Raw genomic sequence first — 114,177 nt, 5'->3', positions numbered from 1 at the left:
CGACCTGGATGTCTTCAACGCCTACCTGGCGGCGAACTCCTCGGCGTCCGCGCCGATCGCGCCGTCGGCGACGGACCGGATCACGATCGTCAAGTAGCAGACAGCCACGGTGCACCGGGGTGGCGGGCCGAACGGCCCGCCACCCCTTTCCCGCCCCGCGCGGTGTCAGGAGCACGTCGCGCAGGACCGGGAACGGCTCAACTAGTCACCGGTGTTGGTGGCCCAGACCGGCTGACGGGCGCTGTTGTAGACGACGACGTTGCCGTCGTCCTGAATGGCGAGGTAGGCGCCCTTGTGCCAGGTGCCGGCCGCCCACACGGGCTGGTTGGCGGAGTTGTAGACGACGAAGTTGCCGTCCTCCTGGAACACCGCGCAGTTGCCGTGCGACCAGGTGCCGGGAGCCTGCCAGGCGGCGCGGCCGTCCTTGTAGAGAACGAAGTTGCCGTCCTCCTGCATGCGGAGCACGGCCCGGCCGTTGCCCGAGGTCCACGCCTGGTTCTTGCAGATGGTGGCGCGCGGCCGAATGATGGTGTCGCTGGCGGGACGCGCGGTGCTGACCCGGGCGGTCCCGGCCTGGCTCGCGGTGAGAGCCGGGGCCGCGAACGCGCTTCCCGCGCCGAGAACGAGCGTTGCCGATACGGCCGCGAGACACACAGAAGTACGGAATTTCACGCGCTTGCTCCTTGGCTGACGGGTCACCGTGTAGGTAACCCTCCGTAGGCATAGGTATACAGAGTGATTGCGCTCCGCAGGGATCAGCCCAGCGCTTCCACTCCAACGAGCTACGGAGTCCCGCTGCGTTGCCAAGGGACCGCACTCGACCTGTATGCGCAGGTCAGGCGGCCGTACCGACCTCATCGGCCCCTTCGGCCCCGGCCCGCGCGAGCGTGAACCAGACGGCCTTACGGTCCGGGGCGCAGCCGCCCAGCAGGGTCCACCCCCAGGCGAACGCCAGCCGGTCGAGCAGCATCAGGCCCCGCCCGCACTCCAACTCGTCGCCGGTACCCGAGGGTGTGAACACCGGAAGGAACCAAGGTGCGTTGTCCGCCACGGAGACCGTGACCTGCTTGCGGTTGACGGTCGCGCAGAGCTGGATCCGGGGCGTGCGGGTGTGGCGGTGGGCGTTGGTCACCACCTCCGTGACGCAGAGCCGGGCGTCGTCGACGAGCCCGCGATGACAGCTGACGGTGAGCAGCGACGCCACGAAGTCCCTTGCGATGCAAGGGGCGTTGGCGGTACTGGGCAGAGCGATGCGGTAGAACTCGCCGCCCTGTGGGGGGCGTGGTGCGGCGGGGGTCATGTCGTTCTCCCTACGCGATTCGATCCGAAACGGGTGCGCCGCTCGTTGTCCGTGGCGATGGCCGGATCGACGCGCCGGTCTCAAGGCGCGCTGAAATGGCTGCACTTCGGGCTCTGCTGACGGCAGTACCGACGTTAGTGCATTGGGCTAATTAGTGTGACCCTGTCGGCTCATTCACTCAACGAGGTGGACTGCCGAATGGGCACGGGTCACACTGGGATCCGACAAAAGGAGAGGTCGATGCCATCGAGGAAGGCGCCCACCGCGCGCCAGCGTCGTCTGGGTACTGAGTTGCGGAAGATGCGCGAGCACGCCGGATTGTCGCTCGCTCAGGCCGCAGCGCTGCTCAGCACGGACCGCACCGCGATCAGCAACACCGAATCAGGCCGGTTCGGCGTCAGCAGCGACCGGGTGCGGACCTGGGCCGGTCACTATGAGTGCCCTGACGCGGCGTACATCGATGCTCTCGCCGGCATGGCGGCAGAGCGCATAAGCGGCTGGTGGGAGGACTACCGCAGTGACTTCTCCAGCGGTGCGCTCGATCTGGCCGAGCTGGAGCACCACGCTGTCGGTATCCGCTCGGTGCAGATTATGTTCATGCCCGGCCTGCTCCAGAACGAGGACTACGCCCGTGCTGTGTTCGGGGAAGTTGTGCCACCGCCGAGCCCGGCACGCCAGCGGCGGTTGCTGTCGCATCGGCTGAAGCGTCGAGATGTGCTCGACCGCGAAGATCCGCCCGCCTGTACGTTCCTCATCCATGAGGCTGCCCTGCGGATGACGTACGGCGGACCGAACGTGGCCCGTGGTCAACTGACCCATCTGCTAAAGGAGTCGGACCGGGACAACATCACCATTCGGGTGATCCCCTTCGCGGCGGGCGGTGTCCCCGAGACCGGCGGTTCGACACAATACGTCTACGGCTCCGTCCCGCAGCTCGACACCGTGCAGATGGACACCGCGACCGGGCCTGCTTTTCTGGATGCCGAGACTCGTCTCGTGAACTATCGAGCAGTGCTCGACCGGACCGAGGAGCGGTCGCTCGATCCAGAGAGTTCCCGGGACTTCATCCGAAGAATCGCACAACAAGTATGAAGGCGTGAGAACCATGGAAATTCAGTGGCGCAAGTCCTCGAAGTCATCGGGTCCGGAGGGGAACAACTGCCTCGAACTCGCCGAGCAGGGAGGCGAGATCCTGATGCGCGAGAGCGACAACCCTGGCGTGGTCATCCACACGACCCGGGCCAAGCTGCGCGCCTTCCTCGGGGGCGCGAAGGAGGGCGAGTTCGACGACCTGGCCTGATACGGCCCAGCTCCCGCTTCGGGCGGTCTCCACCGGCGCAGGTGGGGGCCGCCCGTCTCGTTGCGTAACACTCATCCGGGCGAAAGGTCTCACTCGTTAGACGTCAAACGCTTGATACGGGATGGGCTCAAAAGCTAACTTCGCAGTGCGTCGCCACGGGCTGATTCCTCGGCAGGCCCACGCCCGAAGGTGCGCAACTCCTCTTCAATTTGCGCCAGTTGAGGAGCGAGAAAGGGGCTGCCCCTTGCCCGCTGCTCGTCACGCCGGCCGCGGGCAAGGGGTAGTCCGGACGCTGCGTCAGGAGGTCCCGTCGTGCGCGACTCCGTATCCACAGCCCCTGTAACCGCAACCGCATCCGTAACGCCCGCCTTCTGGTGCGAGCGGGTCACCTACCGGACCATGGAGGCCGACAAGATCGCCGAGGCGTCGCGCCGCTCCGTCACCGAACCGGCCGAAGCGATCCGCCGCATCCGTGCGGACGTACGCGAACTGGCGCACACCCTGCCGCCCATGGAGCGGCACCGCGCGCTGAGTTGGGTCGACGGGGGCGGCTGCGTCGGCGCGATCGCCGCACTGCACCGCGGCGAGCCCTGCGGCTTCTCGCTCAGCCATCGGGGGGCGTGGACCGAGTGGACCGTACGCCCGTACCTGGCCTTTCGCGTACGCGGCGAGGCGCTTCTCCCCGTGCTGCCTCACTCGTTCGGTTGATCAACCAGGCTCTGCCTGGCGTGGCCATCCCGGTTGCTGCCAATATCCGACGGGGCAGGCAAAGGCGTCATATCGGGCGCGTTGCTTGCGGGAGGAAATCTGGTGGTCACCACGGACTGGCAGAAGGCCCGGGGAGTGCAAGCCCTTCTTCCTGCTCCCGCGCTGCCAGCAATGGGCCGTCCCGGCTCACGTCACCAGGACGCGAGCCCGGCATCGAGGGGGAGTCACGTCGACAGTCACCGACACACGCACGCTGGTGGAGGAACTGCTGGGCAGGATCGGCGAGGGCGACCCCGCGCGCGTCGCCGAACTGTACGCCGCGCGGGTCGACTGGAAGCTCGACTGGCCGGAGACGGAGCACGGCCGGACCGCCACACCGTGGATCCGTCACCGGTCCACCCGGGACGACGTGGCCGCCCACTACCGTGAACTCGCCGAGCAGCACGTGCCCGAGGAGGTGGGGACGGAGATCGAGCGCATCCTCGTCGACGGGAACGACGCGGTCGTGCTCGGCGAGATCCGCCTGACCGCCCGGTCGACCATACGTGCGTACCGCGCGCGGTTCGCCCTCCACCTCACGGTCGAGAACGGCCTGGTCACGCGGCACCACGTCTACGAGGACAGCCTTGCCGTCGCCGGTGCATTCGAGGCACGAAGAGGCATGGAACTGTGAACGGAGCCCCGGACCGCAACTGCCCAGGGCTCCGCGGTGTTCGGGACGCCGTTCGCCACGAGTGCGGTCGTCGCCCCTGTCACAGCGCACTCGCGGATGCGAATCGCGCTTCCCCCGTCACTGACCGGGACCGGTTTTCCCCTGAAGTCCTCCCAGCGAGTGACTCCCTGATGCTGGCACCCGTGGGAGGGGGAGACCAGGGGAAGGCCGGGCGTGAAATGGCGCCGGATCGATAGCCTTTCCTCCATGGAACCCGCGAACGGCACGTCCGAACCGCACGCCATGCCTGCCGCCAGTCGCCCGGAGCCGACAACGCATCAGCTGCGTCTGTTCCTGGTGCTGGCCGAGGAACTGCACTTCGGACGGGCCGCAGCGCGGTCGTTCGTGACCCAGCCGTCCTTCAGCCAGCAGATCCGCACCCTGGAGACCCGGCTCGGTGTCGCGTTGCTCGACCGCACCAGCCGTACGGTACGGCTCACCGACACCGGCGCCGCGCTGATACCGGACGCCAGGGCGGTGATCGCGGCGCTGGACCGGATCCGCCGGACCGCCGACGCGCACTCCCGGGAGCTTCGCGGGCACCTGACCATCGGCACCATCGGCGCCGAGGCGGCCATGCCGTACACCCAGGCGATCCTCACCGAACTGCGCGCCCAACACCCGCACCTCACCTTCGAGATACACAGCGTCGACTTCACCGAGCAGATCGAGGGCCTCGCGCGCGGGGACATCGATGTCGCCTTTCTGCGGCCCCCGCTGCCCCCGGGTTTCAGGACCCTGCACCTGGCCACCGAGCCCCGGATGGCATGCCTGCCCGCCGGTGATCCGCTGGCAGGCGAGCCGCAGATCTGCCTCGCGCAGCTGTCCGGCCGAACCGTCGTCGACGTCCCGGCCGGCGCCCCGCGGCTGTGGTGGGACGACTGGGTCGTCAACCCCCGCCCGGACGGCGCCTCCGTACGCTTCGGGCCGGTGGCCCCGGACATCGAATCGATGCTCCTCACGGTCGCCCGGGGCGAGGCCATCACCTTCCTCCCCACCGCGGCCCAGCACCTCTACCCCCGTCCCGGCGTCGCCTATGTCTCCGTCGCCGACCTCCCCCCGTCGGTCTCCGCCCTGGTCTGGCTCCCGCGGAACCACCACCCGGCGCTGACAGCCCTGCTGACCGCGGCACGAACGGTCCTGCGACGGAGCGCCCCGCCGACGGGAACTTCGTGAGAAGGCCCCCATTTCTTGGCGTTGTTCACCGGATCATCCGCGCTTCCGACAGACGCCCCGGACGCGGTCCTCGGTAACAACGCCGACGGCTCCGACTCTCTAGTGGGAACAGCTACCCAGTCGGCCCGGCCCTGGTACATCTGAGTTGAATGCATTTGTCTCTTGAGTCTGCCTCGAATGCGGGATGGGCCGTTCCGGCCGCCGTCTGGGGCGCACGTGGATACAGTGCTGCGACCGGATGGGGGAGATGCGAGTGGACGAAGCGACCTTCGCGGCGACGACTGTGGCTGCGACCTTTCTCACCCAGGCGACCCAGGAGGCGTATCAGCGGGTTCGGGAGGCAATTGGCCGTCTGAGCCGACGTAGCGGTCATGAGGACGAGGCGGCAGCTCAACTCGAACGTCTGGACCGGGACCGGGCCGCTGTGGTCCAGGCTCTGGCAGGTGATCGTGAGGCCGTCCTACGGGCCGCCGCGGCTGTGTGGGCCCCTGTGCTCGTGGGACTGGCAGAGTCGGAACCGGTCGCGTACGCGGAACTGTCGGCCCTGGCCTGGCAGGGCCGGTCGACCTCTGTAGTTGAGCAGCACAACCACGGAACGGGCACCTTTATCAACGGAAACATCGAGGGCGGCCTCACTATCAACCACGGCGCAGCGCATGGCATTCACGAGTGATTCCCCGAGCCAGGGCGGGCAGCACAACCGTGGGCCTGGTGTGTTCATCGCAGGCGACGTGTACGGGGACGTCAACAACCATCACGCGCCGCCGGGTGACGGCCGGGATGATGTGCCTCAGGCACTCCGGGGACAGCGATGCCGCGGGAAAGCCCGTCCTGCCGGGAACCAGCCGGAAGAGGAAGAGGCCGAGGAGCGGGTAGGGGCCGGAGAGGCGTTGTTCGGCTGGACCTGGCTCACTGTCATGCTCTTCGGCGCGTCGGGCTACTGCGTGGTTGCAGCCCTCATGGGCCGGGCGTCGACGGGAGATCGTCTCGGAAGCGTTCTCGGCGCAGTGTGCGCGGCCTTCGGCGGTGTCGTCGCTCTGACCTTCGTTTTCGCGGCCCTCGCGGAGGTCTGCGCTAAAGGCACGGTCAACGCTTCTGAGGCCGCGAGGAATCGAGGGGCACAGGGGCAGCGAGCCGCAGCTCGCTTGAATCTCCGGTACGCGGTATCAGCCGCCCGCGCCGCAAGGTTCAGCGCAATCCTGGCTGGGTTCACCGCAGGTCTCTTCGGCTTTCTGGCTATTGGTAGGGAGGCTGTGGACCGGGCTCACGGCGCTTACGAACTCGCCGAGTCCGAGATCGCCGAGACACGTTCCGCGCTGGGGGAGATCCTCGACGAGGAATGATTCCGGCGCAGCGTGTGGACGCCTACGCCTACGCTGCTGAGATCCAGGCCGAAGATGCCGTCTGCACCGCTTCGACGCCAGTGGTGGCCACCTGCTCGGCACACCGAGCGGATCGCCCACGCCGACGGGCGAGGCCAGGGACGGGCGAGGCGCAGGCATGGCTGCGGGGGGAGGCCACCCCTGCGCCGCGAACACAGCGGCGAATGCGACCACGCCACCGCGCGTTCCCAGCCCCACCCCCGCCCCGTGCACACACGAACGGAACCCCAACCATGACCACCTGGGACACCCGCCCCGAGACCCCCGCCGACATCGCCACCATCCGCGACATCGACCTCGCCGCGTTCGAGACCTCCGGCGAGGCCGACCTCGTCGACGCCCTCCGCGCCGACTCCTCCTGGATCGACGGCCTGTCCCTCGTCTCCACCGACGAGAACGACAAGGTCATCGGCCACGCGCTGCTGACCCGTTGCCACATCGGCGACGCCCCGGCCCTGTGCCTGGCCCCCGTCGCCGTACGGCCCGAGCACCAGAGGAGCGGCGCAGGCTCCGCCGCCATCCGCGCCGCCCTCCGGGCCGCCAAGGACATGGACGAGCACTACGTCACCGTCCTCGGACACCCCGCGTACTACCCGCGCTTCGGCTTCATCCGCGCCTCGACGCACGGCATCGGCCTGAGCATCGACGTCCCGGACGAGGCCATGATGGCCATGTCCCTCGACGAGGCCCACCAATTGCCCAGCGGCACTGTCCACTACGCAGCACCCTTCGGGATCTAGTCTCCCGACCCACCCTGCTGTGCGGGGGCAGAGCGCGGGACGCCCTGCCCCTCGCACACCGGGTCCGCATGGTGATCTCTGTACCGCTCGTTGCTCAGTAATGCCAACGGTTGGAGCCGGACTCGAAGCCACACGCGATCTTCCGCCCGGCCGCGTCCGTGGTCGTCGCGCCCACGTCGGCCTTCCGGCAGAACTGCCCGGCGTGGTAGCAGTTACCGGCGTTGGAACGGATGCTGCACAACTGCGCCTTGGTGGAGCTGCCGCCCGGCGACGTACTTCCACCCGAGCCGGTGCCGGCGCCGCCGGACGAGGACGACCCGCCGCTGCTGGACGTACTGCCGGACGAGGCGCGCGGTGGGTGCGTGCATGACTCGCCCGAACCCACGATCTTGAACGTGAGCTTCGTGGCCGTGCTGTAGCTGCCGGCGGACGGAGTCTGCGAGCACACCTTCCAGTTGGAGGTGTGCACCACGGTGCGCTTCAGCTCGCTCGCGTCCGTGTACGACACCGACGTGACCCGGTGCTTGCGCGCGTCTGCCACGGCCTTCTGGACGTTCCAGCTGGCGTAGTTGCTCACCGTCTCCTTGACGACCGGCTTCTTCGAGGGAGTCGCGGAGGGGGATACCGAAGGCGTGGCGGAGGGAGACGCGGAAGTAGACGGAGAAGCGGATATGTGTGCCGAAGCCGAGGCAGCAGCTGAGGACTTGACCGATGCGGCGGTGTCCTGGTCCCCGCCGGAGCACCCCGACAGGCTGACGGTCAGGGCCACAAACCCGACCAGCAGGCCTCCATAGCCCCTGCGGCCGTACCTTCTGCCGGCCTCTCTGCCCTGGCCACCGCTGAATTCTGACGACCTCGGTGCATCCCGAAGAGACATGCGACCCCCCTAGTTCTTGTTCTTCACTCACTGCCGCAGAGCCGTGTCCGCGTGCCGGCACACGCGCCCTGCCGGGCCGGGCCGGCCGTGTGCGGCGCCTCGGGGCAGATTAGAGGAGATTCCACGAATGTTGTGGGGTTCTTGTGTAATTCGAATGCAGCTCAGGGCTGGAAACGAGTCACAGTGGCGATCACCGGTGAGGTGCTGCGGATGGAGTCGCGCAAGGGGGGCCTGGGCCTCGACGAGGGGAACACGGACCTGACCACCGCCTGGGCGCTGCCCACGGTCTCGCCGGACATCGCGACCGGGGCCCAGGTGCGGCTGAGGGTCTCGCGGGGTACCCGCACCATCCGGTCCGCGGAACTGCTGAGGGCCGCGGAGCCGGAAGGCGACCGGGCGAAGGCCTCCGAGCAGGGCGCCTCCTCGTAAGGAAGAAGACCGCTCCGGACGCCCGCTTGCTTGCTCACCGCAGCCAGAATCCCCGGCAGCCGGGCCGCCCGCCTGGGGCGCCGCAAGGCGCAGGTCCAGGAGCGTGATCCCGTACCCGTACAGCGCGCTTCGGCGGCAGCGGTCCCACAGACCGGCCATCCGTGTCCGTCATGTGGATCGGCCGACGTCCGTCCGGAGCAACGGACCAGCTCAACCGCCCCGAACGGTCATGTGTCGGACAACGCAGATCAGGGCTGGTACTGATTTCTCAGTACCAGCCCTGACCTGCTGTTTTGGCTGTCGGGGTGGCGGGATTTGAACCCACGACCTCTTCGTCCCGAACGAAGCGCGCTGCCAAGCTGCGCTACACCCCGATTGTCGCTCGCTGTGGCGGCGACATCGATTACTTTAGCGGACCCGAGCCCTGAGACGAAATCCGGTTTCCCCCGGGTCCCCCCACGTCAGTGCCGGGGCGCGAGTGTCAGCAGGGTCGCCTCCGGTGCGCAGGCGAAGCGCACCGGTGTGTAGCGGTTCGTTCCGCAGCCCGCTGATACGTGGAGGTACGAGCGGTTGCCGCCGGCCTCGTGGGCGGAGAGGCCCTTGACCCGGTCCGTGTCGAGGTCGCAGTTGGTGACCAGCGCGCCGTAGAACGGGATGCACAGCTGCCCGCCGTGGGTGTGGCCCGCCAGGACCAGGGGGTAGCCGTCGGCCGTGAAGGCGTCCAGTGCGCGGAGGTACGGGGCGTGCACCACGGCCAGGGAGAGGTCGGCGCCCTCCTCGGGGCCGCCTGCCACCTGGGCGTACCGGTCGCGCTTGATGTGCGGGTCGTCCAGGCCGGTGAAGGCGATGTCCAGGCCGTCCAGCTTGAGGCGGCCACGGGTGTTGGTGAGGTTCACCCAGCCCGCCGCGTCGAAACCGTCGCGGAGGTCCTCCCACGGGTTGTGCACGACGCCGGTCGCCGGGGCCTTGCCGTTCAGCCCGTGCTTGCCCTGCGCCTTCTCGAAGAGGTAGCGCGCCGGGTTGCGGAACTTGGGCCCGTAGTAGTCGTTCGAGCCGAACACGTACACGCCGGGGAATTCGAGCAGCGGCCCCAGCGCGTCCAGCACCTCGGGAACGCCCTCCGGGTCGGAGAGGTTGTCCCCGGTGTTGACCACGAAGTCGGGACGCAGGCCCGCGAGGGACTGGAGCCAGCGCTGTTTCTTCCGCTGGCCGCTCACCATGTGGATGTCCGAGACCTGGAGTACGCGCAGGGGCCGGGCACCCGGTGGCAGGACGGGCACGGTGACCCGTCGGAGGCGGAACGAGCGCGCCTCGAAACCGGCGGCATAGGCGATGCCGGCCACGCCAACGGCCGTGATTCCTGCGGTGACTTTGAGCGGGGTCCCATAGCGTGCGCGCATACCTCCATCGTCGCAGACAGTGGGCCGCCACAAAATCTGCGGGCGGCCCCAGGGACGTACCTGCGACACTGGGCCGCATGACCACGCTCAAGTCCAAGCTGCATGCAGAACTCACCGAAGCCATCAGGGCGCGTGACGAGCTGCGCTCCTCGACGCTCCGGCTGACCCTCTCCGCGATCACCAACGAAGAGGTCTCGGGCAAGTCGGCGCGTGAGCTCTCCGACGACGAGGTGCTGAAGGTGATCGCCAAGGAGGCCAAGAAGCGCCGTGAGGCGGCCGAGGCCTTCGAGCAGGGTGGCCGTACCGAGAGCGCCGCGCGGGAGAAGGCGGAGGGCGAGCTGCTCGCCACGTATCTGCCGAAGCAGCTCAGCGACGAGGAGCTGGGCGCGATCGTCGCGCAGGCCGTCGAGGACGCGAAGGCGGCGGGCGCGGAAGGGCCGCGGGCCATGGGGGCCGTCATGAAGATCGTGAACCCGAAGGTGGCGGGTCTGGCCGAGGGCGGCCGGGTGGCGGCCGAGGTGAAGAAGCGCCTCACGAGCTGAGCCGACGGCGAGGGCTCGGAGCCCGTGTGCCGGATGACACCGCGGTCCGGCCGACGCCGACGCCGACGCCGCTGTCCAGCGGGGAGGCCTGGCCGCGCGCCACCGCATCAGCAGGTGCGTAAGCACGCAGAGGTACGCAGAGGTACACAGGAACGCAGGTGCGCGCAGGCGCTCGCACACGCAGAGGGGCGCCCGGTCCAGAAGACCGGGCGCCCCTCTCACGTACCACCACCGGCTCGGTTACCTCCCGTGGCCGTGGTTTCCGCCGATGAAGCCCGGCGGGAACGAGATGCCGGTGCCCGGCGGGGTGCCGCCGTTGCCCGTGTTGCCGCCGTCGCTGTTGTCGCCACCGGTTCCGCCGTTGTCGTTGCCGTTCCCGTTCCCGTTGCCGCTCGGGTCGCCGCTGTGGTCACCGGCGTCCTTGCTCTTGCCGCGCGGCACATCGACGGGGTTGAAGGCGGGTGTGTCCGAGGACAGCGCGCCGGTCATCGCCGTCCGCCAGATGGGACCGGGGAGACAGCCACCGCAGACCTTGTCGTAGTACTGGCCGCCGATGGTGATGTTGGACATCGGGATCTGCTGGGAGCCGTCGCTGCCGACCCAGACGGCCGTGGACAGGTTCGGCGTGTAGCCGACGAACCACGCGTTCTTGCGCTCGTCGGTGGTACCCGTCTTGCCCGCGTTGTCACGGTCGCTGAGGCCGGCCTTGGTGCCGGTGCCGTCCTCGACCACGCCCTTGAGCATCTGGTTGACCGTGTCCGCGGTGTGCTGGCTCATCGCCTGGCTGCACTTCGACTTCGGTACCGGGATCTGCTTGCCGCCGGGTGCCGTCGCCGACTCGATGGCGATCGGGGAGCAGTACGTCCCCCGGTTGGCGAAGGTGGCGTACACCGAGGCCATCGCCAGCGGCGTCGACTCCTGGCCACCGAGGGTGGTCGAGGCGACGGCCTGGAGCGGCTTGTTGTTGCCGCGGATGTAGCCGACCTTGTCCGCCATGGTGAGCGTCTCGCAGAGGCCGGTCTTCTGCTCCAGCTTCGCGAAGTACGTGTTGATGGACTTGCCGAGGGCACTCGTCATGTCGAAGGTGCCCTTCTCCGTCGGCAGCTCGTTCCCGACGGACCAGGGGCGGTCGTCGACGGGCTGGTTGCTGCAGCTTCGGAAACTCTCACCGGGCAGCGAGATCTTCGAGTCCGTGGTGAACGACTGCGCGGGGCTGATGCCCTTCTCCAGCGCCGCCGCCGCAGTGATGGGCTTGAACGTCGAGCCGACCTGGAAGCCGGCGTACGTGCCGCCCATCTTGTTGTCGACGGCGAGGTTCAGCACCGTCTCGTGCTTCGACTGGTCCAGGCCGTACGGGCGGGACTGGGCCATCGCCAGGATCCGGCCGGTGCCCGGCTGGACCTGCACCACCGCGTCCGCGATCTTGTCGGTCTTTTTGACCCGGGAGGTCGCCGCCTGGTTGGAGGCGGCTTGCGCCTTGGGGTCGAGCGTGGTCTTTATGGTCAGCCCGCCGACTCCCCAGAGCTTCTGCCGGTCGGCTTCGGTCCTGCCGAAGGCGGGGTCGGTGAGGAACACCTTGCGTACGTAGTCGCAGAAGAAGCCCGCACCCTCGACGGCGGTGATGCAGCCGCTCCGGGGCTGGGTGACCTTCAGCTTGATGGGGGTGCCCATCGCCTTGTCGGCCGCGTCCTGCGAGATGTCATGGACATCGGCCATGCGCTGCAGCACGGTGTTGCGCCGCTTGGTGGCCTCCTCCATGTCGTTGATCGGGTCGTAGCGGGTCGGTGACTGGACGAGACCGGCGAGCAGTGCGGACTCGCCGACCGTCAGGTCCTTCGCGGACTTGGAGAAGTAGCGGTGCGACGCGGCCTCGATGCCGTAGGCCTGCTCGCCGAAGAAGGTGATGTTGAGGTAGTTCTCAAGGATCTTCTTCTTGCCGAGCGACTCCTCGACCTGGATCGCGTACTTCAGCTCGCGGACCTTGCGCCCGAGGCTCTTCTGCTGGGCCTGGGCGACCTTGGTCGGGTCGTCGCCCGCCTCCTCGACGAAGACGTTCTTGACGTACTGCTGGGTCAGCGTCGACGCGCCCTGGGCGGCGCCGCCCTCCTGGGCGTTGCGGTTGACCGCGCGCAGCACGCCCTTGAGGTCGACCGCGCCGTGCTCGTAGAACCGGGCGTCCTCGATCGCGACGAGCGCCTTCTGCATGTACGGCGAGATGTCCTTGAGCTTCACCACCGTGCGGTCGCGCTCGTAGACCGTCGCGATCGGGTCGTTGTTGGCGTCGAGAATCGTGGTGCGCTGGCTGAGCGGCGGAGTCTTGAGGCTGGCCGGGATCTCGTCGAATCCCTGGACGGTGCCCTTGGCCGCGAGCCCCAGCGCTCCCGCTGCCGGCAGCGCGATGCCCGCCAGTACAGCTCCGGAGAGCGCTGCGACACCGAGAAATTTGGCGGCCTGCTGGGTCGTCGTGAGACCCCCGCCGGAGCGCTTCTTTGGCATGGGGGCAGCCTACGTGGTCGAGAAGAATCAGCGTTGAGGAGAAGCCCTCATTCGCCGGACACGCGGATATGCCTTGGCCTAAGCTGCACCCAACTGTCACAGCAGCGCTGTTCGGTATCAAGACCCCCGACACGGATTCACCCTCCCCGAATGGGGTGAATGCATGTCCGAATACGCCCCATGCATCACCTCGCGTCCGATGTTGCGCGGGTGAACTGTCCCGGTTTCCCGGGCTTGTTGCTTATGTCCTCGGGTCACTCCGTTGGGTGATCTGCCGCGTACGCATAGTCCGTTCGGGCCATCCAAGATTGGGCCCGACGGGGGTGTTGCGCTGTGCCCACCTTCCGTAACGTCCTCAACTGGCAGCGGTGAATATGCCGCTGCCGCCGTGGGGGAGCCTCGAATTCGGGAGAGGACGGCGCCGGGATGGGCTGGGTAACTGACTGGAGTGCGCAGGCAGCCTGCCGCACTACGGATCCGGACGAACTGTTCGTACAAGGGGCAGCGCAGAACAGGGCCAAGGCGGTGTGCACCGGATGTCCGGTGCGTACGGAGTGCCTGGCCGACGCGCTCGACAACCGCGTCGAATTCGGCGTGTGGGGTGGCATGACCGAGCGGGAGCGGCGCGCACTGTTGCGCCGGCGCCCCACCGTCACCTCGTGGCGTCGGCTGCTGGAGACCGCGCGCACCGAGTACGAGCGGAGCTCGGGCATCCTGCCCGCGATCGTCGCGGACGACGAAGCGTTCGAGGAGACGTACGCCGCCGTGGGGTAGGCCGCTCGCCGCGACAGGCGTGGAGCGCCCGGGGCGCAAGGAGTGGACTCAGGCCGGGGAACGACCGGTCGCGAGGCGATCACCGATGGTCCGAAGCCCCGCGAGGTCGTGCACATCGCCGGGCAGGGCAGCCACTTCCACCACCGGTACTTCGGGGTGGAGCGCGGTGAAACGATCGCGCGTCCGCTGTTCGCGCGCGAGCACCTGCATCCGCTCGGCGTGCAGGCGCAGCAGCCCCGCGGTCAGCGCGTCGACGCCGGGCTCCGGTGGGGCGGGCTCCGATGTCCCGGCAGTGGCCGCGGATGAGGTGTCGGGGGAGGCCCCGACGGGTTTCGGCAGAGCTTTCGACTCGGGTTCCGGCAGAGGTGTGGACAGCGATTTCGTCAGAGGCTTCGCAAGGGGTGTCTCGGCGGGCTCGGGAGAGGTGACCGTGGAGTCACGAACTCCTTCATTCCCGGCCTCCTGATCCACAATGCGACTGTCGTCAAGATTTTCCGCAGCGGCCAGCGCCCGCTCGGCCGAGAGCCGGGCGGCGCCGCTGCCGTGCACCCTGTTGAGTACGAGACCGGCCAGCGGCATGCCCTCGGAGGCCAGCCGCTCCACGAAGTACGCGGCCTCGCGCAGCGCGTCCCGTTCCGGGGCCGCGACCACCAGGAACGCGGTGCCGGGCGCCTGGAGCAGCCGGTACGTCGCGTCGGCGCGGGTGCGGAAACCGCCGAACATGGTGTCCATCGCGGTCACGAAGGTCTGTACGTCGCGCAGGAACTGACCGCCGAGCAGCTTGCCGAGCGTCCCGGTCATCATCGACATGCCGACGTTGAGGAACTTCATCCCGGCCCGGCCACCGACCTTCGCCGGAGCCATCAGCAGCCGGATGAACTTGCCGTCCAGGAACGACCCGAGGCGCTTCGGCGCGTCCAGGAAGTCCAGCGCGGAGCGCGACGGCGGGGTGTCCACGATGATCAGGTCCCACTCGTCGCGGGCCCGCAGCTGGCCGAGCTTCTCCATCGCCATGTACTCCTGCGTGCCGGCGAAGCCCGCGGAGAGCGACTGGTAGAAGGGGTTGTTCAGGATCGCGCGGGCCCGTTCGCCGTCCGCGTGCGCCTCGACGATCTCGTCGAAGGTCCGCTTCATGTCCAGCATCATGGCGTGCAGCGCGCCGTCGCCGGTGGCCTTCACGCCCTCCACCCGGCGCGGGATGTTGTCCAGCGAGTCGATGCCCATGGACTGGGCGAGCCTGCGCGCCGGGTCGATGGTGAGGACGACCGCCCTCCGGCCGCGCTCGGCGGCCCGTACGCCCAGGGCGGCGGCGGTCGTGGTCTTGCCGACGCCGCCGGAGCCGCAGCACACGATGATGCGGGTGGCCGGGTCGTCGAGCAGGGGGTCGATGTCGAGCGGGGGCACGGGGTCCAGGGTCATGACGTCGTGTGCCTCCGCAGTTCCGTCGCCAGTTGGTACAGCCCGGCCAGGTCCATTCCCTCGCCCAGCAGCGGGAGTTCATAGGTGGGGAGCTCCAACGCGGCCAGTACGGCGCGCTGTTCGCGCTCCAGCTCGACCCGCTCCGCGTGGTCGACGGCCTCGGCGAGCAGAGGCGTGACCAGTTTCGCCGAGCCGCTGATGCCCGCCCGGGTGAGCGCCTTGGCGACCTCCTTGCGGCGGTCGCCCGACACGGTCCGTACGGCCTGCTCGTCCAGCAGCGCGGGGCGGACCATGTTCACGATGACGTTCCCCACGGGCAGGTCGGCGGCGCGCAGTTCGGCGATGCCGTCGGCGGTCTCCTGCACCGGCATCTCCTCCAGCAGCGTCACCAGGTGCACCGCCGTCTCGGGAGACTTCAGGACCCGCATCACGGCCTGGGCCTGGTTGTGTATGGGCCCTATCTTCGCCAGCCCGGCGACCTCGTCGTTGACGTTGAGGAACCGGGTGATGCGGCCGGTGGGCGGTGCGTCCATGACGATGTGGTCGTACGCGAAACGGCCTTGCCTGTCCTTGCGGCGCACGGCTTCGCAGGCCTTGCCGGTGAGGAGCACGTCCCGTACGCCCGGGGCGATGGTCGTGGCGAAGTCGATCGCGCCGAGCTTCTTCAGGGCCCGGCCCGCGCTGCCCAGTTTGTAGAACATCTGGAGGTAGTCGAGCAGGGCGCGTTCGGCGTCTATCGCCAGGGCGTACACCTCCCCGCCGCCCGGGGCCACCGCGATCTTCCGCTCCTCGTACGGAAATGCCTCCGTCTCGAAGAGCTGGGCGATGCCCTGTCTGCCCTCGACCTCCACGAGGAGCGTGCGCTTGCCCTCCGTCGCGAGGGCGAGCGCGAGTGCGGCGGCGACCGTGGTCTTTCCGGTCCCGCCCTTGCCGCTCACGACCTGAAGCCTGCTCACGTATTCGAGCCTAACCAGTCGGGTGCGGTACTACGCCGGAGGCTGTCGGTGACAGCGACTACAGTCGCCGTATGGCCAAATGGGAATACGCGACTGTGCCGCTTCTGGTGCACGCGACGAAGCAGATTCTGGACACCTGGGGCGAGGACGGCTGGGAGCTCGTCCAGGTCGTGCCGGGACCGAACAACCCCGAGCAGCTGGTGGCGTACCTCAAGCGCGAGAAGTCCGCATGAGCGGGGTCGTCGAGGCGCGGCTGACCGAGCTGGGGCTGACGCTGCCCGCAGTCGTGCCGCCGCTGGCCTCGTACCAGCCGGCCGTGCAGTCCGGGGTGTACGTGTACACGGCGGGCCAGCTCCCGATGGTGGAGGGCAAGCTGCCGCTGGTCGGGAAGGTCGGCGCGGAGGTCACGGCGGAGGACGCCCACGACCTCGCGCGGACCTGCGCGCTGAACGCGCTGGCCGCGGTGAAGTCGGTCGTCGGTGACCTGGACCGCATCGAGCGCGTCGTGAAGGTGGTCGGATTCGTGGCCTCGGCCCCGGACTTCACCGGCCAGCCGGGCGTGCTGAACGGCGCGAGCGAGCTGCTGGGCGAGGTGCTCGGCGACCGCGGGGTGCACGCGCGGAGCGCGGTGGGCGTCGCGGTGCTTCCGCTGGACGCACCGGTCGAGGTGGAGATCCAGGTCGAGCTGCGGGCTTAGGGGCGGGCGGGGCTGGGGCAGGCGCCCCGTCCCGCACTCTCCGACGGGACCGACGGACGGGCGTTCCTGACGTCCCGTTCTTCCCGACGGGCACGGTTCCGGGCGTCCGCCCTTCCTGACGCTCTCCGGGGCGGCCCGGTCCGGCGCCCCTCTCGAACATCACGGCGGGAGCGGCTAGCCTCCGCCCATGTCCAATGGTCAGTGGTACCCGCCGGAATGGCCCGACCGCATCCGCGCCCTGGCATCCGGCGAGCTCACCGCCGTGGAACCCCGCCGGGCCGCCACCGTCATGCTCCTGCGGGACGGGCGGGCGGACACAGCGGCGGACGGGCGCCCCGCCGTGCACATGCTCCGCAGACGTACCTCCATGGCCTTCGCGGGTGGCGCCTACGCCTACCCCGGCGGCGGCGTGGACCCCCGCGACGACGACCGGCCGGTCGGCTGGGCCGGGCCCGCCCGCGAGGAGTGGGGCACACGGCTCGGGGTCGACGCGGCCTCGGCCCAGGCCATCGTCTGCGCGGCCGTCCGCGAGACGTACGAGGAGGCGGGCGTGCTCCTCGCCGGGGAGACCGGCACCACCGTGGTCGGCGACCTCTCCGGCGACGACTGGGAGGCCGACCGCGCGGCGCTCGTCGCCCGCGATCTCTCCTTCGCGGACTTCCTGGACCGCCGCGGGCTGGTGCTGCGCTCCGATCTGCTGGGCGCGTGGGCGCGCTGGATCACGCCGGAGTTCGAGCCGAAGCGGTACGACACCTGGTTCTTCGTGGCCGCGCTGCCCGCCGGGCAGCGGACGCGCAACGCCTCCACCGAGGCGGACCGCACGGTGTGGATCCGGCCCGCGGAGGCTGCCGGCCGGTACGACAAGGGGGAGCTGCTGATGATGCCCCCGACGATCTCGACCCTCCGCTCCCTGCAGCCGTACGCGACCGTGGCCGAGGCGCTGGCGGGCGCGGCCACGCAGGACCTCACGCCGGTACTGGCGCGGGCGCGCCTGGACGCCGGTGAGCTGGTGCTGAGCTGGCCGGGCCATGATGAGTTCACCCGCCGGCTGCCGGCGTCGGGAGCCCCGCAGTGACGGCGCGGTCCTCGTGACGACATTCCCCGGGACGGCCGGGACCCCGGCAGCAGGAGCCCGGACGGCAAGGCGGCCGAAGGCAACGGCCCGTACGACAGGAGCCCCCGCGTGAGCGACGCAGCAGCCCTCCCCGGCCAGCCGAGGGGCGGTGTCCTGTCCGGGCCGGCCACTCCCCGCGCGGTCAACGTCCTCGCGCCCAACGCCTCCGCGATGACCCTCGACGGCACGAACACCTGGATCGTCTCCGAGCCGGACTCGGACCTGGCCGTCGTCATCGACCCCGGTCCGCTCGACGACGTACATCTGCGGGCCGTGATCGCCGCCGCCGAGAGCTCGGGCAAGCGGGTCGCGCTGACCCTGCTGACCCACGGGCACCCGGACCACGCCGAGGGTGCGGCACGGTTCGCCGAGCTGACGCGTACGGACGTACGGGCGCTGGACCCCGCGCTGCGGCTCGGCGACGAGGGGCTCGGCACGGGGGACGTCATCACCACCGGCGGCCTGGAGCTGTGGGTCGTACCGACGCCCGGCCACACCGCGGACTCGCTCTGCTTCCACCTCCCGGCCGACCGGGCGGTCCTGACCGGTGACACGGTCCTCGGCCGCGGTACGACCGTGGTCGCGCACCCGGACGGGCGGCTCGGCGACTACCTGGACTCGCTGCGGCGGCTGCGCTCGCTGACGGTGGACGACGGGGTGCGGACGGTGCTGCCGGGCCACGGGCCGGTACTGGAGGACGCGCAGGGCGCCATCGACTTCTACCTCGCGCACCGCGCCCACCGGCTCGCCCAGGTGGAGACGGCCGTCGAGAACGGCCTCACGACGGCGCCGGAGGTCGTGGCGCAGGTGTACGCGGACGTCGACCGCTCACTGTGGCCCGCGGCGGAACTCTCGGTGCGGGCACAGCTGGAGTACCTGCGGGAGCACGGGCTGATCTGAGCACGCGAAGGGGGCGCCCCGCCGACCGGCAGGACGCCCCCTTCACAGCTGTACGGGCAGGAGCTAGCGGGACCGCTTGGCGAGGCGCTCCACGTCCAGCAGGATCACCGCACGGGCCTCCAGGCGCAGCCAGCCGCGTCCCGCGAAGTCCGCCAGGGCCTTGTTGACCGTCTCGCGGGAGGCGCCGACCAGCTGGGCCAGCTCCTCCTGGGTGAGGTCGTGGACGACGTGGATGCCCTCCTCCGACTGCACACCGAAGCGGCGCGACAGGTCGAGGAGCGCACGGGCGACCCGGCCGGGTACGTCCGAGAAGACCAGGTCGGACATCTGGTCGTTGGTCTTGCGCAGGCGGCGGGCGACGGCACGCAGCAGGGCCGTGGCCACCTCGGGGCGGACGTTCAGCCAGGGCTGGAGGTCGCCGTGGCCCAGACCGAGGAGCTTCACCTCGGTGAGCGCGGACGCCGTGGCCGTACGGGGGCCCGGGTCGAAGAGGGACAGCTCTCCGATGAGCTCGCCGGGGCCGAGCACCGCCAGCATGTTCTCGCGGCCGTCGGGGGAGGTGCGGTGCAGCTTCACCTTGCCCTCGGTGACCACATAGAGGCGGTCGCCGGGGTCGCCCTCGTGGAAGAGGGCGTCGCCACGGGCGAGCGTCACCTCACTCATCGAGGCGCGCAGCTCAGCGGCCTGCTCGTCATCGAGCGCCGCGAAGAGCGGGGCGCGCCGCAGAACGTCGTCCACGAGTTCTCTCCTTGTCGACCTGCTCAGGGGACCGGCTGGACCCCATCATGCCGGACGGGTAAATCAGTGTGATCAGTCACAAGTTTGACGCACCGGGGTCCAGGCTTGTGCGGGAGGGGGCCGATTGGGTTGGTGATTGGCTGTGACCGGGGTGGATGTCGGTGCCGGGCTCTAGGCTGGCCGGGTGTCCAAATCGCCGGTGAGAGCACGGGACAAGGGGGCTGAACGGGTGTCGGCGAGTCACGATTCAGCTGTGGGCGAACAGACGCCCACCCGGGCGAAAGAGGCCGCGAAAGTGACGAAACCGGTGAAGGGGGCTGTAGTGAAGAAGGCCGCGGCGAGGAAGCCCGCAGCGAAGGACGCGACCGCGCCCGACGGACCCGCGAAGGCGACCGCGCCCAAGAAGGCGACCGCGCCCGACAGACCCAAGAAGGCGACCGTGCCCGCCAAGCCGCCGACGGCGTCCGCCAAGCCGGCCGCGTCCGTGAAACCCGTCAAGATCCCCAGGCCGGAGTCGCACGCCGCCCTGGTCCGCCGGGCGCGCCGGATCAACCGGGAGCTGGCCGAGGTCTACCCGTACGCCCACCCCGAGCTCGACTTCGAGAACCCGTTCGAGCTGCTCGTCGCCACGGTCCTCTCCGCCCAGACCACCGACCTGCGCGTCAATCAGACGACCCCTGCCCTCTTCGCGAAGTACCCGACCCCCGAGGACATGGCGGCTGCGGACCCCGAGGAGCTGGAGCAGATCCTGCGGCCGACCGGGTTCTTCCGGGCCAAGGCCAGATCGGTCCTCGGGCTCTCCGCCGCCCTCCGGGACGACTTCGGCGGTGAGGTGCCGGGCCGGATAGAGGATCTCGTGAAGCTGCCCGGCGTCGGGCGGAAGACGGCAAATGTCGTACTTGGTAACGCTTTTGGGGTTCCTGGCATCACTGTGGACACCCACTTCGGCCGACTGGTGCGCCGCTGGAAGTGGACGGAGCAGGAGGACCCGGTGAAGGTCGAGGCGGAGGTCTGCGCGCTCTTCCCCAAGAGCGACTGGACGATGCTCTCGCACCGGGTCGTCTTCCACGGCCGCCGCATCTGCCACGCCCGCAAACCGGCCTGCGGAGCCTGCCCGATCGCCCCGCTCTGCCCGTCGTACGGCGAGGGCGAGACCGACCCGGAGAAGGCGCAGAAGCTCCTGAAGTACGAGAAGGGCGGGCGGCCCGGCCAGCGGCTGAAGCCCCCGGCGGACTACCCGGGGCAGCCCGCTCCTCCGATGGGGGCCGGGTGACAGCAGGGCGGAACGATCAGACCGGCCGCGGTCGTTGGGAGAAGCGGGGGTGCCGATGACGCGCGCGGGAGAGACCCACACCGGCCGGGCCCAGGAGGGCCCGGTCGCCGTGACGGACAGCGGGCTGCCCGGATGGCTGGCGCCCGTGGCACGGGCGGCCGGGACGGTGCGGCCCGAGCAGCTCAGCAGTTTCCTGCCCCCGGAGAGCGGCAGCGGGCGGCAGTCCGCCGTGCTGATCCTCTTCGGCGAGGGCAGCTCCGGGCCCGAGCTGCTGCTGATGGAGCGGGCGACCAGTCTGCGTTCGCACGCGGGACAGCCGTCCTTCCCGGGCGGCTCCCTGGACCCCGGGGACGGCGATCCGCAGACGACGGGTCCCCTGCGGGCGGCGCTGCGCGAGGCCGAGGAGGAGACCGGGCTCGACCCCGCGGGTGTGCAGCTCTTCGGTGTGCTGCCCCGGCTCTACATCCCGGTGAGCGCGTTCGTCGTGACGCCCGTCCTCGGCTGGTGGCGCGAGCCCAGTCCGGTACGGGCGGTGGACAGCGGGGAGACCGCCCGGGTCTTCACGGTTCCGGTGGCCGATCTCACTGACCCCGCCAACCGGTTCACGACGGTCCACCCGAGCGGCCACCGGGGCCCCGCGTTCCTGGTCGAATCCGCTCTGGTCTGGGGTTTCACCGCAGGAGTGATCGACAGAATTCTGCACTTCGCGGGCTGGGAGCGGTCGTGGGACCGCACGAAGCAGGTCCCGCTCGACTGGCGCGCATGACAGGCTGGCCGACGTACTGGGCCACTTGGGCGCCGTACTGGGCCACTCGGGCGACGCTGCGATCCGCAGCGACCCCCCGAGCGGCCGGACCACCGGCCGGAGGGCCGTGACCGGCAACGAAATGCGAGGCTCCCGACGGTGAACGTGCTGGACATCCTGCTGCTGCTGGCCGCTGTGTGGTTCGCGGTCATCGGCTACCGCCAGGGTTTCGTCGTCGGCATCCTGTCCGTGACCGGTTTCATCGGCGGTGGTGTCGTCGCCGTCTACGTGCTTCCGCTGATCTGGGACCGGGTCACCGACAAGTCCGAGGTGTCCACGGGCGCCACCGTCGTCGCGGTCGTCATCGTGATCGTGTGCGCCTCGGTCGGCCAGGCCTTCACCACCCATCTCGGCAACAGACTCCGCCGCTTCATCACCTGGTCACCGGCGCGTGCCCTCGACGCCACCGGCGGCGCACTGGTCAACGTACTGGCCATGCTGCTGGTGGCCTGGCTGATCGGATCGGCCCTCGCCGGTACGACACTGCCCACCCTCGGCAAGGAGGTCCGCACCTCCAAGGTGCTCCTCGGGGTGTCCCGGGTGATGCCGGACCAGGCCGGCACCTGGTTCGCCGACTTCACCTCGGCGCTCGCCCAGAACGGCTTCCCGCAGGTCTTCAGCCCGTTCGCCAACGAGCCGATCACCGAGGTCAAGCCGCCCGACCCGGCGCTCGCCGACAGTCCGGTCGTGGAGCGCGCCAAGAAGTCGATCGTCAAGGTCGTCGGCACGGCGACGGGATGCAGCAAGGTCCTGGAGGGCTCGGGCTTCGTCTTCGGCAACCGCAGGGTGATGACCAACGCCCATGTGGTCGGCGGTGTCACCGAGCCGACCGTGCAGATCGGCGGCGAGGGCAAGCTGTACGACGCGAAGGTCGTGCTCTACGACTGGTCGCGTGACATCGCCGTACTGGACGTGCCGGACCTGAGGGCGCCCGCGCTCACGTTCACCGGCACCGACCAGGCCGCGCACAGCGGTGACAGCGCGATCGTCGCGGGCTTCCCCGAGAACGGTGCGTACGACGTCCGCTCCGCCCGGGTCCGCGGCCGGATCAACGCCAACGGCCCGGACATCTACCACCGCGGGAAGGTCACCCGCGATGTCTACTCCCTCTACACGACGGTCCGCCAGGGCAACTCCGGCGGCCCGCTGCTGACCCCGAACGGCAAGGTGTACGGCGTGGTCTTCGCGAAATCGCTCGACGACAGCAACACCGGCTACGCGCTCTCGGCCGACGAGATCCGTCAGGACATCGCCAAGGGGCTCAGCGCCAACCAGCAGGTCGACACCCAGGGATGCGCGCTGTGAGGCTCACGATTCTCGGCGGCGGCGGATTCCGCGTACCGCTCGTGTACGGCGCGCTGCTGCGCGACCACGCCCCCGGCCGGGTCACCGGGGTCACCCTGCACGACTTGGACCCGGCCCGGCTGACCGCCGTCGCGCGGGTCCTCGCCGACCAGGCGGCGGGTGTGCCGGACGCGCCGGAGGTCCGTACCACCACCGACCTCGACGAGGCGCTGCGCGGGGCCGACTTCGTGTTCTCGGCGATCCGGGTCGGCGGGCTCGCGGGCCGGGCGGCCGACGAACGGGTGGCGCTGGCCGAGGGCGTGCTGGGCCAGGAGACCGTGGGTGCGGGCGGCATCGCGTACGGACTGCGTACGGTCCCGGTCGCCGTCGACATCGCCCGGCGGGTGGCCCGGATCGCGCCCGAAGCCTGGGTCATCAACTTCACCAACCCGGCCGGACTGGTCACCGAGGCGATGGCGGCCCATCTCGGCCGCCGGGTCATCGGCATCTGCGACTCGCCGGTCGGACTCGGCCGCCGGGTCGCCCGGACCCTCGGCGCGGACCCCGACCTGGCGCGGTTCGACTACGTGGGGCTGAACCACCTGGGCTGGCTGCGCGGTCTGTACGTCGGCGAGCAGGACCTGCTGCCCGGACTCTTCGACGACGAGCGGCTGCTGACCTCCTTCGAGGAGGGCAGGCTCTTCGGCGCGGACTGGCTGCGTTCGATCCGGTCCGTCCCCAACGAATACCTGCACTACTACTACTTCAACCGCGAGACGGTCGCCGCGTACCAGCAGGCCGAGCAGACCCGCGGCGCCTTCCTCCGCGACCAGCAGGCGCGGTTCTACGACGAGATGGCGCATCCCGCGACGCCCGCCCTGGCGGCCTGGGACCGTACCCGCGCCGAGCGCGAAGCCACGTACATGGCGGAGAACCGCGAGGCGGCGGGTGCCGGCGAACGGGCCGCGGACGACCTGGAGTCCGGCGGGTACGAGAATGTCGCGCTGGCCCTGATGCGGGCCATCGCGCGGAGCGAGAGCACCACGCTCATCCTCAATGTGCCCAACGCGGGCACGCTCGGCGTGCTCGACGGAACGGCCGTCATCGAGGTCCCGTGCCGGGTCGACGCGGACGGTCCGCACCCGCTGCCCGTATCGCAGCTGACCGGCCACGAGGCCGGTCTGGTGACCGCCGTGAAGGCAGTCGAGCGCTGCGTACTGGAAGCGGCGGAGAGCGGGTCGACGCGGGCGGCGGTGCGGGCGTTCGCCCTGCATCCGCTGGTCGATTCCGTGAATGTCGCGAGGAGACTGCTCGACGGCTACCGGGGTGTGCACCCGGGCCTCGGCTACCTCACGGGGCGCTGAGCCTCGGAGCCGGTCCGGTCAATCACGGCCGGGAATGGCGGAGCCGCGCGGAGACCCAGCGGGCCCGACGGCGGAGGATACGCGGAATGCCGAGGCGGGGATCATGCTCGCGGTCGGGGGTGCCGTCCCTCTCGTAGGTGCTCAGGCCCGTGGCCGAGCGGCGGTTGCTTGCTGCGTCACCGTAGTCGTGCGTCCAGCCCATACCCCCACGTTTGCCCGTGCCTCATGGTCGGTAATCGCGTCCCATGGGGCCAATTGGCCTATGCGCCAGGCATTTGGCTGTTCGTAGGACAGGCGTTCCCGTCCGGCCACCGGACATGCCGGAACGGGGCTCACCGGTCACGCCGGAACCGGGCTCACCGGTCGGGTTCGGGGTCCTTCAACCAGTTGATGAGTTCTGTGGAGAACGCCACCGGGTCCTCCTCCTGCGGGAAGTGCCCCAGGCCGTCGAACAGCCGCCAGCGGTACGGCGCTTCGACGTACTGCCCCGACCCCGCCGCACTGCGGGTACGCATCACCGGATCCAGCGAGCCGTGCAGATGCAGCGTCGGTACCCGCACCGGACGTTTCATCCTGCGGTTGAACTGGATCCCGTCCGGCCGTGCCAGCGACCGAACCATCCAGCGGTACGGCTCGATCGCGCAGTGCGCCGTCGAGGGGATCGACATCGCCCGCCGGTACATCTCCACCGCGTTGTCGTCGGGACGCGCGGGCCCCGACCACTCGCACACCAGTCGGCCCACCAACGCCGCGTCGTCGGCGACGAGCTGACGCTCGGGCACCCACGGGCGCTGGAAACCCCAGACGTACGAACCCGCGCGGGACTGCGAGAAGTCGGACAGCATCGCCGAGCGCCAGCGCCGTGGATGCGGCATCGAGGAGACCACGAGCCGGCGCACCAGCTTGGGCCGCATCACGGCCGCCGTCCAGGCCAGGTACCCGCCCAGGTCGTGCCCGACGAGCGCGGCGTCCGGCTCGCCGAGGGACCGGATCACGCCGGTGATGTCGAGGGCCAGATTGGCGGGGTCGTAACCCCGGGGCGTACGGTCACTGCCGCCCACCCCCCGCAGATCCATGGCGACGGCCCGGAACCCGGCGTCGGCGAGCGCGGTCAGCTGATGCCGCCAGGTCCACCAGAACTGCGGGAAACCGTGCAGCAGCAGCACCAGCGGCCCGTCACCCGCCTCCGTGATGTGGAAGCGCGCGCCATTGGCCGCGACGTCGCGGTGGGTCCAGGGCCCGTCGATACGTACGACGGAACCCGATTCGGCAGAAGCGGTCATGCAGACGAGCGTGCCACAGCCGCAGCCTTGTCGGTGACCGCCGCAGGGGCGTTCGAGGACGCGCGTTCGACGGCCGGGCGGGGGTGGGGGCGGACGCCCTGGATCACGGCGGCCGTCTCCTTGACGGACGCGACGACCTTCTGCGGGCCCTTCGCCTTCTTCGCCTTCTTGGCGAAAACGACCCCGATCAGTGCGAGTACCGCGGCCACCAGCACATTCGCGGCGAAGGACAGCACGAAGCAGATCGCCAAGTTCCAGTGGCTCCAGGTGCGGATGCCGTAGGCGAGGGCGAAGCTCAGCATCGGCAGGGAGAAGAGCAGCACGGTGCCTGCCGCCGCGAACGCCCCGCCGCCGATCGCGCCGCGCTTGACGTCCTGGCGCAGCTCGGCCTTGGCCAGGGCGATTTCGTCGTGCACGAGCGAGGACATCTCGGCGGTGGCCGATGCGACCAGTTGACCGAGACTGCGGTCGGCGGTGCCAGCAGGGCTGCTGGGGTGGCTCATTGCTGAATCCCTCTTCTCATCTGCGGGCGCTCGTACACCTCGCGCCGGTCGGGCTGGCCGTCGTCGGTTTCTGCAGGACCTGACTTCAGATCATGCCGGACGGTCGTCGTCCGCGCTTGCTGCCCCCGCCCGTTCGGCGAGACGACGGTGCTCGGCCGCCTTCCCCTCAAGGATCGCAGCCATACGCAGATGGTGCTCGGCGCTGTCCTCCTCGTAGATGTCGGGGATGCCGTCGTGGTCCTCGTCGCGTTCCTCCTCCTCGCACAGGAAGCGGTATCTGCGGTCGCGCACCTTGAGCAGGACCGAGGAGAGCACGGCGGCGATCACCGAGCCCAGCAGTACGGACGCCTTGACCTCACCGGTCATCGAGCTGTCTCCGGTGAAGGCGAGTTCGCCGATGAGGAGCGAGACGGTGAAGCCGATCCCGGCGAGTGAGGCCACGGCGAAGACGTCGGCCCAGGCCAGGTCCTTGTTGAGCTCGGCCCTGGTGAAGCGGGCCGTCAGCCACGTACCGCCGAAGATGCCGACCGCCTTGCCGACGACGAGGCCCAGCACGACGCCGAGCGTCTCCGGACGGGTGAACACATCGGTGAGCGCACGGCCCGATACGGAGACCCCGGCCGAGAACAGCGCGAAGAGCGGTACGGCGAGGCCCGCCGACAACGGCCGGACCAGATGCTCGATGTGCTCACCGGGGGAGTACGGCTCGCCCTCGCGGCGGGTGCAGCGGAGCATCAGGCCCATGGCGACTCCGGCGATCGTGGCGTGCACGCCGCTGTGGTACATCAGCGCCCAGACGACCAGGGCGAGCGGGACGTAGATGTACCAGCCGTGTACGTCCAGCCGCAGCAGCAGCCAGAAGACGGCCAGCGCGAGCACGGCGCCGCCGAGCGCCACGAAGTTGATGTCGCTGGTGAAGAAGACCGCGATGATGAGGATGGCGAACAGGTCGTCCACGACGGCGAGCGTGAGCAGGAAGGCCCGCAGCGCGGACGGCAGTGAGGTCCCGATGACCGCGAGGACGGCCAGGGCGAACGCGATGTCGGTGGCGGTGGGCACCGCCCAGCCGTCCAGCGAACCGTTGCCGATGACATTGACCAGGGTGTACACCAGGGCCGGTACGGCCATCCCGCAGAGCGCCGCGACGACGGGCAGCGCGGCGGCCTTCGGGTCGCGCAGTTCACCTGCGACCAGTTCGCGCTTGAGCTCGATGCCCGCGACGAAGAAGAAGACAGCGATCAGCCCGTCGGCGGCCCAGTGCGTGACGGACAGGTGCAGGCCGAGGGTGGCGGGGCCCAGATGGAAGTCGCTGACCGAGGCGTAGCTGCCCTTCAGCGGGGTGTTCGCCCAGATCAGTGCGGCGATGGCGGCGACGAGAAGAATCAGGCCGCCGACGGTCTCGGTGCGCAGCGCGTCGGTGAGGAAGGTCCGCTCGGGGAACGGGAGCCGCCCCAGGAAGGTCTGCCTGCCGCGGGAGCGGGACTGCGCGGGCGGTTGGGGATTCGGCTTCGGCTTCGGGGCGGGCGCGGCCACGAGGGGACCTCCGGTCGGGTGGGCAGCACAGAACACATGCCGACCAGACTTCCCGGCGCACCCTTTTGCTTACTGAATTACCTGTGGAACACCCTACCCGGCGCACCAGGGAGCATGCGGTGATCGTCACCTTACGGACAGAACGGGCGCACGGCGCGCTGCAGATGACCAGCCGGGTGGCCGTCGTACACGCAGAACGCCGACCGGGCACCTGGGGTCCGGTCGGCGTTCGCAGCCAGCTCTCAGCTTTCAGCTTTCAGCTTTCAGCTTTCAGCTGTTCAGTTCTCGGTTCTCGGTGGGGCTGATCCGGTGTCAGTCCTCGCTGGAAGTGCTCGGCAGCTTGGTCTGGATCAGGTCCATCACCGAGGAGTCGGTGAGCGTGGTGACGTCGCCCAGCTCGCGGTTCTCCGCGACATCGCGCAGCAGCCGCCGCATGATCTTCCCGGACCGGGTCTTGGGCAGCTCCGCCACGGGCAGTACCCGCTTCGGCTTGGCGATCGGGCCGAGCACCGCGCCCACGTGGTTGCGCAGCTCCGCGGAGAGGTCCGCCGACTCCGACGCCGACCCCCGCAGTATCACGAAGGCAACGATGGCCTGACCGGTCGTCTCGTCCGCCGCGCCCACGACCGCCGCTTCGGCGACCGACGGGTGCGAGACGAGCGCCGACTCGACCTCGGTCGTCGAGATGTTGTGCCCGGATACCAGCATCACGTCGTCGACCCGGCCGAGCAGCCAGATGTCGCCGTCCTCGTCCTTCTTCGCGCCGTCACCCGCGAAGTACTTGCCCTCGAAACGTGACCAGTAGGTGTCGATGAAGCGCTGATCGTCGCCCCAGATCGTACGGAGCATCGAGGGCCACGGTTCGGTCAGCACCAGGTAGCCGCCACCGCCGTTCGGTACTTCGTTGGCCTCGTCGTCGACGACGGTCGCGGAGATCCCCGGCAGCCCGCGCTGCGCCGACCCCGGCTTCGTCGCCGTGACACCCGGCAGTGGCGAAATCATCATCGCGCCGGTCTCGGTCTGCCACCAGGTGTCCACGATCGGGCACTTGTCGGCGCCGATGTTCTTGCGGTACCACATCCACGCCTCGGGGTTGATGGGCTCACCGACCGAACCCAGCACGCGCAGCGACGACAGGTCGAACTTGGCTGGGATGTCGTCCCCCCACTTCATGAACGTACGGATCGCGGTCGGCGCCGTGTAGAGGATCGAGACGCCGTACTTCTGGACGATCTCCCAGAACCGGCCCTGGTGGGGGGTGTCCGGCGTGCCTTCGTAGATCACCTGGGTCGCGCCGTTGGCCAGCGGGCCGTACGTGATGTACGAGTGGCCGGTCACCCAGCCGATGTCGGCCGTGCACCAGTAGACGTCCGTCTCCGGCTTGAGGTCGAAGACGGCGTGGTGGGTGTACGCGGCCTGAGTGAGGTAGCCGCCGGAGGTGTGCAGGATGCCCTTCGGCTTACCCGTCGTACCGGAGGTGTACAGGATGAACAGCGGCTGCTCCGCGCCGAAGGCCTCGGGGGTGTGCTCGGTGGACCGGCTCCCCACGAACTCGTCCCACCAGAGGTCCCGGCCCTCGGTCCACGCGGTGTCCTGGCCGGTGCGCCGCACCACGAGCACGTGCTCGACCTGCGGGCACTGGGTGACGGCCTCGTCGATCGCGGGCTTGAGCGCGGACGGCTTGCCCCGCCGGTAGCCGCCGTCGGCGGTGATGACCAGCTTGGCGTCGGCGTCCTGGATGCGGGAGGCCACGGCGTCGGCGGAGAAACCGCCGAAGACCACCGAGTGCGCCGCGCCGATCCGGGCGCAGGCGAGCATCGCGACGACGGCCTCGGCGATCATCGGCAGGTAGATGGCGACCCGGTCGCCCTTGGCGACGCCCAGTTCTATGAGGGCGTTCGCGGCCTGCGACACCTCGTCCTTGAGCTGCGCGTACGTGATGGAGCGGCTGTCGCCGGGCTCGCCCTCGAAGTGGATGGCGACGCGGTCGCCGTTGCCGGCCTCGACGTGTCGGTCCACGCAGTTGTACGCGACATTCAGCTCACCGTCGGCGAACCACTTCGCGAACGGTGGGTTCGACCAGTCGAGCGTCTCGGTGGGCTCGGTGGACCAGCTCAGCCGCCGGGCCTGCTCCGCCCAGAAGCCCAGCCGGTCTGCCGCTGCCTGCTCGTACGCCGCCGCGGTGACGTTGGCGTTCGCGGCCAGCTCGGTGGGCGGCGTGAAGCGCCGCTCCTCCTTGAGCAGATTGGCCAAGCTTTCGTTGCTCACGAGATCGCCCTTTCGACAAAGCCTTATGTCCCAGGTCATAGCTCATCAGCCCACGAGCCACTCTGACAAGGGCTAACCGTAAGAAATTGGTTTAGACCTGTGTCCCGTGCTCCGGCCGTGCTCCTTCCGTCTGGCTGCCGGGCGTGGGCGGATCACTCGGATACGAACGGTCAGACCGGAGCCACCTGGGCGAAGACCCCGTCCCGCTCATGAGGGTCGGCGAGCAGATACGCCTGGGCCTCGCCGACGTGGAAGTACATGCCGTGCAGTTCCAGCTCGCCCTCCGCGAGCCGTCTCGCCACCGATGCGTGTGCGCGCACATGCTCCAGCTGCTGGATCACGTTGGTCAGGCAGAGCTGCTCCACGGCATCGGCAGGCATCCGCCCGGAGATCCGGGCCCAGGAGTGATGGCGGCTCAGCATCCGGTCCAGGCTGGGCTGTCCGTGCCGCAGCCACCGCCGCAGCGGGGTCTGTGGGGCGTCCGGCGGACTGTCCGGTGGGCCGTTCAGCAGCGCCGTCATCGCCCCGCAGCCGGAATGCCCGCATACGGTGATCGAGTCGACGCGCAGGATGTCGACGGCGTACTCGATCGCCGCCGCCACCGAGTCGTCCGAGCTGTCCGTGCCCGGCAGCGGTACCAAATTGCCCACATTGCGCACGGTGAACAAATCGCCGGGACCGCTCGACGTGATCATGCTGGTGACCAGCCGGGAGTCGGCGCAGGTGAGAAAGAGCTGCGAGGGCCGCTGCCCCTCGCGGGCGAGTCGCGCCAGCTCGCCCCGTACCAACGGGGCCGTATGACGCTGGAACGAGCTGAGCCCGCTGACCAGTTGACGGCTCCCGGGCCGATGGGGCATGGGCTCCTCCCCACGGAACGCGCCCGCTGCCTCAGCCTCGGTTCCTGGCCGGACCGCGACCTCTGTACAGGGAGTAGAGCGCGGGACCTCCGGGTCCGGCACGATTCCTGTGCCGGGTGCAACGTCACCAGGTGCACCCTCCCTGCCGGCGAAGGCCGTCGTGCGGGCAGTGGTCGTCAGGTCCGTAGCGCTGTCTGGGGGCGTACCCGTGTCCGCCCCCGTACGGAGGCAGGCGACCTCGGAGGTGGGGCCGGAGAGGGTCGCCGGTGAAGGGCCCGGATCCCCTGCCGGATCCGCTGCCGAATCCGCTGTGCCGGGTGCGGGTGCGGGTGCGGGCGCGGGCATGGGCATGGGCACGGCTACGGGCAGCGTGCCGCGTTCGGTGCCGAGGTCGGTGCAGTGGTGATTGCGCCAAGGGGTCCAGGGGCGGCAACAGGTGTGTACGGCGGACTCGGGCTCGGCGATCCGGGTCCCGGCCCGGCCCGTGACCTCGACCTGGCCACCCTGGGCCGCATGAGCCTCCTGCCAGTGCTGGAGGGTCTCGTACGCGGCATGGTCCATGAACGAGCCGTCCAACTCCACGACGGCATACGCCCCCGGTGGCACCTGCCCCAGCGTCCGGCTTAGCTTGGGGACGGCCAGAAACGTCAACTGACCACGCGCCCGCAGCCGGTGGACACCGTCCTGCTCCGCCAGCGTGATCCGGGTTCTGGAGAGGCGGTGCAGTGCCACGCCGACCGCGACCGTGATCCCGATCGCCACTCCCTGTATCACCCCGAAACACAGGACACCGCCCACGGTGGCCCCGTACACCGGGAACTCCCGGTGCTTGTGAACATTGCGAATGTGCGTGTAACTCACCATCTGGAGGCCGACGGCCATCACGAGTGCGGCCAGGGCGGCGAGGGGCAGCCACTCCAGGACGGCGGCGAGCAGCCCGGCGGCGAGCAGCATCCACACCCCGTGCAACACGGTGGAGGCGCGTCCGGTCGCCCCGGCCCGTACGTTTGCCGCGCCACGCACTGCTCCGCCCGACACCGGCAGCCCGCCGAGCAGCCCCGACACCGCGTTCGCGATGCCCTGCCCGCGCAACTCCCGGTCGAGACCGGTCCGCTCGACGGCCGGGCCAGGGCGGTCCGCCGCCAGTTTGTCCACGGCCACCGCGGAGAGCAACGACTCCAGGCCGGCCACCAGCGTCACCGTGAACACCGCGCCGAGCAGCCCGAGCACCGGGCCGTGCGGCACCTCGGGCAGCGCATGCGTGCGCCAGGACGGCAGGTCGACGCGTGTGATGCCTGGTGCGGCGACGGCAGCGACTGCGGTGGCGACGGCGACCGAGGCGAGCGCGGCCGGGACTCTGCCCAACACCCGGCCGGTGCGGCCGGGGATTCGTGACCACAGCACCAGTACGGCGATGGTGAGCGCACCGATCAGCGGCGCGGCCGGGCCGACGCGGCTCAACTGTCCGGGTAGAGCAAGCGCGTTGGCGACGGCCGAGCTCTGAGGTGCGCCGCCGAGCACGATGTGGAGTTGGGCGAGAGCGATGGCGACGCCGATCCCGGCGAGCGTGCCGTGCACGATGGCCGGAGAGACGGCGAGCGCGCCGCGCGCGGCGCGCAGCGACCCCAGGGCCAGTTGGAGCAGACCCGCTCCCACGGTGATGGCGCAGGTGGTGCGCCAGCCGTAGACCTGGATGAGCTCTGCGGTCACCACGGTCAGACCGGCCGACGGACCGCTGACCTGGAGTGCGGAGCCACCGAGCAGTCCCGCGACGATGCCGCCGACGGCTGCGGCCAGCAGCCCGGCTTCGAGCGGAGCGCCGATGGCGACGGCGAGCCCCAGGGACATCGGGACGGCGATCAAGAAGACCGTGATCGAGGCGGACAGGTCGGCGGCCGCGATCCGGAAGCGGGGGCGGCGGCCGTCTCCACCGGCTGGCGGGCTGTGCGGCCGTTGAAAGAGGGAGGTGTCCGGGGTGCCGGCAGCTGCTCCGGTGGACGTACCGGTGGATGTGTCAGTGAATCTGTGGGCGGATGAGGCCGAAGGGGTGTGATCGGTGCGGGCGGGTACGCAGGCGGACATGGATCTCGTCTCCTCCGGGGCAGCGCGGTCGCGGAATATGCGGAACGGCGAAACAGCGGGTCAAGGGGACGCGGCCGTGGAGCACGGCCTGCAGTAGCGGGGATCATCAACGCTCGGTAAATAGATGGTAATCCAGAGTAAAGACCAAGTCTGGACATTTCGCCTAAATGGTCGAGCGGTTCACCCGATTCGGTGACTGTGTCGCTCAGCGATGCGACAGTATGAAGAATTGAGAGTGGGGTGCATGACCTCCCCCACGCGAAGAATCACCCTCTGCGCCGTCACCGCCGCTCTGGTCGCAGGAGCCGTCGGCTGCGCAGACATCGACGGTTCAGTGCCCAGGACCACGAAGCAGGGCGCGGCCGCCACGAAGCGCAACGCCCCGGCAGAAGCGCCCGAGTCCGCCGTCCGCCTCATCGGCGACGGCTCCACCGCGTACACCGGCGTCCAGCCCCATGTGTCCGTGCCCCACCGTCTGAAACCGGGTCAGAAGCCGCCGCAGTTCGTGGTCTTCTCCTGGGACGGAGCCGGAGAGGACAGCCAGAAACTCTTCTCGCATTTCCGTGCCGTGGGAAAGAAGTACGACGCGACCATGACGTACTTCCTCAGCGGCGTGTACATGCTGCCGGGGGCGAAGAAGGAGCAGTACGACCCGCCCCAGCACGTGGCGGGCAGCTCGGACATCGGGTTCAACGACGCCGAGGGAATCCGTGACACCGTCACCCAACTCCGCGGCGCCTGGCTGGACGGGAACGAGATCGGCACCCACTTCAACGGCCACTTCTGCGGACCAGACGGTGGAGTCGGCACCTGGTCGGTCCCCGAGTGGAAGAGCGAGATCACGCAGGCCAAGGCCATGGTGAAGCACTGGCGGACCAACACCGGTCTCACCGGCCTGCCACCCCTGCCCTTCGACTACGACAAGGAACTGGCGGGCGGCCGTTCCCCCTGCCTTGAGGGCCAGCACAATCTGCTGTCCGCCGCCCGTGAGATGGGTTTCCGCTACGACGCGAGCGGCAACGGCCTGCAGGTCTGGCCCAAGCGGCGCGAAGGTGTGTGGGACATCCCGCTGCAGGAAGTCCCGGTGCCGGGGCGGGCGTTCGAGACTCTCTCGATGGACTACAACTTCATGTTCAACCAGTCGCGGACCGTGCACGGCGACCCCGCCATGTACACGTACTGGGGCGATCAGATGCGAGACGGACTGCTGAGGGCGTTCGACCGTTCGTACAACGGAAACCGTGCCCCGCTGATCATGGGCAACCACTTCGAGTCCTGGAACGGCGGTACGTACATGCGGGCCGTCGAGCAGACGATCGCCGCCGTCTGCACCAGGCCGGAAGTGCGGTGTGTGCCGTTCAAACAGCTGGTCAACTGGCTGGAGGCACAGGACCCGAAGACCGTCGGAAAGCTACAGGGGCTGGCTGTCGGCGAGGCGCCGAAGGAAGGCTGGGCGGCCTATCTGTCCCCCCAGCCTTCCGGGGCCGCTCCCGGACGCGGGGTCAAGAAGCAGGGCTGATCTCGGCGTAACGTTCACTGAGGACAAAGGCGGGGTCGACCTGTGAAGCCAGGTCGGCGCCCGTCTTCTCGTTCCCCCAACTTTCCGCGTTCTTCAGGTGGAAGTGCACCATCTGGCGGGTGTAGCGCTCCCAGTCGCGGTGTGCGTAGCTGTCCTCCGCGGCGTCCTGAAGCGACTGGAGGGCCAGCCGGTTCTCCGCTTCGAGCATCTCGAAGCGCGGGGGGCGGCCCTTCTCCATCGCGCGGACCCAGTCGGAGTGGCCCACGGTGACCAGCAGGTCGTCGCCGACCTCGGCGCGCAGGAACTCCAGGTCGTCCTGGTCCCGCACCTTGTTGCCGACGACCTTGAGGGCGACGCCGAAGTCGCGGGCGTACTCCTTGTACTGCCGGTAGACCGAGACACCCTTGCGGGTCGGTTCGGCCACCAGGAACGTCATGTCGAACCGGGTGAACATGCCGGAAGCGAAGGAATCCGAACCGGCCGTCATGTCGACGACGACGAACTCCTCCGGCCCGTCGACCAGATGGTTGAGGCAGAGTTCCACCGCGCCGACCTTGGAGTGGTAGCACGCCACTCCAAGGTCCGACTCGGTGAACGGCCCGGTCGCCATCAACTGGATCCCGCCGTCGTCCAGCGTGACCGGGCGGGCGCAGGCGTCGAACACCGGATTGTCCTCACGGATCCGGAGCAGCCGCGAGCCCTCGCCGGGCGGAGTGGTTTTGATCATCGTCTCTGCCGAGGCGATACGCGGATTGGAGCCGCGCAGATACTCCTTGATGAGCGGGAGGTGCGCTCCCATCGCGGGCAGCGCGGCGGACTCCGCTTCGTCGAGCCCGAGTGCGGCGCCCAGGTGTTGGTTGATGTCGGCGTCCACGGCGAGGACGGGTGCTTCATTGGCGGTCAGGTGGCGGATGAAGAGAGAGGACAGCGTGGTCTTGCCGCTGCCGCCCTTCCCTACGAAAGCGATCTTCATGTTCACAAAGGGTAGCGGGGCGACTGCGGTGTGTGGGTGTCGGAAGTGAAGAAGACCACTCCAAGGTGGGGTGTCTGCCGTGGACGCGTAGCCTCGCTTCCTATGACTGCGTTCTCCCGGAAGGCGTCCGCCGGAGCCCCGGCGACTCCCCCAGATCACTCAGATCCCCTTGCCGCACTGGGCCAGCTGCCGGGTGTCGGCGATGCTGTGGACTCCGTGCGCAAAGCGGTGGACCGGGTCTACGGTCACCGCGTCATGCGACGGCGCAGCACCGAGGTCACGGCGGAGGCCGCGCTGCGCGCGTCGCGCGGTTCGGCCGCGCTGGCGGGGGCGGACTGGGCGCTGGAGGAAGTGCGCCGACGTACCGACTTCAGTGGTGATCCTGAAGCCCGTACGGTCGGTGCGGCCCTGCGGCTGTCCGCCGAAGCGGGTCAGCTGCTGTCCGTCTGGCGCCAGTCGCCGCTGCGGGTGCTGGCCCGGCTGCACCTGGTGGCTGCGGCTGATTCCGGTGATGCGGTCGGCCGGCCGCGGTTGGCGGGAGAGACGGCGGACGAGCCGTTGATCGAGCTTCCGCTGCCCGGTGCCGACGAGGTGGCGGCGCGACTCGACGGGCTTTCGCAGCTGGTCATCGCGGGCAGTGCGGCTCCCGCGCTGGTGACGGCGGCGGTGGTGCACGGCGAACTGATAGCGCTGCGGCCGTTCGGTTCGTACAACGGTCTGGTCGCCAGGGCGGCCGAGCGGGTCGTGCTGATCAACAGCGGACTCGATCCCAAATCCATCTGCCCGGCCGAGGTCGGTCACGCGGAGCTGGGGCGGGCGGCCTACGTCGCGGCTCTGGACGGCTACGCGTCAGGTACGCCGGAAGGCATGGCCGCGTGGATCGCGCACTGTGGCCGCGCGGTGGAGCTGGGTGTACGGGAATCGACGGCCGTCTGCGAGGCCCTCCAGCGCGGAGCGGCCTGACCGGAGCCCCGGGACTGCCGGACGGGCAGACAAAGGCGGCGGTACCGATCGGTACCGCCGCTGGCATGTCTGCCGGGTTACCAAGCGTCCTCGAATATTGCCCATCAGGCCGGGAACTTGGCCCGTTGCCTGGTGCGGCTGGCCCGTAATCGACGGGTCGACGTCGCGTGGGTGCTCAGCTTCCATGCTCGGTCCGTGGGGCCTGCATGCGGTTTCAGGTGATCCTCTCGGATGTCCTTGGTCTCGCGGGCCGTTGACTCCTTTGTACTCCTGTCGTGGGGTGAGCGGAAGTCCCTATCTCAGTTCTTTACTTTTTCTGATCAAACCGGGGCAAAGGGGTCGCCTCGACGACCGGCCCGGCTGCCCCTGTTGACGTACCAGACCAGACCGGCCGTGGCCGCCGCCGCTCCGACCGCGGCAGCCGCGACCAGGGCGGGCCTGGGGGGCATCCGCAGTGCGGGCAGTCGCTGCTTCAGCCGGACCGGCCGATTGAAGACGAGAACCGGCCACTCCCGTGCGACCGCCTCGCGACGAAGCGCCCGGTCCGGATTGACCGCATAAGGGTGGCCGACCGATTCGAGCATCGGCACATCGGTCGCTGAATCGCTGTACGCGTAACAGCGCGCCAGGTCGTACCCCTCGGAAGCCGCCAGTTCCTTGACGGCCTCGGCCTTGGTGGGCCCGTACGCGTAGTACTCCACCTCTCCGGTGAAGCAGCCGTCCGCGCCGACGACCATGCGAGTGGCGACCACCCGGTCGGCGCCGAGAAGCTCGCCGATCGGCTCGACGACCTCTGCTCCGGAGGTGGAGACGATCACTACGTCGCGGCCTGCGGTGTGGTGTTCCTCGATGAGGGATGCGGCTTCGTCGTAAATGATCGGGTCGATCAGATCGTGCAGGGTCTCGGCGACGATCTCCCTTACCTGCTGGACGTTCCAGCCCTTGCAGAGCGCGGAGAGGTACTCGCGCATCCGCTCCATCTGGTCATGATCGGCACCGCCTGCGAGGAAGACGAACTGGGCATATGCGGTACGCAGCACGGCGCGGCGGTTGATCAGGCCGCCTTGATAGAACGACTTGCTGAAGGTCAGCGTCGATGACTTGGCGATGACTGTCTTGTCGAGGTCAAAGAAGGCAGCGGTACGAGGCGAGGAGTGGTTTTCCACAACTCAGAGCATAGGTGCCCGCCATTCGGCTTACGCGGCGGCGCGTGGGTTTGCCTGAGAAGGCTCTCGGGTACACCATGGAAGTCACGGATCGTTCGCGACCGTGTTATCCCCGTCCGGCTCCTCCCCCCCCGAGTCGGACGTGGGGACGACCCCAGCTCTCCCCCCCGGCTGGGGTCGTCGCATGTCCGGACACGTTTTCGGTTGAGCCCTCCGGCTCCCCAGCTGTTCGGTGTTCATCTCCGGCCCTCTCCCTTGCTCGGCTGCAACGGCCTTGCACCAGAGATACGCGTCACGCTGTGTAGTGGTTGCACTCCTCTCCGGAAGTCACCGATAAGAGTGGCGGAGATATTCACAACCGGTGAGTTGCCCACAGTTTTGAAGCAAGATCCACTCAATTTCCCGGATCCCTGCACGGTGATTCCCAACGCGAAGTCGGCGGCTTGTCCGATGCGGCTTCGCGGCTCGTAGGAATCACTCTGAGAGGGGGCGGAAGAACGTGGCTGGATCCAGCACACCCGACCGGCTGCCGGTCGCCGGGCAGCGACGGGGCGGACCGCTGATTGTCACCGAGGACGCGGCGCTGCTCGACGATCTGCTGCGGCTGTGCGCTGCGGCGGGGGCCGAGCCGGAGGTTCATCACGGCGTGCCCGACCGCAAGGGCAGCTGGGAGAGTGCACCACTGATCCTCGTCGGGGACGATGCGGCGGCCCGTGTCCGGGGGAGCGCCAGGAGGGCGGGCGTGTACCTCGTCGGGAAGGACCAGGACGATCCTGCCGTCTGGCAGCGTGCCGTCGAGATCGGCGCCGACCATGTACTGCGCCTGCCCGACGCCGAGGGCTGGCTCGTCGAGCGCATTGCCGATGTGTCCGAAGGGGTCGGACAGCAGGCGCTGACCGTCGGGGTGATCGGTGGGCGGGGCGGGGCCGGGGCATCGACCCTGGCATGTGCGCTGGCGCTCACCGCGGCCCGGAGCGGACAGCGCACCGTGCTCATCGACGGCGACCCACTGGGCGGTGGGCTCGATGTGTTGCTCGGTGGCGAGCACACGGCGGGCAGACGGTGGCCGGATTTCGCCCGTTCGAAAGGGCGGGTCGGAGGGAGCGCACTGGAGGAATCCCTTCCGGAACTGCATGGGCTGAAGGTCCTCAGCTGGGACAGGTCCGATGCGGTGGTGATCGCGCCCGAGGCGATGCGGGCCGTGCTGGCTGCAGCGCGCCGGGGAGGAGGCGTAGTCGTCGTCGATCTGCCCCGGCGGGTGGACGAGGGGGCTGCCGAGGCCCTGGCCCAGCTCGATCTCGGGCTGCTGGTGGTGCCGGGGGAGCTCCGGGCCGTCGCGGCGGCGGCGAGAGTGGCCTCGATGGCGGGCATGGTTCTCCAGGATCTGCGAGCGGTGGTGCGGGGGCCGTACGCATCCGGTCTGGACGGCGAATGGGTGGCTCGGGCACTGGATCTCCCCCTCGTGGGTGAACTGCCCGTGGAGGAAGGGCTGCTCGAAGCACAGACCGGCGGCACGCCGCCGGGCAGCCGGACGCGGGGGCCGCTGGCCAAGTTCTGTACCGCGTTCTGGGAGCAGGCGCTGGCCGGGGGAGGTGTCTCATGAACGCGCTGGCTACTTCCGGCGGAACGCAGTTCGCGGGAGGCTCCCCGCCCCTCCTCGACGCCGTGCGGCAGCGGCTCGCGGAGAGCGGCGCGGAACCGACCCCCGCTCGGGTGGCAGCGGCGCTGCGCGCCCAGGGGCGCCTGCTCGGAGACACCGAAGTGCTGGGGGCGGCGGAGGAGTTGCGCTCGGAGCTGGTGGGTTCGGGGCGGCTGGAGGCTCTGCTCGCCGATCCCGCGGTGACCGATGTGCTGGTGGCCGCTCCTGACCGGGTGTGGGTGGACCGTGGATGCGGACTCGAACTGACAGATGTCGTCTTCCCCGACACCGCCGCGGTGCGCAGGCTGGCGCAACGGCTCGCGGCGGTGGCAGGACGGCGGCTCGACGACGCCCGGCCATGGGTGGACGCGCGATTGCCTGACGGGACACGGATGCATGCGGTGCTGGAGCCGGTGGCCGTCGGATCGACCTGCCTCTCGCTGCGGGTGGTGCGGCCGAAGGCCTTCGCACTGGAGGAACTGGTGGCGGCGGGCACGGTCCCGCCGGGCGGCGACCAGGTGCTGCGGGCGCTGATCGACGCCCGGCTGTCCTTTCTGGTCAGCGGTGGGACCGGGACGGGAAAGACGACGCTTCTGTCGTCCCTACTGGGGTTGGTGGGGCCTGCTGAGCGGATTGTGCTGGCCGAGGACTCCTCGGAACTGCGGCCCGAACATCCGCACGTGGTGCGGTTGGAGTCCCGGCCGCCGAACCAGGAGGGTGCGGGCCGGGTGACTCTGCAGGACCTGGTGCGCCAGGCCCTGCGGATGCGTCCCGACCGGCTGGTGGTGGGTGAGGTGCGAGGGGCGGAGGTCACTGAACTGCTGGCCGCGCTGAACACCGGACACGAAGGTGGCTGCGGGACGGTTCATGCCAATGCCGCCGTGGATGTACCGGCGCGTCTTGAGGCTCTGGGGACGGCCGCGGGGCTCGACCGGGCAGCACTGCACAGCCAGTTGGCTGCTGCGCTGGCAGTGGTGGTGCATCTTGTCCGGGACCGGGGCGGGCGGCGCAGAGTCGCCGAGATGCATGTGCTGGAGCGGGACCCGGCAGGTCTGGTGGTGACCGTGCCCGCGCTGCGCTGGGGCATGGAGGGCTTTACCCAAGGGCCGGGCTGGGCCCGGCTGCGGTCGATGATCGGGGGTGGGCCGTGAGTTCCCCGGCCTCCCTGGCGGTGCTCTTCACATGCGCCGCACTGTGGCTGCTGCTGGCGGCACAGGAGCGCGGGCTGCGCAGGGGACGGCTGCTTTTTGCGGGCAGTGCAGAGGCGCGCGCACCGCTGTGGGCAGGCTCGCTGTGGAGAAGGATGCGCGGTCGGCTGAGGCGCGAGTGGCTCTGTCTGCCGGTGGCCGGGGTGATCGCCGTCCTGGGCAGTTCGGTGCTGCCGCTCCTGGCGGGGGTCCTGGCGATCCCGCTGCTGGGACGGCGATTGCGGGCCGCAGCACAGGCACGGGAGCGGTTGCGGCGGACCGATGCGGTGATTGCGATGTGCGGGTCTGTCGCCGGTGAGCTGAGGGCTGGGAGGCAGCCGGGGGAGGCGCTACTGGCTGCCGGCCGGGGGGCGGGGGCTCTGGGCGGGGCAGAGGCCGCGGTGCTGGCGGCAGCGAGGTTCGGCGGCGATGTGCCCGAAGCGTTACGCCGGGCGGCGCGGGAGCCCGGAGCCGGCGGCTTGGTCGGAGTGGCGGCTTGCTGGCGGGTGTCGGTGGACGGAGGCGCGGGGCTGGCGACCGGACTCGACGGCCTGGAAGGGGCGCTGCGAGCCGAACGGGACCAACGGGCCGACCTGCGGGCCGAGCTGGCCGGTGCGCGCTCGACGGTGCTGGTCCTCGCGCTGCTCCCGATCGGCGGCCTGCTCCTTGGAACCGCGCTCGGAGCCGACCCACTGTGGACTTTGCTGCACACCCCCGCAGGGCTCTGCTGTCTGCTGGCGGGCGGAGTGCTGGAAGGCGCGGGAATCTTCTGGGCCGGGCGGATCGTGCGGGCCGGGGAGGACGAATGACCGGCGGTGCGGCGACAGGTTCCGCCCTGGCCGCCGATGTTGTCCACAGCCTGGGGGTGGCGCTGTGTGCGGTGGCAGCTGTCCGGCTTGCCTTTGTCTGCGTCGAGCGGAGACATGAACGCCGGTCGCGCCGACGGGCAGCCGCGCTGCTGCCCGTGGAGTCAGGTCCACCGCGGAAACGGCCGGAGTACGGGGCGTGGGCCGGCCGCTGGGGCGGACCGCTGGGTGCGGTTGCCGTCGGGTGCGTACTGGTCGGCGGATGGACAGGCTTCGGGATCGGTCTTGCTGCGGGGTACGGGGTGCGGCGCTGGCAGCAAAGTCGGACACCGTCCGGGCCCGACGACGCCCTGGTGAAGGCGGTGACACGGGAACTGCCGCTTGCCGCAGAGTTGCTGACGGCATGCATCGCGTCCGGTGCGGGGCCTCGGGAGGCTGCGGAGGCCGTCGGGGAATCCCTGGGGGGCCCGGTCGGTGATGCATTGGCCCGGACAGCGGCAGAACTGCGACTCGGTGGCGAACCGGCCGCGGCCTGGGGGCGGTTCGGCTCGATACCGGGAGCAGCCGGTCTGGCCCGCTGTCTGGAGCGGGCCGCGTCGACCGGCGCCCCGGCCGCCGATCCGGTGGCCCGGCTCGCGGCGGGGCTCCGGGCCCAACGGGCCAGAGCCGCCAAGGACCGGGCGGGACGCGCCGGGGTACTGATCACCGGACCGGTGGGTCTCTGCTTCCTGCCCGCGTTTCTGGCAGTCGGAGTGGTGCCGGTGGTGATCGGACTGGCGAACCACCTGCTCATGGCGAACTGACCGATGCCAGGCGAGCCGGCCGAAGCCAGGAGCCCGAGGTCACGAGCCATGAGCCATGAGCCGAGGTCACGAGCCATGAGCCATGAGCCAACGAATGGTGCGCGTCGTGCGAGCGACACGAGCGCGCAAACAACGCGAACGAACACGGGGGTTGAGATGTGGAATGTACAGATCTTGCGGAACACGCTGAGTGCGCCGGGCGTGCTGCAGGTACGGAACTGGACGCGGGCACGGGTGCGCATGCTGAGGTGTGGGGCAGGCAGGGACGCAGGGATGTCCACGTCCGAGTACGCGGTGGGAACGATCGCGGCGTGTGCGTTCGCAGCCGTGCTCTACAAGGTGGTCACCAGTGGGCCGGTCGCCGCCGCACTGCAATCGGTGGTCGAGAAGGCGCTCAATGCGAAGTTCTGAGGCCGACAGGGGGTCGGTGTCGGCCGAGGCGGCCATGGTGATTCCGGCCCTGGTGCTCTTCACGATGGCGTTGGTCTGGGCCCTGACAGCGGCATCCGCGCAGATTCGGTGTGTGGACGCGGCGAGAGCGGGCGCACGTGCCGCCGCCAGGTCGGAGCCACAGACTGTCGCGCTTGCCGTGGCACGGTCGGCAGCCCCGCGCGGAGCGCGCATCACGCTGGGACGGTCGGGGGAGCTGTGGCAGGTCCGGGTGAGAGCTCCGATGCCGGGGCCGGATGCGCTCGCACTGACGCTGGAGGCGGACGCTGCGGCGCTTGCCGAGGACGAGGTGGGGGCAACCGGCGACGGCGGGGCGAAGGACAGCGGCGGGACGAAGCGCGAGGGAGGCACACCAGGGGTCAGGGACAGCGCGGGCAAACCCGGAGACGAGGGAGGCGAACCGGACAGCAAGGCGAATCCGTCGGAGCAGAGCGCGCGGGCCCGGGTACGGCCGCAGCGCACGCCGTGGGCCCCGGAGCAGGCTGGGGCGGGGCCTCCGGCCGTGCTGTGGGCGCGAACGTACTCCGGAGCGGGGGTGAGGAGGTGAGGCGGCTGTGCAGGGGCCCGTGCGGCGATCAGGGCTTCGCGACGGTGTGGGCGGCCATGGCGACGGCTTCGATGTGCGTGGTGTTCGCCGCTCTGCTCGCGATGGGACAGGCCGTGGCTGCCCGTCACCGGGCAGGTGGTGCAGCGGATTTGGCCGCCCTGGCCGCTGCCGACCGGGCACTGCTCGGCCAGGCCTCCGCCTGCGGCGCGGCGGTGAAGGTGGCCGCGGCGCAGGGGGCCCGCGTGGTGCGCTGTGCGGTGAACGGCGAGATCGCCGATGTGACGGCGCAGGCGCGCTTCGGTCTGTACACGCCGGAGATCAGGGCACGGGCCGGCCCGCCGGATGCGGCGGACGGAGGGGCACCGGAGGCTCCGGAGGGGCCTCCGGGTCCGGACGGCCGGGTGGACCCGGGCGCCGAAGCAGGGCCCGTGCGGGAAGCAGCCCCCGCCTCCGGCGTATTCACCCGTTCGGTCTATTGGGCGGCAGATTCCCCGGCCTGTTCGCCAGGGGCGTCCCGGAGGAGTTCCGCGAGCAGGCGTACGGCGCCCCGCTTGTGCAACGGGTCGTTGCCGTTGCCGCACTTGGGGGACTGGATGCAGGAGGGGCAGCCCGCGTCGCACTCGCAGGAGGCGATGGCCTCGCGGGTCGCTGTGAGCCACTCACGGGCCGTGTGGAAGGCCCGTTCGGCGAAGCCCGCCCCGCCGGGGTGGCCGTCGTACACGAAAACCGTGGGCAACAGGGTGTCCGGGTGCAGCGGAATGGAGACGCCGCCGATGTCCCAGCGGTCGCAGGTGGCGAAGAGAGGCAGCATTCCGATGGAGGCGTGCTCGGCGGCGTGCAGGGCTCCGGCCAGCTGTTCCGGGTTGACGCGTGCGGCATCGAGCTGGTCCTCGGTGACCGTCCACCACACCGCTCGGGTGCGCAGAGTGCGCGGTGGCAGATCGAGCTTCGACTCGCCGAGCACCTCACCGGTGATGAGTCTGCGGCGCAGGAAGGAGACGACCTGGTTGGTGACCTCGACGGAGCCGTAACAGAGCCGCCCGGAACCCCACGGGATTTCGGTGTCGGTCTCCAGGACGGAGATCGCGGTCGTGTCCCGTGCGGTGGTCGAGTACGGCGGACTGGCCTCCTCGACGAGGGCGGCCGAATCCTCCAGGTCCAGGTGCTTCACCAGATAGGTGCGTCCCTGGTGGAGGTGGACAGCGCCGTCGTGGACGGCGGTGTGGGCAGCCGCTTCGTCGACCGTGCCGAGCAGCCGCCCGGTCCCCGCCTCGACGATCTGCACGGGACTGCCGCCTTCGCCCCGGATATCGGTGAGTTCGGCGGCCCGCTCCCGCCGGGTCCAGTACCAGGACTTTCCCCGCCGGCGCAGGAGCTTCGCGGTCTCCAGCTGCGGCATGAGCCCGGCGGTCGCCGGTCCGAAGAGTTCCAGATCGGATTCTGTGAGCGGCAGTTCCGCCGCTGCCGCGCACAGATGAGGGGCGAGGACGTACGGGTTGTCGGGGTCCAGGACGGTGGTCTCCACAGGCTGTTTGAACAGCGCGTCAGGGTGGTGCACCAGGTAGGTGTCCAGTGGGTCGTCACGGGCCACCAGAACGGCGAGTGCGCCTCTTCCCGAGCGTCCCGCGCGGCCTGCCTGCTGCCAGAGCGATGCCCGGGTGCCCGGATAGCCGGCGATGACGACGGCATCGAGACCGGAGACGTCGATGCCGAGCTCCAGGGCCGTGGTGGCTGCGAGGCCGAGGAGCTCGCCGGAGTGCAGGGCGGCTTCGAGGGCGCGACGCTCCTCGGGGAGGTAGCCGCCCCGGTAGGCGGCGACCCGGCCGGCGAGCGAGCGGTCGATCCCGGCGAGGCGTTCCTGGGCGATGAGGGCGATGAGTTCGGCGCCGCGCCGGGAGCGTACGAAGGCTACCGAGCGCACGCCCTGCACGGTCAGGTCGGTCAGGAGGTCGGCGGTTTCGGCGGTGGCGGTACGGCGTACGGGTGCGCCCTGTTCGCCGTGCAACTCGGTGAGTGGAGGTTCCCAGAGGGCGAAGACCAGTTCGCCGCGCGGAGAGGCGTCGTCGGCCACCTCGTGGACCGGCAGGCCGGTGAGGCGGCCCGCGGCCACGGCGGGCTCGGCGGCGGTGGCCGAGGCGAGCAGGAAGACGGGATCGGCGCCGTAGCGGGCGCAGAGGCGGCGCAGCCGGCGGACCACCTGGGCGACGTGCGAACCGAAGACGCCCCGGTAGGTGTGGCACTCGTCGATGACCACGAAGCGCAGGGCGCGCAGGAAGGAGGCCCAGCGCGGATGGGAGGGCAGGATTCCGCGGTGCAGCATGTCCGGATTGGTGAGGACGTAGTTGGCGAACTGACGTACCCATTCGCGTTCTTCGACGGGCGTGTCCCCGTCGTACACGGCGGGTCTGATGCCGTGGCCGAGCGGTGCCGCGAGCTCCTTGAAAGCGCGCCGCTGGTCGGCCGCGAGGGCCTTCGTGGGGGCGAGGTAGAGCGCGGTCGCGCCGCGGCCGTTGGGGGCCTCCGAGCCGTCGAGGAGGGTGGAGAGCACCGGCGCGAGATAGGCAAGCGATTTGCCCGAAGCAGTACCCGTGGCGATGATCACAGACTCGCCGTCGAGTGCGTGTTCGGCCGCGACGGCCTGATGGGCCCACGGGTGTTCGATGCCACGCGCCTGAATGGCGGCGATCACTTCCGGTCGGATGCGATCGGGCCAGACGGCATGACGTCCCGCACGCGGGGGCAAGTGCTCCGTATGAGTGATGCGCGAAGCCCGGCTCTGCCCTGCGGAGAGACGGTCGAGGACCTCCCGGGGATCGGGTCGTACACCCGTGTCCCCGGTGGGTCGCCTGGAGCGGTGATTCTTGGCCATCGGCACCGAGTGTGTCACTGGCATGACGGACAATGGGCTCAAGGCGTCGTGCATGGCTGCTGGTAAGTGATTGAATGCCATCGCGGCTGGCGATCCGTTCCCTGGCTCCGCCGGGGAGACCACAGGGTGCGGCCGCTCGATAGCAAGGTGCTGGAGGATCCGTGGACCTGTCCCTGTCGACTCGCAATGTGTCCGGGCCTGGTGGCGACCGTACGGTCGTCGAGGTCGGTGGCGAGATTGATGTATATACCGCGCCCAAGCTGCGCGAGCAGTTGGTCGAGTTGGTGAACGACGGCAGTTATCACCTGGTCGTCGACATGGAGGGCGTGGACTTCCTCGACTCCACCGGACTCGGCGTGCTCGTCGGCGGCCTGAAGCGCGTGCGTGCCCATGAGGGCTCGCTGCGCCTGGTCTGCAACCAGGAGCGCATTCTCAAGATCTTCCGTATCACCGGTCTGACCAAGGTGTTTCCCATTCACACCACGGTCGACGAAGCCGTCGCGGCAACCGACTGACGGCGCCGGAGGAAGAACGCAGGGGTACCGGGCTCCCAGCCCGGTATCCCGGAGAAGCACGCCCGTACCTCTGAGGGGGATCGCATGGCCACCGTTGAACTCCGTTTCAGCGCCCAGCCCGAACATGTCAGAACGGCCCGCCTGGTGGCAGCCGCCGTGGCACGCAGGGCCGGGGTCGATGAGGCCGTGCTGGACGAAGTGCGGCTCGCGGTCGGCGAGGCGTGCTCCCGTGCGGTGGGTATGCACCGCGGAAATGGCATCGACGCCCCGATCCGGGTCGTACTGACCGAGGAGGAGAAGTCGTTCTCCATCGAGGTCGGGGACGAGGTGCCGACAGCGGGTGGTGCCTCCGCGGGTTCCGGGGCGCGCGACGCTTCGGCGGGGGGCGCCGACCCGTCCTTCGACGTGTCCACGGACGGTGAGGACGAGATGGGCCTCGCGGTCATCAGTGGTCTCGTCGACGACGTGGAAGTGACCACGGGCGAGTCCGGAGGAGTCATCCGGATGACCTGGCCGACGGCCTCGGCGACGGAGGAGGCGTGATCAGGAATTCCTGAAACGCGTGGGCGTTTCTTGATCTCCCTCTCCGTTTTTCTTGATCCCCTTTATCCGTCCTGATGATTTAACGGCCCTGCTGAGCAGGGCCTTTTTCTTTTCTCGCGATCGTTTGAATCGTCGATCAATGCTTCTGCGCCATTACTGACGCTGATCGGGTTTATTCAGGCGAAGGTCAATTCGGTTTGCCGCGCCCTTTTTTGATCAGGATCCTCTCCTTAGAATCCGTCCACATCTTGAGCTCTGAGCATCAAGGAGGACGAATGGCGGGGTTCTTCGACCCACAGCAGTCCGAACACACCACCTCACTCGCAGCCGCGGCACTCACCGACGGCAACCGGATCATCGTGATCGTCATCGCCGTGGTGGCGCTGGCGGCCCTGCTCGTCGCCCAGCTGCTGGTACGTCAGGTACTGGCCGCCGGTGAGGGCACCGACTCCATGAAGCAGATCGCGGCAGCCGTGCAGGAAGGCGCGAATGCCTATCTCGGAAGGCAGTTGCGCACTCTCGGCACCTTCGCCGTCGTCGTGTTCTTCCTGCTCTTCCTGCTTCCCGCCGACAACTGGTCGCAGCGCGCGGGACGTTCCGCATTCTTCCTGGTCGGTGCGCTTTTCTCGGCGACCACCGGATACATCGGGATGCGTCTTGCCGTACGGGCGAATGTGCGGGTCGCGGCAGCCGCACGAGAAGCGACTCCGGCAGAGGGTGAGGAAGAAAAGGATCTCACCACTGTCTCGCACAAGGCAATGAAGATCGCTTTCCGGACGGGCGGCGTCGTGGGCATGTTCACGGTGGGCCTCGGCCTGCTCGGTGCCTCCTGCGTCGTCCTCGTCTACGCCGCCGACGCCCCGAAAGTGCTGGAGGGTTTCGGCCTGGGAGCCGCGCTGATCGCCATGTTCATGCGCGTCGGCGGCGGCATCTTCACCAAGGCCGCCGATGTCGGAGCCGACCTGGTCGGCAAGGTCGAGCAGGGCATTCCGGAGGACGACCCGCGCAACGCCGCGACCATCGCCGACAACGTGGGCGACAACGTCGGCGACTGCGCGGGCATGGCGGCCGACCTCTTCGAGTCCTACGCCGTGACACTCGTCGCCGCACTCATCCTCGGCAAGGCCGCCTTCGGGAATTTCGGCCTCGCCTTCCCTCTGATCGTTCCGGCGATCGGCGTGGTCACCGCGATGATCGGCATCTTCGCGGTCGCCCCGCGGCGCGCTGACCGCAGCGGGATGTCGGCCATCAACCGCGGGTTCTTCATCTCCGCGGTGATCTCCCTGATCCTGGTGGCCGTCGCGGTGTACGTCTATCTGCCCTCGTCCTACGGGGACCTGGACGGGGTCACCGACACCACCATCAGCGGGCACAGCGGTGACCCGAGGGTCCTGGCGCTGGTCGCGGTCGCCATCGGCATCGTCATGGCCGCGCTCATCCAGCAACTGACCGGGTACTTCACCGAGACCAGCCGCCGCCCGGTCCGGGACATCGGCAAGTCCTCGCTGACCGGAGCCGCGACCGTCGTTCTGGCCGGTATCTCCATCGGGCTGGAATCCGCCGTCTACACCGCGCTGCTCATCGGACTCGGCGTCTACGGGGCGTTCCTGCTGGGCGGTACGTCGATCATGCTCGCCCTCTTCGCGGTGGCCCTCGCGGGCACCGGGCTGCTCACCACCGTCGGTGTGATCGTCGCCATGGACACCTTCGGGCCGGTGTCCGACAACGCTCAGGGCATCGCCGAGATGTCCGGTGACGTCGAAGGCGCGGGCGCCCAGGTGCTCACCGACCTGGACGCGGTGGGCAACACCACCAAGGCCATCACCAAGGGCATCGCCATCGCCACGGCGGTGCTCGCGGCCTCGGCCCTCTTCGGTTCGTACCGCGACGCGATCGCCACCGCCGTCGACGACGTCCATGCCAGGGCGGGCGAACTGGGTCTGAACATGGACATCTCGCAGCCCAACAATCTGGTGGGCCTGATGTTCGGCGCGGCGGTCGTCTTCCTCTTCTCCGGGCTGGCGATCAACGCGGTCTCGCGCTCGGCCGGAGCCGTGGTCTACGAGGTGCGGCGGCAGTTCCGCGAGCACCCCGGGATCATGGACCACACGGAGATGCCGGAGTACGGCCGGGTGGTCGACATCTGCACCAAGGACGCGCTGCGCGAGCTGACCACGCCCGGTCTGCTGGCCGTGATGGCGCCCATCGCGGTGGGCTTCACGCTCGGCGTGGGCGCACTCGGCTCGTTCCTCGCGGGGGCGATCGGGGCGGGCACCCTGATGGCCGTCTTCCTGGCCAACTCGGGGGGCGCGTGGGACAACGCGAAGAAACTCGTCGAGGACGGCCACCACGGAGGAAAGGGCAGCGATGCCCATGCCGCGACGGTCATCGGGGACACGGTCGGTGACCCGTTCAAGGACACCGCGGGCCCGGCGATCAACCCGCTGCTCAAGGTGATGAACCTGGTGGCGCTGCTGATCGCGCCCGCGGTGGTGAAGTTCAGCTACGGCGACCACGCGAGTGCCGGGGTGCGTGCCGTGGTGGCGACGATCGCGATCCTGGTGATCGTCGGCGCGGTGTACGTGTCCAAACGGCGCGGCATCGCGGTGGGCGAGGACGGCGAGGCAGGTGAGTCCACGGGCGCCGGTGAGCAGGCCGGCCCGGCAGTGGTCACCTGACACCATTCGCTGAGAAGCCGTCAGGGAGGGTGCGGGCGACGCGGGCTGACGCGCCGTCCGCCCCTCTGCCCTCTCGGGCTGTGCTCTCGGGCTGTCCTGTCGGGGGCCCGGCGCCCGTGAGTCTTGTCTCTCTCGCCGTCTTGGTGCAAATGGCTTCAATAAGCCATAATTCGGGCGCACGACACGCGAATGTCGCCCACTTGGCGTGTATGTTCCGGGGCCGAGAGCCTTGGAAGGGACCAATCCGGTGAACAAGAAGCTTGCGGCCGCACTGTCCGGCGGTGCGGTACTGGTAGTGGCGTTGTCGGGCTGCAGTGACAGCAGCAACGACAACAAGACGAACGACTGGGCCAAGACGCTCTGCGTTCAGATCGGGCCTCAGCTGGCGAAGATCAACAAGGCCAACCAGCAGATCACCGCTGTTGCGGCGGACGGCAAGCCCGCGGACATCCAGAAGGCCGACTCGGCCGCGTTCCAGGATCTGTCGGAGGCCGACGCGGCCATCGCCGCCGCCCTCAAGAAGACCGGCCCGCCGCCCGGCGACGACGGGAAGACGATCCAGCAGAACGCCATCACCGAGCTGAACGCCAACTCGAAGGCGTACGCGGACCTGAAGAAGCAGGTCGACGCGCTGGACGTGAAGGACCAGCAGAAGTTCTCCGACGGCCTCAAGGCCATCGGCGAGGACATGAAGAAGATCAACGAGACGGCGTACAAGAAGCTCTTCTCCGGCGACACCGGTAAGGCGCTGCTCAGCCAGGACGCGTGCAAGGTCGCGACGTCCTCGCCGTCGCCCACGGTCGCCCCTTCCAAGGCGTAGCGTCCGCGGCAGACCGAGGCGTAGGGCGCACCGACCAAGGCGTAGCGCCCGCAGTGGAGGTCCCGTCCGGACCGCAGCGGCCCGGTGTCCCGCGCGGATGCCGGGCCGTGCTGCTGTTGTCAGTGGCGACCGCCACAATGGGCGGGTGAGTACGACCAGTCTTCCCGCGCCCGACCGTTCGCCCCAGATCCGCGAGGCCCTGCTCGCCGCGGACTTCACCGCCGACGGCCTGCTCGACCTGCTCGGCGCGCCCGCGTATGCCGCGCTGGCCCGCAGCGAGACGGTGCCCGCCCTGCGCGCCACGCGCGGCCGGACCGCACTGGAGACCCTGGTGCGGCTCTTCCTGCTGCAGCGGCCCGTTCCCGCCGAGCGGGCCGCCGCGGCGCTGCCCCTGGAGGAGTGCGCCGCCGACGGCTGGGTGGTGCGTGCGGGCGACGACGTGCGGGCGACCGTGGACATCCGGCCGTACGGCGGTCCCGAGGGCGAGGACTGGTTCATCGTCTCGGATCTGGGCTGCGCGGTCGGCGGCGCGGGCGGTATCGGCAGCCAGGACGAAGGCGTCGTGCTCGGCGTCGGCGGGGCGTCCACCACACTCGCCGGGATCACTGTCCGTACGCCTGTCGGAAAAGCACTCGATCTCGGTACCGGGTCCGGTATCCAGGCGCTGCACGCCGCACAGCACGCCACAGAGGTGACCGCCACCGACCTCAATCCCCGGGCGCTCGGCTTCACCCGGCTCACCCTCGCGCTCTCCGGAGCCCCCGCGGCCGATCTGCGGGAGGGCTCGCTCTTCGCGCCGGTGGCCGGCGAGACGTACGACCTGATCGTCTCCAACCCGCCGTTCGTCATCTCTCCCGGAGCCCGGCTGACCTACCGGGACGGCGGAATGGGCGGGGACGATCTCTGCCGCTCGCTCGTCTCCGAGGCGGGCGAGCACCTGAAGCCGGGGGGATACGCGCAGTTCCTCGCCAACTGGCAGCACGTGGAGGGCGAGGAGTGGCAGGACCGGCTGCGGTCCTGGGTGCCGCGTGGCTGCGACGCGTGGATCGTGCAGCGCGAGGTGCAGGACATCACGCAGTACGCCGAACTCTGGCTCCGGGACAGCGGTGACCACCGCACGGACCCGGAGGCGTACGCCGCACGGTACGAGGCGTGGCTGGACGAGTTCGAGTCCCGCAGGACCAAGGCCGTCGGCTTCGGCTGGATCACGCTGTACAAGTCGGGCTCGGAGCGCCCCTCGATCGTGGTGGAGGAGTGGCCGCACCCGGTCGAGCAGCCGCTCGCCGAGACCGTACGGGCGCACTTCGAGCGCCGGGACTACCTGCGCGACCACGACGACGCCGCACTGCTCGCCGACCGCTTCGAGCTCGCCGCCGAGGTGGTGCAGGAGCAGGTCGGGATGCCCGGCGCGGAGGACCCCGAGCATGTGATTCTCCGCCAGAACCGCGGCATGCGGCGGGCGACGAAGGTCGACACGGTCGGCGCGGGCTTCGCGGGCGTCTGTGACGGGACGCTCTCCGCCGGGCAGATCCTGGACGCCATCGCGCAACTGCTCGGTGAGGACCCGGTGCTGCTCAGGGACCGCACGCCGCAGTCCATCCGGTTGCTGGTGGAGGAGGGCTTCCTGGATCCGGTGGGTCCGTCCACCTGATCCGCGCCGGGCGGGAGCAGAGCGGAAGACCGGGGTCCGGCGGGGCGTGACGCTGTGCGGAGCACCTGTGTTCACTCGTAGTTCGCACCCGTGTCGCCCCGGGGTGCCAGCCTCACCACCCTGACCATCCGGGTCACTCGGGTACGGGGGAGGTACGGACATGGAGAGCGCGCCCGCGGTCTTCGCCGGAACGACATTCGCACTGTTCGGAGCAGCTCTGCTGCTGTGGACGGCGGTACGTGTGCTCCATCGCGCGCCGGTCGCGCAAGGGGCGGACCCCACGCGTTCCGCCACGCTGGCCGCGATCTTCGGTGTGGTGTCCCTCGGCCTCGGGGTGTGGTGCTTCGCCCAGGTCTGAGACGAGCGGCTCCGTACGGCGCCACCGCGGCGGACACGGAGCGTGACCGGGGTCCGGGGAAAGGCCCGGGGAAGGGCAGTGGGCCGATCCGGGCGGCAGGAATGGCGGTAGTCGGGTTACCGTTCCAGTGGCCGTTGCGGGCTTTCGCCGTTTGACACGGGGGCGGGATGTACCGTCACACTCCGCAGCGAGCATGACCACCGAGTGCCGACCGGAGAGAAGAGCCACGTTGTCCCCGACCAGCGAGACCGCACACGGCGGCCGCCGACTCGTCATTGTCGAGTCGCCCGCCAAGGCGAAGACGATCAAGGGCTACCTCGGCCCGGGTTACATCGTCGAGGCGAGCGTCGGGCACATCCGCGACCTCCCGAACGGCGCCGCCGAGGTACCGGACAAGTACACCGGCGAGGTACGCCGCCTCGGGGTGGACGTCGAGAACGACTTCCAGCCCGTCTATGTCGTCAACTCGGACAAGAAGGCGCAGGTCAAGAAGCTCAAGGAGCAGCTGGCCGAGTCGACCGAACTCTTCCTCGCAACCGATGAGGACCGCGAGGGCGAAGCCATCGCGTGGCACCTGCTGGAAGTCCTGAAGCCCAAGGTCCCGGTCCACCGGATGGTCTTCCACGAGATCACCAAGGAAGCGATCCAGGCCGCCGTCGCCAACCCGCGCGAGCTCAACAAGCGCATGGTCGACGCCCAGGAAACCCGCCGGATCCTCGACCGCCTCTACGGCTACGAGGTCTCGCCGGTCCTGTGGAAGAAGGTCATGCCGCGCCTCTCGGCGGGCCGCGTGCAGTCCGTCGCCACCCGGCTCGTGGTCGAGCGGGAACGCGAGCGCATCGCTTTCCGTTCAGCTGAGTACTGGGACCTCACCGGTACGTTCTCCACCGGCCGCCAGGGCGATGCCTCCGACCCGTCCACCCTCGTCGCCCGGCTGAACTCGGTGGACGGCCGCCGGGTCGCCCAGGGCCGCGACTTCAACTCCACGGGGCAGCTCAAGAGCGAGGTCCTGCACCTCGACGAGACCAACGCCCGCGCGCTCGCCGCCGCGCTGGCCGACACGGCCTTCGCCGTGCGCTCGGTCGAGTCCAAGCCGTACCGCCGCTCCCCGTACGCCCCGTTCCGTACGACGACGCTCCAGCAGGAGGCCAGCCGCAAGCTGGGATTCGGTGCGAAGTCGACCATGCAGGTGGCCCAGAAGCTGTACGAGAACGGCTTCATCACCTATATGCGTACGGACTCCACGACGCTCTCCGACACCGCGATCAACGCCGCCCGTGCCCAGGTCACGCAGCTGTACGGCAGCGACTACCTGCCGGAGAAGCCGCGTACGTACGCCGGGAAGGTCAAGAACGCGCAGGAGGCGCACGAGGCGATCCGCCCCTCGGGCGACCGGTTCCGCACGCCTGCCGAGACCGGTCTCTCCGGTGATCAGTTCCGGCTCTACGAGCTGATCTGGAAGCGGACCGTCGCCTCCCAGATGAAGGACGCGGTCGGCAACTCCGTCACGGTCAAGATCGCGGGCACCTCCTCCGACGGCCGGGTCGCCGAGTTCTCCGCGTCCGGCAAGACGATCACCTTCCACGGCTTCATGAAGGCGTACGTCGAAGGCGCGGACGACCCGAACGCCGAGCTCGACGACCGTGAGCGCAGGCTCCCGCAGGTCACCGAGGGCGACCCGCTCTCCGCCGAGGAGATCACCGCCGACGGCCACTCCACCAAGCCGCCGGCCCGCTACACCGAAGCCTCGCTGGTCAAGGAGCTGGAAGAGCGCGAGATCGGCCGCCCGTCGACGTACGCGTCGATCATCGGCACGATCCTCGACCGCGGCTACGTCTTCAAGAAGGGCACCGCGCTGGTCCCCTCCTTCCTCTCCTTCGCCGTGGTCAACCTGCTCGAGAAGCACTTCGGCCGGCTCGTCGACTACGACTTCACCGCCCGGATGGAGGACGACCTCGACCGCATCGCGCGGGGCGAGGCCAAGTCCGTGCCGTGGCTGAAGCGTTTCTACTTCGGCGAGGGCGACGCCGGGGCCGGTGCCGCGTCCGAGGCGGGCAACGGCGACGGCGACCACCTCGGTGGGCTCAAGGAGCTCGTCACCGACCTGGGCGCCATCGACGCCCGGGAGATCTCGTCGTTCCCGGTCGGCGAGGGCATCGTGCTGCGCGTCGGCCGGTACGGCCCGTACATCGAGCGCGGTGAGAAGGACTCCGAGAACCACCAGCGCGCGGACGTGCCGGAGGACATGGCGCCCGACGAGCTGACCGTCGAGTACGCGGAGGAACTGCTCGCCAAGCCGAGCGGCGACTTCGAACTGGGCACCGACCCGGAGTCCGGTCACCAGATCGTGGCCAAGGACGGCCGGTACGGCCCGTACGTCACCGAGATCCTGCCCGAGGGCACGCCGAAGACCGGCAAGAACGCGGTCAAGCCGCGGACGGCCTCGCTCTTCAAGTCGATGTCCCTGGACACGGTCACGCTGGCCGACGCGCTCAAGCTGATGTCCCTGCCCCGTGTGGTCGGCACCGACGCGGAGGGCGTGGAGATCACCGCGCAGAACGGCCGGTACGGCCCGTACCTGAAGAAGGGCACCGACTCGCGCTCCCTGGAGACCGAGGACCAGCTCTTCGCCATCACGCTCGAAGAGGCACTGGCGATCTACGCCCAGCCCAAGCAGCGCGGGCGCGCCGCGGCCAAGCCGCCGCTGAAGGAACTGGGCACCGACCCGGTCAGCGAGCGGCCGGTGGTCGTCAAGGACGGGCGCTTCGGCGCGTACGTCACGGACGGCGAGACCAACGCGACGCTGCGGACCGACGACAGCGTCGAGGAGATCACTCCGGAGCGCGGTTACGAACTGCTCGCGGAGAAGCGCGCGAAGGGCCCGGCGAAGAAGACCGCCAAGAAGGCAGCGAAGAAGGCTCCGGCGAAGAAGACGGCGGCCAAGAAGACCACGACCGCGAAGAAGACCGCGGCGAAGAAGACCACCACGGCCGCGAAGAAGACGACCACGAAGAAGACGGCGGCCAAGAAGACGGCTGCCAAGGCCGCAGCGGACGAGTAGACGCGGCGGACGAGTAGACACCCCCGGTCGAATCGGACGAGTAGACACGCCCGGTCGAATCGGGAGGGTGGCCGGTACGGTGCGCGGGAAATGGGCGCAACGTACCGGCCACTTCGCATACGTCCGTCCTGCTGCCGGTCCGGGGCCAGGACCCGCACCGCATGGGCACACAATCGACCCGCCCAAATGTTCGGGGGGCCCGGCGGGGATTTGACCGGTCCGGATACGCTGGTCGGATGACGCGAGCCGAGCAGCCAACGGTCGTGAGCCCCACCTCCGACGAACTAGCCGCAGACTCACGCGAGCGCGCCGTCCGAGCCTTGTTGCGCATCCCTCCGCTCCGGCGGCTGTGGAGCGCTCAGCTCGTCGGCAATATCGGCGATGCCCTCGCCCTTCTCGTGCTTCTGCTGCTGTCGTTGCAGGCGGCGGTCTCGCAAGAATCCTTCGGGGGCGGGTACCGAGGTGCCGCCTTCGCCGTAGCCGCCGTATTCGGCGCGCGGGCCCTTGCCACCTTGCTCTTCGGGGCCGTACTGCTCGGCCCGGTGGCCGCGCTGACCGCGCCGAACGGGCCCCTCGACCGCCGCTGGACCATGATCTGCGCGGACGGCCTCCGGGTCGCGCTGCTGATCATCGCCCCGCTGTGGATCAACTGGACCCCGGCCAAGGCGCCCGCTGTCCTGCTGGTCACCGTCTTCGTCGCCGGGGTCGCCGAGCGTTTCTGGACGGTCGCCAAGGAGAGCGCGGCCCCCGCGCTGCTGCCGTCCCCGCCTCCGGAAGCCGTGGCGGTGCGCCCGCTGCCCGACCACCTCGAAGCGCTGCGCCGGCTCTCGCTCCGTACGACGTTCCTCGCCGTTCCGGCGGCTGCCGCCGTGCTGCTCGTCGCCATGCTGATCAGCAATCTGCTGGGCACCGGCATCGACTGGTTCTCGCTGCACCAGGCGGGTCTCGGGTCGTACGTCGCCGCCGGGCTCTTCGCGGCGTCCGTCTCGACGCTGTACTTCCTCGAACTGCCCGACGGCCAGACGCCCCGCGCCCGTTCCCCGCTGGAGGGGCTGCGCCGCCCGTCCAACGGAGCCGGCCCCGACAAGGGCCGTACCGGCGCGATCCCGCTGCTCGTCCTGGCTGCCGCCGCCGTGGCCGGAGCCATCGCGTCCGCCGCGGCCGTGGCCGTCCTGGACGCCATCGACCTGGGCGGCGGCCCGGTGGCGTTCGCGCTGCTCGTTCTCGCGCTGACCGGGGGCACGGTCATCGGTATCCGTACCGCGCCCAGGACCCTGCCCGGCTTCTCCCGCCGTCGGCTGCTCGCGCTGGCGATCACCCTGACGGGCGTGGCGCTGCTGGTGATGGGCCTGGTCCCGGACACCGCGACGGTGGTGCTGATCGCGACGCTGGCCGGCTGGTCCGCCGGTGTCGCCGCGAACATCGCGCACACCCTCGTCGACCAGGAGACCGAGGAGGCCCGGCGGACACGTATCGCCGAGCATCTGCAGGCGGTCGTACGGGTCGCTGTCGCCCTCGGCGCGATCGTGGCCCCGCTGGTCGCCGCGGCGATCGGCCCGCACCACCTCGCGAACGGGCAGTTCGTCTTCGCGCACGGCGGCGCCGCCTTCACGCTGATGCTGGTCGGCGCGCTGCTGCTGCCGGTGGCCGCGCTGGTCCTGGCCAAGGCCGACGACCGTTCGGGCGTACCGCTCCGCAGCGATCTGCGCGATGCGCTGCGCGGCGGCGCCGACCCGGCGCAGTCCCCGTCGGAGACCGGTTTCTTCCTCGCCCTGGAGGGCGGCGACGGCGCCGGGAAGTCCACCCAGGTGGAGGCGCTCGCCGAGTGGATCCGCGCCAAGGGCCACGAGGTCGTCGTCACCCGCGAACCGGGCGCGACGCCGGTCGGCAAGCGGCTGCGGTCGATCCTGCTGGACGTCTCGTCGGCCGGTCTCTCCAACCGCGCGGAAGCGCTGCTGTACGCGGCCGACCGCGCCGAGCACATCGATTCGGTCGTACGCCCCGCCCTGGAGCGCGGCGCGATCGTCATCTCCGACCGCTACATCGACTCGTCGGTGGCCTACCAGGGGGCGGGGCGCGAGCTGTCGCCGACCGAGATCGGCCGTATCTCCCGCTGGGCGACGGACGGACTCGTACCGCATCTGACGGTGCTGCTCGACGTCTCCCCGGAGGCCGCGCGCGAGCGCTTCACCGAGGCGCCGGACCGGCTGGAGTCGGAGCCCGCCGAGTTCCACCAGCGGGTACGGGCCGGGTTCCTGACGCTGGCTTCGGCCGATCCCGGGCGCTACCTCGTGGTGGACGGGGCGCAGGAACCGGAGGCGATCACCACCGTCGTACGCCACCGGCTCGACCAGCTGCTGCCGCTCTCCGAGGCCGAGATCAAGGCCCAGGAAGAGGCGCGGAGGGCCGCTGCTGAGGAAGCCCGCAGGAAGGCCGAGGAGGAAGCGGCCCGCAAGGCGGAGGAGGAGCGCCTGGAGCGCGAGCGCCAGGCACAGCTCGCGAAGCTGCGCGCCGAGGAGGAGGAGCGCAAGCGCCGCGAACTCGAAGAGGCGAAGCGGCGCGAGGCGGAGCGCCAGGCGGAGGAAGCCCGCAGGCAGGCCGAGGAGGCCAGGCGTCTCGCCGAGGAGGAGAGGCTCCGCCGCGAGGCCGAGGAGCAGGTGCGGGAGCAGGAGCAGGAGCGCCTGCGCCGGCAGAAGGAGGAGCAGGCCCGGCTGCGGGCCGAGGCCGAGGAGCGCCGCAAGGAGAAGCAGCGCCTGGCCGAGGAAGCGCTGCTGAGGGCCGAGGAGGCGCGCCGTCAGGCCGAGGCGGAGGCCGCCGAAGCCGCGGCTGCCGCAGCGACCGCCGCGGACAACGAGACGACGGTGGAGACACCGGTCGTGGGCGCGAACGACGTGACGCAGCCGGTCGCCGCCATGCCCTCCACGCCGTCGCGTCCGGAGCCGTCGCGTCCGGACTCCGAGGAGACGACGGTGATCCCGAAGATCGAGGAGCACCCGGCCCCCCGGAAGCCGAAGGACGCCGACGGCCCGAGGGACTCGGGCGATCCGCGAGGAGCGCAGCGGCACTCGGACGCGGACGAGACCACGGTGATCCCCAAGTTCGCGGAGGCCACGGAGCCGCCGAGGCCGGTACGGGGCGCCACCCCGGCGGACCGGGTACCGCCCGGCTACTTCCGGGACGAGCCGCGGCAGGCGCCCCCGGAGAACGCGAACGAGCGCACCCGGGAGCTGCCGCAGTTCGACCCGGAGCGCCCGCGCCGCCGTTCGGACTGGGCGGAGGAGACCCCGCTGGACGACCTGCCGTCGCTGGCGGACGAACTGCTGGGCACGGACCACGACGACGAGCGCGACAACAGGGGCCGGGGCAGAGGCCGGCGCTGACACCGCACGGGAAGGCCGGGGGCCGGGGCATCGGTCCCCGGCCTTCGGCCTTCCCGGCGCTGCAGGGCCTCGCGTCGGGCGTACGGCCGGACGCGCGGCCGGGTTGTCGGACCCCTGCGCCACAATGGATCCCGCACAGCAAGAACCGGCGCCGGGCGGACGGGTGCGACGACGCGCACCCGCCTGTCCGCACCGGTATCCGCACACTGTTGTCCACACACAGGTATCCACATACCGGTATGTGGATACCTGTATCCGCACCCGCACGACCGCACCGAAGGGGCGACCACATGGCCGTATGGGACGACCTCGTAGGCCAGGACCGCGTTCAGACGCAGCTCGCCGCCGCCGCCCGGGACGCCGACGCGCTCGTCACGGCCAACACCGAGCGCACCTCCACCGACGCCATGTCGAAGTCGACGATGACGCACGCATGGCTGTTCACGGGCCCGCCCGGCTCCGGCCGGTCGACCGCCGCCCGCGCCTTCGCCGCCGCCCTCCAGTGCGTCAGCCCCGACCGCGCGCTCGGCGGCATCCCGGGCTGCGGCTTCTGCGACGGCTGCCACACCGCTCTCGTCGGGACGCACGCGGACGTCGAGGTCGTCCGCACCGACCAGCTCTCCATCGGTGTGAAGGAGACCCGCGAACTGGTCCGCCGGGCCCAGCTCTCCCCGGCGGTCGGCCGCTGGCAGGTCATCGTGATGGAGGACGCCGACCGCCTCACCGAGGGCGCGGGGAACGTCCTGCTGAAGGCCGTCGAGGAGCCCGCCCCCCGGACGGTCTGGCTGCTCTGCGCGCCGTCGCTCGAAGACGTACTGCCGACGATCCGTTCCCGCTGCCGCAATCTCACCCTGCGTACCCCCCCGGTGGAAGCGGTCGCCGACATCCTCGTCCGGCGGGACGGCATCGATCCGCAGCGGGCGTGGGAAGCGGCCCGTGCCACGCAGGGACACATCGGCCGGGCCCGCCGCCTGGCCACCGACGAGCGCGCCCGCGCCCGCCGCGCGGCCGTGCTCAAGATGCCGCTGCGGGTCGAGGAGATCGGGGGCTGTCTGAAGTCCGCCCAGGAACTGATCGACGCCGCGACCGAGGACGCCAAGGAGGTCGCGGAGGGCACCGACACCAAGGAGACCGAGGAGCTGAAGGCCGCGCTCGGTGCATCCGCGGGTGGCCGGATGCCGCGCGGTACGGCAGGGGCCATGAAGGAACTGGCCGACCGCCAGAAGCGCCGCTCGACCCGTACCCAGCGCGACACGCTCGACCTCGCGCTGACGGATCTCACCGGCTTCTACCGCGATGTGCTGGCCCTCCAGCTGCGCTCCGAGGTGGCCATCGCCAACGAGGACGTACGGGACGCGCTGGACCGGATCGCGCTGAGTTCCAGCCCCGAGAGGACCCTGCGCCGGATCGAGGCGATCACCGCCTGCCGTCGGGCGCTGGACCGCAACGTGGCCCCGCTGCTGGCCGTCGAGGCGATGGCGGTGTCCCTGCGCGCGGGCTGAGGGGTTGACCGGCTCACTCGTACGGGCTGCAAAAGAGGGGCTCGGGCCGGGGCCCGACTACGCTCCGGGGATGGATCTCAGGCGCCTGCTCTCCACTCCCGTCACCGTGCTGGCCTTGGCCGGACTGCTTGTTTCGGGCTGCTCGTCGGGCAGTTCGGCGCCCGGCGCCTCGACATCCGGCACCCGGGCCTCGGGGTCGGCGCCGTCCGCGGACCTGGCCCCGTACTACACGCAGAAGGTGACGTGGCGTTCCTGCGGCGCCCCCGGATTCGAGTGCGCCACGATGAAGGCGCCGCTCGACTACCAGAAGCCCAAGGACGGCGACATCGAGCTCGCCGTCTCCCGCAAGAAGGCGACGGACCCCGGCCGGCGGATCGGCTCCCTCCTGGTCAACCCGGGCGGCCCCGGCGGCTCGGCGATCCAGTACCTTCAGGGGTACGCGGCGATCGGCTACCCGGCGGCGGTCCGCGCCCGCTACGACATGGTGGCCGTCGACCCGCGCGGGGTGGCTCGCAGTGAGCCGGTCGCGTGCCTGACCGGCAAGCAGATGGACGCGTACACGGAGGTCGACCAGACCCCGGACGACGCGAGCGAGACCCAGAAGCTCACCACCTCGCTCAAGGGCTTCGCACAGGGCTGCGAGAAGCACTCCGCCAAGATCCTTCCGCACGTCTCCACGGTCGAGGCCGCCCGGGACATGGACGTCCTGCGGGGGATCCTGGGCGACAAGAAGCTGAACTACGTCGGCGCCTCGTACGGCACCTTCCTCGGGGCGACGTACGCGGGGCTCTTCCCCGACCGCGTCGGCCGCCTCGTCCTGGACGGCGCGATGGACCCCTCGCTGTCGTCGCTGGAGATGAACCGCGACCAGACCGCCGGATTCGAGACCGCTTTCCAGTCCTTCGCGGCGGACTGCATCAAGCACAAGAACTGCCCGCTCGGCACGGCGTCCACCGCGGATGCCTCCCACCGCCTGGAGGCGTTCTTCTCCCGCCTGGACGCGAAGCCGGTTCCCACGGGCCAGAGCCGCCCGCTGACCGAGTCCCTGGCCACGACCGGCGTGATCTCGGCGATGTACGACGAGACGTCCTGGCCCGACCTGCGCACCGCGCTCACCCAGGCGATGTCGGGCAACGGCGCGGGGCTGCTCGCCCTCTCGGACTCGTACTACGAGCGGTCGGGCGACGGCAAGTACGCGAACCTGATGTACGCCAACGCCGCGGTGAACTGCCTGGACCTGCCCCCCGCGTTCACCGCCCCGGCGTCCGTCACCAAGGCCCTGCCCTCCTTCGAGAAGGCGTCCCCGGTCTTCGGCCGGGGCTTCGCCTGGGCAGCCCTGAACTGCGCCTACTGGCCCGTCCCCGCCACCGGCCGCGCCCACCGCATCGAGGCGAAGGGCGCGGCCCCGATCGTGGTGGTCGGCACCATCCGCGACCCGGCGACCCCGTACAAGTGGGCGAAGTCCCTGGCGGCCCAGCTCTCCTCGGGCACGCTCCTCACGTACGACGGCGACGGTCACACGGCGTACGGCCGGGGCAGCACCTGCATCGACACGGCGATCAACACGTACCTCCTGGACGGCATCCCGCCGAAGAACGGCAAGCAGTGCTCCTGACCGCCTCTGACCTGCGCTGAAGAGCGGGACCGGGGTGTGTCAGGAGCACCCCTGGAAACTGTGTAGACTTGGCGTCGCTGCTGACCGCACCATGGTGTGGACGGGCGTGCCGCCTTAGCTCAGTTGGCCAGAGCAACGCACTCGTAATGCGTAGGTCTCGGGTTCGAATCCCGAAGGCGGCCCGGAATTACCCCAGGACTCACTCGCCGTGACCTGGGGTTTTTTCATGTCCGGGGCATGCCGGGCCGCACGACGGGGCGGAGCTTGCCGGTAAACGGCACTAGCACCGGGTGAACGGACCACCGCCAGGGGTGGCGATGGCCGTGGGCCCGGGCAGGTGTGCCGGTGAGGTGGGAGGCGGGCAGTTCGGCGACGGTGTCTCGGAGAGGTGGGGGCGGGCATGGGTCGGCCGTACCGTCGTCGCCGGGTGTGAGCTGCTTCCGCTCCCGTCCGCCGAGGAGCCGTGGAGATTGTCCGTTGCCTCGACTGCGGCTCCGCAGACGAGCAGCGCCGCGGCCAGAATGGTCAGTCCGACGGAGGCGCGCAGCGCCCGGGGCGCCGTGGACCGCGGGTCGTTGTCCACCATCAGTCCACGAATTCCTGGGCGACCTGGACGTACTCGAAGCCCTCGACGTCGGTGTTGATCTCCATGTGACCGGTCCTCGACGAGGCGATCAGGGTGTTGAGCAGGCCGGAGATCGCTGCGCTCACCGCCGACTCGGTGTCCGAACCGTTGGCGATGAACAGCGCCTTGGTCGCCACCTGTTCCAGCACGTCGCGTTTGGCGTTGCCGAAGCCGTAGGCGATGACGTGCGGGTGGCGTGGCCAGTCCCTGTCCACCAGTGCGCGGTAGGAGTTCTCCCAGTGCGCGTCGGTCGGACTGCCATCGGTCAGGAAGAAGACCGTCGGCCGCAGCACGCTGAAGTTCTGCATCCTCAGGTCCTTGACATCCTGTTCGATGCACTGCCGCACCTGGTCGAAGGCCTTGCCGTATTCGGTGCGCCCGCCGCAGATCACCTCGGGCATGGCCGGTACCTGCTCCATGTCCGACATCGGGATCACCACGTGCACGTCGGTGGAGAAGGCGATCACGCCGACTCGGGCGAACTCCGAGACGCGGGGATTTGTCGCCAGGTTGTAGTGCAGTCGGGAGAGGGTCGCGTTGAGCACCGCCTCGTGCGGTTTCATCGACGAGGACGCGTCGATCACCACGTAGGTGGGCAGGCAGAGTGACATGGGGCACCTCTGAGTCAGTGGTTGTGGGCGATGATGAGGACCAGGGCCACGGCTAGGACGAGCAGGAGAATCCACTCGGCCTGCGAGGTGGTCGGAGGCTGCTGCTTTTCCTCGGTGGGCGCCGGAACGGGTTTGCTGACGGCCGTACCGGTGTCGGAGGGAGGCTGGGGGATCGTGGCGGACAGCGGGGGCAGCGGGGGCAGCGCGGTGCGCGTCGGACGTGGCGCGGTCCTGAGATAGGGCCCGCTGTTCAGCGCCTGATTCAGCTGAGCGGCCGAGGGCCGTCGCTCGCGGTCGGTCGCGAACAGCATGTCCAGCAGTACTTCGGAGACGGCGGGCTGGTTCTGCCAGGGGGACGTCGTGACGGTGTGGAAGGCGTGCGCGTCGCGCTGGCCCGTCAGGCATTTGGAGACGAGCAGTCCGAGCCGGTAACGGTCGGTGTACTTGTCCGCGTCGGTGCCCTGCGGCGTGAGCGGGTCGGCCCAGTTCGGCTGGTGGAGGTCGGGCATCTTCTTCGGCTGACAGCCATCGACGTCGATGAGGTAGACAGAACGCTGATCCGGGCTCCAGAAGGCGTTGGAGAACGACCAGTCCGAGTAGATCAGGCCCAGGCTCTCCAGGATCGTGGCGAGCTCTGTCAGCTGGCGGCAGGCGGCCAGTCTGCCCTCGAAGCCGGGGAGCGGAAGTCCGATCCGCTGGATCGACTCGTCGGACTTCGCCAGCCAGTCGATCTCCACGAAGCGGCGCTCGCTGAACTTGCCGCGCCGCAGCTCGGAGCGGTACTGCTCGGGCGCGATCGGGATCACGCAGCCGACGGCCGGGTTGCCCGGCTCCTGGATGCGGGCCGCGGGCCAGCACGTGCCTGCGTACAGGGCCGCACGATCCGCCTCCGGCAGCGTGCCCGGAGCCGAGATCAGCAGATCGAGCCGGTGGGCGTCCTCCGGGTGCTGGTCCGGCCGGTAGAGCTTGGCCAGCCAGCCCGGATGGTTCGTGAGTGGCCTCACGGCGATGGCCTGGCCGTTGCGTTCGGAGATCGGTTCGTCGAATGGTCCGAGATCGCCGGCGCTCACGGTCCGCGGCAACACCCAGCCTCGCGGATCGGCCGCCGGGCCGCCGTCACCGCCGTGGACGGGATGGGGTTCTGTCATGCCCGGCCACCGTTCCACACCACGACGGCGGTGCGGTCGTCGAGGTGCTGCGGTGCGTCGAAGCCGACGTCGGCGGTGAACCGCGTGGCCGGGACCGGCGAGCGCCAGGCGTTCGCGAAGTACTCGTTGATGTTGCCCGCCGGGTCCGCCCACGCGTCACCGATCCCGTCCGTGACCAGGGCGAGGGCGGCGCCGGGAGCCAGTCTGACGTAGTGGCCCCTGGCCAGTTGCGGAGTGTCCGGCAGTCGCCCGGCGACCTCGTTTGAGACCACCGAGGCCGCGCGGTCCTTGGACTCGCCGGAGGAGAGCAGCCACAGCGGGCCGCGCGGGTCGAGTGTCCAGGCCGAACTGTCGCCGAGCCACGAGATCCAGGCCTCCGCGACGCCGTTCGCGTCCGGTTCGGCGAGTACCGCGGTGATCAGTACGGTGGCCACGTGCGAGGTGTCGACGCCGCGACCGGCCGCGTGGGCGGCGACCGATTCCGCGATCCGCCCGTACAGCTCTTTGACATCGAGCCCGCCGAAGCCCACCGCCTCGATCTGCTCGCGCATCAGGGTGACGGCCTGGCTGGAGGCCGTGGTGGCCCCGGCGTCGGACCACGCCGCGCTGGACAGGCCGTCGGCCACGGCCACGAGCGCGTACCGGCTGTCCTGGCTCCGCCCGATCCGGTAGGAGTCCTGCCGCGGCTCGGCAGGCTGGCGGCAGCGGTGGCCGGGTCCGATGACGGAGGCCGCGCGGACGGTGAACGCTCCGACCGTGGCCTCGTCGGCAGCGATCCCGTTCTGTACCGTGCGCTCCGGCAGCAGCCAGGGGTAGCCCTGGGCACGGGCGCCGTCGCCGAAGCGGGGAACGCTCAGGTCGGTCGGCCGCTCGCGCAGGAACGGCTGGGGCCTCGCGGGCTGGGCCTGCGGCGCTGCCGGACCGGTGACGTAGCGGCACATCGAAACCGTTGTGCCGGGCTGAGGCTCCTGTGCGAGCCGATCCCGCTGCCCGGCGAGCGCCGCGGTGGCCTCGGACCCCAGCACGGCCGCCGCGCCGACGACACCCACGGCCGCGAGGGCGAACACGTTCACCAGCAGGCCGTACTGCCGATGTGGCGTGCCGACCTCGATGAAGGCCCCGATGACGACGGCCACGAACAGCACCGTCCGCACCCATCCGTCCATGAGGCCGCCCCGTCGGCTCTCGCCCCGGCTCTCGTACCGAGTCATGGCCGTTCCTCGGGACCGCGGGATTTCGGCCCGGAGGCAAAGTGCTGAGTGCCGTGCTGCACCGCGAATACCTCACCTGAATGGGTGGCGGAATTGACCTGGATCGCGAGGTCAGGCCTTTCCTGGGTTCGCAGCGGTGCCAGGGCCATGACGTCGTGGGCGAGAGCCGGGTTCCGGCCGAGCAACTGCGACAGGGCCTCGGCCCAGTGGTCCACGGCTGTGGCGTCGACCGCTCCCCTCGTGGCGGTCGACTGCCGGTCCAGCACGACGGACAGCTCATTGCGGCTACTGGTGTGAGTCTGCGCGAGGATGCCGCTCATCAGCCTCCTCGCCTCCTGCCGGAGGTCGGTGCCCATCGCGGAGACCAGAGCGGTCGCGCCGCTCGTGGCCGGCTCGGCGAGTTTCTCGTTCATCGGCGTGTATCAACCCCGGTTGTTGTGGCGGACGTACTGGTTGCCCCGGTGGACGGCGAAGGCCGTGCCGTTTCCCGAGGCCCGGACGAGCTGTTCCACACTCCGCGGCTCGGGTTCCGCAGGCTGCTCGCCGGAGCCGGAGCCCCGGCCGGAATCCACGCGCGGCCCGACGGGGCTGCCCGGGTACCAGAGCCAGGCCCGCGCGGCGTACTCCTTGACCCGGACGTCGGCTGCGGTGAAGGCGTCGGTTTCGAGCCCCTCGTAGCCGTGCCCGATCGTCTCCTCGTAGAAGTGCTGCGAAAGAATCGCGGCCACCGGGGTGCCGCTCGGACCGGCCAAGGCCGCATGCCGCAGCGGGGCCGAGTCGAGCAGCCGGGCCAGCGCCTCGAAGGGGGCGCCGGAGACGGTGCCCTCCGGATCGAACCGGATTTCCCCCGCGTGCACTGCGGCCCGCACCCGCAGCCGGGTGTCCGGGCCGGTGTGCTGGTTGTGCTCGCGGATTCGCGTGCCCAGCTCCGGCAGGAGCGGGAACAGCAACCTGGCCTTGGGCAACGCCGCCGGGGCGACGAGCCGGCAGCCGTCGCCGGTGTCGACGTACGCGAAGTCCCGCGAGTCCAGATCCGCGAGGGCGAGGGCGCTCGACAGTGCGGAACGCAGGACTCTGCGGATTTCCTGCAGCCGCTGTTCGCCGCGGCCCGCGGAACCCGCGATGTCGCACGCCATCAGGGCTCGGTATTCGTACTTCGGATTCATAATCCCTCCGCGATCACGATGGGGGCCGGCAATTCGAAGATCGATGTGCCGTCTTCCCGTTATTCGGTGCCGTCCGAATGGTTGCCGGGATCGTAGAGGAGGGGTCCTCGGGTAGAACCGCTACTAATACAACTTGTGCGGCTTCGGCCGAACGAGAAAGAGAGGTGTGGCCGATGAGCAACACACGGGTACGCGGGGCCGCGGCCTACTGGCCGCCGACCGGACTGCTCGGCCGGGTCGAGGAGGCCGACCGCGGAATCCTGCTGGGACTCGGCCACGGCGTGGTCTACCCGGCTGGTCAGATCACCATCCACGAGGCCGACACCTCGGACTTCGCGCTGCTCCTGCTCGGCGGCACGGTGAAGGTGACCGCACACGCGCAGGACGGCCGCGAGGCGCTGCTGGCCGTGCGGATGGCCGGGGACCTGGTCGGGGAACTCGCAGGGATCGACGGCCAGCCGCGCATCGGCACCGTGACCGCCTGCGGCAGGGTGCTGGCCCGTTACATCCTGCGCTCCGAACTGGTGGAGTGCACGAAACAGCACCCCGCCGTAGGGCTCGCACTCAGCGCGAGCGTGGTGGCGAAGCTGCGTACGGCGACCGGCCGGATCGTGGATTTCGCCGGTTGCGACGTGCTCGGACGGCTGGCCAGGATCCTGCACCACCTGGCCGTCACCTACGGGCGTCCCGGCCGTAACGAAGCTCAACTCCCGCTGTCACAGCCGGAGATGGCCACCCTGGTTGGCGCGGCGGAGTCGTCGATCCACAAGGCGCTGCGGGCGCTGCGGGATTCGGGTGCGGTCGTGACCGGCTACCGCAGGGTCACCATCCTCGACCTGGATCAGCTCGCCCGGATCGCTGTCGCGGCCGGGCCGTCGGAGGGCGTCGCGGCCGGGCCCGCCGGATCGCTGGCGATGTCGCCAAACACGTAAAAGCGCCGGGTTCGCACGACGGGCCGGCGCCAGCATGACCGAGTGTCGGGACCCGAGTGTCGGGACCTGAGCGTGGGGACCCGTGTGTCGGGTCCCGAGCGTGGCAGAGAACGGGGGAGAAACAGATGCCGGACAACAACGGTGCTCCGAACACTTCCGAGCGGATCCGGACCGGCGACGTGTCCGGAACGATGGTCGTAGGCAGCGGGAACACCGTGAACAACCTGAGTATCACCGCCGAGTCCGGTGCGGCCATCACCGTGCACACGGGGCCGCTGCCGGATCCGGTCAAGCGTCGGCCGATCTGCCAGTTGCCGCCGTCCGCAGCCGAGTTGCTGATCGGACGGGAGCGGGATGTCCGGGAACTGCGAGCGGCTATCGAGACACATCGGTTGGTGCAGGTCTGGGGTGTGTCCGGGGTCGGCAAGAGTGCGCTGCTGCGTCACCTCGCGGGCACGATGCCGCACGGGCCCGAGGGCGTGGCCTATATCGAAGCCGGTGGACGGACGTCCGATGACATCGCGCAAGCGATCTTCGACATCAGCTTCGACGCGCCGAACTACAAGCCGTCGATGGAGGTGTTGAAGGAGCACCTGAAGACGCTGCAGCTGCGGATCTACCTGGACGACGCGGGACTCGACGAGAAGGACCTGCAGCGACTCTTCGACATGGCCGGGAAGTCCACGTTCGTCTTCACCTCGCAGCAGCGGTCCGCGGTCAACGGCGTACACGCGATCCGACTCGAAGGGCTTACGGGCTCGGCGGGGACGCGACTGGTGGAGACGGTGCTGGCCCGCGGGCTGCGGCGCGACGAGGCGCAGACCGTGGAAGCGCTGTGCGACGCGGTGGACGGCAACCCGCTCAGATTGCGGCGCATCGCCCTTTCGGCCGAGGTCGGCAAGGGGCTGCCGGGCGTCGCCGATCTCCCCGAACTGCTTCCCGCGCTGCTGAAAACGCTCCAGCCGCAGGAGCGTGACCTGCTGTACCTGCTCGGCTCGCTGTCCGGCGCCGAGTTGGCCGCCCGGCATCTGAATGATCTGATCGGCCGGCCGGACACCGGAGTTGTCGCCGACAGCCTGGTGCAACACGGCTTGCTGCTCGCCTCGGAGACCGGCTACAGCTGTCCGCCGGACGTTGCCGAGTGCGTGCTGAGGAGCAGGGCGACGGAGTTTCCCGCCGATCAGCTCTGCCGGACGCTCACCGCGTGGGTCGAGGAGAAGGGCACCAGCCCGGACGATGTCGCGGCACATTTTCAGGCCCTGGATGTCGCGGTGCTGCGAGCGGAGAAGCACGGACAGGCGCAGCTCGGCGTGGCGCTGGCCCGTGCCGCCTCGCCGAAGCTGGCGTTGTCCCGGCAGTTCGACGCGTGGGGCAGCCTGCTCGGAGCCGGTTGGACAGTGGCGAAGAGCGCGGGGGACAAGGAGGGGGAGGAGTTCTTCCTGCGTGAGGCGCGCACCCGCCGGAGGGCGATCGGAAGGGCCGCGCAGACGACGGCCCTGGTGCTTGAGGCGGGGGTGCTGTGGCATGAACTCACCGCCCTGCGGGCGCATTCGGCGGCCCAGCAGGTCGCCAACGCGGCGACGACCACCACATCCCCGGTCCAGACGGTCCCCCTGACGCACGCGGGCAACGCGCCGGCCTTCCCGCATCCGACCGTTCCCACGTCCGGGACTCCGGTTCCCGCACACGCGGCCCCGTCCGTACACGCGGCCCCGTCCGTACACGCGGCCCCGTCCGTACATGCGGCCCCGTCCGTGCACGCGGCCCCGTCCGCACATGTGGCGAGGCCGGTGGTCGACATGACCCATGGCGCCCAACAGTCGCACGCGGCCACACATGTGGCGGGCACACACTCCACCGCGCAGATGCCGCAGCGGATCGACCTCTCGCAGGCGCACACGTCCGCTTCCCAGTCGGCACACGCCGTGCACGCACCCGCGACCGCGACGGGCGCAAGCCACTCGACGGTCACCGCCGTCGGTGCCGGTGCCGCCAAGAGCGGGATGTCGGCACTCGCCCTCACTTGCACGCTCGGCTTCGTGACCGTGCTCGGCGTGGGTGCCACGGTCTTCGTGAACGACCGGCCGACTCCGCCCCCGGCCCCGGTTGCCGCACCGGCCCCCGTCCTGACGCCGGACGCGAGCATCTTCACACCGAGCGGACGCGATGACACCCCACCCACGCCCACCGTCGATCCCGTGTGCGCGACCGTGATCCCTGAACTGTCGTCAGAGATCCAGCAGTACAGCACCGACGCGTCCGACGCATCCGACGCGATCGACACCTACAACAGCGCCATGACCGACTACAACTCGGGTGCGACGTCCACCGCACCCGACGACGGCACGTTGCTCTCCGACGTCAGCACGGTCATCAGCGATCTGGACTCCATCGTGTCCACGGTGCAAGGGGCCGTATCGCAAGCCCAGGACACGTCCGTGGTGACAGACCTCAACGGCATGCTGAGCCCCGTTCAGCAGATGCAGAGCCTGTATCAGTCATACGAGAACGACCCGGGGAGCGCCGGGTTCGACCCGTCGAGTCAGGTCCTGGCGATGAACTCCGCCGAGGACAGCCTGCAGACCGACTGCGGCGGCTGACCTTCTCCGGGACCGACCAAGAAAGGCAGGCCATGCCCGCAGAATCCACGCACGGGGACATCCACGCCGGAGACGTCACCGGCACCTTCATCGTCGGCGACAACAACCACGTGACGAACACGACGCGTCACCCTGAGCAGGCCCAGGCCCAGGCCCAGGCGGAACAGCCGGAACCGCACCAACAGAACTCCGCGGAGGACCGAGCAGCCCTCTTCGCGCTCGAACGCGGCACCATGCACGTCACGTACAACGCGTACCACCCCGAAGCCGGGCAGGAGACAGAACGCTGAGAAACCCGTGTGCCCCGGTCGACCATCGACCGGGGCACGCACCCTGCAAGGGCGGTTCAGTCCTTGTCGGACAGCAACTCCAGGTCCTGAGCGCTCAGTGTCGCCGTCTTCAGCAGTTCCCTGATCAGGTTGACACTGAGCATCGAGCCGACCGGCTCGCCGACCTCATCGCGCATCAGTCCGCGCACGCCCCGCCGGTGCAGCCGTTCGCGTACGTCCTCGACCGCGTTCGCGACCGACTTGTAGGTCCAGGACTTGGTCGCACAGGGCGAGGCGTTGACCAGACGGGCGGTGTCCTCCCAGGCCAGCGGCAGGGGGAAGGCGTCGTGGCCCTCCAGGTAGCGCCGGGCGAGCGCGGTGAGCACCAGCCGCTCCGGCGGGGAGAGTTCGTAGACCGTCTCGGGATCCACGGTATCCGCACCGCTCGTGGAGCGGGGGTGTCGGTCGTCCTCGTCCACGACGCGGACTTCCATCAGGTGGGAACGCCGCTTGGACGAATTGATCACCAGCGGGGTGTACCCGGACTCGATGATCCGCTTGTGGCCGGTGAGCATCAGCGCGCCGTCGGGCAGTTCAATCGGCAGATTGCCGGTGTTGACCAGCCACCAGTCGCCGTCCCCGCCCGTGCAGGTGAACATGCCGTGCCGACGGCTGACGGTCGGGTCGTCGACACCGACCGGCACATGCACGTCCTCGCGGTCCCGCCCGAACAGCAGCGCGTACCGGCGCGGCGGCACGGCGTACCCGCCCTCCGGACCCAGAACGAAGATCGTCCCGGGCGGAGCCGAAGGCACTCTGTCGGAGGGACTGCCCGGCGGCAGTATCTGGGGTGGAAAGCTTCCGTACGCCATGTCATATACCTCCGGCTCGGCTCGCGTCAGTGTATGAGCGCACGGGGAGGACCGGTCCTCCAACGGACATGTGTTCGCTGTCAACGCCCCGTGTTCGCAACGGAGTTGCTGATAACCTGAGCCGCCGTGAGTACGAGCAGCGGGGGAACTGCTGATGCTGGACAGTGCGATCGCCGAACCTCTCGGCCCGGACGATCCGCAGGAGATCGGCAGCTTCCACATCATCGGTCTGCTCGGCACCGGCGGCATGGGCGAGGTCTACCTCGGGGCGTCGGACAAGGGCTACGCCGCCGTCAAGCGCGTCCGGCCGCGGCTGGTCTCCAGCGAGCGCTTCGCACGCGAGGTCGGCATCCTCTACCGGGTGCCGGTGGGCGTCGGGCCGCGGGTGCTGGCGAGCGACGGCACCGCGGAACGCTCCTGGTTCGCCACCGAGTACGTACCCGGGCTCACCGTGGACGAGGCGGTACGGCTGCGCGGCCCGCTGCCCGCCGGGGCGCTGTGGCTGCTGCTGGCCGAGGCCGCCGCTCAACTGCGGGCCGTGCACGCGTTGGAGATCGTGCACCGCGACGTGAAGCCCGGCAACGTGATGCTGGTGCGCGACGGCGTGAAGCTGATCGACTTCGGCATCGCGCGCGCCGCGGACCAGGCGAGGCTCACCAAGAGCGGGGGCAGCTACGGAACGCAGGGATTCTCGGCGCCGGAGCAGCAGTCCGGGGACGAGGACGTGGACGCGCCCGCGGACATCTACGCGCTCGGAGCGCTACTGCTCTACGCGGCCTCGGGCCGCACGCCCGGCGTCGTCCCTGACGTCGAGCAGCTGCGCGCCGTGGACGCCGACCTCGCCGCCGTCATCGAGCCCTGTCTCGCCACCGGCCCCGGAGCCCGCCCCACTGCACACGAGATGGCGGAAGCGGCCCGTGCGCACCTGCCCGTTCCTCCCCCGTCCTGGCCCTCGGAGGTCATGTCGCGCATCGCTTCGCGACGTGCCTTCGCCGCGACGCCGGTCGGCAAGCTGGAGACCGTCCCGCCGCCGGACCTGGACGCGGATCCGACGCCCGAGACCGTGTCAGGGGCCCCTGCTGTACGTCGCCGACCGCGCAGAATGCTGCTTCTGTTCCCGGTCGCCGCAGTGGTCGCCCTCGGCGCCGGCGCAGCGTTCCTGTTCGTCCCGCCCGCATCCTCGCGGGACGGCGCCGTGCGATCGTCCGACAGCGCCCCGGCCACCGTCGAGCCGGTGGCCGGGGCGACACGGACGCCCTCCGTGAGCCCGAGCCGTTCGGCCCCGTCCACCGGCAGGTCCGCTCCTCCGACCCCGGTCGTCACGGCCGGTACGGACAAGACCGTCGCACCGGGCGGGGCCAGCGCGCGTCCGCCCTCCGGCACCGTCGCGACCGCCACGTCCTCGGCAACTGCGATCAGCCTCACCTCATCGGCCATCAGCGGTATCAACGGCAGCGACGACTTGACGCAGGTCAAGGGCTCCGAGGCGGACACCGACTGGTTCGGCAACGACGCCGCCTGCTCCGCCTGGCTGGACGACAACGGCTCCGGCGAGCTCGCAGGCGTGCTCAACACCTCCCTGAAGCAGACCTGCGAGGCCGAGCTCTACCGCAGCGACGGCGTTGCGTACACCTTCGGTGCGTCCTGGGGCGCCGTGAAAACAAGCTTCATCTCGGACGTCGGCCACACGATGTGGATCTGCGTCCGGAAGGCGAGCGACCGATCCGGCGAGCAGTGCTCCGCCCGCTTCGGCATGCACGGCGGCACCCCGGTCAAGGAGTGAAGCGAACAGCACGACCGGTGGGCCTCCCGAGGTGCCCGGGAGGCTCTGGCCCGTGCGCCCCTGCCCGGTGACTTCCGCCCGCCGCGTCGGAGCCGCCAGCAGAGCAAGTACTCCGACGTCCGGGGCTGTTCGGCCCGGGAGAGCGGCCCGTCAGGCGAGGCCGCGCCCGGCGCGGACACCCCGGCAGCCGTCTTCGGCCGCGGCCTCGCCCCCGGCGCCGGGGGCTCTCTCCTACTGGGCGTCGACGAGGACCTCGCGCCCGGTGCGGGACTGACCTGCATGACCAGCAGTCGTCCGCTGCTGAGGGGGACAGTTCCATCCCTGGATGATTTTCTCCCGGGCGGAAAGTCTCCCCTTTCAGGGCGCACGAACGCCCAGGGTGCGCATATCCAATTCCACGCATGTCCGGTTCCATGCCTGTCCGGTTCCGCGCATGTACGAGTCCATGAATGTCGGGGTGTACGAAAGTCCGGGCGTGCGAAGGAAAGGCGGCCTGATCGGCGCGGTGGTCGGAGGTACCTGCGGTCACCGGGTCAACTCTCGTTACCGACCCTGCGCGTGGCGCCCGTGGAGAATCGATTCACCCGTCTCGTCCCCTTCTAGGGTCGTGCCCACGTACCCCCTCGGAAGGGATTCACCCCCGCCATGAAGCTCCGCAACGCCGCCGCAGCCGGTCTGGCCGCGCTCGCGCTGGTCCTGATGCTGCCCGGTTCGGCCCTGGCCGCCACCGGCGAGTTCCACTACAAGTACGTCGACGATCATGGCCAGGAACAGTTCGCCACCGTGCACGACCCGCAGAGCGGCCGGTGCATCAACCTCTACGGTGTCGACTCCGACGAACTCCCGCCGGGCTTCGGCCCGCACAACCAGACCGACTCCTGGGTCACGGTCTACGTCGGCACCGACTGCCAGGGGCCCGAGTGGCAGCTGAGGCCCCACGGCAGGCCCGCCCGCGACGATCTCGAACTGCGCTCGGTGAGGTTCGGCCTGCCCGAGTAGGCGGACCACTCGGGCCGGTGCCGCAGCCTGCCGGTGCGGGGCTGCGGCACCGTGATCACACCACTCGGCACCGTGATCACCGCTCGGCGGCGGGAGCGGGCGTCAGAGCAGTGGGCGTCAGGGCAGTGGGGATCAGGGCAGTGGACTCCCGCCCTCCGTTCCGCGTACCACCGGTAGATCCGACGGCAGCCCCCATTCGCTCCAGGACCCGTCGTACACGGCGAGGTCGCGGTATCCGGCCAGTTCGGCGCCGAGCGCCAGGACGCAGGCGGTGACGCCCGATCCGCAGCTGAACACCAGCCGCTCCCGGTCACCGGCGCGGGCCGTGAACGCGGCGCGCAGCTCCGGCTCCCGGAGCATCAGGCCGTTGTGCTGGAGCTCGGTGAAGGGCAGGTTCACCGCCCCGGGCATATGGCCGCCGCGCAGCCCCTCGCGAGGTTCGGGGGCCGCTCCTGAGAACCGCTCCCGGGCGCGGGCGTCGAGGACGGTCGCGTCCGGGTCGGTCAGTGCCGCGGCCACTTCGCCCCGGCCGACGACCAGCCCCGGGCGGGGGCGCGCGGTGAAGTCGCCGCGCACTCCCGGGGGTGCCACCGGCCCGCCGTCCTCCAGCGGGTACCCCGCAGCGGTCCAGGCGGGCAGGCCGCCGTCGAGCACGGCCGCCCGGTCGAAGCCCATCGCCCGGAGCATCCACCAGGCGCGGGCGCTCGAATAGATACCGGCGCTGTCGTAGACGACGACGGTGGAGGTGTCCATGACGCCCAGGGAGCGCATCTCCTCGGTGAACACGGCGGCGCCGGGCATCGTGTGGGGAAGCGGGCCGGAGTGGTCGGACAGCGCCCCGTCGATGTCGAACGGCCGCGCCCCCGGGATCCGCCGCCCGGCGCCCCGGTGCTTGCCGACGGAGGCGTCCAGGATCACCAGCCCCGGGGTGCCCAGCTGATGTACGAGCCGGTCGGCGGCGATGAGCGGGCCGACGCCGGGCGAGGGCCGCGCGGTCATCGGGTGCCCCGCCCGGAGATCCGGCCTGCTGCCTTGTCCACGTCGGCCTCCACCGTTGCTGTTCTGCTCGCTGATCGCACCTGGTCCGGTCGCCAACGTAGCCGGACAGGTCCTCGCACCGCCGTACGGAACGGATCAGCGCCCGCAGTGGGCTCAGCCGAGACCGATCCGCACGCCGGCCGCGGACCAGGCTCCCGAGTCCCCGCGTGGCAGGAAGTGTGACCGAGTTGATCGCGGAGGTCGCTACTGCGCAGGAGCTCCGGACGGGGTCTACATCGTTTCCAAGAACGCCGTGTTCGCCGGGCCCGACAACATCGCCTGCTCCGCCACCAAGGCGGACCAGGCCCTCCAGGTCAGGCTGCGCGCCGCGGAACTGGGCGGTACGTCAGGCGGGATCCTTCAGGGCGGCGAGGGCCGCTCGGGCTTTCGGCGCGTACAAGGGGCTGAAGTGAGGGTTGATGGTGAGCGCTTCGGTCAGGTCGTCGCGCGCCGCCGCCCGGTCACCGAGGGCCTTTTCGATGAGCCCGCGGTGATAGTGGAAGAGAGCGTTGCGCATGCCCTGGGAGAGCGCCCGGCCGGACTCGGCGAGAGCCTCCCGGTCCTGGCCGTTGATGTGCAGCGCCCAGGCCAGGGCATCGTGGCTCTCCAGGAAGGGGCGGCTCCTGATGCCTTCCCGGGCAACGGCCAGGGCACGCCGGGGATTGCCGTGGTCGGCCTCGAAGAGGGCGGCGTCGGAGTCGAGGGTGACACCGTTGGCGGCGAAGAGTCTCTGCTCGGCGCGGAAGACCTCGTACTGCTGCTCGGCTTCCTTCGTACGTCCCAAGGACTGGTACAGCTCGCCGAGTTGGAGGATGTACTCGGGTTGCGGGACGCGTTGGACGGCCCTGGTGAAGTCGGCGATGGCGGCGCCGGTGTTCCCGAGGGCCGCCTCTGCCTTTGCTCTGGCCTGGAGCAGCGAGGTGGAGGAGGGCGCGACGCGCAGTCCTGCTCGGGCCTGGGCGAGTTCGGTGGCCGGGTCTCCGCTGTTGAAGGCGAGTTCGCCGAGGTAGTAGTGGGCGAACGCCTGGTCGGCCGGGCCTCCGGCGTCCTGCAGGGCGCGTTGCATGTCGGCGCGCGCGGTCGGGATGTCGCCCCGGAGCTCCGCGACGTAGGAGGCGCGGGACAGGGAGGGGGAGCCGGGCCTGAGGTCGACCATGCGCTGGACGGCCTCGGCTGCTTCGGAGTAGCGGCCGAGCTGCGTGCAGGCGTCGGCGAGGGTTCCGTACAGCGAGGAGTTGTACGGGTTGACGGCAACCGCGCGCTGCGCCCAGTCCAGCGCCTGGGCGAATCGGTGGCGGGCCGCTTCGAGAGCCGCCATGCCGCCCAGCGCGGTGAAGTTGTCCTTCTTCTGGATGGCCAGCGACCGTGTGAGGACCGCCTCCGCCTTGGGGTAGTACGACGGGTCGGCGGTGCTCTTGGCCTGCTCGACGTAGTCCAGCCCGAGGGTGCTGAGCGCGACGGCGTCCTGGGGGGCGCCGCGCAGGTGCCGCTGGAGTCCGGTGATGTCCGTGGCCAGCGGGTCACCGCCGGTGGCCGGGCCGCCCGCAGCGGCCGGAGAGGCCGGGGTACTCGGCGCCGCGGACCAGGGGGAGAGGGCCAGACCGCCGGCGAGGAAGAGGCCCACTCCGAGGGTCGTGGTCACGGCGGTGAGCAGCAGGGTGCGTCGGTGGGTGGGCTTGCGCTGGGTCAATTCCCGCTCCGGGTGGGGGTGGGTGGAGGAGAGGCGGAGGGGTGCGCCCGGCCGGGGGCGGCGGGCGTCGCGTAGACGACGAGGTTCTCGCGGTACTCGTGCCGGTCCCTGTCGTAGGTCCCGCCGCAGGTGATGAGGCGCAGGGCCGGGGCGCCGTTCACCGCGTACACCTGGTCGTCGGGGAAGTCGTCCCTGTCGTACTGGCGGAGTGCCCGGACGGTGAAGGTGGCGTGGGAGTGGTCGCTGCGGTCGACGGTGACGCGGTCCCCCGGGCGCAGGGAGGACAGGTTGTAGAAGGCGGCCGGTCCGGTGAGGGAGTCGACGTGGCCGACTATGATCGCCGCGCCCGGATCCCCGGGCCGGGGGCCGTCGCGCCACCAGCCGATCTGCCCGGGGTCCTGTGGTGCGCCGAGGCGGCCGTCCTGCTGCACCTGCAGGCCGGTGAGGGTGTGGTCCAGGCCGATGCTCGGTATGCGTATGCGTATCGGTGGCGCCGCAGGGGCCGCCGGTGCGGCGCGCCCGGCGGACTGCGGGACGGGCAGGGCGCCGATGTCCGCGCTCTTCGGGGGACCGGGCCTGTCGGTGACGAGCGCGGAGGTGCCTGTCCCGGCCAGGGTCATGCCGGTGGCGACGGCGAGGACCGCGGCCAGGCGCCGTGGATCGGCGGGGCGGAACCGGTGGACGGCCCGGGGCCGCCTGCCCTCCGGGGTGGAGGGCAGGCGGCCGGACGGGTCGGGGCCGGTCACGCCCGGTCCGCCTGCCGTCGGCGCAGGAACATGAATCCGGCGGCGGCCAGCAAGGCACCGCCGGCGAGGGCGACGACGGCCACGACGGGAGTGCCACCGCTCAGGGCGGTCCCGCCGAAGCCCGCTCCGACGCCGCCGTCCGGGCGCTGCGAATCGGCCTGGTTGACGGCGGCCGTGTTGGGCAGCGCCACGTACGGGAAGGACGCCTCCGGCTGGCGGTACGGGGTGTTGACGCCGTCACCCGCGGCCAGCGCGGGCACGATCTTCCCCGTCTGCGCGGCGCCTTCGAGGGCCTGCAGTGAGATGTCGACGACATCGTCGTTGAGCCGGCGGCCGTTGGGGAAGCCCGCGAGGTCACCGCCCAGGACGCCGAGGCGGTTGGGGTTGCTGGAGGTGGGGACGGACATGTTCAGCCGCAGCTCTTCGGACGGGACGAACTGGCTCTTCTTGACGCCGGCGTTGAGCTGCTGCGAGTTGAGATCCGCCTGGATCGGACCACAGGCCTTGCAGATACCGGTCAGGAAGATCTCGACCAGGTCGTTGCGGGGTGTCGCGGGAGCCGGGATGCCGTAGATGCTCTGGATGAGCTTCGGCACGATCGGGTCCTTCACCTTGTCGACGACCGGCGTGATCGTGTGGTCCTGGTCCGGAGTCAGCGTGTTGAACGCGTCCTTGTACTTCAGCGGCACCACCACCTCGTTGACCAGTGGGTTCCCCAGCCGGGAGACCTGGTGCCAGCCCGCGTCCCCGGTCGAGGGCGGCCCGCCCTTGTTGTCGCTCTCCGTCCGGGAGCCGGTCGCGCTCCTGTCGCTCTCCGTCCGGGAGTCCGTCCCGCTCCTGTTGCTCTCGGAGCCCTTGCCCGCGACGACTGCCGCGCCCTTGCGGTCGGTGGTGGACCACACCCCGATGACCGGGTTGCTCTTGGCGTCCCCCTTCAGGGCCACCTGCGCCTTCGGAACCTGGAGGGCGATGGTGTTCACGTTGTACCCGGCGAGGGTGTTGTGGCCGGTCTCCTTGAGGTTCCCGCCGTAGAGCAGGTCGAAGATCCGCAGGTCCAGGAAGAACGGGTCGGAGGCCTGCCCGGCGTAGGTCTGACCGCCGTCCGGCAGGGAGACCGTGGCCTCCTTGCGCAGCGCGGCGTAGTCGGGCATCGAGGCCTTGCCGGTGTTGGAGGGGGCAGCGGGCGCGTCCTTGACCAGCGTCCTGGTGTTACCGCGGGCATCGGTGGCGGTCAGCGTGTAGGTCTGGCGGAAGTTCAGGGTCGTGTCGTCGATGGAATTGACGACGCCGGTGTTGTAGAGGAACTGGTTGGCGGCATCGCGGATGTGGTCGGTGAACGCCCAGGTGTAGGTGGTGTCGGGCTTGCCGTCGCCGTCACTGTCGATCTTGATGTTGTAGTGGGCGTCGTTGGCGAAGGGGTAGAAGTTGGGGCCGCCGTTGGGCTCCTCGAAGGGGATCCAGTTCGCGATCAGGGTCACCATGTCGGGCTTGTCGGGGCTCGTGAAGGCGTAGACGTCGGTGTTGTCGGCCTTCGGGTCGCCCGCGGTCAGCGGGGCCTCGCGGTGGCTGGAGGCGGAACTGACACCGGGGGCGAGGCCGGTGAGAGTGCCTGCGGTGACCAGGGCGAGGGTGCCGAGTGCGGCGAGAGCGCGTTCGGCCGGGCGGGCCGGGGTCCGTCTGCGCGACGGCAGGGGAAGCTTCATGGGCCATCCGTTTCCGGTGAGTGCCGCTGTCCGCCGGGGAGACGGCGCGGCGAGAGCGGGAACGCTCGAAGCCGCACACGGACGTTTCCGGACCGCACCCATGACCGGAGCGGTGTGACCGACAACCCATCCGTAATGAGACCTAAGCTACGAATAAGTCACCATGTGTCGTATGTGTCAGCAATCGTCTTGAGGCTGAACGCCACAGAATCTGCCCGAACGGGAACGGAACTCGGTTCGGGGCGAGGCTTGTTGCGAACTATGTGCAATTAGTCTGAACCTGTGCGGGCGAGGCCCGGACGGCATCCTCACGAAGCCAACCGGGTGGTCGCGATGGGCCGCACGAGTGGCATGTCCCGCCCGGCCAGCGTGCGCGGGCACGGCCGGAACGCGGCCCGGTCATTGTCCTCGGGAGCCTTGAACCCGCCCGGTCCGCTCTTCCGAGGCGGAGTCGGCGACACCCGCGATTCCGCGCGCGGACGAGATCAGACGCACCCCGCGTGTTCTCCGCGCGGACGAGATCAGACACACCTCGCGTGTTCCCCGCACCGGTTGCACGCCCACCGCTCCGGAGGCCCCGTGACCCATCGACCCCACGTACGACGGGCCGTCGCCGTGGCCGTCGGCGCCCTGTGGCTCCTCGGCGCCGCGGTCCCCCCGGCCCAGGCCCACCCGCTCGGCAACTTCTCCGTCAACCACTACACCGGCTTCACGCTCCGCCCCGACCGCGTGGACGTCACGGCCGTGACCGACACCGCGGAGATCCCCACCCTCCAGGACGCGTTGAAGGTCGACAGCAACGGGGACGGCAAGCAGAGTGACGCCGAGCGCGCCCACTGGGCCGCCGCAGGCTGTGCCCGAACGGCCGGGAAGCTGGAGGTCACCGCACCGCGGCGGCTCAAGTGGACCGTCAGGTCCGCCCGGTTCGACTACCGTCCCGGGCAGGGCGGGCTGCGTACCAGTCGGCTGGAGTGCGACCTCCGGGCCCCCTTGCGTCTGACGGACGGTCCGGTCTCCCTGCGCGTCGACACCGGCGCCGACCGGACCAGGGTGGGCTGGAACGAGATCACCGCCAAGGGCGAGGGAACGCATCTCCAGCACTCCACCGTTCCGGAATCCTCGGTCACCGACGAATTGCGCAACTACCCGCGGGATCTGCTCTCCACCCCACGCGGTGACACCACGGCGCAGTTCACCGCCGCTCCGGGTGAGGGGGCCGCCGGTACGCACCGAACGCCGGATCGGGTCACGGCCGGAAGCGGTCCTGCCGCCCGTGTCGAGGCCGTGTCCCGGCAGTTGATGTCGCTTGCGGGGGCGAAGCACCTCACGCTCCCGATCGGAATCCTGGCGGTTCTGCTCTCCGTCGTTCTGGGCGCGGGCCATGCGCTGTTGCCGGGCCACGGCAAGACCGTCATGGCCGCCTACCTCGCGGGCAAGCGCGGCAGAACCCGTGATGCCGTCACCGTCGGCGCCACCGTCACCCTCACTCACACGGCCGGAGTCATCGTCATCGGCCTCTGCCTCACCGTGTTCTCCTCGTTGGCGGGCGATGCCGTACTGGGCTGGCTGGGTGTCGTCAGCGGCGCGCTCGTGGCCCTGGTCGGAGCGGGCCTGCTGAGGGACGCGGTACGGCAGCGCCGTCGAGCCGTGCGCCTCGCTTCGCCGGACGGCCTGCAGGCGAGAGCGCCGGAACCGGAACTGGTCGGCGCGGGTTCCGCCGTCCACCACGAGCACACGCACGACCCCTGCCACGAACACGCGCCGCACCACGAGCACGAGCCTCATCACGACCACGACCACGACCACGACCACGACCACGACCACGACCACGACCACGACCACGACCACACCCACGACCACGCCCACACGCACGAGAAACCGCACCGCCACGGCCTGTTCGGGCACCACCACACCCACGCACCTGCCACCGCCGACCCGCAACCCTTCAGCACCCGGGGCCTGATCGGGCTCGGGATCGCCGGGGGGCTGGTACCGAGCCCCTCGGCCCTGGTCGTCCTCCTCGGTGCGATCGCCCTGGGCAGGACCGCCTTCGGGGCCGCTCTCGTGCTCGCCTACGGCCTGGGCATGGCCGCCACGCTCACCGCCGTCGGGCTCGTCCTCGTACGGATCGGCGGCCGGGTGACCAAGTTCTCCGAGCATCCGCTTCTCGCCCTGGTGCGCCGCGTCGCTCCCCACACCGCGGTCCTGACGGCCTTCCTGGTGCTCGTCGTCGGCCTGGGCCTGATGATCCGCAGCCTGCCGCCCGTCCTGTGACCGGAGGAACCCCCATGACTCACCGCCGGAAGACCCGCTTCGCTGCGGCCCTGCTGACCGCGTTCGCCGTCAGCGGCTGCGCGGCCTCGCCGGGCGGCTCCCTCGACGCCCAGTCCGCGACCCCCTCTCCCACCTGTCTCGTGCACCAGAGGAAGGAACCCGCCGAGCGCTACACCGCGGGCAGCGAGGCCGACCCGCGCTCCGTCCTCGAAATGCTGCACTACTACACCGCCAACGGCACCAAGGCCTTCTGCGACGGCAAGCCCCCCACCCGCACCGATCGCCAGTGGATGACCCTCTACACCAGCCTCGGCGGCCGACGCAGCCACGTCCCCGGTGCGGCCACCCGGACGCCCTGAGGGCGGTTCACCCTTCCCCGCCGTGACGGAAACGGGGTTTCCGGAGCGGCGCCCCCGCCGCTCAGGCCCGGCCCGCCGCCCGGAGCAGATGCAGGGCCGGTTCGGGGAGTTCGCGGCCCTTGGGCCAGACCGCGTGCAGGACACGGCGGAGGGGGAGTGCCGGGTCGACCTCGATCTCCACCAGGCGCCGCAGGTCCAGGTCCTCCCGTACCGCCAGGACGGAGAGCACGGCCGGTGCCAGGCCCCGGGCGGCGGCGCTGCGCAGGGGGGCGGTGGAGCCCAGCTCCAGGACCGGCACGGCGATGCCGTCGTACTGGCGCAGCGCCGTCACCAGGGTCTCCCGGGTGCCGGAGCCCGGTTCGCGCACCAGGAGCGGGGTGTCGGCCAGTTCGCGGCCCGACAGCGGGGTGCGGCGGCGGGTCCACGGGTGGCCCGGCGCCACCACGACCGCGAGCCGGTCCCGTCCCACCGCCGTACGGTGCAGGTCGTCCGGGACCCGGGGGCCCTCGACGAAGCCCAGGTCGCACTCGCCGCGGCGGAGCGCCTCGATGACGCCCCAGGAGTTGGTGACGGTCAGCCCCACATGGGCGCCCGGGGCGCCCTCGCGCAGCGTGACGAGCCAGCCGGGCATCAGCTCCTCGGCGATGGTCAGGCTGGCGGCGACGTGCAGCCGGTTGTCCTGCCGTGAGCGCAGGGCCGCGGCGCCCTCCACGAGGGCTTCGGCCTGTTCCAGCACCGTCCGCGCCCAGTCGGTGACCACCGCGCCCGCCGGGGAGAGCCGGGAGCCCGAGGTGGAACGGTCCAGCAGGTGCAGTCCGAGCCGTCGTTCCAGGGTGCGGATCCGGGCGCTCGCGGACGGCTGACTGATCCGCAGCCGGGCCGCGGCCCGGCCCAGGCTGCCGGTCTCGGCGACCGTGACCAGCAGCTGCAGGGCGTGCAGATCGGGGAGCGGACGCTGCCCGGGTCCGGCGCTCTCCGAGCGGTCGTCCTCACGGCTGCTCATGCGCGGCTGCTCATGTGCCTGCTCATGCGCGTCCGCCCGGATGCCTGACCGTGTGCCTGATCGTGTGCCTGGTCATGTGTGCCCGCTCATAGGAGATGCCTTGAAAAGGTCATAGGGGGACTCTATGACCTGGTCACGAGTTCTCGTCTACCGGGCTCGGTCCCGCGCCCACACGCTGGATTCATGGCTACTCATCTGGACCGTTCTCCGCTCGCAGCTCCTCGGCCACCCGGTCCGCCGACGTCCGGGCGCCGGGCCTCGGCGGTGGCTGCGGTGCGCCGCAACGCCCCCGGCCTGGCGCTCGCCGTCGTGGGTGTCGTGTGCGCCGAGGCGGTGCACGCGCTGCTGCCCGGCATCCCCATGCTGACCGCGGCCGTCGTGCTGGGCATCGTGGCCGCCCACGTCCCGGGGCTGCGCACCCGGGTACGCGGCCCGGCGCAACCGGGACTGACGTTCGCCGGCAAGCGGCTGATGCGGGCGGGCGTCGTCCTGCTCGGCCTCAAACTGAGCATCGGCGATGTGCTCGGGCTCGGCTGGGCCACTGTGGTGATGATCCTCGGGGTCGTCGCCGCCACGTTCTTCGGTACGCAGTGGCTGGGCCGGAAGATGGGCCTGCCGGGCGAGCAGCCGTTGCTGGTGGCCACCGGGTACGCGATCTGCGGTGCTTCGGCGATCGGCGCGGTCAGCAGTGTGCTCGACCGGAACCGCAAGCAGGAGAGCGCCGAGGAGACCGCGCGGCGGGACTCGGACGTGGCTGCCGCTGTCGCCCTGGTGACCCTGTGCGGGACGCTGGCCATCGCCGTCCTTCCGCTGCTGCAGGGGCCGTTGGGGCTGGACGCCAGCCAGTTCGGGCGCTGGGTCGGCGCGGGTGTGCACGACGTCGGGCAGGTGGTGGCCACCGCGCAGACGGCCGGTCCGGACGCGCTGGGTGAGGCGGTCATGGTCAAGCTGATCCGGGTGGCGATGCTCGCGCCCCTGGTGGCGGGGGTCGCGCTCGCCCGCCGCCGGCAGGACGCCAAGCTGCCCGGCGCGGACGCGGCGCCCGCCGGACGCCGTCCTCCCCTGGTACCGCTGTTCGTCGCCGGCTTCCTGGCCGCGGTCGCGCTGCGCAGCACCGGCTGGCTGCCCGGCGGGGTGCTCGACGCCGCCGACAACATCCAGGAACTCCTGCTGGCCGCCGCGCTGTTCGGCCTGGGAAGCGCCGTGTACCTGCCCACCCTGGCCCGCTCCGGAGTGAAGCTCGCCGCCCTCGGCCTGGCCTCCTGGGTCATCGTCGCGGTGACCAGCCTCGCGGGTGTCCTGCTGACCACGTGACACCTGGTGAACCACATGACACCTGGTGAACAGCGTGACGTCACGTGAACGGCGTGACGTCACGCGGCTGCGTGCCCGGGGCCGGAAGCCGGATGTGTCCGGCTTCCGGCCCCGGTGTCAGAGAACCTCGCGCGTGGTGCGCCGGTACGTGGAGCGGCGGTCCTCGATGTCCGCCCAGCGGTCCCCGTACACGTTCAGGGTGATCCCCGGCTCCCGCAGTGTCGCGCAGCTGTACTTGGTGGCCAGGACGGAACGGTCCCTGCCCCGGTGCCGCCGCCCGCCGTCCCGGCGGATGCGTGGGCGGCCGGGGCGGCCGACTATGGAGGCAGGGCATCCGCCGTCCCGAACCAGGAGGCCCCGTGTGAGCGATCCGCCGGATGTCCCACTGACGGACCTGGCAGCCCTGGACTACCTGGTCGGGGGCGCCACGGTCGGTGTGGGCGTGCTCGACACCGACCTGCGCTTCCGGTACGTCAACCGGGCGCTCGAACGGATCAACGGGATCCCCGCAGCCGAGCACCTGGGCCGCACCGTCACCGACCTGCTGCCGGAGCTCGACGCGCCGATGGACGCGCTGCGCGGGGTGCTCGACGACGGGCGGCCCCGTGATGTGACGCACAGCGGCCGTACGCCCGCGTCGGACGACCCGGGGCTGCGTTTCTGGCAGAGCACCTACCACCGGCTGGAACGGGACGGCGAGGTGCACGGGCTGGTCGCGTTGGTCCTGGAGACCAGTGCCTCGCTCAGCCAGCTGCAGGAACTGGAACACGTACGGCGCCACCTCTCCCTCCTGGACACCGCTGCCACCCGCATCGGCACCACGCTGGACATGAACACCACCTGCCACGAGCTGGCCGACCACGTGGTGCCCGCCCTCGCGGACGTCGCCAGCGTCGAGGTGTTCGTACCGGAGGCCGGCAAGTCCGTACGGCCCGCTCCCGAGGGGGTGACCCGGCTGCGCCGGGCCGGGATGGCCGCCGTACCGGAGCTGCGCGAGGCGGTGCGGCAGTTCGGACAGCCGGGGGAGTACGTCGACTACCCGAAGGGCGGCATCGTCACGCGCTGTCTGGAGACGAACCGGCCGGAGGTGCAGAACCTGATCAGCGACGAGCAGCTGATCCGGTCCTCGCCCCACCCCGAGCGGGTCGCCGCCTACCGTGCCCTCGGATTTCACTCCCTCTGCATCGTGCCGCTCGCGGCCCGGGGCCGTTCGCTGGGCGCGCTGGCCCTCGTCCGGGCCGACGACTCGCCGCACTTCACCGACGAGGACGTGGTGATCGCCAAGGAACTCGCGGCCCGTGCGGTCGTCGACCTGGACCACGCCAGCCACTACACCGTCGAGCACGGCATCGCGCTGGAACTCCAGCGCGCCCTGCTCTCCGAGCCGCGCGAACCCCACCCCCATCTGGAGGTCGCCACCCGCTATCTGGCGGCCGGGCAGGGGGCGGTGGTGGGCGGCGACTGGTTCGACGTCGTGCCGCTGTCGGCCTCCCGCCACCTGAAGGTGATGGGCGATGTGATGGGCCACGGTGTCGAGGCGGCCGTCGCCATGAGCCACTACCGCTCGATGGTGCGGCTGCTGGCCGCCGACGACGTACCGCCGCACCGCATCCTGGAGCGCCTCGACCTCATGGTGGAACGGGCGGGCATCGACCGGGCGGCGACCTGCCTGCTGGCCGTCGTCGACCGGAACCACGGACTGTGCCAGGTGGCCAGCGCGGGCCATCTGCCGCCGGTGTTCATCGACCCCGGATCCCACGGCAGGATCGCCGAGATCCCGGTCGGGCCGCCGCTCGGCACGGGCCTCGGCGGCTACGAGACCGCGGCGGTTTCCTGCGGCCCCGGCACCGTCCTGTTCATGTACACGGACGGGCTGGTGGAGCGGCGGGGCGAGGACATCGAGGCGTCGGTCGGACGGCTGGCCGACCTCAGGCTGCCGCCGAGCGGCAGCCTCGACGACCTGCTGGACGGGGTGCTCGAACGCTTCGGGCACGACGCCGAGGACGACATCGCGGTCCTCGCCTCCCGGACCCGGGTGACGGAGACGGGGTGACACCTCCGGCCTGACCGGAACCTTTGGCAGGACCAGAGCTTTCGGCAGGACCAGAACTTTCAGCTGGGCTGAAACATTCGTACGGTGCCGGCGCATCAAAGGAGAGGGAACGGAAAATCGGGGGCGCGCCGAGCGGGCGGGCGCGGCAGCAGGGGGAGGGCAGAGAGCCATGGGGCAGTCCCGTGCGGACGATTTCAGGGAGTTCGCGGCCGGGCGCGCGAATCATCTCTTCCGCTCCGCCTGTCTGCTGACCAGTGGGGACACGCATCTGGCGGAGGATCTGGTGCAGGAGACACTGGGCCGGATGTACGGACTGTGGGGGCGGGTCGCACGGATCGGGAACCCGGCCGGGTACGCCCAGACCGTTCTCGTCCGTACCTTCCTCGCCCACCAGCGGCGGCGCTCGTCGACGGAACGCCCCGTCGGCGAGCTGCCCGAGCGGGCCGTGCCCGGCGGCGGGGACGATCCGGAACTGCGGGTCGCGCTGCTGGCCGCGCTCAGCGCGCTGGCGCCCAAGGACCGGGCGGTGGTGGTGCTGCGGTACTGGGAGGACCGCAGCATCGAGGAGACCGCCGACGCGCTGCACCTCTCATCGGCGGCCGTACGGAGCCGGTCCGTACGGGCCCTGGCCCGGTTGCGCGAGCAACTGGGCGGCAGCCTGGCGGAGTTCGCCGCGCTCTGACGGCGGGCCCGCGGATGTACGACGGCATGACGGCGGCATTCGGAAAGTCTTGATCTTTCGACAACTTTCGGCATCTTTTGACCACATCATCGTGAAGGGGCGGGTTCGGCATGCCATTTGAGGACGAGCTGGGAACGGCACTCCACCGTGCCGCTGACACCTTCGAGCCGGCCGACCGGCCCGCCCTGGTCGACGGCGGGCTGCGCATCGGCCGTCGCAGGGCGGTCCGCCGCCGGGCGGCGGCCGTGACGGGCAGTGTGCTGGCGCTGGCGCTGGTGGGTTCGGCCGGGGCGTACGCGGCCGGGCTGTTCGGCGGCGCGGGGGGCGGCGGGCGTGCCTCGGTGGCCGTCCCGCCGGTGGAGACCGCGAAGCCGGGCCACGGCGGCGCGATCTCCGGGGCGCAGATGGTCAGCACACTGAAGGGGCTGCTCCCCGCCGGGGAGTTCAGCCGGACGGAGGGCCGCGGTACGAGCGACGGGCTCGGCCCGCTGGCCTACGGCGTGTTCGACGACGGGAAGGGCAAGTCGGCGATCTCGCTGTCCGTGGGCCGGGTGGCGGCCCCGGGGGCTGCCACCGCCGACAACGAGCAGGTCACCTGCCCGGACAAGGCGCTCGCCCGGTTCGACGCCTGCCACGCCGAGCGGCTGGCCGACGGGTCGAGGCTGATGATCCTCCAGGGGTACGAGTACCCGGACGGCCGCGCGGACACCAAGGACTGGACGGCCACGCTCCGTACGCCGGACGGTCTGCTGGTCCAGGTGAGCGAGTGGAACGCCGCCCAGGAGAAGGACGCCCCGGTCAGCCGGCCCGAACCGCCGCTCTCGCCCGCCCTGTTGAAGGCTCTGGTGACGGCGGACGCCTGGCGTGCGGTGGGGAAGGCCGTGCCGGTGCCGAAGCCGGAGAAGGCGCCACCGGTGCGGCGGTCGCCGGGCGCCAGTGGCAAGGACATCGGCGCCGCGCTCAGGTCGCTGCTGCCCCACGGGGTGAAGGTCACCGGGTCGGGCGGGCAGCAGGAGGAGTACGCCTATGTCACGGTCGACGACGGCAAGGGCGGCACGTTCGTACAGATCAACGTGCAGCCGAACATGGCCGACGTGGCCGACGAACTCGTCGCGAACGGGCAGCACGTCGAAACGCTCGACGACGGCACGAAGGTCATCACCTCCAAGGAACCGGGGGAGAAGGGCGGAGCCGGAGTCGTCCAGTGGACGGCCGACACCCTGCGCCCGGACGGATTCCGGGTCGTCGTCATGGAGATGAACACCGCCACGCTCCAGGGCCCGGCCACCCGCAAGGCACCCGCGCTCACCATGGAACAGCTGCGCTCCATCGCGGTCAGTGATGCCTGGCTGAAGCTCAGGGGCGCGTAGGCCGTGTCCGACGGTTCCCTCCTGGCCGGGGCGCGGCGGCCGTGTGGTGAACGCCCCGACTGCCGCGCGCCGCGGGCGGGTCACTTCGCGTCGGCGTAGCACTCCACCACCGCCTGCGTGAACGGGAACCGCACCGGGGTCTCCCCGAAGGCGATCCGCCCGGCCAGCTCACCGGCCGCGCGGATCGCCTCGACCACGTCCACCGCCTCGTCCTGCGGGCAGTGCACGATCACCTCGTCGTGCTGGAAGAAGACCAGTTCGGCGCGGAGCCCGGCCGTGTGCAGCGACCGCCGCAGCGCGGCCAGCATCAGCAGGGCCCAGTCGGCCGCGCTGCCCTGGACCACGAAGTTCCGGGTGAAGCGCCCCCAGGCGCGCGCGTCCGACGAGGCGCGGCCGGTGGGCGACTCCTCCTGCGGAATTCCCGCCTCCTCGTCGTCCTCGGCCCCCGCCGCCCGCGGGCTGGTCCGCCCCAGCCAGGTCCGTACGAGCCGCCCCTCCTCGCCCGCCCGCGCTGCGTCGTCCACGTACGCCACGGCCGCCGGGAACCGCCGTCGCAGCGCCGCGAGGTTCTTCAGGCCGTCGCCGGACGTCTGGCCGTAGACCGCGCCGAGCAGCGCGATCTTCGCGTGGTCGCGGTCCCCGCTGAACGCCCGCTCGGAGAGCGCCGCGTACAGGTCGCCGTCGTGTCCGGCGACCTCCATCAGTCCCCGGTCGCGGGAGACCGCCGCGAGCACCCGGGGCTCCATCTGGTCGGCGTCGGCCACCACCAGACGCCAGCCCGGGTCCGCGACGACGGCCCGGCGGATCACCTTCGGGATCTGGAGTGCCCCGCCGCCGTTGGTGGTCCACCGCCCGGAGACCGTCCCGCCCGGCTGGTACTCCGGTCGGAACCGCCCCTCGCGCACCCAGTCCTGGAGCCATCCCCAGCCGTGCGCCGTCCAGATCCGGTAGAGCTTCTTGTACTGGACGAGCGGCTTCACCGCCGGGTGGTCGATCCCCTCGATCTCCCAGCGCCGGGTCGACTTCACCTTGATCCCGGCCTCCGCGAAGGCCTTGACGACATCGGCGGACAGCTCCGGTCTGACCCGCCGCCCGAAGGCCGCCGACACCTCGTCGGCCAGCTCCGCCATCCGGCGTGGCTCGCCACCGCCCGCGTACCGCTCGCCCAGCAGCTCGTCCAGCACGGTCCGGTGCACATCGGCCCGCCACGGCAGGCCGTCCCGGCGCATCTCGGCGGCCACCAGCATGCCCGCCGACTCCGAGGCGGTGAGCAGCCGCATCCGGTCCGGGTGTTCGGTGGTCCCGTACCGCCCGAGCTGGTCCGCGTACACCGCGAGGAGCGCGTCGAACTCCACGGTCACGGGCGCCGGTTCGAAGAGCGAGGACTGCGAGCCCGGGGTGGCGGACCTGGGGGGCGGATCGGGCGGTACCGGTGCGTTGCGCAGGCGGGCCCAGGCCGCTGCCGCCGACCGGGGCTCGCCGTACCGCCCGGCGTGGCCGAGCAGCAGCAGCTCCGCGTCCTCGATGTCGTAACACCGCTCGACGCGCACTCCGGCCGCCAGCAGCCGGGGGTAGATCTCGGCCGTCGAGCGCCACACCCACCGGGCGACGTCCGGCCGGGACCTGACCGCCTCGACCAGGTCCGGCTCGAACCGCACGTCCCCGGCGGGCAGCCCGTCCGGGCCGAGGGGTGCGAGCTGTGCCCCGCCACCCTCCGCCGCCGCCAGAGCCCACCGCTCGGTCATGCGATCGAGTGTGACAGCAGGCACTGACAACGGGTGTCTCGTGAGGCGGAGGTGGCCGGGACCGTGGACGATCGGTGGAGGAGCAGCCACGCCGCTCTGCCCGATCCCGATCCTTGACCCCGATCCTGATCCCGATCCCGACCCTCACCCCGACACCGGCATCGATCCCGACCCCGCCGCCGACGGCCTCACCGCCTGCGGCCCTGACGACGGAGGACACCCCCATGGAAGCGATCGTCTTCGAGGAGTTCGGCGGCCCCGAGGTACTCCACCTCACGGAGGCCCCCGAGCCGCACCCGGGTCCCGGCCAGGTCAGGCTGAAGGTGGCCGCCGCCGGGGTGAACGCCCTCGACTACAAGACCCGCCGCGGCTGGATGGAGGCCTTCATGCCGACGAAGCTGCCCTCGATCCCCGGCCGGGAGGTCGCGGGGACGGTGGACGAGGTCGGCGAGGGCGTGACCGCGTTCGCCGTCGGCGACGAGGTGGTGGGCTGGAGCACCACGGGCGGGTACGCGCAGTACGCCCTCGCCGAGACCGTCGCCCCCAAACCGGCCGGTCTCGCCTGGGAGACGGCGGTCGCCCTGCCGGTGGCCGGGGAGACCTCGCAGCGCGTGCTGGACCTGCTGGAGCTGGCGAACGGCGAGACCCTGCTGGTGAACGGCGGTGCGGGCGCGGTCGGTTCGATCGCCGTCCAGCTCGCGGTGGCGAGCGGCGCGACGGTCGTCGCCACCGCGTCCGAGGCCAACCACGACTATCTGCGGGCGCTCGGCGCGATCCCGGTCGTCTACGGCGAGGGCCTCGTCGAACGGGTACGGGCGGTCGCCCCGCAGGGCATCGACGCGGTCTTCGACGTCGCGGGCAAGGGTGCGCTGCCCGACTCGATCGAACTGCGCGGCGGTACGACGGACCGGATCGTCACCATCGCCGACCAGGCGGCTGCCGATCTGGGCGTGACGTTCAGCGGGGGCGGCGTGTCCAGCACGGCGGAGGCACTGACCCGGCAGGTCCGGCTGGCGGCGGACGGCACGCTGCGGGTGGAGGTGGCGAAGGTGTTCCCGCTGGCGGAGGCGGCGCGGGCGCAGGCGCTGAGCGAGGAGGGGCACGCACGGGGGAAACTGGTGCTGAAGCCGTGAGCCGGCGGGGGTGAACCGTTCCCGGGCCCTTCCAGGCGTTCTGGATGTTCCGGGTGCGCCGGGTGCGCCGGGTGCGCCGGGTGCGCCGGGTGCTCCCGGGGAGCTCTCTGTCCACAGGCTGTGGACAATGGATTCACGCTCCGACGGGGGAGGGAACGGGGTCGCGGGCCGGGGCAGGCGCCGACCTACCCTTGACGCATGGAAGACCTATGGACACGGTGACCGACCGGGCGTTCGCCGCAGCGCTCTACGGGGACGGCGACGACGGTCTGGACACCGGGGCCTCCCTGCTGGCCGCCGATCCGGGGTCCGACCCGGAGCTGGGCCGGCGCGGCGAGGAGTTCCTGCGCCGGGCGTGGCAGCGCGGATGGCAGCCCGCGGACGTCTCGCGGCTGGTCCGGCGCGATCTGACCGAGCGGCACACCCGGCTGCTGGCGGAGCTGATCGCCGCGGAGGTGCGGGCGTACGACCGGCTGCCGCCGCGCTGGCAGGCCCAGTTGGACGAACTGGCGGATCCGGCCGGGGAGACGGCCGGTGCCGGACGGCGGGCGGACCGTTTCTCGTACGCGACAGCCGTCCTTGAGCTGTACCGCCTCCTGCTGCGCCTCCCCACGATCGAACCGGTGGGCGCCGCTCCCGGCGCCGCCGCGCAGCTCCCGCCGCACCACCACGCCGAGCCGCGCATGCTCACCCGCATCCGCGCGCTCCTCGCCAAGGCCGAGGCCACCGACTACGCGGCGGAGGCCGAGGCGCTCAGTGCGAAGGCGCAGGAGCTGATGGCCCGGCACAGCATCGACGAGGCGCGGCTCTCGGCGGAGGGGCGCAGCGCGGACACCCCGGCCGCCTGCCGCATCGGGGTGGACGCTCCCTACGAGACGGCGAAGGCGGTCCTGCTGGACGCGGTCGCCACCGCGAACCGCTGCCGGGCCGTGTGGAACAGCGCCTTCGGCTTCTCCACCGTCGTCGGTTTCGAACCGGACCTGGAAGTCGTCGAACTGCTCCACACCTCGCTCCTCGTCCAGGGCACGGCCGCGATGACCCGCGCGGAGTCGGCGCAGCGGGCGGGCGGACGCAAGCGGACGAAGACGTTCCGCCAGTCGTTCCTCGCGGCGTACGCGAGCCGCCTGGGTCACCGGCTGGCCGAGACCGCAGGGCAGGTGACGGCGGCGGAGGCGGGCTCGCTGCTGCCGGTCCTCGCGGCGCGGGACGTGGCGGTGGTGTCGGAGGCGGAGCGGATGTTCCCGGCGACGACGACGAGCCGGGTGCGCGGGGTCTCGGACGAGGCGGGCTGGACGGAGGGTACGGCGGCGGCGGACGCGGCGCGGGTCGGCTGAGGGCGCAGGCCTCCGAGGGGGCCGGACGGGCGTGACTTCCGCTCTCACCTTGCGCCCGATATGCCCGGTTGTCCCGCTACTCTCAGGGCCATGAGCTGGCTCCGAGCCCTGTCCACGACCGCCCAGGCGGGGCTGAAGATCGAACGGCAGCGCATGGAGCCGCTCCTCGCCTTCCGGGGCACCGCGGGACTCGCCCTCGTCGTTCTCCTGAGCCTCGCGATCTTCGGTCCGGGCGTGGCCGCCAGCTCCGCCTTCGGCGCGTACCAGGCCGGTGTCGCCACCTTCGAGCGCAGCTGGCAGGCCAGGCCCCTGCTGGCGCTGCTGTCCGGGGCGACCCTCGCCGTATCGACCTTCCTCGGCTACCTGTCCGGATCCCACATCGGCGTGTTCATGGCGCTGATCGCGCTCTGGACGTTCGTGGCGGGGCTGGCCTGGGCGGCCGGGCCGACGGCCGGACTCATCGCCTCGTCCAACGTCGCGATGATGCTGGTGACCGTCACCCTCCCCACCTCCGTGCTCACCGCCGTGGGCCATGCCGCGATGATCGCGGTGGGCGCGCTCGTCCAGGCCGGACTCGTCGTCCTCTTCCCGGTCCGCCGCTGGGGCCACCAGCGCGACTCCCTCGCGGACGCGCTCGCCGCCGAGGCCGACTACGCCCGGCGGCTGCGCCAGGATCCGGTCGCGCCCTTCGACCCGGTGCCGTTCATGGACGCCCGCCAGGCCGCGGCCGTCACCCCGCGCGAGGCCCGCCGCCGCCCCGCCGCCCTGCACGGCACCCGGGGCCTCGCCGAGCGCGTCAGGCCGGTGCTCGCCTCGCTCGCCGACCCGGCCGTCGGAGCCGCCGCCGAGGGGGCGGAGCGGGACCGGGCGCTGGAACTGCTGGCCGCCGCCGCCTCCGTACTGGACACCGCGGCCCGCACCATCCGGCACGGCGAACCGGTCGCCTCCCCCACCCAGGCTCTCGCCGTACTGGAGGCCCCCGGCAACGCCGAAGTGCTCACCGGCCCCGCCCGCCGCGCCGCGGTCCGCCTGTCCGCCCTGCTCCGCGATGTGACCGAGGCGGCGCAGGGCGAGGGCAGCAGGCCCGAGTCCGAACCCCTGCTGCGCCCCGCGCTGGTACGCATGGTCCCGTCCGCACTGGAGAAGATGCGCAAGGAGCTGCGCACCCACGAATCAGCCGTCCTGCGGCACGCGATCCGCACCTCGGTGGTCGCCGCCGGCGGCTATCTCATCGGCATCGCGCTCCCGTTCGGCCACGGCTACTGGGTGCCGCTGGCCGCCGTGATGGTGATGCGCCCGGACTTCTCCCAGACGTACGGCCGCGCGGTCGCCCGGCTGTGCGGCACCCTCCTCGGGGTCGCGTTCGCCACCGCGGTCGTCCAGCTGGCCGACCCGGGACCCGTCGTCTCGGGGGCCCTCGCGGTGCTCTGCGCCGGGCTGAACTTCCTGCTGATGCGTACGGGCTACGCCGCCACCTCGGCCTGTATCGCGGCGTACGTCGTCTTCCTGCTCGACATGAGCGGGCTCGAACTCGGCCAGACCATCCGGGACCGCGTCGTCCTCACGCTCGTCGGCGGACTGCTCGCGATGGTCTCGTACGCCGTCTACCCGGCCTGGGAGACGCCCCGGCTGCGCAACCGCCTCGCCGACTGGCTGATCGCCGACGGCCGCTACGCCGCCGCGGTGATCGCGTACTACGCGGACCCCGCGGGCGCCCGCCAGACCGCCGTGCGCGAGGCGGTGCTGGCCGCCCGCGCCGCCCGCATCGACTGGCAGGAAGCCGTGGAGCGGGCGGCCCACGAGCCCGTGCGTCACCGGGGAATCTCCCGCGCGGCGGCCTCCGACGCCGAGGACGCGATGGCCCAGCTGAGCCGCGCCGCCATGCTGATGGAGGCGCATCTGCCCGGCCGCACCACCGCCCCCGTACCGGCGGCGCAGCAGGTGGCCGACGCGCTGCGGCGGGCCACCGAGCGGGGCGCCAGGGACATCCGGGCCCGGCGGGTGCCGCACTGGGACGAGGTGCGGGAGGCGCTCGCCCGCTGGGACGGCGAAGGCGTTCCCGACCAGGTCGTACGCAGCGGGGCCGACCTGCTCCTGGACGCCCTCGACGAACTCACCGACGCTCTGGACGACGAAGGGCCGCGCGCCAAGGGCGACTTGGCCCCGCGGGCCGGAGGGGCGTGACGGTCCCGGACGGCGCCTCCCGGCCCCCGCACCCGCTCCGGACCCACCCGCTACGGGTTCGGCAGCTTCAGCCCGCCCGGGAGCTTCCCGCCGTCGGTCTTCTTGAAGGTGTCCTTGAGCCCGGCGTCCCACGAGACCGTCATGGTCCTGCCGTCGGCGGACTCGATCGACCCCATGGTCCGGTCGGTGTTCCCGTCCGGGCACGTGAGCGACAGCATCGGCTTGCCCATGTCGGCCACCGTGCCCGTGCAGACGTGCTGGCCCGCGATGGCGGCCTGCTTGCCCTGGATCACCAGCGCCGTGGACTTCCCGTCGGTGGTGGCGAGCCAACTGCCCTCGAACTCAGCTGACTTCGCACCGCTGTCGCCGCTCCCGGCACCGCCGGAGCTCGCCGACGGGGCGGGGGCGGCGGTCTTCTGACTGTCCGAGGCGTCGGAACTCTTGTCGTTGCTGCTGGAACAGCCGCTGATCACCAGGACCGTTGCCAGACCCGCGAGGGCTGCGCCGCTGGTACGTACGAACCTGTTCACTTCATCTCCCCCTGAGTTCGAGACGGGCGCGCCGGAGCGCCGGAGCGCCGGAACGCCGGAAGCGCGGAACGCGCCAAACTACCAGGGAGCCGGATCGAAGCGCCGCGCGTCACAGTGAATGAGAACGCTTTCAGGGGCAAAGCTGTAGTGGAACGAACACCCCGTGTGCACGTGCATTTGCTCATGCATCGGCATGTGAACACAGCTATGATCCAGGACAGTTGACATCTGTACTTCCGTACTTCTGCACTTCCCGGGAGCGACCTGTGCACCACGCGTACAACGGCATGGCGGCCACAGCACTTCACGGGGTCGTCTGGCAGAAGAGTGAGCAGAGCAACTCGCAGGGATCGTGCGTGGAGTTCGCCAAACTGCCCGGCGGTGATGTGGCGGTGCGCAATTCACGCCATCCCGAAGGGCCGGCCCTCGTCTACACCCCGGCGGAGATAGCGGCCATGCTGATCGGCGTGAAGGCCGGGGAGTTCGACCACCTCGTGGCCGGGGCGGAAACGGACCAGCCGTAGCCGGCCCTGCCCACGCCGTACGACGCTGTACGGCGCCCGGCGAAGACCGGCCGGACAGATCCTCTAGTCGGCGGTGTGCAGCCGGAAGAGTGCCCAGACCACCTTGCCGCTCAGCGTGCCCGCCAACGGGTGCCATCCCCAGCTGTCGGCGAAGGAGTCCACCAGGAAGAGCCCGCGGCCCGACTCGGCGGCGAAGTCGCCCACGTCGCGCGCGCTGGGGCCCTCGTCGCTGGGGTCACGGACCGCGCACACCAGCCGTGAGGTCCACCGCATCAGGTGCAGCCGGACCGGGGCGTCCTCGTTCCTCGGGGCGTCGGCGGGCAGCGCGTGCCGCAACGCGTTGGTGACGAGTTCGGACGCGACCAGCGCGACGTCGTCGAACCGTTCGCAGAGACCCCAGGAGCCGAGCGTCGACTTGGTGAACTGCCGCGCCCCGCGCACCGCTTCGAAGCGTGGCGGCAGCGAGCACGAAGCAGAACTGGACACGGCCGCGGGGTCGATGGGGGGAAGCCCCTGCCTTAACGGCTCGAGCATGGTCGATCCATTCGTCCCCATGCGAGGCACTCCCGGGATTCGCGGCCGTAGCCAGCGTGCGGTGGTACGAGAACGCAGGTGCGCGGGGACCATGGTTCCGAATGCGCAGGGCAGATGCAAGGGCAGATGCACGTGCACGCGCCGGACTTGCGCGGGCCCGTACCGTTTCTTGGTCATTTCTTCCTGCGGCTGATTTTCGAGCTTTGCTCTTTCTGTAATCGATTGAGTACGGGGTGAAGCGTTTTGGTGGCAGACTGCGCGTCACATCGCGACCGGGGAGGGTTGGAAACGTGCCAGGAGGCGAGTCATGGGGTTCTCCCCAGACGTTGAGCCCCGGGGGAGGTTCTGTTGTACGGCGCATTCTGCTGGGCTCACAGCTCAGGCGCCTGCGCGAATCACGCGGGATCACCCGCGAGGCGGCCGGATATTCGATCCGCGCGTCCGAATCCAAGATCAGCCGCATGGAGTTGGGACGGGTGAGCTTCAAGGCCAGGGACGTAGAGGATCTCCTCACGCTCTACGGAGTGATCGACGACGCGGAGCGAGCGGCCCTCCTCGGTCTGGCCAAGGAGGCCAACTTGGCGGGCTGGTGGCACAGTTACGGCGACGTACTGCCCGGCTGGTTCCAGACGTACGTCGGACTCGAAGGCGCTGCCTCGCTGATCCGTGCGTACGAAGTGCAGTTCGTGCACGGCTTGTTGCAGACCGAGGCGTACGCCCACGCGGTCGTCTCGCGCGGCAACCCCAAGGCGTCGACCGCCGAGATCGACCGGCGCGTCGCGCTGCGCCTGGAGCGGCAGAAGGCGCTGGTCTCGGAGAGCGCGCCGCAACTCCATGCCGTACTCGACGAAGCGGCGCTGCGCCGCCCGTACGGCGACCGGAACGTGATGCGGGGCCAGTTGCAGCACCTCATGGAGATCTCCGAGCAGCCGAACGTCACGCTCCAGGTGATGCCCTTCAGCTTCGGCGGGCACGCGGGGGAGAGCGGCGCCTTCACGCTGCTGCGCTTCCCGGAGTCCGATCTGTCGGACCTCGTCTACCTGGAACAGCTGACCAGTTCGCTGTATCTGGACAAGCCCGAAGAAGTCGCGCAGTACGAGCAGGTCATGGAGGAACTCCAGCGCGAGAGCCCGGATCCGGCGGGCAGCCGGGACGTTCTCCGCGGTCTACTCCAACTCTCGTAATACGTAAGTACGATGACGTCACATCAGGAGTCTGTACCAGCAGTAGCAGTAGGGGATGACATGTCCTTCTTCACCGAGCTGGCCCACCAGTACATCGACGGCGCGTGGCGGACCGGCAGTGGCTCGTGGGACATCATCGACTTCAACCCGTACAACGGCGAGAAGCTGGCCTCGATCACCGTGGCGACGGTCGACGAGGTCGACGAGGCCTACCGTGCCGCCGAACGCGCGCAGCAGGCCTGGGCGCAGACCAATCCGTACACCCGCCGGCTCGTCTTCGAGCGGGCGCTGCGGATCACCGAGGAGCGCGAGACCGCGATCGTCGAGGCGATGATCGAGGAACTCGGCGGGACCCGGGTCAAGGCGGAGTACGAGGTCCGCGCGGCGAAGGAGTTCCTGCGCGAGGCGATACAGCTCGCGGTGCGCCCGGAGGGACGGATCCTGCCGTCCCCGGTGGACGGCAAGGAGAACCGCGTCTACCGGCTGCCGGTCGGCGTCGTCGGTGTGATCAGCCCCTTCAACTTCCCGTTCCTGATCACCCTCAAGTCGGTCGCGCCCGCGCTGGCGCTGGGCAACGCGGTGGTCGTCAAGCCGAACCAGAACGCGCCCGTCGTCGGCGGCGGCCTGATCGCCAAGATCTTCGAGGACGCGGGCCTGCCGGGCGGGCTGCTGAACGTCCTCGTCACCGACATCGCCGAGATCGGTGACGCGCTCATCGAGCACCCGGTGCCCAAGGTGATCTCGTTCGCGGGCTCCGACCGGGTGGGCCGCCACGTCGGCGCGGTCGCGGGCAGCCACTTCAAGCGGGCCATCCTGGAACTCAGCGGCAACAGCGCCCTCGTGGTGCTCGACGACGCGGACCTGGACTACGCGGTCGACGCGGCGATTTTCAGCCGTTTCGCGTACCAGGGTCAGGTCTGCATGGCGGCCAACCGGATCCTGGTGGACCGCGGCGTCGCGGACCGGTTCGCCGAGAAGTTCACCGAGCGCGTGGCGGCGCTCAGGACCGGCGATCCCGCCGACCCGGAGACCCACATCGGCCCGGTCATCAACGGCTTCCAGGCCGAGGCGCTGACCAACCTCGTGGACCAGGCCGTGGCGGAGGGCGCCACGGCGCTCGTCCGGGGCACCACGCACGGCAATCTGGTCGAACCCACGGTCCTGGCCGGGCTGCCCGCCGACTCCCCGCTGCACCAGCAGGAGATCTTCGGTCCGGTGGTGCTGCTGGTGACCTTCGACGGTGAGGACGACGCCGTACGGCTGGCCAACGACAGCCCGTACGGCCTGAGCGGCGCCGTGCACACCGCCGATGTGGAGCGGGGCGTGCGGTTCGCCAAGCGGGTCGTCACCGGCATGATGCATGTCAACGACTCGACGATCCAGGACGAGCCGCTGGTGGCCTTCGGCGGTGAGAAGTACTCGGGGCTCGGGCGGCTGAACGGTGACTCGACGGTGGAGGCGTTCACCACCCAGAAGTGGATCTCGATCCAGCACGGCCGTACGGACTTCCCGTTCTGATGTGCCGGGACGTGCTGCGGTCTGACGTGCCGCGGTCTGACGTGCCGTGGTCTGACGTGCCGCGTTCTGTCGTGCCGCGGTCGGATGCCGTCGGCTGAGCAGGCCGGGCGCGCGAGCGAAGGCTCTACGCTGGGCCCATGTCAGCGATCCGTCTGCTCGTCCTCGGTGCGGTCCGCCAGCACGGGCGGGCACACGGCTACCAGGTGCGCAACGACCTGGAGTACTGGGGCGCCCACGAGTGGTCCAGCGCCAAGCCGGGCTCCATCTACCACGCCCTGAAGCAGCTGGCGAAGCAAGGCCTGCTGCTGGCCCACGAGACCGCGCCGAGCACCGCGGGCGGGCCGCCGCGCACCGAGTACGAGCTGACGCCGGCCGGCCGGTCCGAGTACCTCGGACTGCTGCGTGCGGCCCTGGTCGGCCACGACCAGAAGATGGACGTGCTGTCGGCGGCGCTCGGCTGCATCGTCGACCTGGAGCGGGCCGAGGCCGTCGGGCTGCTGAAGGAACGGGTGCGCGGGATCGAGGCCTGGCGGGCCGAGGTGACCGAGCGCTACATCCCCGAGGAGGGGCCGCAGCAGCTCGGTCACATCGGCGAGATCATGAACCTCTGGGTCCATACGGCGGACGGCGGGGCCGAGTGGACGCGCGGGCTGATCGAGCGGATCGAGGGCGGGGCGTACGTGTTCGCGGGCGAGGGCGAGCCCTTCGTGGGGGTCCTCGCCGAGGGCGAGGAGAACCCGTACGCCCGGCCTGATCCGAACGCCCGGAACCCGTGAGCCCGGCCTGATCCGAACGCCCAGGACCCTTGTCCGGCCGGACAGGTCCCAGGGCAGGTCCCAGCACAGGTCCTAGTGGTGGAAGGCCGTCGCCAGCGTCTTGCTCCGCTCCAACGGCGCCGACTGGCGCCGCAGTTCGGGCAGCAGCCCTTCCAGGTCGCCCACCAGGAGGTCCGACAGGTCCTCGGAGAAGCCGTTGCGGCAGACCACCCGCAGCACCGAGAGGTCCTGCCGGTTCTCGGGGAAGGTGTACGCCGGTACCAGCCAGCCCCGTTCGCGCAGCCGCCGGGACACGTCGAAGACGTCGAAGTGCGTGTTGTCGGGGGCGGTGGTGAAGGCGAACACCGGCAGTTCGTTGCCCCGCGTCAGGAGCCGGAAGTCGCCGAACGCCTCGATCCGCCCGGCCAGTTTCTCCGCGATGGTCCTGCTCGTCTGCTGGACGGCCCGGTAGCCGTCCTTCCCGAGCCGCAGGAACGAGTAGTACTGCGCCACCACTTGTGCTCCCGGCCGGGAGAAGTTGAGCGCGAAGGTCGGCATGTCGCCGCCCAAGTAGTTGACGCGGAAGACCAGTTCCTCGGGCAGCTCCTCGGCGGACCGCCACAGGGCCCAGCCGACACCGGGGTAGACGAGGCCGTACTTGTGGCCCGAGGTGTTGATCGAGGAGACCCGCGGCAGCCTGAAGTCCCAGACCAGGTCCTCGTCCAGGAAGGGGGCGACCATCGCGCCGGACGCGCCGTCGACATGGACGGGGATGTCCAGGCCGGTCCGTTCCTGGAGGGCGTCCAGGGCCGCGCAGAGCTCGGCGACCGGTTCGTACGAACCGTCGAAGGTGGAGCCGAGCACGGCCACCACGCCGATGGTGTTCTCGTCGCAGAGGTCCGCCGCGGCCTGCGGGTCGAGGTGGAAACGGTCACCCTCCATGGGGACCAGGCGCGCCTCGACCTCCCAGAAGTTGCAGAACTTCTCCCAGCAGACCTGGACGTTGACGCCCATGACGAGGTTCGGCCGGGCGGTCGCCGGATAGCGGTCCGCGTTCCGCTTCGCCCAGCGGCGCTTCAGCGCCATGCCCGCGAGCATGCACGCCTCGCTGGAGCCGGTCGTGGAACAGCCCACGGCCGTCGCGGGATCCGGTGCGTTCCACAGATCGGCGAGCATCACGACACAGCGCCGCTCCAGTTCGGCGGTGCGCGGGTACTCGTCCTTGTCGATCATGTTCTTGTCCCGGCACTCCGCGAGGAGCACATCGGCCTGCGGCTCCATCCACGTCGTGACGAACGTGGCCAGGTTGAGCCGGGAGTTGCCGTCCAGCATCAGCTCGTCATGGACCAGTTGGTACGCGCTCGACGGCGGCAGTGGGCCGTCGGGGAGCCGGTGCTTGGGCGGCGCGGTGTCCATACCGGCGACCGGATTCGCTTCGCCGAAGAAGGGGTTGACCGCGACGGTCGCCGCCCTCTTCGCCTTGGATCCGTCCGCGCCTCGGTGCAGTGCCATGGTTCGCGCTCGCCTTCCGCTAGCTGGTCCGACCGGCCCGCAGGTCCGTCAACTGTCGGCGGCCCGACCGGCCTTGAGGGCCCGGGTGATCTGGACGACCCGCTCGGCCTGGACCCGTGCCGCGATCAGGGTCTGCTCTCCCACGGGGATGTCGCCCTGCCCCGCCACATGAGAAGTGCCGTACGGGTTGCCGTCGATGAACTTCGAGGGATCCGTGTACCCGGGGGCGACGAGGATACCGCCGAAGTGGTGAACGGTGTTGTACAGGGCCAGGAGCGTGGACTCCTGCCCGCCGTGCGTGGTCGCGGTCGACGTGAACCCGCTGTACACCTTGTCGGCCAGCTGTCCCGCCTGCCACAGTCCGCCGAGCGTGTCGATGAACTGCTTGAGCTGGGAGGTGACGTTGCCGAAGCGGGTGGGGGTGCCGAAGACCACGGCGTCCGCCCAGATCATGTCGTCGGGCTGGGCCTCGGGAATGTCCGCCGTGGCCTGCACATTGGCCGCCCAGGCGGGGGTGGAGTCGATGGCTGCCTGCGGGGCCAGCTCCTGGGCCCTGCGCAGCCGTACCTCGGCTCCCGCCGCCTCCGAACTCCGGGTGATCTCCCTGGCGATGGTGGCGACGGTGCCGGTGCTGGAGTAGTAGATGACGGCGATCTTCACGGGATCCACGGACGTGGGCATGCGATGAACCTCCTCCTGAGACCCCCTGCGGCGACGATACGGACAAATACCCCGGACGGCTCGCCGGGCCGCGGGCGTGTGCGGCGGGGCGGGGTGGCGCGGCCCGGACGTCCCGGGCGGCGCCACCCCGGGTCACGTCACAGCTTGCCGATCACGACCGCCGTGCCGTACGCGCACACCTCGGTGCCGACATCGGCCGCCTCGGTGACGTCGAACCGCATCGCGAGCACCCCGTTGGCGCCCCGCACGCGGGCCTGTTCGATCAGCCGCTCCATGGCCTGGTTACGGGTCTGCACCAGGGTCTTCGTCAGCCCCTTGAGCTCGCCGCCCATCATCGACTTCAGTCCGGCCCCGATCTGGCTGCCCAGATGGCGGGAGCGGACGGTGAGGCCGAACACCTCGCCGATCACCTGCTGGACCGCGTAGCCCGGGACATCGTTCGTCGTGACGACCAGTACGTCGGACTGAGGGGTCTGTCCGCCGCCGTAATTCTCGATGCTCATCGGCATCCACCTCCTGGTGATCACTTTTGCCTGAAAATGCACATATCGCACCCTCGGTGATGTGATGGAACCAGGATTCGGCTGCGGGCGTTGATAACTTTGGCCAGCCATTACCCGCATGGCGCCCATGCCGACTGACCCCAGGAGCCCGGAACCCGTGACCACTCTCGCGCTCGGACCGAGCTGGCTGGACCCGGACTACCTGATCAGCACCTTCGGGGTGGCCGGTCTGCTGGCGATCGTCTTCGCTGAATCAGGCCTGCTGATCGGCTTCTTCCTGCCCGGCGACTCGCTGCTGTTCACCAGCGGTCTGCTGGTCACCACCGGCAAGCTCGGCACCCCGCTCTGGCTGCTCTGCGCCCTGGTCGCGATCGCCGCGATCGTGGGCGACCAGGTCGGCTACCTCTTCGGCCGCAAGGTCGGCCCGTCGCTGTTCAAGCGCCCGGACTCCAAGCTCTTCAAGCAGGAGAACGTCGAGAAGGCGCACGAGTTCTTCGAGAAGTACGGCCCGAAGTCGCTGATCCTGGCCCGCTTCGTGCCTGTGGTGCGGACGTTCACGCCGATCATCGCGGGCGTGAGCCGGATGAACTACCGCTCGTTCCTGATCTTCAACATCATCGGCGGCACGCTCTGGGGCGTGGGGGTCACGCTGCTCGGCGCGGTCCTCGGCAAGATCGACTTCGTCAACAAGCACATCGAGCTGATCCTGGTGGCGATCGTGCTGGTCTCGGTGATCCCGATCGCGATCGAGTACCTGCGGGCCCGCGGCAAGGCGCAGAAGCAGGCCGCGGCGGGCGAGACCGGCGACGGACCGGTGCCGACGACCACGCGCGGACGGCACGCGAAGCGGTAGCGGTGAGCGGAAACGGTGAGCTGGGCGGCCCGGGAACGGCAGCGGGCCACGGGCCGCCGTAACGCGCTAGAACCCGCGCGTCCGCTTCGCCGCGCGGCGCTGGCCGCCGACCACACCCGGCGCATACATGAAGAGCCGTGAGATCTCCCCGCCCAGGTTCACCCCGATCGCGATGGCCAGCGCCAGCGCGGCGGCCTTGGTCAGGGAGGCCAGGCCGTGGTTCACGTCGTTGTGCGCGATGTACAGCATCCCGAAGTACGTCGCGGAGCCCGGCAGCAACGGCCCGATCGCCGCGGTGACGTACGGCAGCGCCGACGCGTACCGGTAGCGCGAGAACAACTGCCCGAACAGCCCCACCAGCCCGGCCGCGATGGCCGTCGACGGTACGGGGGAGAAGCCCCCGGCGTAGTGCAGCGCCCCGTAGATCACCCAGGCCACCCCACCGTTCAGCGTCACCATCAGCACCGTGGACCGGTCCTGCTGGAGCAGGATCGCGAAGGCGAAGGTGAGCATCATCGCGGCGAGGATCTGGATGACCGGACGGTCCACGGTGAGCAGCGCCGCTTCCGCGTCCAGCTGGTCGGCGCCCAGCTTGAGCCCCAGGTACAGCACGATCAGCACGCCGATGACGATCGAGATGAAGAAGTACACGACTTCGAGCAGTCGCGCGGACGCGGTGATGTAGTAGCCGGTCAGACCGTCCTGCACCCCGGCGACCAGGGCCCGCCCGGGGAGCAGGGCGAAGAGGCCACCGGTGATCACCGCGGAGGCGCGCAGTTCGGGCACGTTCGCGAGGGTGAGCGCCACCCCCATCGCCGCGGGCGGCATCGCGGCCACCGCGAACTGGTAGAACTCCGGCAGCCCGCGCCCGGCACACAGCCAGGCGAGCCGGTCGCCCATCATGGCGCCCACCATCGCGGCGAAGAACACCAGCGTGCTGCCGCCGACCAGCACCGAGGCCGCTCCGGCCAGCGTCCCGCTGGCGAGCGTCAGCGCCCAGCCCGGGTACGGGTGCCGGTTCCGCCGGATCCCGGCGAGCCCGCGGTAGGCCTCTTCCAGCGAGACGTCGACGTCCTCCGACGTGATGTCGTCGATGAGGTGGTAGACGGCCGCCAGTCGGGTGTAGTCGGTGCCCCGGCGGCGTACGGTACGGCTCGCCGTCACCGGGTCGTCCACCAGCGACGGCTGGTGGGAGATCGACAGCAGGGTGAAGGTGACGGTCGGCTCGCAGCGTTCGAGGCCGTACGCCTGGGTGACGGCGAACATCGCCGCCTCCACGTCCTCGGCCCCCTCGCCGCCCGCGAGCAGCAGCTCGCCGATACGCAGCGTCAGGTCCAGCACCCGGGGGACCGCGGGCCCGGCCTCCTCGTCGTGCTTCTGGGCCGCCTCCAGCGTGGGCCGTTCGTGGACCGGCATCCGCAGCATGGTGCGCATCCGGTCCTGCCAGGGCGCCTCCTTGGCCAGCCGGACCATGGGAAAGCCGTGGGCCGGGGTGAAGGCGGGCGGCGAGTTCTGGGCGCTGTACGTCTGCGGCGGGGTGAAGGCGGAACCCTCGGGCTCGGCCGCGGACTCGGCGGACAGACCGGGCGGAACGGCGAACTCGGAAGTGGTGGAACTGTCCTCGGGGGCGGGCGACTCCGTGCCGCTCGGCGGCGCGAACGCGCTGCGTACCTCGTCCGACTGCGGCTTGCGGTCCTCGGGACCGTCTGTGTCAGCCACCACTCGCTCCGCTCCCACCTCTTCCGTACCGTGTCTGCAGCCTGCCCAGTATGAGCACGGATACGGGCCCCACCGCCTGCTGACGGCCGCGGGCGGTGCCTCCCCGGTGGCAGGCCCAGAGGCAAGCACAGAGGGAGACACCGCCCGCGGGAGCAGCGATCGGTGGCGCGCCGGGGCGCCGGATCAGCCGTGGATCAGTGCGATCCGCCCTGTGCCTGAAGGCGCTTGTACGAGTTCTCGACCTCGGCCTCGGCCTCGCTGCGGCCGACCCAGTCGGCGCCCTCGACGGACTTGCCGGGCTCCAGGTCCTTGTAGACCTCGAAGAAGTGCTGGATCTCCAGACGGTCGAACTCCGACACGTGGTGGATGTCGCGCAGGTGCTCGACCCGCGGGTCGGAGGCCGGGACGCAGAGCAGCTTGTCGTCGCCGCCCGCCTCGTCGGTCATCCGGAACATGCCGATCGTGCGGCACTTGATGACACAGCCGGGGAAGGTCGGCTCGTCCAGCAGGACCAGGGCGTCCAGCGGGTCGCCGTCCTCGCCCAGGGTGTTCTCGACGAATCCGTAGTCCGCGGGGTAGCTGGTCGAGGTGAAGAGCCGACGGTCCAGACGGATCCGGCCGGTCTCGTGGTCGACCTCGTACTTGTTCCGCGAACCCTTCGGAATCTCGATGGTGACGTCGAACTCCACGGGTGGCTCCTCCATGATCAACACGAACTTCGGGTGGTGCTGCGTCCTGCCGGACCCGCCGGGTGCCGTGCTCGCGGCAAACGCAGTGGTTAAGTGTCCCCCACGACGATGTGTGATCGCGAAAGGGGCTGCTCCGAGGTGCCGATGCCGAAGGTGACGACATGGCAACTCTCGGCGGGCTCCGCCGTGATCGGTCTCGCGCTCGCGGCCGGGCTGATCGCGGCGTCCGGACCCTGGGACTCGGGTCAGCGTAAGGCCGAGCGGGACTGGGCCGCCTCCAGGAGCGGTACAGGTGGCGCAGATCACGGCCGGGCCGCGCGCCCCGCCGGTCCGGCCCCCGCACCGAGTGCGCCGGGCGTACTGGTGGCGCTCGGCGGTACCGGGGCGGACAAGGGCCGGGCACCCGCGGGGGCGCTGCCCGACGGCAAGGGGCTCGCCGGAGCTCTGGACCCGCTGATGCGGGCCCCGGCGCTGGGCGGCAGCCGCAGCGGCGTGGTGATCGACACCGCCACGGGCAAGCAGTTGTACGGATCGCACGCCGACCAGCCGATGACCCCGGCCTCCACGGTCAAGCTGGCCACCATGGTCGCCGGGCTCTCCGCGCTCGGCCCCGACCACCGCATCGCCACCACGGTCACGGCGACCCCGGACGGCAAACGCCTCACCCTGACGGGCGGCGGCGACCCGACCCTGGACCGGGACGGGCTGCGGGCCCTCGCCGACGACACCGCCCGGGTGCTGCGCGACCGGGGCGTCAGCTCGGTCCGTATCTCGTACGACACCTCGCTCTACTCCGGACCCCCGCTCCACCCCATCGGCCCCAACGACAACATCGCCCCGGTCAGCGCGCTGATGACGGACGAGGGACGGCTGAACAGCGGATCCTCCGGGAATTCCGGCGGCGGCGACGATCACGGTCCGGCCCCGCGTACCGGCGACCCGGCGGGCGACACGGCCCGGCTGTTCGCCTCGATGCTGGCCCACCGGTCCGTCCACAGCGCGCACGAACCGACGTCCGGCCGCTCCCCGAAGGACGCCCGGCCGGTGGCCAGGACGTACTCGGCGCCGCTGTCCGACCTGGTGGAGCGGGCCCTCACCAACAGCGACAACGACATCGCGGAGGCGGTGGCCCGGCAGACCGCGCTGGCCGCGCACGAACCCGCGAGCTTCGACGGCGCGGGCCGGGCGGTCCAGGGCCGGCTCAAGAAGCTCGGCATGCCGCTGGACGGGGCGCACTTCGCCGACGGCAGCGGACTGAACCGGCACGACAAGGTCACCGCGACGCTCCTGGCCACCCTCCTCACCCGGGCAGGCGACCCGGCCCACCCCGAACTGCGCCCGGTCCTCACCGGCCTGCCGATCGCCGGATTCACCGGCACCCTCGACCAGCGCTACACGCACTCGGCCGACGCCACCGGACTGGTCCGCGCCAAGACCGGCACCCTGACCGGGGTGAACACCCTGGCCGGCACGGTGGTCGACGCCCAGGGCAGGCTGCTCGCCTTCGCGTTCCTGGCCTCGGACACGGACTCCCCGACCGCGGCCCAGTCGGCGCTGGACCGGCTGGGCACGACCGTGGCGTCCTGCGGCTGCGGGCGGTAGGGCCAACACCTCACCGTCCGCGGATCGGAGAACGTACGGTTGACACATGACGCGCATCGGTGGTGCCGAGATGGTCGACTGGAACCTCGCCACGGCGACTGCGACCCGCTTCGCGAAACAGGGTCCGGACGTCAGCAGGGACGAAGCCCGTGCGGTGGTGGCGGAGCTGCGCAGGCATGCCAAGTCCGCCGAGGAACACGTCCGGGCCTTCACCCGGATGATCCCGGAGGACACCGAGCGCAAGGACACCCCGGTGCTCGTCGTGGACCGGGCGGGCTGGGTGAAGGCCAACGTCGCCGGGTTCCGTGAGGTCCTGCGGCCCCTGCTGGAGAAGATGCAGGAGCGGCGCGGCAGCGGGCCGGGCGGCGCGGTGCTCGGCGCGGTCGGCGGCAAGGTGACCGGCGTCGAACTGGGCATGCTGCTGTCGTTCCTCTCGTCCCGGGTGCTCGGGCAGTACGAGACGTTCGCCCCGGCCGACCGTGACCTCCCGGCCTCCGTGGGCACCGGCGGACGGCTGCTGCTCGTCGCGCCGAACATCGTGCACGTGGAGCGCGAGCTGGAGGTCGACCCGCACGACTTCAGGCTCTGGGTCTGCCTGCACGAGGAGACCCACCGCACCCAGTTCACCGCCGTGCCCTGGCTGCGCGACCATCTGGAGGGCGAGATCCAGTCGTTCCTCGAAGAGACCGAGGTCGACCCGATGACCGTCCTGGAACGGCTGCGCGAGGCCGCCCAGTCGCTCGCGGGCAACCGCTCCGACGCGTCCGACAGCACCGGCACCGACCGCGGGAACTCGCTGGTCGAACTGGTCCAGACGCCGGCCCAGCGGGACATCCTGGGCCGGTTGACCGCGGTGATGTCCCTGCTCGAAGGACACGCCGACTACGTGATGGACGGGGTCGGCCCGCAGGTCGTGCCGTCGGTCGACGAGATCCGCGAGAAGTTCCAGCAGCGCCGGGCCCAGGGCGCGGGCCGCCTCGACCAGGCACTGCGCAAGCTGCTGGGCCTGGACGCCAAACTCCGGCAGTACCGCGACGGAGAGCGGTTCGTACGGACCGTGGTCGACGAGGTCGGCATGGACGGCTTCAACCGCGTCTGGACCTCGCCGAACACGCTGCCCACCAAGGCGGAGATCGCCGCCCCCGCCGACTGGATCGCACGGGTGCACCGCAAGGGCGACCCGTCGCTCTGACCCGGCCGGCGTTCCGGGCCGTCCGCGGCTGAAGTACGCGGCGGAGGGCCCCGGGTCTCCCAGAAAGGCGCAGCATCACCCATCCGAGGGACCGTGGGCAAGGGGTTGGCGTGCAATGCTCGGGTATCGGCCCGCTTCTGTCACCATCTATGCACTCTGTGTGACGCTGTCGTCTATCCGAGGCACCCCCCCAACTCCACCGAAGGGCACCGGACATGGGTCCCCATCCTGCGGTCGCAGCGATACGCCTGGCGGTTCGCCGCGTACTCCACGACGTACTGAACGAACAGACCGAACAGCCCGCAAGCCCGCACCTCGCCGGTGCGTACCCCGGAAGCACCCCGCACGGACGGCCCGAGCCGCTGGTGCTGGTCGCGTGCTCCGGTGGCGCCGACTCCATGGCGCTCGCCTCCGCCCTGGCCTTCGAGGCCCGTAAACTCGCCGTCCGCGCGGGCGGCGTCACCATCGACCACGGACTCCAGGACGGCTCGGAATTCCGGGCCGCCGAAGTCGTCTCCCGGCTCGGCGGCCTCGGGCTCGACCCCGTCGAATCGGTCGCCGTGGCCGTCGGCCGGGCCGGCGGGCCCGAGGCTGCCGCGAGGGATGCCAGGTACGCCGCGCTGGACGCGGTGGCCGAGCGCCGCGGCGCCGCCGCCGTCCTCCTCGGGCACACCCGCGACGACCAGGCGGAGACGGTCCTCCTCGGCCTGGCCCGCGGCTCCGGCATCCGTTCGCTGTCCGGTATGGCGGCCGTCTCGGGGGCGGCCGGCCGGTACCGCAGGCCCTTCCTCCAGCTCGACCGGCAGACCGCCCGCAAGGCGTGCCTGATCCAGCAGCTGCCGGTCTGGGACGACCCGCACAACACCGACCCCGCGTACACCCGCTCCCGGCTGCGCCACGAGGGCCTGCCCGCGCTGGAGAAGTCGCTCGGCAAGGGCGTCGTCGAGGCGCTGGCCCGCACCGCACGTCTCTCCCGTGACGACGCCGACGCCCTGGACGCCTGGGCCGCGGACGCCGAGGCGTCCTCCCGTGACGAGACCGGGCAACTGGAGTGCGCGAAGCTGAACGCCCTGCCGCCCGCAGTCCGCAGCCGGGTGCTGCGCCGCTCGGTCATCGCGGCGGGCTCACCCGCGGGTTCGCTCTTCGCCCGGCACATCGAGGAGATCGACCGGCTGATCACCGGCTGGCGGGGGCAGGGGGCCATCAACCTCCCCGGCCGGGTGGAGGCTCAGCGGCAGGGTGGCAGACTGGTTATCCGGCAAGGCTGACGCAGAGCCGCGCCTCAGGCGAAGCACAAGCAACTGAAAGTGGCCCGGGTGAACGAGAAAGACATGGGCACCGACCTCGCGTCGGTGCTCATCACCAAGGAAGAGATCGACGCCAAGCTCGCGGAGCTGGCAGCGAAGATCGACGCGGAGTACGCGGGCAAGGATCTGCTGCTCGTCGGTGTTCTCAAGGGCGCCGTGATGGTGATGGCGGACCTCGCCCGTGCACTGTCCACGTCGGTCACGATGGACTGGATGGCGGTGTCGTCGTACGGCGCGGGCACCCAGTCGTCGGGTGTGGTCCGGATCCTCAAGGACCTGGACACCGACATCAAGGGCAAGCACGTGCTGATCGTCGAGGACATCATCGACTCGGGTCTGACGCTTTCCTGGCTGCTGTCGAACCTCGGTTCCCGTGAGCCCGCCTCGCTGGAGGTCTGCACCCTGCTGCGCAAGCCGGATGCCGCAAAGGTCTCGCTCGACGTGAAGTGGGCCGGGTTCGACATTCCGAATGAATTCGTCGTCGGATACGGACTCGACTACGCGGAGAAGTACCGCAACCTCCCCTTTGTCGGCACTCTGGCCCCGCACGTCTACGGCGGATAACGGCCCGTCCGGCTCTGCCGGACAGGCCGGAGTTCAGCCGTGAGCCGAACGGGAACCCTCACCTATTTCCCGCCGTTGGAGCAGGGGAAGGCACTCCTGTGCACTCCCGTGAGGTCGCGGGCGGCGATGCTGGGGTACCGTCCGAAGAACACTCTTTACTCACAGCAGCATTTACCTACGGGCAGGAGGGACGGGGCGTAGTTCCGCCCCGTATGGATGGACGTGAAGCGATACTTCCGTGGGCCGGTCATGTGGATCGTGCTGGCCGTCCTCGCCGTGGTCGTGTTGATGCAGGTCGTCGGCTCGTCGGGCGGCTACAAGTCAGTGGACACCTCCAAGGTCGTCCAGGCGATCGACAAGAACCAGGTCGAGCAGGCCAAGGTCACGACTGGTGACGAGAACGTCATCAAGATCGAGATGAAGAGCGGCCAGAAGCTCAGTGGCGAGTCGGGCAGCAAGTTCCAGGCGAACTACATCGGCGATGCGCAGGGCACTGCTCTTGCCGCGAAGCTGCAGAGCAAGGTCGACAGCGGCGACATCGCGAAGGGCTACACGGTCTCGCCGTCGAAGCAGAACCCGTTCGTCGGGATCCTGCTCTCGCTGCTGCCCTTCGTGCTCATCGTCGTGGTCTTCCTGTTCCTGATGAATCAGATGCAGGGCGGCGGCTCCCGTGTCATGCAGTTCGGGAAGTCCAAGGCCAAGCTGATCACCAAGGACACCCCCAAGACGACCTTCGCCGATGTGGCGGGGTCCGACGAGGCTGTCGAAGAACTCCACGAGATCAAGGAGTTTCTGCAGGAGCCGGCGAAGTTCCAGGCCGTCGGCGCCAAGATTCCCAAGGGTGTCCTGCTGTACGGGCCGCCGGGAACGGGTAAGACGCTGCTGGCACGCGCTGTCGCAGGCGAGGCGGGCGTCCCGTTCTACTCGATCTCCGGTTCCGACTTCGTCGAGATGTTCGTCGGTGTCGGTGCCTCCCGAGTGCGTGACCTCTTCGAGCAGGCCAAGGCGAACGCCCCGGCGATCGTCTTCGTCGACGAGATCGACGCCGTCGGCCGGCACCGTGGTGCGGGTCTCGGCGGTGGCCACGACGAGCGTGAGCAGACGCTCAACCAGCTGCTCGTCGAGATGGACGGCTTCGACGTGAAGGGCGGCGTCATTCTGATCGCCGCCACGAACCGGCCGGACATCCTCGACCCGGCGCTGCTGCGTCCCGGCCGTTTCGACCGGCAGATCGCGGTGGACCGGCCGGACATGCTGGGCCGTCTGGAGATCCTCAAGGTCCACCAGAAGGGCAAGCCGGTCGCCCCGGACGTCGATCTGGGTGCAGTCGCCCGTCGTACGCCCGGCTTCACCGGTGCCGACCTGGCGAACGTGCTGAACGAAGCCGCGCTCCTCACCGCGCGTGGCAACCAGAAGCTCGTCGACAACGAGGCGCTGGACGAGGCGATCGACCGTGTCGTGGCGGGCCCGCAGAAGCGGACCCGGATCATGTCCGACAAGGAGAAGAAGATCACCGCGTACCACGAGGGCGGACACGCCCTGGTCGCGGCGGCATCTCCCAACTCGGACCCGGTCCACAAGATCACGATCCTGTCCCGCGGCCGGGCCCTGGGTTACACCATGGTCCTGCCCGACGAGGACAAGTACTCGACCACGCGCAACGAGATGCTCGACCAGCTGGCGTACATGCTGGGCGGGCGCGCGGCCGAGGAACTTGTCTTCCACGACCCGACCACGGGCGCGGCCAACGACATCGAGAAGGCCACGGCCACCGCTCGCGCGATGGTCACGCAGTACGGCATGACCGAGCGTCTCGGCGCGATCAAGTTCGGTGGGGACAACACCGAACCGTTCGTGGGCCGCGAGATGGGCCACCAGCGCGACTACTCGGAAGAGGTCGCCGCGCTGGTCGACGAAGAGGTCAAGAAGCTCATCGAGACCGCGCACAACGAGGCCTGGGAGATCCTGGTCGAGAACCGCGACGTCCTCGACAACCTGGTCCTGCAGCTCCTCGAGAAGGAGACGCTGAACAAGGAGCAGATCGCCGAGGTCTTCTCGGGGATCGTGAAGCGTCCGGCTCGTCCGGCGTGGACCGGCTCCACCCGGCGTACGCCGTCGACCCGGCCGCCGGTGCTCTCCCCGAGGGAACTGGCGCTCACCAACGGCGCTGCTGGTGCGGTCACTTCGGGCAACAACGGCTCGACCCCCGCGGACAGCGGCATCGAGTCCGTTCCCGAGGACCGGCCGGAGAGCTGATCACCGCTCGCCCTTGCCGGTAGCCCCGGAATGCATGCCGCGTCCCCCAGGTTCTAGCCTGGGGGACGCGGCATTTTCTTTTACGGAGCGAGGCACAGATGACGGACCCGATAACGCTGGACGGCGAGAGCCGGATCCGCGAGTTCGACGAGAAGCGGGCCGAGAATGCCGTACGGGAGCTGCTCATCGCGGTCGGTGAGAACCCGGACCGTGAAGGGCTGCTGGAGACTCCGGCCCGGGTCGCGCGGGCGTACAAGGAGATCTTCGCGGGTCTGCGGCAGGAGCCCGAGGACGTCCTGACGACGACGTTCGACCTCGGCCACGACGAGATGGTCCTGGTCAAGGACATCGAGGTCTTCTCGACCTGTGAGCACCACCTGGTACCGTTCCACGGTGTCGCGCACGTCGGCTACATCCCGGCGACCAGCGGCAAGATCACCGGCCTCTCCAAGCTGGCCCGGCTGGTCGACGTCTATGCCCGGCGCCCCCAGGTGCAGGAGCGTCTCACCACGCAGATCGCCGACTCCCTGATGGAGATCCTGGAGCCGCGTGGCGCGATCGTGGTGGTGGAGTGCGAGCACATGTGCATGTCGATGCGCGGCATACGCAAGCCCGGCGCGAAGACCATCACCTCCGCGGTGCGCGGCCAGCTGCGCGATCCGGCGACGCGGGCCGAGGCCATGAGCCTGATCATGGCGCGCTGAACGGATCAGCGCGGAACGGATCAGCGCGGACGGAAGCGGCCTGAACGAAAACGGGCCGGACGGAAGCTGATGGAACGGGAGCGGACCGGGCGGGCCGGGCTGCGCCGGTCAGGCCGCCGCGCCCTGGCCGTTCTTGTCCTCGTCGTCCGGGAGCTTGCACACCCGTTCCAGGAAGAACGCCGCGGCGACCACCGCGATCCCGGCCACCACCGAGAACCCGGCGTAGATCGCCTGGTCCCGGCGGGACGGGTCGTCGAGGTGGCTGAGCAGATAGACCCCCGTGCCGCCGTACAGCCCGCAGACCAGCGACACGACCAGCGCGCTGGCCTGCGCGAAGACCACCGCGCGAGCCGCCATCAGCGGGTCGACGCCCTTCGCTCCGGGGCGCCGCTCCCGCTGGGCGCGCAGTCGCCCCCGCAGCGAGAGAGCCGTGGCGAGCAGAACGACCGCGATCGCCGCCAGCACGATGGGCGCGGCGAGCGGCACGCCCGGCAGGGTGCCCACCGAATTCCAGAGCCGGGCACCCGCCCAGGACAGCACTCCGGCGACGACGAACAGACCGGCCAGTACACCGAGCCGTAGTTGCTTCACGTGACTCTGCTCTTCCTTGCTCACGAACTGCCTCCGGACCCTCAGAGGCTAACGACTAGTCGGGCAGGCAGAGTTCCAGATCGGCACGCGCCAGTACACCTTCGCTGCCGACGGTCGCCAGCAGATCCGCGACCGGGCCGCGGCCGGGCAGCTCGGCG

Annotated in this window: 102 protein-coding genes, 2 tRNA genes and 1 pseudogene (2 of these 105 cut by a window edge); 65 read left to right on the top strand and 40 right to left on the bottom strand. The window is 70.3% G+C overall.

Annotated features, from left to right (window positions below; all coding sequences use genetic code 11):
* On the top strand, positions 1-97 hold the 3' end of the coding sequence (locus tag NBY69_RS32620) for a bifunctional UDP-sugar hydrolase/5'-nucleotidase (protein WP_250305556.1). The gene continues 1,784 nt to the left of window position 1, outside the view; 97 of the gene's 1,881 nt are visible here — the last part of the coding sequence; the start codon falls outside the window, past its left edge; the stop codon is at positions 95-97.
* Positions 98-201: 104 nt separating this feature from the next.
* Here the strand turns inward: NBY69_RS32620 and NBY69_RS32615 are convergent, their stop codons facing one another.
* Positions 202-672, bottom strand: a complete 471-nt coding sequence (locus tag NBY69_RS32615) for a hypothetical protein (RefSeq protein ID WP_250305555.1) — start codon at positions 670-672, stop codon at positions 202-204.
* A 163-nt stretch (positions 673-835) separates the two neighbouring features.
* A complete protein-coding gene (locus NBY69_RS32610) occupies positions 836-1,300 on the bottom strand; it encodes an ATP-binding protein (RefSeq protein WP_250305554.1) in 465 nt (154 codons plus the stop codon).
* Positions 1,301-1,540: 240 nt separating this feature from the next.
* Here NBY69_RS32610 and NBY69_RS32605 point away from each other — a divergent pair, with 240 nt between their 5' ends.
* From NBY69_RS32605 to NBY69_RS32570, 8 genes are all read left to right on the top strand, one after another.
* Complete coding sequence (locus NBY69_RS32605; protein WP_250305553.1) at positions 1,541-2,392, top strand: DUF5753 domain-containing protein; 852 nt, start codon at positions 1,541-1,543, stop codon at positions 2,390-2,392.
* Between the two features lie 13 nt (positions 2,393-2,405).
* Positions 2,406-2,600 carry a DUF397 domain-containing protein gene (locus NBY69_RS32600; RefSeq protein WP_250305552.1) on the top strand — a complete coding sequence of 65 codons (195 nt, stop codon included), beginning with the start codon at positions 2,406-2,408 and terminating at the stop codon, positions 2,598-2,600.
* Positions 2,601-2,912: 312 nt separating this feature from the next.
* On the top strand, positions 2,913-3,308 hold the full coding sequence (locus NBY69_RS32595; protein ID WP_250305551.1) for a hypothetical protein: 396 nt from the start codon (positions 2,913-2,915) through the stop codon (positions 3,306-3,308).
* A gap of 253 nt (positions 3,309-3,561) precedes the next feature.
* Positions 3,562-3,981 carry a nuclear transport factor 2 family protein gene (locus NBY69_RS32590; RefSeq protein ID WP_250305601.1) on the top strand — a complete coding sequence of 140 codons (420 nt, stop codon included), beginning with the start codon at positions 3,562-3,564 and terminating at the stop codon, positions 3,979-3,981.
* A gap of 246 nt (positions 3,982-4,227) precedes the next feature.
* A complete protein-coding gene (locus NBY69_RS32585) occupies positions 4,228-5,196 on the top strand; it encodes a LysR family transcriptional regulator (protein WP_250305550.1) in 969 nt (322 codons plus the stop codon).
* Between the two features lie 253 nt (positions 5,197-5,449).
* Positions 5,450-5,869 carry a hypothetical protein gene (locus tag NBY69_RS32580; RefSeq protein ID WP_250305549.1) on the top strand — a complete coding sequence of 140 codons (420 nt, stop codon included), beginning with the start codon at positions 5,450-5,452 and terminating at the stop codon, positions 5,867-5,869.
* A 40-nt stretch (positions 5,870-5,909) separates the two neighbouring features.
* A complete protein-coding gene (locus NBY69_RS32575) occupies positions 5,910-6,539 on the top strand; it encodes a hypothetical protein (protein WP_250305548.1) in 630 nt (209 codons plus the stop codon).
* Positions 6,540-6,811: 272 nt separating this feature from the next.
* The gene (locus NBY69_RS32570) at positions 6,812-7,318 is read left to right on the top strand and encodes a GNAT family N-acetyltransferase (RefSeq protein ID WP_250305547.1); all 507 of its coding nucleotides are present in this window, start codon (positions 6,812-6,814) and stop codon (positions 7,316-7,318) included.
* A gap of 94 nt (positions 7,319-7,412) precedes the next feature.
* Here NBY69_RS32570 and NBY69_RS32565 read toward each other — a convergent pair whose 3' ends face one another.
* Complete coding sequence (locus NBY69_RS32565; protein ID WP_250305546.1) at positions 7,413-7,895, bottom strand: hypothetical protein; 483 nt, start codon at positions 7,893-7,895, stop codon at positions 7,413-7,415.
* Positions 7,896-8,378: 483 nt separating this feature from the next.
* Here NBY69_RS32565 and NBY69_RS32560 point away from each other — a divergent pair, with 483 nt between their 5' ends.
* Complete coding sequence (locus NBY69_RS32560) at positions 8,379-8,624, top strand: hypothetical protein (protein WP_250305545.1); 246 nt, start codon at positions 8,379-8,381, stop codon at positions 8,622-8,624.
* A gap of 300 nt (positions 8,625-8,924) precedes the next feature.
* On the opposite strand, the gene NBY69_RS32555 is transcribed toward NBY69_RS32560, so the two are convergent.
* Together NBY69_RS32555 and NBY69_RS32550 are read right to left on the bottom strand one after the other, a co-directional pair.
* Positions 8,925-8,998, bottom strand: a tRNA-Pro gene (locus NBY69_RS32555).
* An 87-nt stretch (positions 8,999-9,085) separates the two neighbouring features.
* Positions 9,086-10,024: a metallophosphoesterase gene (locus NBY69_RS32550; protein WP_250305544.1), complete on the bottom strand. Its 939-nt coding sequence runs from the start codon at positions 10,022-10,024 to the stop codon at positions 9,086-9,088.
* A gap of 77 nt (positions 10,025-10,101) precedes the next feature.
* On the opposite strand from NBY69_RS32550, the gene NBY69_RS32545 reads away from it, so the two are divergent.
* Positions 10,102-10,566, top strand: a complete 465-nt coding sequence (locus NBY69_RS32545) for a GatB/YqeY domain-containing protein (RefSeq protein ID WP_250305543.1) — start codon at positions 10,102-10,104, stop codon at positions 10,564-10,566.
* Positions 10,567-10,806: 240 nt separating this feature from the next.
* Here the strand turns inward: NBY69_RS32545 and NBY69_RS32540 are convergent, their stop codons facing one another.
* Positions 10,807-13,062, bottom strand: a complete 2,256-nt coding sequence (locus NBY69_RS32540) for a transglycosylase domain-containing protein (RefSeq protein WP_250305542.1) — start codon at positions 13,060-13,062, stop codon at positions 10,807-10,809.
* 426 nt (positions 13,063-13,488) lie between these two features.
* Here NBY69_RS32540 and NBY69_RS32535 point away from each other — a divergent pair, with 426 nt between their 5' ends.
* Positions 13,489-13,836 carry a WhiB family transcriptional regulator gene (locus NBY69_RS32535; RefSeq protein WP_250305541.1) on the top strand — a complete coding sequence of 116 codons (348 nt, stop codon included), beginning with the start codon at positions 13,489-13,491 and terminating at the stop codon, positions 13,834-13,836.
* Between the two features lie 48 nt (positions 13,837-13,884).
* On the opposite strand, the gene NBY69_RS32530 is transcribed toward NBY69_RS32535, so the two are convergent.
* The gene (locus tag NBY69_RS32530) at positions 13,885-15,255 is read right to left on the bottom strand and encodes an ArsA family ATPase (RefSeq protein ID WP_250305540.1); all 1,371 of its coding nucleotides are present in this window, start codon (positions 15,253-15,255) and stop codon (positions 13,885-13,887) included.
* Positions 15,252-16,211: an ArsA-related P-loop ATPase gene (locus NBY69_RS32525; RefSeq protein WP_250305539.1), complete on the bottom strand. Its 960-nt coding sequence runs from the start codon at positions 16,209-16,211 to the stop codon at positions 15,252-15,254. The genes NBY69_RS32530 and NBY69_RS32525 overlap by 4 nt, the downstream gene beginning before the upstream one ends.
* 71 nt (positions 16,212-16,282) lie before the next feature.
* Here NBY69_RS32525 and NBY69_RS32520 point away from each other — a divergent pair, with 71 nt between their 5' ends.
* The 4 genes from NBY69_RS32520 to NBY69_RS32505 all read left to right on the top strand — a co-directional run bounded on the left by NBY69_RS32520 (position 16,283) and on the right by NBY69_RS32505 (position 18,922).
* On the top strand, positions 16,283-16,444 hold the full coding sequence (locus tag NBY69_RS32520; RefSeq protein WP_164258849.1) for a DUF4177 domain-containing protein: 162 nt from the start codon (positions 16,283-16,285) through the stop codon (positions 16,442-16,444).
* Positions 16,441-16,908 (top strand): RidA family protein, encoded by a 468-nt coding sequence (locus NBY69_RS32515; protein ID WP_250305538.1) that lies wholly within the window; start codon positions 16,441-16,443, stop codon positions 16,906-16,908. The genes NBY69_RS32520 and NBY69_RS32515 overlap by 4 nt, the downstream gene beginning before the upstream one ends.
* Positions 16,909-17,095: 187 nt before the next feature.
* Entirely contained in the window at positions 17,096-17,983 is an 888-nt protein-coding gene (locus tag NBY69_RS32510; RefSeq protein WP_250305537.1) for an NUDIX hydrolase, read from the top strand.
* Between the two features lie 108 nt (positions 17,984-18,091).
* Positions 18,092-18,922 (top strand): MBL fold metallo-hydrolase, encoded by an 831-nt coding sequence (locus NBY69_RS32505; RefSeq protein WP_250305536.1) that lies wholly within the window; start codon positions 18,092-18,094, stop codon positions 18,920-18,922.
* A gap of 63 nt (positions 18,923-18,985) precedes the next feature.
* Here the strand turns inward: NBY69_RS32505 and NBY69_RS32500 are convergent, their stop codons facing one another.
* Positions 18,986-19,660, bottom strand: coding sequence for a Crp/Fnr family transcriptional regulator (locus NBY69_RS32500; protein ID WP_164258843.1), 675 nt, complete (start codon positions 19,658-19,660; stop codon positions 18,986-18,988).
* Between the two features lie 295 nt (positions 19,661-19,955).
* Here NBY69_RS32500 and nth point away from each other — a divergent pair, with 295 nt between their 5' ends.
* From nth to NBY69_RS32475, 4 genes are all read left to right on the top strand, one after another.
* Positions 19,956-20,933 (top strand): endonuclease III, encoded by a 978-nt coding sequence (nth, locus tag NBY69_RS37460; RefSeq protein ID WP_374211365.1) that lies wholly within the window; start codon positions 19,956-19,958, stop codon positions 20,931-20,933.
* Positions 20,934-20,988: 55 nt separating this feature from the next.
* A complete protein-coding gene (locus tag NBY69_RS32485; RefSeq protein ID WP_250305535.1) occupies positions 20,989-21,699 on the top strand; it encodes a CoA pyrophosphatase in 711 nt (236 codons plus the stop codon).
* A 138-nt stretch (positions 21,700-21,837) separates the two neighbouring features.
* Complete coding sequence (locus NBY69_RS32480) at positions 21,838-23,043, top strand: MarP family serine protease (protein ID WP_250305534.1); 1,206 nt, start codon at positions 21,838-21,840, stop codon at positions 23,041-23,043.
* Positions 23,040-24,386, top strand: coding sequence for a 6-phospho-beta-glucosidase (locus tag NBY69_RS32475; protein WP_250305533.1), 1,347 nt, complete (start codon positions 23,040-23,042; stop codon positions 24,384-24,386). The genes NBY69_RS32480 and NBY69_RS32475 overlap by 4 nt, the downstream gene beginning before the upstream one ends.
* Before the next feature lie 22 nt (positions 24,387-24,408).
* On the opposite strand, the gene NBY69_RS32470 is transcribed toward NBY69_RS32475, so the two are convergent.
* The 6 genes from NBY69_RS32470 to NBY69_RS32445 all read right to left on the bottom strand — a co-directional run bounded on the left by NBY69_RS32470 (position 24,409) and on the right by NBY69_RS32445 (position 32,912).
* Positions 24,409-24,588 carry a hypothetical protein gene (locus NBY69_RS32470; RefSeq protein WP_250305532.1) on the bottom strand — a complete coding sequence of 60 codons (180 nt, stop codon included), beginning with the start codon at positions 24,586-24,588 and terminating at the stop codon, positions 24,409-24,411.
* A 154-nt stretch (positions 24,589-24,742) separates the two neighbouring features.
* Complete coding sequence (locus NBY69_RS32465; RefSeq protein WP_250305531.1) at positions 24,743-25,669, bottom strand: alpha/beta fold hydrolase; 927 nt, start codon at positions 25,667-25,669, stop codon at positions 24,743-24,745.
* Positions 25,666-26,172, bottom strand: a complete 507-nt coding sequence (locus NBY69_RS32460; RefSeq protein WP_250305530.1) for a phage holin family protein — start codon at positions 26,170-26,172, stop codon at positions 25,666-25,668. Before NBY69_RS32460 ends, NBY69_RS32465 begins: the two co-directional genes overlap by 4 nt.
* Before the next feature lie 90 nt (positions 26,173-26,262).
* Positions 26,263-27,705 carry a Na+/H+ antiporter NhaA gene (nhaA, locus tag NBY69_RS32455; RefSeq protein ID WP_374211363.1) on the bottom strand — a complete coding sequence of 481 codons (1,443 nt, stop codon included), beginning with the start codon at positions 27,703-27,705 and terminating at the stop codon, positions 26,263-26,265.
* Positions 27,706-28,017: 312 nt separating this feature from the next.
* Positions 28,018-30,012 (bottom strand): acetate--CoA ligase, encoded by a 1,995-nt coding sequence (gene acs, locus NBY69_RS32450; protein ID WP_250305529.1) that lies wholly within the window; start codon positions 30,010-30,012, stop codon positions 28,018-28,020.
* A 131-nt stretch (positions 30,013-30,143) separates the two neighbouring features.
* Entirely contained in the window at positions 30,144-32,912 is a 2,769-nt protein-coding gene (locus NBY69_RS32445; protein WP_250305528.1) for a SulP family inorganic anion transporter, read from the bottom strand.
* Positions 32,913-33,156: 244 nt separating this feature from the next.
* On the opposite strand from NBY69_RS32445, the gene NBY69_RS32440 reads away from it, so the two are divergent.
* The gene (locus tag NBY69_RS32440; RefSeq protein ID WP_250305527.1) at positions 33,157-34,431 is read left to right on the top strand and encodes a hypothetical protein; all 1,275 of its coding nucleotides are present in this window, start codon (positions 33,157-33,159) and stop codon (positions 34,429-34,431) included.
* Here NBY69_RS32440 and NBY69_RS32435 read toward each other — a convergent pair.
* Positions 34,415-35,404: an ATP-binding protein gene (locus tag NBY69_RS32435; RefSeq protein ID WP_250305526.1), complete on the bottom strand. Its 990-nt coding sequence runs from the start codon at positions 35,402-35,404 to the stop codon at positions 34,415-34,417. The two genes, NBY69_RS32440 and NBY69_RS32435, sit on opposite strands and share 17 nt — an antisense overlap.
* A 207-nt stretch (positions 35,405-35,611) precedes the next feature.
* Here NBY69_RS32435 and NBY69_RS32430 point away from each other — a divergent pair, with 207 nt between their 5' ends.
* Positions 35,612-36,367: an oxidoreductase gene (locus NBY69_RS32430; RefSeq protein WP_250305598.1), complete on the top strand. Its 756-nt coding sequence runs from the start codon at positions 35,612-35,614 to the stop codon at positions 36,365-36,367.
* A 320-nt stretch (positions 36,368-36,687) separates the two neighbouring features.
* On the opposite strand, the gene NBY69_RS32425 is transcribed toward NBY69_RS32430, so the two are convergent.
* Positions 36,688-37,533: an HAD family phosphatase gene (locus tag NBY69_RS32425; protein WP_250305525.1), complete on the bottom strand. Its 846-nt coding sequence runs from the start codon at positions 37,531-37,533 to the stop codon at positions 36,688-36,690.
* A 499-nt stretch (positions 37,534-38,032) separates the two neighbouring features.
* Between NBY69_RS32425 and ssd the strand changes: the two genes are divergently transcribed.
* The 7 genes and pseudogenes from ssd to NBY69_RS37740 form a co-directional block, all read left to right on the top strand.
* Positions 38,033-39,136, top strand: a complete 1,104-nt coding sequence (gene ssd, locus NBY69_RS32420) for a septum site-determining protein Ssd (RefSeq protein WP_250305524.1) — start codon at positions 38,033-38,035, stop codon at positions 39,134-39,136.
* Positions 39,133-40,323: a TadA family conjugal transfer-associated ATPase gene (locus tag NBY69_RS32415; protein WP_250305523.1), complete on the top strand. Its 1,191-nt coding sequence runs from the start codon at positions 39,133-39,135 to the stop codon at positions 40,321-40,323. The genes ssd and NBY69_RS32415 overlap by 4 nt, the downstream gene beginning before the upstream one ends.
* Complete coding sequence (locus NBY69_RS32410) at positions 40,320-41,168, top strand: type II secretion system F family protein (RefSeq protein WP_374211362.1); 849 nt, start codon at positions 40,320-40,322, stop codon at positions 41,166-41,168. Before NBY69_RS32415 ends, NBY69_RS32410 begins: the two co-directional genes overlap by 4 nt.
* Positions 41,165-41,968: a type II secretion system F family protein gene (locus NBY69_RS32405; RefSeq protein WP_250305522.1), complete on the top strand. Its 804-nt coding sequence runs from the start codon at positions 41,165-41,167 to the stop codon at positions 41,966-41,968. Before NBY69_RS32410 ends, NBY69_RS32405 begins: the two co-directional genes overlap by 4 nt.
* A gap of 240 nt (positions 41,969-42,208) precedes the next feature.
* A complete protein-coding gene (locus NBY69_RS32400) occupies positions 42,209-42,379 on the top strand; it encodes a DUF4244 domain-containing protein (protein ID WP_250305596.1) in 171 nt (56 codons plus the stop codon).
* Entirely contained in the window at positions 42,366-42,965 is a 600-nt protein-coding gene (locus NBY69_RS37455; protein ID WP_284349922.1) for a TadE family type IV pilus minor pilin, read from the top strand. Before NBY69_RS32400 ends, NBY69_RS37455 begins: the two co-directional genes overlap by 14 nt.
* Positions 42,966-43,021: 56 nt before the next feature.
* Positions 43,022-43,243: pseudogene (locus tag NBY69_RS37740) on the top strand (Rv3654c family TadE-like protein); the annotation flags it as partial.
* Between the two features lie 194 nt (positions 43,244-43,437).
* Here the strand turns inward: NBY69_RS37740 and NBY69_RS32385 are convergent.
* Entirely contained in the window at positions 43,438-45,915 is a 2,478-nt protein-coding gene (locus NBY69_RS32385; RefSeq protein ID WP_250305521.1) for a DEAD/DEAH box helicase, read from the bottom strand.
* Between the two features lie 80 nt (positions 45,916-45,995).
* Between NBY69_RS32385 and NBY69_RS32380 the strand changes: the two genes are divergently transcribed.
* The 11 genes from NBY69_RS32380 (at position 45,996) to NBY69_RS32330 (ending at position 62,139) form a co-directional block, all read left to right on the top strand.
* The gene (locus tag NBY69_RS32380) at positions 45,996-46,349 is read left to right on the top strand and encodes an STAS domain-containing protein (RefSeq protein ID WP_003967428.1); all 354 of its coding nucleotides are present in this window, start codon (positions 45,996-45,998) and stop codon (positions 46,347-46,349) included.
* An 84-nt stretch (positions 46,350-46,433) separates the two neighbouring features.
* Positions 46,434-46,892 carry an ATP-binding protein gene (locus tag NBY69_RS32375; RefSeq protein WP_250305520.1) on the top strand — a complete coding sequence of 153 codons (459 nt, stop codon included), beginning with the start codon at positions 46,434-46,436 and terminating at the stop codon, positions 46,890-46,892.
* Positions 46,893-47,167: 275 nt separating this feature from the next.
* Positions 47,168-49,570, top strand: coding sequence for a sodium-translocating pyrophosphatase (locus NBY69_RS32370; protein ID WP_250305519.1), 2,403 nt, complete (start codon positions 47,168-47,170; stop codon positions 49,568-49,570).
* A 247-nt stretch (positions 49,571-49,817) separates the two neighbouring features.
* Positions 49,818-50,390: a small secreted protein gene (locus tag NBY69_RS32365; RefSeq protein WP_250305518.1), complete on the top strand. Its 573-nt coding sequence runs from the start codon at positions 49,818-49,820 to the stop codon at positions 50,388-50,390.
* 97 nt (positions 50,391-50,487) lie between these two features.
* Positions 50,488-52,041, top strand: coding sequence for a methyltransferase (locus NBY69_RS32360; RefSeq protein WP_250305517.1), 1,554 nt, complete (start codon positions 50,488-50,490; stop codon positions 52,039-52,041).
* Between the two features lie 160 nt (positions 52,042-52,201).
* Positions 52,202-52,399, top strand: a complete 198-nt coding sequence (locus NBY69_RS32355) for a hypothetical protein (RefSeq protein ID WP_250305516.1) — start codon at positions 52,202-52,204, stop codon at positions 52,397-52,399.
* Positions 52,400-52,628: 229 nt separating this feature from the next.
* Positions 52,629-55,460 (top strand): type I DNA topoisomerase, encoded by a 2,832-nt coding sequence (gene topA / locus NBY69_RS32350; protein ID WP_250305515.1) that lies wholly within the window; start codon positions 52,629-52,631, stop codon positions 55,458-55,460.
* Positions 55,461-55,696: 236 nt separating this feature from the next.
* On the top strand, positions 55,697-58,840 hold the full coding sequence (gene tmk / locus NBY69_RS32345) for a dTMP kinase (RefSeq protein ID WP_250305514.1): 3,144 nt from the start codon (positions 55,697-55,699) through the stop codon (positions 58,838-58,840).
* Between the two features lie 290 nt (positions 58,841-59,130).
* The gene (locus NBY69_RS32340; protein WP_250305513.1) at positions 59,131-60,342 is read left to right on the top strand and encodes a DNA polymerase III subunit delta'; all 1,212 of its coding nucleotides are present in this window, start codon (positions 59,131-59,133) and stop codon (positions 60,340-60,342) included.
* A gap of 70 nt (positions 60,343-60,412) precedes the next feature.
* Complete coding sequence (locus NBY69_RS32335; protein ID WP_250305512.1) at positions 60,413-61,957, top strand: alpha/beta hydrolase; 1,545 nt, start codon at positions 60,413-60,415, stop codon at positions 61,955-61,957.
* Between the two features lie 108 nt (positions 61,958-62,065).
* A tRNA-Thr gene (locus NBY69_RS32330) sits at positions 62,066-62,139 on the top strand.
* 98 nt (positions 62,140-62,237) lie between these two features.
* On the opposite strand, the gene NBY69_RS32325 is transcribed toward NBY69_RS32330, so the two are convergent.
* The 6 genes from NBY69_RS32325 to NBY69_RS32300 are packed head-to-tail and all read right to left on the bottom strand — an operon-like array spanning position 62,238 to position 66,718.
* Positions 62,238-62,543: a hypothetical protein gene (locus tag NBY69_RS32325; protein ID WP_250305511.1), complete on the bottom strand. Its 306-nt coding sequence runs from the start codon at positions 62,541-62,543 to the stop codon at positions 62,238-62,240.
* Positions 62,543-63,193, bottom strand: coding sequence for a VWA domain-containing protein (locus tag NBY69_RS32320; protein WP_250305510.1), 651 nt, complete (start codon positions 63,191-63,193; stop codon positions 62,543-62,545). The genes NBY69_RS32325 and NBY69_RS32320 overlap by 1 nt, the downstream gene beginning before the upstream one ends.
* A 14-nt stretch (positions 63,194-63,207) precedes the next feature.
* Entirely contained in the window at positions 63,208-64,341 is a 1,134-nt protein-coding gene (locus NBY69_RS32315) for a hypothetical protein (protein WP_250305509.1), read from the bottom strand.
* Complete coding sequence (locus NBY69_RS32310) at positions 64,338-65,552, bottom strand: protein phosphatase 2C domain-containing protein (protein WP_250305508.1); 1,215 nt, start codon at positions 65,550-65,552, stop codon at positions 64,338-64,340. The genes NBY69_RS32315 and NBY69_RS32310 overlap by 4 nt, the downstream gene beginning before the upstream one ends.
* Positions 65,549-65,965: a hypothetical protein gene (locus tag NBY69_RS32305; RefSeq protein WP_250305507.1), complete on the bottom strand. Its 417-nt coding sequence runs from the start codon at positions 65,963-65,965 to the stop codon at positions 65,549-65,551. Before NBY69_RS32305 ends, NBY69_RS32310 begins: the two co-directional genes overlap by 4 nt.
* 9 nt (positions 65,966-65,974) lie before the next feature.
* Positions 65,975-66,718, bottom strand: a complete 744-nt coding sequence (locus NBY69_RS32300; protein ID WP_250305506.1) for a hypothetical protein — start codon at positions 66,716-66,718, stop codon at positions 65,975-65,977.
* Between the two features lie 173 nt (positions 66,719-66,891).
* On the opposite strand from NBY69_RS32300, the gene NBY69_RS32295 reads away from it, so the two are divergent.
* The 3 genes from NBY69_RS32295 (at position 66,892) to NBY69_RS32285 (ending at position 70,540) form a co-directional block, all read left to right on the top strand.
* Entirely contained in the window at positions 66,892-67,650 is a 759-nt protein-coding gene (locus tag NBY69_RS32295) for a Crp/Fnr family transcriptional regulator (protein WP_250305505.1), read from the top strand.
* A 125-nt stretch (positions 67,651-67,775) separates the two neighbouring features.
* Positions 67,776-70,250 carry a hypothetical protein gene (locus NBY69_RS32290; RefSeq protein WP_250305504.1) on the top strand — a complete coding sequence of 825 codons (2,475 nt, stop codon included), beginning with the start codon at positions 67,776-67,778 and terminating at the stop codon, positions 70,248-70,250.
* Positions 70,251-70,282: 32 nt separating this feature from the next.
* Positions 70,283-70,540: a hypothetical protein gene (locus NBY69_RS32285; protein ID WP_250305503.1), complete on the top strand. Its 258-nt coding sequence runs from the start codon at positions 70,283-70,285 to the stop codon at positions 70,538-70,540.
* Positions 70,541-70,596: 56 nt separating this feature from the next.
* Here NBY69_RS32285 and NBY69_RS32280 read toward each other — a convergent pair whose 3' ends face one another.
* Positions 70,597-71,334 carry an FHA domain-containing protein gene (locus tag NBY69_RS32280; RefSeq protein WP_250305502.1) on the bottom strand — a complete coding sequence of 246 codons (738 nt, stop codon included), beginning with the start codon at positions 71,332-71,334 and terminating at the stop codon, positions 70,597-70,599.
* Positions 71,335-71,545: 211 nt separating this feature from the next.
* Between NBY69_RS32280 and NBY69_RS32275 the strand changes: the two genes are divergently transcribed.
* Positions 71,546-73,174, top strand: coding sequence for a serine/threonine protein kinase (locus NBY69_RS32275; protein WP_250305501.1), 1,629 nt, complete (start codon positions 71,546-71,548; stop codon positions 73,172-73,174).
* Between the two features lie 645 nt (positions 73,175-73,819).
* On the top strand, positions 73,820-74,173 hold the full coding sequence (locus tag NBY69_RS32270) for a hypothetical protein (protein ID WP_250305500.1): 354 nt from the start codon (positions 73,820-73,822) through the stop codon (positions 74,171-74,173).
* Between the two features lie 132 nt (positions 74,174-74,305).
* Here the strand turns inward: NBY69_RS32270 and NBY69_RS32265 are convergent, their stop codons facing one another.
* The 4 genes from NBY69_RS32265 to NBY69_RS32250 all read right to left on the bottom strand — a co-directional run bounded on the left by NBY69_RS32265 (position 74,306) and on the right by NBY69_RS32250 (position 79,350).
* Complete coding sequence (locus NBY69_RS32265; protein WP_250305499.1) at positions 74,306-75,172, bottom strand: sulfurtransferase; 867 nt, start codon at positions 75,170-75,172, stop codon at positions 74,306-74,308.
* Between the two features lie 385 nt (positions 75,173-75,557).
* Positions 75,558-76,901, bottom strand: coding sequence for a lipopolysaccharide assembly protein LapB (locus tag NBY69_RS32260; RefSeq protein ID WP_250305498.1), 1,344 nt, complete (start codon positions 76,899-76,901; stop codon positions 75,558-75,560).
* Positions 76,898-77,647 carry a class F sortase gene (locus NBY69_RS32255; RefSeq protein ID WP_250305497.1) on the bottom strand — a complete coding sequence of 250 codons (750 nt, stop codon included), beginning with the start codon at positions 77,645-77,647 and terminating at the stop codon, positions 76,898-76,900. The genes NBY69_RS32260 and NBY69_RS32255 overlap by 4 nt, the downstream gene beginning before the upstream one ends.
* On the bottom strand, positions 77,644-79,350 hold the full coding sequence (locus tag NBY69_RS32250; RefSeq protein WP_250305496.1) for a DUF4331 domain-containing protein: 1,707 nt from the start codon (positions 79,348-79,350) through the stop codon (positions 77,644-77,646). The genes NBY69_RS32255 and NBY69_RS32250 overlap by 4 nt, the downstream gene beginning before the upstream one ends.
* Before the next feature lie 579 nt (positions 79,351-79,929).
* On the opposite strand from NBY69_RS32250, the gene NBY69_RS32245 reads away from it, so the two are divergent.
* Together NBY69_RS32245 and NBY69_RS32240 are read left to right on the top strand one after the other, a co-directional pair.
* On the top strand, positions 79,930-81,624 hold the full coding sequence (locus NBY69_RS32245; protein WP_250305495.1) for a high frequency lysogenization protein HflD: 1,695 nt from the start codon (positions 79,930-79,932) through the stop codon (positions 81,622-81,624).
* A gap of 14 nt (positions 81,625-81,638) precedes the next feature.
* Entirely contained in the window at positions 81,639-81,983 is a 345-nt protein-coding gene (locus tag NBY69_RS32240) for a hypothetical protein (RefSeq protein ID WP_250305494.1), read from the top strand.
* Between the two features lie 61 nt (positions 81,984-82,044).
* Here the strand turns inward: NBY69_RS32240 and NBY69_RS32235 are convergent, their stop codons facing one another.
* Positions 82,045-82,986 carry a LysR substrate-binding domain-containing protein gene (locus NBY69_RS32235; protein ID WP_250305493.1) on the bottom strand — a complete coding sequence of 314 codons (942 nt, stop codon included), beginning with the start codon at positions 82,984-82,986 and terminating at the stop codon, positions 82,045-82,047.
* A 183-nt stretch (positions 82,987-83,169) separates the two neighbouring features.
* On the opposite strand from NBY69_RS32235, the gene NBY69_RS32230 reads away from it, so the two are divergent.
* From NBY69_RS32230 to NBY69_RS32215, 4 genes are all read left to right on the top strand, one after another.
* The gene (locus NBY69_RS32230; protein WP_250305492.1) at positions 83,170-84,300 is read left to right on the top strand and encodes a YeiH family protein; all 1,131 of its coding nucleotides are present in this window, start codon (positions 83,170-83,172) and stop codon (positions 84,298-84,300) included.
* 319 nt (positions 84,301-84,619) lie between these two features.
* Positions 84,620-86,353 carry a SpoIIE family protein phosphatase gene (locus NBY69_RS32225; protein ID WP_250305491.1) on the top strand — a complete coding sequence of 578 codons (1,734 nt, stop codon included), beginning with the start codon at positions 84,620-84,622 and terminating at the stop codon, positions 86,351-86,353.
* 169 nt (positions 86,354-86,522) lie between these two features.
* Positions 86,523-87,035 (top strand): SigE family RNA polymerase sigma factor, encoded by a 513-nt coding sequence (locus NBY69_RS32220; protein ID WP_250305490.1) that lies wholly within the window; start codon positions 86,523-86,525, stop codon positions 87,033-87,035.
* 110 nt (positions 87,036-87,145) lie between these two features.
* Positions 87,146-88,405: a hypothetical protein gene (locus tag NBY69_RS32215; protein WP_250305489.1), complete on the top strand. Its 1,260-nt coding sequence runs from the start codon at positions 87,146-87,148 to the stop codon at positions 88,403-88,405.
* 80 nt (positions 88,406-88,485) lie between these two features.
* Here NBY69_RS32215 and NBY69_RS32210 read toward each other — a convergent pair whose 3' ends face one another.
* Positions 88,486-90,150 carry a bifunctional 3'-5' exonuclease/DNA polymerase gene (locus NBY69_RS32210; RefSeq protein ID WP_250305488.1) on the bottom strand — a complete coding sequence of 555 codons (1,665 nt, stop codon included), beginning with the start codon at positions 90,148-90,150 and terminating at the stop codon, positions 88,486-88,488.
* Between the two features lie 224 nt (positions 90,151-90,374).
* On the opposite strand from NBY69_RS32210, the gene NBY69_RS32205 reads away from it, so the two are divergent.
* The 3 genes from NBY69_RS32205 to NBY69_RS32195 all read left to right on the top strand — a co-directional run bounded on the left by NBY69_RS32205 (position 90,375) and on the right by NBY69_RS32195 (position 94,801).
* Positions 90,375-91,283, top strand: a complete 909-nt coding sequence (locus NBY69_RS32205) for an NADP-dependent oxidoreductase (protein WP_250305487.1) — start codon at positions 90,375-90,377, stop codon at positions 91,281-91,283.
* A gap of 209 nt (positions 91,284-91,492) precedes the next feature.
* Entirely contained in the window at positions 91,493-92,617 is a 1,125-nt protein-coding gene (locus NBY69_RS32200; protein ID WP_250305486.1) for a DUF2786 domain-containing protein, read from the top strand.
* Between the two features lie 90 nt (positions 92,618-92,707).
* Positions 92,708-94,801, top strand: a complete 2,094-nt coding sequence (locus tag NBY69_RS32195) for an FUSC family protein (protein WP_250305485.1) — start codon at positions 92,708-92,710, stop codon at positions 94,799-94,801.
* Between the two features lie 50 nt (positions 94,802-94,851).
* Here the strand turns inward: NBY69_RS32195 and NBY69_RS32190 are convergent, their stop codons facing one another.
* Positions 94,852-95,331 carry a hypothetical protein gene (locus NBY69_RS32190; RefSeq protein ID WP_250305484.1) on the bottom strand — a complete coding sequence of 160 codons (480 nt, stop codon included), beginning with the start codon at positions 95,329-95,331 and terminating at the stop codon, positions 94,852-94,854.
* Between the two features lie 266 nt (positions 95,332-95,597).
* On the opposite strand from NBY69_RS32190, the gene NBY69_RS32185 reads away from it, so the two are divergent.
* The gene (locus tag NBY69_RS32185; RefSeq protein ID WP_250305483.1) at positions 95,598-95,855 is read left to right on the top strand and encodes a DUF397 domain-containing protein; all 258 of its coding nucleotides are present in this window, start codon (positions 95,598-95,600) and stop codon (positions 95,853-95,855) included.
* A 63-nt stretch (positions 95,856-95,918) separates the two neighbouring features.
* On the opposite strand, the gene NBY69_RS32180 is transcribed toward NBY69_RS32185, so the two are convergent.
* Complete coding sequence (locus NBY69_RS32180; RefSeq protein ID WP_250305482.1) at positions 95,919-96,410, bottom strand: ATP-binding protein; 492 nt, start codon at positions 96,408-96,410, stop codon at positions 95,919-95,921.
* Between the two features lie 269 nt (positions 96,411-96,679).
* Here NBY69_RS32180 and NBY69_RS32175 point away from each other — a divergent pair, with 269 nt between their 5' ends.
* From NBY69_RS32175 to NBY69_RS32165, 3 genes are all read left to right on the top strand, one after another.
* Complete coding sequence (locus tag NBY69_RS32175; RefSeq protein WP_374211361.1) at positions 96,680-97,573, top strand: helix-turn-helix domain-containing protein; 894 nt, start codon at positions 96,680-96,682, stop codon at positions 97,571-97,573.
* A 60-nt stretch (positions 97,574-97,633) separates the two neighbouring features.
* Positions 97,634-99,091 (top strand): aldehyde dehydrogenase family protein, encoded by a 1,458-nt coding sequence (locus tag NBY69_RS32170; protein WP_250305480.1) that lies wholly within the window; start codon positions 97,634-97,636, stop codon positions 99,089-99,091.
* Between the two features lie 137 nt (positions 99,092-99,228).
* Positions 99,229-99,867, top strand: coding sequence for a PadR family transcriptional regulator (locus NBY69_RS32165; RefSeq protein WP_250305479.1), 639 nt, complete (start codon positions 99,229-99,231; stop codon positions 99,865-99,867).
* Between the two features lie 72 nt (positions 99,868-99,939).
* Here the strand turns inward: NBY69_RS32165 and NBY69_RS32160 are convergent, their stop codons facing one another.
* From NBY69_RS32160 to NBY69_RS32150, 3 genes are all read right to left on the bottom strand, one after another.
* A complete protein-coding gene (locus NBY69_RS32160) occupies positions 99,940-101,358 on the bottom strand; it encodes a glutamate decarboxylase (RefSeq protein WP_250305478.1) in 1,419 nt (472 codons plus the stop codon).
* Positions 101,359-101,406: 48 nt separating this feature from the next.
* Entirely contained in the window at positions 101,407-102,039 is a 633-nt protein-coding gene (gene wrbA, locus NBY69_RS32155) for an NAD(P)H:quinone oxidoreductase (RefSeq protein WP_250305477.1), read from the bottom strand.
* Positions 102,040-102,176: 137 nt separating this feature from the next.
* Positions 102,177-102,542 carry a YbjQ family protein gene (locus NBY69_RS32150; RefSeq protein ID WP_250305476.1) on the bottom strand — a complete coding sequence of 122 codons (366 nt, stop codon included), beginning with the start codon at positions 102,540-102,542 and terminating at the stop codon, positions 102,177-102,179.
* 157 nt (positions 102,543-102,699) lie between these two features.
* Between NBY69_RS32150 and NBY69_RS32145 the strand changes: the two genes are divergently transcribed.
* Entirely contained in the window at positions 102,700-103,395 is a 696-nt protein-coding gene (locus NBY69_RS32145; protein WP_250305475.1) for a DedA family protein, read from the top strand.
* 66 nt (positions 103,396-103,461) lie between these two features.
* Here NBY69_RS32145 and NBY69_RS32140 read toward each other — a convergent pair whose 3' ends face one another.
* Together NBY69_RS32140 and NBY69_RS32135 are read right to left on the bottom strand one after the other, a co-directional pair.
* Positions 103,462-105,117 (bottom strand): threonine/serine exporter ThrE family protein, encoded by a 1,656-nt coding sequence (locus tag NBY69_RS32140; RefSeq protein WP_250305474.1) that lies wholly within the window; start codon positions 105,115-105,117, stop codon positions 103,462-103,464.
* Positions 105,118-105,308: 191 nt separating this feature from the next.
* Positions 105,309-105,803: an inorganic diphosphatase gene (locus NBY69_RS32135; RefSeq protein WP_250305473.1), complete on the bottom strand. Its 495-nt coding sequence runs from the start codon at positions 105,801-105,803 to the stop codon at positions 105,309-105,311.
* A gap of 144 nt (positions 105,804-105,947) precedes the next feature.
* On the opposite strand from NBY69_RS32135, the gene dacB reads away from it, so the two are divergent.
* The 6 genes from dacB (at position 105,948) to folE (ending at position 113,428) form a co-directional block, all read left to right on the top strand.
* A complete protein-coding gene (gene dacB / locus NBY69_RS32130; RefSeq protein WP_250305595.1) occupies positions 105,948-107,405 on the top strand; it encodes a D-alanyl-D-alanine carboxypeptidase/D-alanyl-D-alanine-endopeptidase in 1,458 nt (485 codons plus the stop codon).
* 46 nt (positions 107,406-107,451) lie between these two features.
* Positions 107,452-108,597 carry a zinc-dependent metalloprotease gene (locus NBY69_RS32125; RefSeq protein ID WP_250305472.1) on the top strand — a complete coding sequence of 382 codons (1,146 nt, stop codon included), beginning with the start codon at positions 107,452-107,454 and terminating at the stop codon, positions 108,595-108,597.
* A gap of 215 nt (positions 108,598-108,812) precedes the next feature.
* Positions 108,813-109,865: a tRNA lysidine(34) synthetase TilS gene (gene tilS / locus NBY69_RS32120; protein ID WP_250305471.1), complete on the top strand. Its 1,053-nt coding sequence runs from the start codon at positions 108,813-108,815 to the stop codon at positions 109,863-109,865.
* A gap of 63 nt (positions 109,866-109,928) precedes the next feature.
* Positions 109,929-110,468, top strand: a complete 540-nt coding sequence (hpt, locus tag NBY69_RS32115) for a hypoxanthine phosphoribosyltransferase (protein ID WP_250305594.1) — start codon at positions 109,929-109,931, stop codon at positions 110,466-110,468.
* Positions 110,469-110,684: 216 nt separating this feature from the next.
* A complete protein-coding gene (ftsH, locus tag NBY69_RS32110; protein ID WP_250305470.1) occupies positions 110,685-112,724 on the top strand; it encodes an ATP-dependent zinc metalloprotease FtsH in 2,040 nt (679 codons plus the stop codon).
* Positions 112,725-112,822: 98 nt separating this feature from the next.
* A complete protein-coding gene (gene folE, locus NBY69_RS32105; RefSeq protein WP_250305469.1) occupies positions 112,823-113,428 on the top strand; it encodes a GTP cyclohydrolase I FolE in 606 nt (201 codons plus the stop codon).
* A 108-nt stretch (positions 113,429-113,536) separates the two neighbouring features.
* On the opposite strand, the gene NBY69_RS32100 is transcribed toward folE, so the two are convergent.
* The gene (locus NBY69_RS32100) at positions 113,537-114,019 is read right to left on the bottom strand and encodes a DUF3180 domain-containing protein (RefSeq protein ID WP_250305593.1); all 483 of its coding nucleotides are present in this window, start codon (positions 114,017-114,019) and stop codon (positions 113,537-113,539) included.
* 55 nt (positions 114,020-114,074) lie between these two features.
* Positions 114,075-114,177 carry the 3' end of a 2-amino-4-hydroxy-6-hydroxymethyldihydropteridine diphosphokinase gene (folK, locus tag NBY69_RS32095; RefSeq protein ID WP_250305468.1) on the bottom strand. It continues 509 nt past the right edge of the window, so only the last 103 of its 612 coding nucleotides appear in the window; its start codon lies off the right edge, out of view; its stop codon occupies positions 114,075-114,077.

It is taken from the genome of Streptomyces sp. A 4/2 (assembly GCF_940670765.1).
In the GTDB taxonomy this organism is placed as follows: Bacteria; Actinomycetota; Actinomycetes; order Streptomycetales; family Streptomycetaceae; genus Streptomyces.
Note: the sequence above shows the minus strand (reverse complement) of the source record. Positions and strands in the feature narration are given on the sequence as shown.

Bases quoted from the DNA above. Each gene is read 5' to 3' on its own strand.
- NBY69_RS32610 (WP_250305554.1), bottom strand. From the start codon at position 1,300: ATGACCCCCGCCGCACCACGCCCCCCACAGGGCGGCGAGTTCTACCGC.
- NBY69_RS32605 (WP_250305553.1), top strand. From the start codon at position 1,541: ATGCCATCGAGGAAGGCGCCCACCGCGCGCCAGCGTCGTCTGGGTACT.
- NBY69_RS32600 (WP_250305552.1), top strand. From the start codon at position 2,406: ATGGAAATTCAGTGGCGCAAGTCCTCGAAGTCATCGGGTCCGGAGGGG.
- NBY69_RS32585 (WP_250305550.1), top strand. From the start codon at position 4,228: ATGGAACCCGCGAACGGCACGTCCGAACCGCACGCCATGCCTGCCGCC.
- NBY69_RS32570 (WP_250305547.1), top strand. From the start codon at position 6,812: ATGACCACCTGGGACACCCGCCCCGAGACCCCCGCCGACATCGCCACC.
- NBY69_RS32550 (WP_250305544.1), bottom strand. From the start codon at position 10,024: ATGCGCGCACGCTATGGGACCCCGCTCAAAGTCACCGCAGGAATCACG.
- NBY69_RS32545 (WP_250305543.1), top strand. From the start codon at position 10,102: ATGACCACGCTCAAGTCCAAGCTGCATGCAGAACTCACCGAAGCCATC.
- NBY69_RS32540 (WP_250305542.1), bottom strand. From the start codon at position 13,062: ATGCCAAAGAAGCGCTCCGGCGGGGGTCTCACGACGACCCAGCAGGCC.
- NBY69_RS32535 (WP_250305541.1), top strand. From the start codon at position 13,489: ATGGGCTGGGTAACTGACTGGAGTGCGCAGGCAGCCTGCCGCACTACG.
- NBY69_RS32530 (WP_250305540.1), bottom strand. From the start codon at position 15,255: ATGACCCTGGACCCCGTGCCCCCGCTCGACATCGACCCCCTGCTCGAC.
- NBY69_RS32520 (WP_164258849.1), top strand. From the start codon at position 16,283: ATGGCCAAATGGGAATACGCGACTGTGCCGCTTCTGGTGCACGCGACG.
- NBY69_RS32515 (WP_250305538.1), top strand. From the start codon at position 16,441: ATGAGCGGGGTCGTCGAGGCGCGGCTGACCGAGCTGGGGCTGACGCTG.
- NBY69_RS32510 (WP_250305537.1), top strand. From the start codon at position 17,096: ATGTCCAATGGTCAGTGGTACCCGCCGGAATGGCCCGACCGCATCCGC.
- NBY69_RS32485 (WP_250305535.1), top strand. From the start codon at position 20,989: ATGACGCGCGCGGGAGAGACCCACACCGGCCGGGCCCAGGAGGGCCCG.
- NBY69_RS32470 (WP_250305532.1), bottom strand. From the start codon at position 24,588: ATGGGCTGGACGCACGACTACGGTGACGCAGCAAGCAACCGCCGCTCG.
- NBY69_RS32465 (WP_250305531.1), bottom strand. From the start codon at position 25,669: ATGACCGCTTCTGCCGAATCGGGTTCCGTCGTACGTATCGACGGGCCC.
- NBY69_RS32460 (WP_250305530.1), bottom strand. From the start codon at position 26,172: ATGAGCCACCCCAGCAGCCCTGCTGGCACCGCCGACCGCAGTCTCGGT.
- acs (WP_250305529.1), bottom strand. From the start codon at position 30,012: ATGACCTGGGACATAAGGCTTTGTCGAAAGGGCGATCTCGTGAGCAAC.
- NBY69_RS32445 (WP_250305528.1), bottom strand. From the start codon at position 32,912: ATGTCCGCCTGCGTACCCGCCCGCACCGATCACACCCCTTCGGCCTCA.
- NBY69_RS32440 (WP_250305527.1), top strand. From the start codon at position 33,157: ATGACCTCCCCCACGCGAAGAATCACCCTCTGCGCCGTCACCGCCGCT.
- NBY69_RS32435 (WP_250305526.1), bottom strand. From the start codon at position 35,404: ATGAAGATCGCTTTCGTAGGGAAGGGCGGCAGCGGCAAGACCACGCTG.
- NBY69_RS32415 (WP_250305523.1), top strand. From the start codon at position 39,133: ATGAACGCGCTGGCTACTTCCGGCGGAACGCAGTTCGCGGGAGGCTCC.
- NBY69_RS32405 (WP_250305522.1), top strand. From the start codon at position 41,165: ATGACCGGCGGTGCGGCGACAGGTTCCGCCCTGGCCGCCGATGTTGTC.
- NBY69_RS32400 (WP_250305596.1), top strand. From the start codon at position 42,209: ATGCTGAGGTGTGGGGCAGGCAGGGACGCAGGGATGTCCACGTCCGAG.
- NBY69_RS37455 (WP_284349922.1), top strand. From the start codon at position 42,366: ATGCGAAGTTCTGAGGCCGACAGGGGGTCGGTGTCGGCCGAGGCGGCC.
- NBY69_RS32385 (WP_250305521.1), bottom strand. From the start codon at position 45,915: ATGGCATTCAATCACTTACCAGCAGCCATGCACGACGCCTTGAGCCCA.
- NBY69_RS32375 (WP_250305520.1), top strand. From the start codon at position 46,434: ATGGCCACCGTTGAACTCCGTTTCAGCGCCCAGCCCGAACATGTCAGA.
- NBY69_RS32370 (WP_250305519.1), top strand. From the start codon at position 47,168: ATGGCGGGGTTCTTCGACCCACAGCAGTCCGAACACACCACCTCACTC.
- NBY69_RS32360 (WP_250305517.1), top strand. From the start codon at position 50,488: ATGCCGGGCCGTGCTGCTGTTGTCAGTGGCGACCGCCACAATGGGCGG.
- NBY69_RS32355 (WP_250305516.1), top strand. From the start codon at position 52,202: ATGGAGAGCGCGCCCGCGGTCTTCGCCGGAACGACATTCGCACTGTTC.
- tmk (WP_250305514.1), top strand. From the start codon at position 55,697: ATGACGCGAGCCGAGCAGCCAACGGTCGTGAGCCCCACCTCCGACGAA.
- NBY69_RS32340 (WP_250305513.1), top strand. From the start codon at position 59,131: ATGGCCGTATGGGACGACCTCGTAGGCCAGGACCGCGTTCAGACGCAG.
- NBY69_RS32335 (WP_250305512.1), top strand. From the start codon at position 60,413: ATGGATCTCAGGCGCCTGCTCTCCACTCCCGTCACCGTGCTGGCCTTG.
- NBY69_RS32325 (WP_250305511.1), bottom strand. From the start codon at position 62,543: ATGGTGGACAACGACCCGCGGTCCACGGCGCCCCGGGCGCTGCGCGCC.
- NBY69_RS32320 (WP_250305510.1), bottom strand. From the start codon at position 63,193: ATGTCACTCTGCCTGCCCACCTACGTGGTGATCGACGCGTCCTCGTCG.
- NBY69_RS32315 (WP_250305509.1), bottom strand. From the start codon at position 64,341: ATGACAGAACCCCATCCCGTCCACGGCGGTGACGGCGGCCCGGCGGCC.
- NBY69_RS32310 (WP_250305508.1), bottom strand. From the start codon at position 65,552: ATGACTCGGTACGAGAGCCGGGGCGAGAGCCGACGGGGCGGCCTCATG.
- NBY69_RS32305 (WP_250305507.1), bottom strand. From the start codon at position 65,965: ATGAACGAGAAACTCGCCGAGCCGGCCACGAGCGGCGCGACCGCTCTG.
- NBY69_RS32300 (WP_250305506.1), bottom strand. From the start codon at position 66,718: ATGAATCCGAAGTACGAATACCGAGCCCTGATGGCGTGCGACATCGCG.
- NBY69_RS32295 (WP_250305505.1), top strand. From the start codon at position 66,892: ATGAGCAACACACGGGTACGCGGGGCCGCGGCCTACTGGCCGCCGACC.
- NBY69_RS32290 (WP_250305504.1), top strand. From the start codon at position 67,776: ATGCCGGACAACAACGGTGCTCCGAACACTTCCGAGCGGATCCGGACC.
- NBY69_RS32285 (WP_250305503.1), top strand. From the start codon at position 70,283: ATGCCCGCAGAATCCACGCACGGGGACATCCACGCCGGAGACGTCACC.
- NBY69_RS32275 (WP_250305501.1), top strand. From the start codon at position 71,546: ATGCTGGACAGTGCGATCGCCGAACCTCTCGGCCCGGACGATCCGCAG.
- NBY69_RS32270 (WP_250305500.1), top strand. From the start codon at position 73,820: ATGAAGCTCCGCAACGCCGCCGCAGCCGGTCTGGCCGCGCTCGCGCTG.
- NBY69_RS32265 (WP_250305499.1), bottom strand. From the start codon at position 75,172: ATGACCGCGCGGCCCTCGCCCGGCGTCGGCCCGCTCATCGCCGCCGAC.
- NBY69_RS32250 (WP_250305496.1), bottom strand. From the start codon at position 79,350: ATGAAGCTTCCCCTGCCGTCGCGCAGACGGACCCCGGCCCGCCCGGCC.
- NBY69_RS32240 (WP_250305494.1), top strand. From the start codon at position 81,639: ATGACTCACCGCCGGAAGACCCGCTTCGCTGCGGCCCTGCTGACCGCG.
- NBY69_RS32235 (WP_250305493.1), bottom strand. From the start codon at position 82,986: ATGAGCAGCCGTGAGGACGACCGCTCGGAGAGCGCCGGACCCGGGCAG.
- NBY69_RS32230 (WP_250305492.1), top strand. From the start codon at position 83,170: ATGGCTACTCATCTGGACCGTTCTCCGCTCGCAGCTCCTCGGCCACCC.
- NBY69_RS32225 (WP_250305491.1), top strand. From the start codon at position 84,620: ATGGAGGCAGGGCATCCGCCGTCCCGAACCAGGAGGCCCCGTGTGAGC.
- NBY69_RS32220 (WP_250305490.1), top strand. From the start codon at position 86,523: ATGGGGCAGTCCCGTGCGGACGATTTCAGGGAGTTCGCGGCCGGGCGC.
- NBY69_RS32215 (WP_250305489.1), top strand. From the start codon at position 87,146: ATGCCATTTGAGGACGAGCTGGGAACGGCACTCCACCGTGCCGCTGAC.
- NBY69_RS32210 (WP_250305488.1), bottom strand. From the start codon at position 90,150: ATGACCGAGCGGTGGGCTCTGGCGGCGGCGGAGGGTGGCGGGGCACAG.
- NBY69_RS32205 (WP_250305487.1), top strand. From the start codon at position 90,375: ATGGAAGCGATCGTCTTCGAGGAGTTCGGCGGCCCCGAGGTACTCCAC.
- NBY69_RS32200 (WP_250305486.1), top strand. From the start codon at position 91,493: ATGGACACGGTGACCGACCGGGCGTTCGCCGCAGCGCTCTACGGGGAC.
- NBY69_RS32195 (WP_250305485.1), top strand. From the start codon at position 92,708: ATGAGCTGGCTCCGAGCCCTGTCCACGACCGCCCAGGCGGGGCTGAAG.
- NBY69_RS32180 (WP_250305482.1), bottom strand. From the start codon at position 96,410: ATGGGGACGAATGGATCGACCATGCTCGAGCCGTTAAGGCAGGGGCTT.
- NBY69_RS32170 (WP_250305480.1), top strand. From the start codon at position 97,634: ATGTCCTTCTTCACCGAGCTGGCCCACCAGTACATCGACGGCGCGTGG.
- NBY69_RS32165 (WP_250305479.1), top strand. From the start codon at position 99,229: ATGTCAGCGATCCGTCTGCTCGTCCTCGGTGCGGTCCGCCAGCACGGG.
- NBY69_RS32160 (WP_250305478.1), bottom strand. From the start codon at position 101,358: ATGGCACTGCACCGAGGCGCGGACGGATCCAAGGCGAAGAGGGCGGCG.
- wrbA (WP_250305477.1), bottom strand. From the start codon at position 102,039: ATGCCCACGTCCGTGGATCCCGTGAAGATCGCCGTCATCTACTACTCC.
- NBY69_RS32150 (WP_250305476.1), bottom strand. From the start codon at position 102,542: ATGAGCATCGAGAATTACGGCGGCGGACAGACCCCTCAGTCCGACGTA.
- dacB (WP_250305595.1), top strand. From the start codon at position 105,948: ATGCCGAAGGTGACGACATGGCAACTCTCGGCGGGCTCCGCCGTGATC.
- NBY69_RS32125 (WP_250305472.1), top strand. From the start codon at position 107,452: ATGACGCGCATCGGTGGTGCCGAGATGGTCGACTGGAACCTCGCCACG.
- tilS (WP_250305471.1), top strand. From the start codon at position 108,813: ATGGGTCCCCATCCTGCGGTCGCAGCGATACGCCTGGCGGTTCGCCGC.
- hpt (WP_250305594.1), top strand. From the start codon at position 109,929: ATGGGCACCGACCTCGCGTCGGTGCTCATCACCAAGGAAGAGATCGAC.
- ftsH (WP_250305470.1), top strand. From the start codon at position 110,685: ATGGACGTGAAGCGATACTTCCGTGGGCCGGTCATGTGGATCGTGCTG.
- folE (WP_250305469.1), top strand. From the start codon at position 112,823: ATGACGGACCCGATAACGCTGGACGGCGAGAGCCGGATCCGCGAGTTC.